The following is a 113,440-nucleotide window of genomic DNA, read 5'->3' as shown; positions in this document are numbered from 1 at the left end:
GTCACGCCGCAGTCCCCGCACGCCAGCGACGTGGTCCAGGGCGGCTCGGGACACGGGCCTTCGGACGGCGCCAGTGCAGTCGGCGGATTGGCCGGCAACCAGGAAAAGGGCGGGGCGGCAAGCGGCGGGACGCCGTCGCCCTCGGGTGGCGACGGGGCCGCCGGCGCACCTGCCAAATAGGCCCTCGTGGACACCGCGAATCGCCCGTGCTATGTTTTGCGGCACCGTACCGGGCGTAGCGCAGCGCCCCGTGGAGAACGGGCGCGCAAGCGCCAACGCCGGAGACATCCAATGGACATGAACCGAAGGCAGTTCTTTCGTGTGAGCGGAGCCGGGCTGGCCGCTTCCAGCCTGGTCGCGCTGGGGTTCTCTCCCACCGCGGCACTTGCGGAGACGCGCCACTTCAAGCTGGCGCGCGCGACCGAGACGCGCAACACCTGTCCGTATTGCTCCGTGGGCTGCGGGATCATCATGTACGGGCTTGGCGATCGCGCCAAGAACGTGGTGACCGACATCATCCACATCGAGGGCGATCCCGACCATCCGGTGAACCGCGGCACGCTGTGCCCGAAGGGCGCCGGGCTCCTCGACTTCGTCCACAGCCCGTTGCGGCTCAAGTACCCCGAGGTGCGCGAGCCCGGCACCGACGCCTGGAAGCGCATCAGCTGGGACGAGGCGATGTCGCGCATCGCCAAGCTGCTCAAGGAAGACCGCGACGCGAACTTCGTCGCCAACAATGCCGACGGCAAGGTGGTCAACCGCTGGACCAGCACCGGCATGCTGTGCGCATCCGCATCCTCCAACGAATCGGGCTACATCACGCACAAGGCGATGCGCTCGATGGGGATGCTGGTCTTCGACAATCAGGCGCGCGTCTGACACGCCCCGACGGTGGCCGGTCTGGCCCCGACGTTTGGGCGCGGTGCGATGACGAACCACTGGGTCGACATCAAGAACGCGAATCTGGTTTTGATCATGGGCGGCAATGCCGCCGAGGCGCATCCGTGCGGCTTCAAATGGGTGATCGAGGCCAAGCACCACAACCGCGCCGATCTCGTGGTGGTTGACCCGCGCTTCACGCGCTCCGCCGCGATGGCCGACTTCTACGCGCCGATTCGCGCGGGCAGCGACATCGCCTTCCTGGGCGGCGTCATCAACTACCTGCTGAGCCAGGACAAGATCCAGCACGAGTACGTACGCAACTACACGAATGCGCCCTTCATCGTGGGCGAGGCCTTCGGCTTCGAGGACGGCATCTTCTCCGGCTATGACGAGAGCAAGCGCCGCTACGACAACAAGAGTTGGGGCTACGAACTCGACGAGCAGGGCTTCGCAAAGGTCGACATGACGATGCAGCATCCGAGGTGCGTGCTGCAGGTCATGAAGAGCCACTACTCGCGCTACACGCCCGAAATGGTGAGCCGCATCACCGGCACGCCGCAGGACAAGTTCCTGAAGGTCTGTGAATACATCGCATCGACCTCGGTGCCCAACCGCACGATGACGATCATGTACGCGCTCGGCTGGACGCAGCACAGCCAGGGCTCGCAGATGATCCGCACGGGTGCGATCGTGCAACTGCTGCTTGGCAACATCGGGGTTGCGGGCGGCGGCATGAACGCGCTGCGCGGGCACAGCAACATTCAGGGGCTCACGGATCTCGGGCTGCTGTCGAACTCGCTCACGGGCTACATGTCGCTCGCGACGGAGTCCGAGCAGGACCTGGAGACCTACTACAAGACCCGCGCGCTCAAGCCGCTGCGCCCCAACCAGATGAGCTACTGGCAGAACTATCCGAAGTTCTTCGTCAGCTTCCAGAAGTCATGGTGGGGTGATGCCGCAACCGCGGAGAACCAGTGGGCGTTCCATTACCTGCCCAAGATCGACAAGCTGTATGACGTGCTGCAGGCCTTCGAGCTCATGAACCAGGGCAAGCTCAACGGCTACATCTGCCAGGGCTTCAATCCGGTAGGCTCGTTCCCGAACAAGAAGAAGATCGTTGCGGGGCTCTCGAAGCTGAAGTTCCTGGTGAGCATCGATCCGCTGCAGACCGAGACCGCCGAGTTCTGGAAGAACCACGGCGAGCACAACGATGTGAAGACTGCGGAGATCCAGACCACCGTCTTCCGTCTGCCGTGCACCTGCTTTGCTGAAGAAGAGGGCTCGCTCACCAACTCCGGCCGCTGGCTGCAGTGGCACTGGAAGGGCGCGGAGCCGCCGGGCGAAGCGCGCGGTGATGCCGAGATCATCGCGGACCTGTTCATCCGCGTGCGGTCGGCCTATCAGAAGGATGGCGGCGCCTTCCCCGATCCGATCGTCAAGCTGACCTGGCCCTACAAGATCCCGCACAGCCCATCGGCCGAGGAACTTGCGAAGGAATACAACGGCCGGGCCATCACCGACCTCACCGATCCGGCGGACAAGAGCAAGGTGCTCGTCAAGGCCGGCGACCAGCTCTCTGGCTTCGGCCAATTGCGGGATGACGGCAGCACCGCGTCCGGCTGCTGGGTCTATTGCGGCGCATGGACGCAGGCCGGCAACCAGATGGCCCGCCGCGACAGCGCCGATCCTTGGGGCATCGGCCAGACGCTTGCGTGGTCGTGGGCGTGGCCGGCCAACCGGCGCATCCTCTACAACGCTGCGTCGAGCGCGCCCGACGGCAAGCCGTGGGACGCGACACGCAAGCTCGTGCAGTGGACCGGATCGAGCTGGGGTGGCGCGGACGTGCCGGACATCCGGCCCGACGCGAATCCATCGGACGCCGATCGTGTGCAGCCTTTCATCATGACCTCCGAGGGTGTCGCGCGGCTGTTTGCGCCCACCGGCATGGCGGAAGGTCCGCTGCCGGAGCATTACGAACCCTTCGAGACGCCGCTGGCCGCCAATCCGATGCATCCCAACAACCCGAAGGCGCGATCGAATCCCGCCGCGCGCGTGTTCAAGGGCGACCTCGAAGCCTTCGGCACCGCGAAGGAGTTCCCGTTCGTCGCGACGAGCTACCGGCTCACCGAGCACTTCCACTACTGGACGAAGAACGTCAAGACCAGCGCGATCATCCAGCCGCAGCAGTTCGTCGAGATCGGCGAGGAGCTTGCGAAGGCCAAGGGCATCGCTAACGGCGACCAGGTCAAGGTCAGCTCGAACCGGGGCTTCATCAAGGCAGTGGCACTGGTCACCAAGCGCATTCCGCAGCTCGATGTCGATGGCCGCAAGATCGATACCGTGGGCCTGCCCAACCACTGGGGCTTCGTGGGTCTTGCGCGCAAGGGCTACCTGGTGAACACGCTGACGCCATTCGTCGGAGACGCCAACACGCAGACGCCCGAGTTCAAGTCCTTCGTGGTCAACATCGAGAAAGCCTGAAGATGTCAACGCTTCAATCCCTCGACATTGCGGCACGCTCCGCCACCACGACGCCGAGCCCGCAGGCGCGCCGCTCGGTGGCCGAAGTCGCGAAGCTCATCGATGTGACGAGCTGCATCGGCTGCAAGGCCTGCCAGGTGGCCTGCATGCAGTGGAATGACCTGCGCGACGAGGTGGGTCACAACGTCGGGGTCTATGACAACCCGGCTGACCTGAGCGCGCAGTCGTGGACCGTCATGCGCTTTTCCGAGGTCGAGATGCCGCGCCCGGGCACGCAGGAGACGCGGCTCGAATGGCTCATCCGCAAGGACGGCTGCATGCATTGCGCCGATCCCGGCTGCCTCAAGGCGTGTCCTTCGCCCGGTGCGATCGTCAAGTACACCAACGGCATCGTCGACTTCATCCAGGAAAACTGCATCGGCTGCGGCAACTGCATCACCGGCTGCCCGTTCGACATCCCGCGCCTTTCCGCAAAGGACAACCGCGTCTACAAGTGCACCCTGTGCTCGGACCGCGTGGCGGTGGGCATGGAGCCCGCCTGCATCAAGTCCTGCCCGACAGGCGCCCTTCGCTTCGGGAGCAAGGAAGACATGAAGGACTTCGCCGAGGAGCGCATCACCGACCTCAAGGCACGGGGCTTTGCCAATGCGGGCCTGTACGACCCGCCGGGCGTCGACGGCACGCATGTGATGTACGTCCTCCAGCATGCCGACCAGCCGCAGCTCTATGCGGGCTTGCCGTCCGAGCCGAAGATCAGTCCATGGGTCTCGCTCTGGAAGGGCGCCGCCAAGCCGCTTGCGCTGCTCGCGATGGCGGGCGCGGCGGTGGTCGGCTTTTTCCACTACATGAAGGTCGGCCCGAGCGGGGACGAGGACGACGAATCGCCCGAGGCGATCGACGAGCGACGTCGCCGCGATGAGGCCGAAGCGCGCGGTGTCCCGCCGCTGCCGCCGAACGCATGAGGAGCGCGAGATGGCCTACCTGATCCAACGCTATCGTGACGGCACCCGCATGAACCACTGGGTAGTGGTGCTCCTGTTCTTCTGCGCGGGGCTCAGCGGACTTGCGCTGTTCCATCCCGCGCTCTTTCCGCTGGTCAACCTTTTCGGTGGCGGACAGTGGACGCGCACCTTGCATCCCTACTTCGGCCTGCTGATGGTGCTCGGCTTCGTCTTCCTGTTCTTCCAGATGTGGCGCGAGAACCTCTGGAGCCGGCGTGACACGGAGTGGATGCGCGCCGCGCCGAAGCTCCTGCGGACCGGCGAAGAGGAGGGCATGCCGCCGGTCGAGAAATACAACGCGGGGCAGAAGCTCGTCTTCTGGTTCTCGGCGGTGAGCCTGCTGCTCCTGTTCATCACCGGCTTCATGTTCTGGCAACCGTGGTTTGCGGACAGCTTCCCGATCCTCGTGCGGCGCATCGCCGTGGTGGTGCATGCCTTCGCTGCGACCGTGCTCATCCTGACGATCATCGCGCACGTGTACGCGGCCATCTGGGTCAAGGGCTCGATGCGCGCGATGACGCGCGGCACGGTCACCGAGCGCTGGGCGCGACGCAACCATCCGCTCTGGGCGGCCCGCATGCGGGAGGGCGTCGCCACCGATGCCGCAGTGCACAAGCGCCAGGTCGTCGATTTGCGCAGCGAAAGCTGACGGTCTGCGGCACACTCGCGCAATGCCTCCGACTTCCACCGCGCGGCTGCTGTCACCCGAAGAGATCGCCATCCAGGCAGGGCATCAGGTCGCCTTCCTGCGGCTGCCGGAGCGTGCGAGCGTGTTCGCCGAGCGCGCGATGCGGTTGCGACAACGGGCTGCCGGGCATCCGATGCGCGACTTCCTGCTGTTCATCGCGGAGGTCGCCGATGCGCAGCATGCACTGCTGAGTGGCTTTCCGGCGGTGCAGCTTTCCGGCGAACAAGCCATTGAAAGCGCTGCGCGGCGCGGCGTGCCGCCATTGGCCGCTTCGACCTGGCCGCGCGATCCGGCATGGCGAACCGGCCTCCGGCAACTGCTCGATGCGCTGATGCCTCGCCTGGCCGACAGTCCCGCGCTTGCGACCGTGCAATTGCTGCGCGAAGCGGGCGACGACTGGATCGAGCAGCAAGCCGGGCGACTGCTCGGCGGCGTCATGATGGATCTCGACCTCGCGGCGGCACCGCTGATCGCCGCCGCCCTGCAGGCCTACTGGACGCATCTCGTGATCTCGACCGATGCCGCGCGCGGCGCGGGCATGCCCAACGCCTTCGGCCGTATTGACGATCCCACCGTGTGCCCCTGCTGCGGCAGCCGGCCGACAGCGAGCATCTCGCGCATCGGTGCGGAGGCGTCCGGCTACCGCTATCTGCACTGCGCGCTGTGCAGCACGCAATGGCACATGGTGCGCATCAAATGTTCGCACTGCCTGAGCACCAAGGGCATCCACTACCAGTCGCTGGCGCAGCGCGATGCCGTGCCGGATGATGATGCGGCGCCGGGCGCGCAACCGGTTGTCGAAGCCGAAACCTGCGATTCCTGCGGCCACTACCTCAAGATCGTGCACATGGAACGCGACCACAACGTCGAACCGGTGGCCGACGATCTCGCGACGCTGACGCTGGATCTGCTCGTCTCGGAAGCGGGTTTCGAGCGCCACGGCGTGCAGATGCTGCTGCTGTTCGGCGATTCCGATCCGCCTCAGGGCGGCGGTGGAGGCTCAGGTTGATGCCGGCGCCCGAAGAGTCCGTGGTCCACGGCTCGAAGGCCCACCCAGCGGAGCTGCCTTCAGTCGACAAAGTCTTGCGCCTGCCCGAGGCGGAGGTGCTGCGTGCAGCGCACGGGCACACCCTCGTGGCAAGCGAGACGCGCGGGCTGCTTGACGATCTTCGCGCGCAAGCGGTGGCGGGAACGCTCGATCGCTCCGCGGTCGCTTCGCAGGCGCTCGCCAAGGCCCTCGCTGCGCGCATCGAAGCGCGCCTCGCGCCCCGGCTGCGCGCGGTGATCAATCTCACCGGCACGGTCATCCACACCAATCTCGGCCGCTCACTGCTCGCCGATGCCGCCCTGCAGCGGCTGCTCGGCCTGATGAGCGCGCCGAACAATCTCGAATACGACCTGGATTCGGGTGGCCGCGGCGATCGCGATTCGCTGATTGAAGAGCTGCTCTGCGAGATCACCGGCGCTGAGGCCGCAACGGTTGTCAACAACAATGCGGCGGCCGTGCTCCTGACGATCGCGGCCCTCGCACGCGGACGCGAAGTGGTGATCTCGCGGGGCGAACTGGTGGAGATCGGTGGCGCTTTCCGGATGCCCGACGTGATGGCGAGCGCCGGTGCGCGCATGGTCGAAGTCGGTACCACCAACCGCACGCATCCGGCCGACTACGAACGGGCCATCGTGCCGGAGACCGCACTCGTGATGAAGGTGCACACCAGCAACTACCTGGTGCAGGGCTTCACCGCCGCGGTCGATGAACGCACGCTTGCGCCGATCGTCCATGCGCGCGGCGTGCCGCTCGCGACCGACCTCGGCAGCGGATCGCTGGTCGATCTGGCGCACTACGGCCTGCCGCGTGAGCCGCTGCCGCAGGAGATGCTCGCGGCCGGTTGCGACGTCGTGACCTTTTCCGGCGACAAGCTGCTCGGTGGTCCGCAGGCGGGGCTGATCGTCGGAACCCGCGATGCCGTCACGCGCATTCGCAAGTTCCCGATGAAGCGCGCATTGCGACTCAGCAAACTTCCGCTCGCGGCGCTGGAGGCCACGCTGTCGCTCTATCTGCGTCCGGAGCGGCTGGCGCAGGATCTGCCGACGCTGCGCCTGCTCACCCGGCCTGTGGCGGCCATCGAGGCGCAGGCGCGAGCGCTTCGGCCGAAGCTCGCTGAAGCACTCGCGCCGCGCTTCGCAGTCGAAGCGGTCCCGCTGCAAGGGCAGATCGGCTCCGGGTCGCTGCCGGTGGAGCGGCTTGCCTCGGCGGGGCTCGCGATCGCACCCACCAGCAGCCAGCGCCGTGGCGTCGGTTCGGCGCTCGATGCGCTTGCTGCGGCGTTGCGCGGCCTGCCGCTGCCGGTGATCGGACGCATCGCCGACGACCGCCTTCTCCTCGACCTTCGCTGCCTGGAAGACACGGCGGCCTTCGAAGCGCAGCTGTCCGCGCTGCGCGATGCACTGAAATGATCGTCGGCACCGCAGGCCACATCGACCACGGCAAGACCGCGTTGGTGCGCGCGCTGACCGGTGTTGATACCGACCGCCTGCCGGAAGAGAAGCGACGAGGCATCTCCATCGAACTCGGCTATGCCTATCTCGACGTGCCGGGTGGTCCGGCCGGCGAACGCATCGCCTTCGTCGATGTGCCCGGCCACGAAAGGCTCGTGCGCACGATGCTCGCGGGTGCCACCGGTATCGACTTCTGCCTGTTGCTCATTGCGGCCGATGACGGCGTGATGCCGCAGACGCGCGAACATCTCGCGATCTTCAGTTTGCTCGGTCTCGCGCGCGGCCTTGTGGTTGTCACGAAGAACGATCGCGTGCCGACCGCGCGCGTCGCCGAAGTTCGTGCGCAGGCGGTCGCGTTGCTGGTGGGCACTCCACTTGCCGGTGCTGAGGTGCTCGAGGTGTCCTCGCTCACTGGCGCCGGCATCGATGCGCTGCGCGAGCGCCTGTTCGATGCGGCGCGCGCGACGGCGCAGCGGGAGGATCCTGGGTTGGAGTTTCGTCTCGCGGTGGATCGGGTGTTCACGCTGGATGGCGTCGGCACCGTGGCGACCGGCACGGTGCATGCGGGCCGCGTCACCGTAGGCGACGAACTCGAAAAGGCACCATCGGGCACGGCGGCGAACGCGCGCGTGCGCAGTCTGCACGCGCAGAACCGTCCTGTTCAATCGGCGCGAGCGGGAGAGCGCTGCGCCGTCGCTGTTGCCGGCATCGCGCACGACGCACTGGTGCGCGGTCAGTGGCTGGTGGCGCGAGGATGCGGCATTTCGACGCGTCGGCTCGATGTCCTGCTGACGCTGTGGCATGACGAAGAGAAGCCGTTGCGCTCCGGCACCCCCGTGCATGTGCACGTCGGGTCGGCGGATGTGCTGGGGACCGTCGCGATATTGCGGCTACTCGATCAGCCCGCTGCTTCGGAGTTGGACGTGCCGCTCGGCCCCGGGGCTTCGGCGTGGGTGCAGTTGGTGTTGCGCACGCCGATCGCTGCCTGGCACGGCGATCGCGTGGTACTGCGCGACAACGCGGCGGCGCGCACGCTGGCGGGCGGCCGGGTGCTGGATCCCTTCGCGCCGGTGCGCCATCGCCGTACTCCGCAGCGTTTCGACGAACTCGCGGCGTGGTCGCGGGAAGATGCGGCGTCGCGGCTGGAAGGCCTGATCGCGGCATCGCCCGACGGTGTCTCGGTCCGGCACTGGGCGCTGGCGGAAGGCTTGCTGCCCGATCGCGTGCCTCCGCTGACGGAGGGCGGCGTGCAGATCCACGACGCTGCAAGCGGCGACTGGGTCGTTGGCGCCGGCCATGCCGCCGCGGTGCGCAGAAACGTGCTCGAAACGCTCGCCGCCTTTCATGCGCGCGAGCCCGATGCGCTCGGTCCGGACGCTGCGCGCTTGCGGCGACTCGCCGCACCCAGGCTGCCGGATGCGCTCTGGCGTGGCATGTTGTCGACGCTGCGGGAAGCCGGTGCGGTGGTGTTGCGCGGCGCGTTCGTGCACCTCCCCGAGCACGCGCTGAAGCTCTCGGCGAGCGACGAGCGGATCGCGCAGAAGATCCTGCCCTTGATGAGCGAGGCCGGCTTCGAAGGGAGCTGGGTGCGCGATCTTGCGAAGGACCTGCACGAGCAGGAAGCTGCGCTGCGCACCACGCTCGCGCGGCTCGCACAGAGTGGCTCGCTGCATCAGGTCGTGAGAGACCTCTACTTCACGCAGGACTGCGTCGCGCGCCTTGCCGGACTGGCGCGCGGACTGGCTGGCGACGCGGAAGGCACGCTGAGCGCCGCGCGTTTTCGCGATGCGACGGGGCTCGGGCGCAAGCGGGCGATCCAGGTGCTCGAATACTTCGACCGGATAGGATTGCTGCGTCGCGTCGGCGACCTGCACCGCGTGCGCAGCGACACCACGCTTTTCGAACAGGGGACGCCATGAAGCACGCCTGGCGCCCCGGTGCGGAGATCCATTCGGAGGGGAGACGTCCCTGGTGGGACGGCCGGGCTTCAAACCCGGTGGTCGGCGCCACGCGCCGATGGGTGGGTTCGACTCCCACGCTCCTCCGCCCTCGATTCGCCAGGAACGCCGCATGAAGACGGACGGCCTGGGCTTTCCACGGGACTTGCACTACCTCGTCGAGCACGACGTCTGGGCTCGTTTGCACGGCGATGGAACGGCCACCGTCGGGATCACCTCGCTGGGCATCAAGCTCTCGGGCGAGATCTACATGTGTCGCGTGAAGCCGGTCGGCTCCGAAATCGCGCAGGGGCGCGCCATCGCCGTGGTGGAACTCGCGAAGGCGATCATGTCGGTCAAGTGCGCGATGTCCGGGGTTGTGCTCGCGGTCAACTCGAGGCTGGAAGACGAGCCCGAACTCATCCATCGCGATCCCTATGGCGAAGGCTGGCTCGCGCGGCTGCGGCTCGTCGATCCCGGCGCCGATCGCGGTCGCCTCATGAATGGCGACGACGTGCACGAGGCCATGGCGCGCCACGCGGCCGCGTTCGATCAAGAATGACGGCATGAACGAGAGCATGGGCAGCGCGGCAGATCGACAGGCGGCGGGCGTGGCGATCCTTCTCTGGGCCAGCGAGCCCGAGGCGCCGCATCGACTGGTCACGCCTTTCTTCCACGCGGCCGCAGCGGCCGCCTTCGACCTGCCGGTGGAGATCTACTTCACCGCGCGCAGCGTGTTGCTGCTGCGGCCCGGCGTTGCGGCATCGCTGCGCGCGGCGAACCATCCGAAGACCGTCTACGACGCGATGCAGGAGGCCGCGCGGCACGGCGCGGTGTTCTATGCCTGCACGGATGCGCTGGAAGCCGCGGGACTGGCCAATGCCGAGCTTGTTCCCGAATGCACGCGCCGTGGCGGCGCGGTCCAGTTCATGGAGCGCGCAGCGGACCTGCACTGGCGCACGCTGGTTTTCTAGGGCCATTGGTCAGAGGCGGCTCAGCGCGCGGTTGTAGTATTCGCGCCAATCACCATGTTCGAGGCCTTTGTCATCGTCGCTCGCGAGGCGGGCGAGCTGCTCCTGATTCTTCTCGCCCTGTCGCATGCCGCGCGCCGCGGAGGGCGCCCCGAACTCATGCGGTCGGCCTACGCCGGCGTTGCCGCCGGCTTCGCAGGGGGCTGGGCGCTGGTCGGCGCGCTGCCGCCTTCGGGGATGAACGAGTGGCTCGACATCGGCCTGACTTTCGGCTTCGGCCTGACGTTGGCGCTGGTGTCGAGCGGAACGATGGCCTCGCTGGCCCGCGTCGACGCACAGGCCGGCGAATGGCTCGACGACTGGATTTCGCATCGCTGGGCGGGCCTCGCCGTGTTCCTCTTTGCCGGCTTCAGCGCCTTGCGGGAGACGCTCGAGGCACTGGTGCTGATCCGGTTCATCTCCGCGCAGGAGCCTTCGTCGGACGTGGCCCTGGGTGTCGCGCTTGGGCTGATCGCGTGTGCGTTGCTGGCTGTGGTCTGGCGCGCGATTGCCGGACGCCGGGGCACACGCTGGTCGTTCAGGCTGTCTGCAGTGATCCTTTTCGTGCTGGGCGCGCAGATGATGATCGAGGCGGTGGCCGAGACGCTGATGCGCGGCGCCGGCGGCTCGATGTTCACCCGCGTGGGCTACGCGCTGCTGCCGTATCTGGAAAACGGCGATCGCTACTGGATGCTTTGCGTGTTGCTCGCGCTCATCCCGCTGACGCTCTGGACGCGGGACTGGCTGCGAAAGGTGGGCCGCTGACCCCTGTCAGCCGTGTAGCGGTACGCCGCAGAACCGGCACACGCCGGCATCGTGATCGTGCCCGGCGTGGCGCGCACGGCCGGCCACGCAATAGACGCTGCGCGGGCGGCCGTCGTGCGGCGCCCAGTGGCGCTCGATGGCGCGGGCCTCTTCGAGCACCTTGAGCGCGCGATAGAGCTTGGACATGACCATCGCATTGCCGTTGGCCAGCAGCGCTCTGTAGATCGCGTTGACGTCCGCGAAATCCTCTTCCATTTCGATGAGCGTGTGCAGCAGCGTGGCATGCACCATGCCGACACGCCGCGCGCTCGTCGGCCCGAGCTGCGCGCGGATTTCCTGGATCAGTTCGCTCGTCGACGCGGCACCTGCGGCGGCGAAGGATCGCGTCGATGCGGCTGCAGTGTGGTTCATGGTTTCAGGCATGCATTCCATTCCGACCCGCGAGGTCCGGCGGGCCCAATCTACTATCGATAGTAGGACGACAGCGTACTACTTTTAATTTGGCCATCCAGGGGGGAAAGCCTGTTGTATTTTTTCGTCAGCTTCATGAACGGTAGGTGTACAGACTGCTACTCGAATCTTTCAAAATGTATACTTTGCGCCGATTCATCCGGCGAGCCAGTTCACTCGTGAATAGCCAGCCTTCCACCTACGCGCGGCGTATGTCGCGTATTCATGGAGGCCAAATTGGCTCGTATCTCTCGCCGTCGGAAGGCGGCTCCACGTCCTTCGTCCGTCAGGGCATCGTCAGCGTCAGCACCCGCATCGCGCTCGCCGCTGTCCGTTGAAACCACCGCTTTCCCGCTCGGCGCGCTGATGCTGGCCGCCTCGGTCAGCAGCTGGGCGCAGTCGAACACGGGCGGCGACGCACCGACGCTCGGCACGGTCACGGTCACCGACCAGGCCGACATCCAGGGTCGCGACCAACTCCAGACCACTCGCACCAACATCGGCCGGGGCACGCAGGACATCCGCGACATCCCGCAGTCCCTGAACGTCATCACCGAAAAGCTGATGAACGACGCCAAGCTCGACACGCTGAAGGAAGCCCTGCACTACTCCGCGGGCATCACCTTCGCCGCGACCGAGAACGGCACCGACCAGGACATCCGCCTGCGCGGCTTCCCGGTGGCGACGGTGGGCGACCTGCTCATCGACGGCATGCGCGATCCGTCGCAGTACGACCGTGACACCTTCAACCTCGACCGCATCGAAGTGCTGCGTGGTTCGGCATCGATGATCTTTGGCCGCGGGTCCACCGGCGGCGTGATCAACCAGGTCAGCAAGAAGCCGCTTCTCGCGGACCAGACCGACATCGTCGGCACCGTCGGCTCGCGCGACTTCTATCGCACCACGATCGACATGAACAAGCGTGTCGGCGAAGACTCGGCATTCCGCATCAACGGCATGTGGAACAACGCCGACAACGGCGGCGCGAAGATCGACAAGTACGGCATTGCGCCGTCGTACAGCTGGGGCATCGGCACGCGCGACGAGTTCAGCGTCGGCCTGTTCTATCTCGACGTGGACAACGTGCCCATGGCCGGCACGCGCTACCTGTCCAACGGCACCTTCGCCAACGGCGTGGCGCAAAGCACGATCCCGAACCTCGCACCGGGCGCGTTCTATGGCGCGGCGACCGACTACCTGCGCGGCAAGGCGCAATACGGCAACGCTTCGTGGAACCACACCTTCGACGACGGTGGCCAGATTCGCACCCAGGTTCGCAGCGGTACCTTCGAGCGCTCGCAGTGGGGCACGACCGCGAGCTTCTGCAACTCGTCGCCGATCGTGAGCGGCAACAGCGTCACATGCCGCACGCCCACCACTGCGGCCAATCTGTCGCCGTTGACCTATGTGTACGGTCAGGGCCTGGCGCCGCGCAGCGATGAGTACAAGGGCACCTACCTGCAGAGCGACTACAGCAACACCTTCAACTGGGGTGGCATGAAGCACGAAGTTCTGACCGGTGCGGACTGGGCGGACGAGTCTGCCGACCGCTACACCGCGTACGGCACTGTCGGTACCAACTACTTCAAGGGCATCACGCGTGTCGGCCTGGCCAACCCCGGCTGGTACGCCGCGCTGTCGCCGACCTATCGCAAGACCACGGACTACTCGGCCAACAACTTCGGCTTGTACTTCCAGGATCTGGTGCAGGTTGCCCCGGACTGGAAGCTGCTCGGCGGCGTCCGCTGGGACAGCTTCGACGGCGACTTCCGCCAGATCAGCTATGCCAACACCAATGCCGTCGTGCCGAACGCTGTCGCGAAGACGAGCATGTCGGACTCGGTGTGGAGCTACCGCGCGGGCGTGCTGTACCAGCCGTCGCCGACGCAGTCGTACCACCTGTCGTACAGCACGTCGTTCAACACCGCGGCCGACACGTACCAGTACGTGACCCCGCAGAACGCGAACACGCCGCCGGAAGAAAGCCGCAACATCGAACTCGGTGCCAAGCTCGACTGGCTCGACGGCAAGCTGTCGACCCGCGCTGCGCTGTTCCGCACTGAAAAGTTCAACGAGCGGACCACCGACTCCGACTTCGCCGGCACCAGTTACCTGCTGTCGGGCAAGCGCCACTCGCAGGGTCTGGAACTCGAAGTCGTCGGTCGCCTGACGCCGCAGTGGGAGATCTACGCTTCGTACGCCTACATCCCCGACGCCAAGATCGACAAGGCCGGCAGCACGCAGGCGAACATCGTCGGCTCGCGCGTCGGCCTCACGCCGGAGCACAGCGGCGCGGTGTGGGTCAGCTACCAGGCCACGCAGAAGTTCCGCACGGCCGTCGGCATCCGCGGTGCATCGGAGAACCGTCCGCTGCAGGGCACGACCGGCGCGGCCTCGACGACTGCTTACGTTCCCGGCTATGTGGTGGGCGATCTCATGTTCGAATACAAGTTCACCCCGGACGTCTACGCACAGCTCAACGTGACCAACTTCACCAACAAGCTCTACGGCGACCAGTTGTATCCGGGCTTCGTCATCTCCGGCGCCCAGCGGACCTACCAGGCGACCGTCGGAGTGCGTTTCTAAGAGAGTCGAACCATGCTGCTGCACGTCCGTGAAGTGCTCACCCGCGACGAGGTCGCGCAAGCTCGCAAGATCCTGGCGGGTGCACCCTGGGAGGACGGACGGCTGACAGCCGGCGAGCAGTCCGCGCGCGCAAAGAACAATGAACAGTTGCGCGAGGACTGCGACGAGACCCGCGCCGTGCAGCAACTGCTGCTGCGCGGACTCGAGCGCCACCAGATCTTCTTCTCGGCGGCGCTGCCCAAGCAGATCTCGCCGCCGTTGTTCAACCGCTATGGCGGCGAGGCCAACAGCTTCGGCAATCATGTCGACAGCGCGGTGCGCTTTCTGCGCAACGGTGCGGGCCGCGTGCGCACCGATGTCTCGTGCACCGTCTTCCTGAGCGATCCCGACGAGTACGACGGCGGCGAGCTCATCGTCGAGGACACCTTTGGCGAGCAGCGCGTCAAGCTGCCCGCGGGCGACATGGTGCTCTATCCGGGCACCAGTGTTCATCGCGTGCTCCCGGTCTCGCGCGGCCATCGCGTCGCGAGCTACTTCTGGATCCAGAGCATGATCCGCAGCGACGAGCAGCGCAGGCTGCTCTTCGACATGGACAACCACCTGCGACACCTCCGCAGCACCGTCGGCGAGACCGATCCCGGTGTGATCGGCCTCACGAGTACCTATCACAACCTGCTGCGCATGTGGCTCGACGTCTGAGCGACGGCGCGCGGCTCCCTTCTTTCAAGGTCATTCCAATGCACACATCCCTCATCACCAAGACCGCCTTCGCGGCGCTGGCGCTTTGCCTTGCAGGCGGTGCCGCCGCGCAGTACGTCAATCACGACAGCGTGAAGTGCGAGGCCATTCCCAAGGAAGAAATGAAGCCCCAGATGGAGCTTCAGCGCAAGCTGACCAGCGAAGGCTGGAAAGTGCGCCAGGTGAAGAATTTCAACGGCTGCTACGAGGTCTATGGCTTCGACGGCACCGGCAAGCGGGTGGAAGCCTTCTTCCACCCCAAGACCTTCGAAAAGGTCGGCGAAGTCAAGCAGCCCGATTGAGCGACCGCCGATGACGCCATCGCGCGACATGGTCCGTGTGTGGGACCCCGCGCAGCGGATCCTCCACTGGGGCCTCGTGATCTCGGTCGCGCTGGCCTGGTGGGCCGGTGAAGACCGGCTCGCGCTGCACGTGCGGGTGGGCTACGTGGCCCTCGCGATCGTCGCGGCGCGCATCGTCTGGGGCCTGTTCGGAAGCCGGCATGCGCGCTTCTCGGATTTCGTTTTCGGGCCGCGCGAGGTGCTCCGCTACACGAAGCGAATCGCGCGCGGGCGGGAAGAGCGCCACATGGGCCACAACCCGCTGGGCGGCTGGATGGTGGTGGCGCTGCTCGCGTGCATCGCCGTCGTCTGCGTTTCGGGCTTTCTCTACACCACGGATGCCTTCTGGGGCGTCGAATGGGTCGAAGAGACGCATCGCGTGTCGGCCTGGACGCTCGTGGGGCTGATCGCGGCGCATGTAGCGGGTGTGATCTTCACCAGCATTCGCCACCGCGAGAACCTCGTGGCCGCCATGTTCAGCGGACGCAAACCGGTCTCGACACAACGGCCGGATCACTAGCACGACGCGCAGCCTGCGGGTCGTTCAATTCCTCGTCTTTTCCGGGCATTAACATTGGGGCCTGTTTGCGAGGAGCATTTCTGTGGCGATGACTGACGACCAGATCATGAAGGTGGTGGACCGGGCGGTCGACTGCTTTCAGGGCGACCTGAATGATCTCGAGAGCGCCATCGGCATGCTGCTCATCGGGCGGCACTACGGCTGGCGCGTGGTCTTCCTGATCCACAGCCCGGCCACCATCCGCAAGTACACCAAGCTGCTCGGCCTCAAGAACCTGCGGGACGTGCTCCCGGAAGTCGGCGTACTCGCGCACCGGTCCAACGCCTGGCGGCTGCTGGACGACGGCAAGAACTTCTGGAAGGTCGTGCGCGGGCAGATCGCCGGCATCCGCAGCTCGAAGGCCGAGCCGCCGCGCTAGGGCTGTGCCGACGCCAGCCCGCGCCGCGTTCCGGCGTTGCCGCGTCGCTGGGCGCGGCGAACCATCCGAAAACCGTCTCTGACGCAATGCGGTGGGCGGCGCAGCACGGCGCGGTCTTCCATGCCTGCTCCGATGCACTTGAAGCCGCGGGACTTTTCGATGTAGAACTCATCCCGGAATGCACGCAGCGCGGAGGTGCGGTGCAGTTCAGTTCATGCACACCTGTACCCGATCCACCCACCTGTGAGGAGACATCGCATATGCAACGCCGCCGCTTCCTCTGCCTGTCTGCCGCCACGCCGCTGCTCGGCATCGGTACCCTTCCCGCCATCGCTTCGGCGGGGAGTCTGCCTGCCAGCGATGGCTTGCGAGGCTACGACGTCGTCACGACCGTCGATCTCGGCGAACGTACCGGTCTGGGCCGCGTGTGGGTGCCGCTGCCGGCTCAACAACTCGTCGACTCCTCGGGCGCGTATCAGCGCCTGGTCGATACCCGGTTCGACGCCCCTGGCGCCCGGCAGGCCAAGGTGGTCGCAGGTCATGCCGGTGCACGCATGCTGATGGTGGAGTGGACCGATCCCGATGCGCCCCAGCAACTCACGCTGACCAACCGCGTGATGCTGCGCGACCGGGCCGTCGATCTTGGCGCGAACCCGAAGGCCGGCACCGCGACCGCAGAGCAGCTTCGGCCGTGGCTGCGCGCCAGCGAGTACAAGCCGCTGGATGGAATCGTGGCCGATACGTCGCGAAAAATCGTGCGCGACGCCGATGCGAAGACCGATGTCGAGAAAGCCCGGGCGATCTATGACTGGATCGTTGCCAACTGCCATCGCGAAGGAAGCGTTCGCGGCTGCGGTACGGGCGATGTGAAGGTCTTGCTCACCAGCGGCAATTTCGGAGGCAAGTGTGCCGATCTCAACGGCCTGTTCGTCGCGTTGGCCCGCGCAAGCGGTGTGCCTGCGCGCGACGTCTACGGCGTGCGTGTGGACGACTCGGCGCACGGCTATGCGAGCCTGGGCAAGAGCGGAGACATCACGCGAGCGCAGCACTGCCGAGCCGAGTTCTACGCCCAGGGCTATGGCTGGGTGCCCGTGGACCCGGCCGACGTGCGCAAGGTCATGCTGGAGGAGGTCAAGGGAGGTCTGCCCGCGACCGATGCCCGCGTACGTGCCGCCAATGCAATGCTGTTCGGTGCGTGGGAGATGAACTGGCTGGGCTACAACAGTGCGGAGGATGTGCGCCTACCCGGCAGCAGCCAGACGATGCCAGTCGCTTTTCTGATGTACCCGAATGGAGAGACGGCCAAGGGCCGCCTGGACAGCCTGGATCCCGCCACGTTCCGATACGGAATCCAGTCGCGTCGCGCTGCCTGAGCGTCTTCGACGCGTGATGCCGTTGCACGTGCCGCGCCGCCGCGTATTGCTGCTTGCCGGCGTTGCGATGGCCACGGGCGCAACGGCGGTCGCCGAGGTGCCGAACTCCCTGATGCCGTGGCGCCCCGCCAAGGCGCCCGGGCTGCGCGTCGTCGATCTGCAAACGGAGCAGCCACGGAGCCTGGCCGACTTCGCAGGCCATGTGCTCATCATCAATTTCTGGGCGACATGGTGCGGACCCTGCCGCGTGGAACTCCCATCGCTGAACGCCGTCGCAGACCGCTATGCGGACCGCGGCCTTCGGCTTCTCGCAGTCAACCATGGCGAGATGCCGGAGCGGGTTCGCCGCTTTCTGGGCGAAGTACCCATTCATGGCACCGTGCTGCTCGACCGCAGTCTGGAGCAACTGCGGGCCTGGGGCGCTCGAGGATTGCCGGCGAGCTTCGTGCTCGATGCAAAAGGCCGGCCGCGGTATTCGGCGACGGGGGAGATCGATTGGCTTTCGCGACAAGTGTCGGACTCCATCGAAGCCATCGTCAGTGCACGATAGGTTCCGCAGCGACATCGGTCGCCATAATGACCGACGCACTCCAGAAAGCCTTTCATGAACGATCGAAGCCTGAACACCTCGTCGTCGCCGCCGGCAGCGCCCGCGCTGCGGCTCACCAGTTTTTCGCACGGCGGCGGCTGCGGCTGCAAGATCGCCCCCGGTGTGCTGTCCGAGATCCTCCAGAAGAGCGGCAGCGGCCTGATCCCACCCGAACTGCTGGTAGGCATCGAGACGGCCGATGACGCCGCCGTCTACAAGCTCAACGACGAGCAGGCACTGATCGCCACCACCGATTTCTTCATGCCGATCGTCGACGACCCCTTCGACTTCGGCCGCATTGCCGCGACGAACGCGATCAGCGATGTCTACGCGATGGGTGGCACGCCGATCATGGCGCTCGCGCTGGTCGCGATGCCGGTCAACCAGTTGCCGCTGGAGGTCATCGGCGAAGTGGTGCGCGGCGGCCAGGCGGTGTGCCGCGAGGCGGGCATCCCGATCGCGGGCGGCCACACCATCGATTCGGTCGAGCCGATCTACGGCCTCGTGGTGATGGGACTGGTGCATCCCAAGCGCCTGAAGCGCAATGCCGATGCGAAAGCGGGCGACGTGCTCATCCTCGGCAAGCCGCTTGGCGTGGGCGTGCTGTCGGCGGCGCTCAAGAAGGAGAAGCTCGATGCCGAAGGCTATTCCCAGCTCATCGCCAACACCACGAGGCTGAACAAGCCCGGCACTGCGCTGGCGGCGCTCGATGGCGTGCATGCGCTGACCGATGTCACCGGCTTCGGCCTCGCCGGCCATACGCTGGAGGTGGCGCGCGGGGCGGGCCTGCGCGCCGTGATCGACTGGGCGAAGGTGCCGCTGCTGTCGAACGTCGCCGCGATGGCTGCCGACGGCTTCGTGACCGGCGCTTCGGGCCGCAACTGGGCCGGCTATGGCGCGGAGGTGCAGCTCGACCCAGCACTTGCGCCGGTCGTGCGCGATCTCGTGACCGATCCGCAGACCTCGGGCGGCCTCCTCGTCAGCTGCGCACCGGACAGCGTGCAGGAAGTGCTGGCCCTGTTCCGCGCGCAGGGCTTCGACGGCGCCGCCGTGATCGGCCGCATGGAAGAAGGACAGGGCCTGCGCGTGGCCGTCTAGTCGCCTAGCGCCGGGCGGCCTCGCGCACGCTCACCAGCGCGATGCCCGCGAGCACCAGCACGCTGCCGGCGACAAAGGTCGCCTCGATCGACTCGCCCAGCAGGCCGACGCCGAGCACCACGCCAAACAGCGGCGTGAGGAACGAGAACACGCCGAGGCGCGAAGCCAGATAGCGGCGCAGCAGCCAGAACCACGTCAGGAAGCTCGCGAACGACACCACGAGGCTCTGGAAGCCGAAATGCGCCCAGACGATCGCGGACGGCTCGAAGTGCCACTGCCCCGTGAGCCACGCTGCTGGCAGCAAGAGCACGAACGCGCCGAGCAACTGATAGGACAACGTCTCGGTTGCAGGGGCCGTACTCAGCGACGAGCAGCGGATCGTGACCGTCGTTGCACCCCATGCGATGCCTGCCAACAACGCAAGGCCGTCTCCGAGCAGCGCCCGGCGATCCACGTGGTCCCATGAGGCGCCATCGCCACCCATGAAGGCCAAGGCGATGCCCGCGAAGGCCAGCGCGATGCCGGCCATCTGCCGCGTGCCGAGCCGCTCGGCCGGCAAGCGCAGATGCAGCCCGAGCGCGGCGAAGATCGGCGCGCTGTAGAGGAACACGACCACGTGCGACGCTGCGGTCATCCGAAGCGCCTCGGCCACCAGCAGGTATTCGATGGCAAACAGCGCACCGACCGCGATGCCAGGCCTCCAGCGTCCGGCACCCGGCATCTCGCCGCGGCGATGCATGAGTACCGCGAGCAGAAGCAGCGCCACTGCGGAGCGCAACGCCACCATCAGCATGGGGCTGGCCTGGTCGGCAATGGCCTTCAGGGAAATCTGCTGCAGGCTCCAGGTCAGGCTGAGCAGCGTCATCACGCCGACCGCACGGGAATCGAGCTGGCCGGGCGTCGTGGTGCGATGGGAGGCTGTCGGAAGCGTGGTCAGGGAGTTCATGGTGACCGTACTGTGCCGCGCGAAGCCCAAGGCGAAAAGCGCATAATTTTTCTGCGACCCATTCGCCAATCGAATACATCAGGAAGAACCCATCCATGCAGGACTTGCAGATCGACTGGTTGAAGAGCTTCGTCGCGGCCGTCGACGCGGGCTCACTCTCGAGCGCTGCGCCCGAGGTCCATCGCTCGCAGTCGGCGGTGAGCATGCAGATCAAGAAGCTCGAATCGGCAACCGGATACCGGCTGCTGGTGCGTGGCGCGCGTCAGCTCCAGCTCACGCACGAAGGGCAGACGCTGCTCGGCTATGCGCGCCGCATGCTCGATCTGCACGCGGAGGCGCAGGCGGCGCTGCAGGGGGATTCGCTCTCCGGTGTCGTGAAGCTCGGCGTTCCGGACGACTATGCGAGCCGCTATCTCACACCCGTGCTCAAGCGATTCGCGCCGCGCCACGGCGGTGTTGAGATCCAGCTCGATTGCGAGCAGTCGACAGAGCTGATTCCGCGCGTGGCCCGTGGCGATCTCGACCTTGCGCTCGTGTCGCGCGACCACCCGCGGCGCGGCACGCTGCTTTTCCACGAGCCGATGGTGTGGGTCGGCTCCGCGCAGTTCGACATCTGGCGCCGCGACCCGTTGCCCATCGCGGTGTACGAGGCAGCGAGCCTCGGTCGACGCAGCGCGATCAACTCACTCGCGCTGCAAGGCCGTCCCTACAAGGTGGTCTACAACAGCTCCAGCCTTGCGGGCCAGATCGCTGCCGTTGAAAGTGGCCTCGCCGTCGCAGCACTCACGCAATGCAGCGCGCCACCGCATCTGCTCACGTTGGGGCTCGATCATGGGCTGGGTCCGATGCAACCGATGGAAGTTGCGCTCTACCGCAGCCAGGCTTCGCGCGGCTCGAAGGCTGTGGACAGCCTGCATCGAATGCTTCTGCAGACGCTGCGGTCGCCGCTGCAGGGTTAGCGGTTCTCCAGCCGGTTGTAGTCGAGGATGCCGGCGGTCGACGGTTGCGCACTCGCATAGGCTGCGTGCAGCGCATCGCTGAAGGCCCAGAAGCCCGGATCGGTGCGCCGCACCGCAAAGCGTTCAGCAAAGGCCGTGTAGTCCGCTTCCGATCCGAGGCCGGCAAGTGCTGCGGTGAAAGCCGGCAGGTCGCGCACCTGCACGCGGTAGAAGGCATTCGGATAGGCACCCAGCACACCGGGCACCACGGTCAGCGTGTTTTCGTCGGGACGCAGTTGCGCCTTCTCGCGCAGGAAGTACGACACCGAGTTGTGGCCGGTGTCGCGCAGCAGGCTGAACCAGCGTGTGGGCCGGCCGGGCGATTCCACGGCGAGGATGCTGGTCTCGTTGGCCCATGAGAGCGACGCGCCGTGCACCGCCGCGAGCTTCAGCAGTTGCGCTCGCAGCGCGGCATCGGGCTCGCTGTCCAGCCCGGGAAACTGATTGCGCGCCAGCGGTGCCATGCGCTGCTCGAGCATGCCGAGCAACTCGGTCTTGGCATCGGCGTTCCGGTAGCGGATGCCGCTGTCGGCATCCAGTCGCGCGGGGCCGCCATACACCTGCTGCCGCGTTCTCAGGCTGTCGCCGCGATACCAGGTATCGCGCACCGCTTCGCGCTGGTCCTTCGGCAGCAGGATGAGGAAGTTGAACTCACCCTCCATTCGCAGGAAGTCCATGTACAGGCGCGAGTTGAGCTGGTGGCCGATGTTGCCGTACACGTCGTACAGCGCCACGAGCAGATAGTGGATTCGCTCCAGCAGCGGGTAGCCGATGACCCATGCCGTCTTGGGCGGCTGCTCGCCCACCAGTCCCTTGACGACGCTCGCGCTGTCGAAGTGGCGCATCACCGTGAGCGCTGCGTTGGGATTGCGTTCCGGTCCACCGTTCCAGACCATGTTGAGGTCCACGTGCGCGCCGGCACCGACGCGCTTGGCGAGCGCTTCCGACTTGGCTTCGAGATAGCCCTTCTCCAGGTTCGCATAACGCAGCCAGGGCGAGAGAAGGCCGGTGTTGCTGTTGCCGGTAGGCAGGCGCAGCAGGTCGGCCTCGCCGGCCAACTGGTGCGCCATCGCCTCGTCGTAGCCTTTCGACGGTGCCAGGAAGAAAACCCAGAAGCGGTCGTCGATCACGTCCAGCGCCATCTGGCCGCGGCACACCGGCCCCTTGATGAAGCCCATGATGGTGAACTCGGCCTCGTCCAGCATGAAGCTGTAGCGCGCCGCCACCGGCAGCGCCTCGAAGGTCTTGAAAGGGTTGGCAGCATCCTGCGCGTCGTAGCCCGGAAGGCGGTCGACGACATGGGCGGGTTCGAGGAAGAGCGAGCGCCATCGCGCCATGCGCGCCGCGTCGAGCCGGTAGGGCATGTGCGTCTTGGCGACGATGGTTTCGCGCTCGGGCACCAGCCGGTAGTAAACACGCGGCACGCCGGGGTCGTCCACCGGGCGGCGGGTGGCGATCTCGCGCACCGGCTGGCCGCTCGGCGTGCTGGAGCGCACGAGCTTGAAGTACTGGCGCGCCTTGTCGTCGTCGAAGAAGAGGTGAGCGAGGAACAGGTGCTCATACGCATAGCGCGCGAATAGCTGTTCCTTCAGGCTGTCGCCGTTGAAGAAGCGCTCCCACTGCGCGATGCGCTGCTGCGCGAGAGCTGGCAAAGCGGCGACCGGCTCGGCCGGCGCGCCCTGTTCAAGCCACTTGGCGAGTGAATCGTGCTCGATGCGGGTGAGCCCGGGCAGGCCGAAGGGCATGCCGCCTTGGGGATTGCGCTTCTCGTAGGCGTCGATCTCCGGGCCAGCCGGGCAGGTCTGCGCGCGGTCGATGGAAAAGTCCAGCTCGGCGGGTGCGGTGCCGCTCGTGGGCATCGGATGCTGCTGCTTGAGAGTGAGCAGTCGGTGCATCAGGCCCGCTGTGCGGTTGGCTTCGGGCGTTTGCGTTGCCTGCTCATTGAGCACTGGGAAGAAGCCCTTCTCGCGCCACTCAGAGGCCTTGTCCGCGTCCACGAAGAGCCGCGACGGTTCGGCAGCCAGGAGGCGCGTGGCGTCGTACACCCGCGTCTTGCTCGCGCCGCGCGCAATGCCTTCCCAGCTCGTGGCCTTGAGCTGGCAGGGTGCGTCGTAGCAGGCGTGGCAGACCACGCAGCGCTTGTCGAGGATGGGCTGGATCGTCTGCGTGTAAGACACATCGTTGGCCGCAGGCGGTGGGCGTTGGTCGAAGCGCGTCGGCTGCGCTGGCCCGAACAGGTCGTCGAACTTGCTCCGGTTGGCAAGGGTTGCACAGGCGCTGAGGATCAGCAGGCAGGCCACGAGGGCGAATCGGCGATGTCGCATGGGGGCGGAGTGTGCCCGCTCAGCCGCGCGAACGCGAGGTCGGCCCGAAGTCCACCGGCAGGCTGCCTTCGGACTTCACTTCCCGCAGCACGATCGCCGATCGCACGTGCGTGACGCCGGCCTGCTCGAACAGCGTGGTGTGCAGGAATTTCTCGTAGTGCTTGATGTCCGGCACATGCACCGTGAGGATGTAGTCGGCCGGGCCGGTGGCCGAGACGCAGCGCACGATCGCGGGGCTGGCCTCGACCGCTCTTTCAAAGTCGCGCACCTTCGATTCGTTGTGCCGGTCCAGATTCACCTCGGTCACCGCCGCGAGGTTGAGGCCGACCTTCTCGCGATCGATCACCACCGTGTAGCCGCGAATCACGCCCGCAGCTTCCATCTCCTTGATGCGGCGCCAGCAGGGGGTGGATGAGAGACCGATCTTGTCGGCGATCTGCTGCACCGTCTGGCGGGCGTCGCGCTGCAGTTCGAGCAGGATCTGCATCGAATAGTGGTCAAGAGGAATGGAATCGTCGTTCATGGCTTGATTGGAGAATGAAGTTCTCGCTATGAGGGTCTGTTCGGGTGCAATTGAGAGAATATTACTCAGCGCCGAGAAGAACAATCCTCGGATGAGCTCGACAACGAATTCCCCCACGATCCGGCGCCCCGACTACCAGCTTTCCGACAGCCTCTGGGCACGCTCGGGCGCCATCTTTTTAACCGGCACGCAGGCGCTCGTCCGCATCCTGTTGATGCAGCGCCAGCGCGACGCAGCCCGCGGCTTCAACACGCAGGGCTTCGTCAGCGGCTACCGCGGATCGCCGCTCGGCATGGTCGACCAGGCGATCTGGAAGGCCGGCCCGGCATTCAAGGAAGCCGGCATCCGCTTCGTGCCCGCGATCAACGAAGAACTGGGCGCCACGCAAGTGCTCGGCACGCAGCGCGTGGAATCCGACCCGGAGCGCACCGTCGATGGCGTCTTCGCCATGTGGTACGGCAAGGGCCCTGGCGTGGACCGCGCGGGCGATGCGCTCAAGCATGGCAACGCCTATGGCTCATCGCCGCACGGCGGCGTGCTCGTGGTGGCGGGCGACGACCACGGCTGCGTGTCGTCGTCGATGCCGCACCAGAGCGACCACGCCTTCGCCGCGTGGAGCATGCCGATCGTGCAGCCGGCCAGCGTTGCCGAGTACCTCGAGTTCGGCCTGTACGGCTACGAGCTCTCGCGCTACTCGGGTGCGTGGGTCGGCATGGCCGCGCTGTCGGAAGTGGTCGAAAGCGCCGGCACCGTGGACCTCGACCTGATCGATTCGCGCATCGCCACCTGGGCAGATGCAGACACCGTGCGCGCCGCCACCGGCCATCGCGCGCCGGCCGATGGCCTGCACTACCGCTGGCCTGACCTGCCGTCGCTGCGCATCGAATCGCGGCTCGCGGACAAGCTCGAAGCCGTCGCTGCCTTCTCGCGCGTGAACAGCATCGACCGCCATGTGATCGAGAGCCCGAAAGCCAAGGTCGGCATCGTTACCTGCGGCAAGGCGCACTACGACCTGATGGAAGTGCTGCGCCGCCTCGAAGTCACGCCCGAGAGCCTCGCGCGCGTCGGCGTGCGGCTCTACAAGGTGGGCCTGAGCTTCCCGATCGAGCAGACCCGCATGAAGGCCTTTGCCGAGGGGCTCCAGGAGATCCTGATCGTCGAAGAGAAGGGCGCGATCGTCGAGACGCAGCTGCGCGATCTGTTCTACAACGCGCCGCCCGATGCGCGGCCGGCGCTGGTCGGCAAGCACGACCGCGACGGCAAGCCGCTGGTGTCGGCGCTCGGCGAGTTGCGACCTTCGCGCCTGATCGAATTGGTGGCGCATTGGCTGTCGGAACACTTCCCGGACAACGGCGAGCTGGGCAACCACTTCCAGCATGTGCGCGACTTCACCGTGCCCGAGCTGCTGAGCAACGACGGCGACAGCGTGAAGCGCCTGCCGTACTTCTGCGCCGGCTGCCCGCACAACACCAGCACCAAGGTGCCCGAAGGCTCGACCGCGCGCGCCGGCATCGGCTGCCACTTCATGGCCAACTGGATGGACCGCAGCACCGCGGGCCTGATCCAGATGGGCGGCGAGGGTGTCGACTGGGTCTCGCACTCGATGTTCACGCGCACGCCGCATGTGTTCCAGAACCTCGGCGACGGCACTTACTACCACTCGGGCTATCTTGCGATCCGGCAGGCGGTCGCGGCCAAGGCCACGATCACCTACAAGATCCTCTTCAACGACGCGGTCGCAATGACCGGCGGCCAGCCGGTGGACGGCATCATCAGCGTCGATGCGATCGCGCGGCAGGTCGAGTCCGAAGGCGTGAAGCAGGTGGTGGTGGTCAGCGATGCGATCGACAAGTACGACGCGATCAAGAACCGCTTTCCGGCCGACACCGAGTTCCACGATCGCGCCGAGCTCGACGCGGTGCAGCGACGCCTGCGCGAAGTGCCCGGCGTGACCGTGCTCATCTACGAACAGACCTGTGCGGCCGAGAAGCGCCGCCGTCGCAAGAAGGGCGAGATGGTCGACCCGGCCAAGCGGCTCTTCATCAACGAGGCAGTGTGCGAAGGCTGCGGCGATTGCAGCGTGCAGAGCAACTGCGTCGCGGTTCTGCCCCATGAGACCGACCTCGGGCGCAAACGCAAGATCGACCAGACGAGCTGCAACAAGGACTATTCGTGCGCCAAGGGCTTCTGCCCGAGCTTCGTCGGCGTGACCGGCGGAGCGCTGCGCAAGAAGAGCGGCGCGCTTGCTTCCGGGCAGGATGCCTTCCTGCAGCATGTCGCTGCGTTGCCGCGCCCGACAGCGCACGTCTGGGATGCACCCTATGACCTGCTGGTCACCGGCGTCGGCGGCACCGGCGTCGTGACGGTCGGCGCGGTGATCGCGATGGCTGCGCACCTCGAAGGCAAGTCGGCCAGCGTGCTCGACTTCATGGGCTTTGCGCAGAAGGGCGGCGCGGTGCTGAGCTTCGTGCGCCTCGCCGACACGCCCGCGCGGCTCAACCAGGTGCGCATCGACACGCAGCAGGCCGACGCGATCCTCGCCTGTGACTTCGTCGTCGGTGCATCGGCCGATGCACTGCAGACGGTGCGCCACGGCCGCACGCGCATCCTAGCGAACACGCACGAGATCCCGGTGGCCGAATCGCTGCGCAATCCTGATGCGGACCTCAAGGTCGAGCTGCTGCTGGAAAAGATGCGCTTCGTCGCAGGCCGCGACCAGGTCGAGACCTTCGATGCGCAGACGATGGCGGAAGAGTTCCTCGGCGACACGCTGGCTTCGAACATCCTCGCGACCGGCTACGCATGGCAGCGCGGCTTGATCCCCCTGAGCCTGGAGGCCCTGACGCGCGCGATTGAACTCAATGGGGTCGCGGTCAAGTCGAACCTCATGGCCTTCTCGCTCGGCCGGCTCGCGGCCGGTGCGCCGCAGGCAGTCGAAGCGCTGCGTGGCGCGACCTCGGGCGACAGCGTCGATGAGTCGCTGGATGCGCTGATCGCGCGTGCGCGTGCGCATCTCACCGGTTTCCAGAACGCGTCGTGGGCACAACGCTTCGAGACCCGTGTGCGCGCCATGCAGCAGCGCGAAGCGGCGATCGCAGGTGGTGACCGTTCATTGCCGGTTTCGCGCAATGCCGCGCGCAGCCTGCTCAAGCTCATGAGCTACAAGGATGAGTACGAAGTCGCGCGCCTCTACAGCGATGGCAGCTTCCGCGAAAAGCTCGCCGAGCAGTTCGAAGGCGATGTGAAGCTCGAGTTCTACATGGCTCCGCCATTGCTCTCACGGCCGAAGAACGGACAGGCGCCAGCCAAGATCCGCCTCGGTGCATGGATGTTGCCGGCCATGAAGTGGCTCGCGCTCGGCAAGCGCCTGCGCGGCACGACCTTCGATGTGTTCGGCCATACCGAAGAGCGCCGCCTGGAGCGCTCGCTGATCAGCCAGTTCGAAGCGCGACTCGACGAGTTGATGGGCGAACTGTCGGCCGATAACCAAAAGCTCGCGGCGCAGATCGTCGCGGTGCCGATGACAATCCGCGGCTACGGCCACGTGAAGCTCGCGAACCTCGCGCTGGCGCGTGGACGTGAGGCGGAACTGATGCACCGCTTCTCGCCGGGTCGCTATCCGCGTCCTGCGACTGAAGCGAAAGCCGGGCAGATCCGCGGCATCGCGGTGGTTGCGAGCTCCTAGTTGCTCTACCCAAGGCGGGGAACGTCCAGAGCCTGCACCTCGATCTCGACCTTCGCCCCCTTGTAGAGCACGGACTGCACGCACGAGCGTGAAGGCAGGCCATCCGGGAAGTGCTTTGCATACTCTTCGTTGAACGCGGCGAAGTCGCCCAGGTCCGCGAGCCAGATGGTGGCGCGCACCACGCTGGCCATGCTGGTGCCGCATTCCTTCAGGGTCTGGGCGATGCGCTCCAGGACGGCGCGGGCTTGCACCTGCACATCGCCTTCGATGATGCCGCCCTGCGCGTCCATGGCCAGCACGCCCGACAGGAACAGGAAGCCGCCGGCACGGACGGCCTTGGAGAACGGGACCGGCAGGGGAGAGGGGATGCGTTCGATGTTCATGCCTGTGCGCCTTGTTGCTGGTTGGGGGTTTGGCGGGTGATGACCTGCCCGTTGCGTGCCCCGGTGTGCGCGCCGTGCCGCCAGGTCACGAGGCCATTGACGATGACGGCATCGATGCCTTCGGCCGGCGTCTTCGGGGATTCATAGCTCGCGGAATCGCGGATCGTCGCCGCGTCGAACACGACGATGTCGGCGTGATGCCCAACCTGGAGCGTGCCGCGTTCATGCAGCCCGAAGTTGCGCGCGGTGAGCCCGGTCATCTTCCAGACGGCAGTCTCCAGCGGGAACAGCCCGACGTCGCGGCTGTAGTGCCCCAGCACGCGCGGGAAGGTGCCCCACAGGCGCGGATGCGGCTTCTCGCCCAGTGGAATGCCGTCGGAGCCGATCATGGTTTCGTCGAAGGCGAGGATGCGCTGCACGTCGTTCTCGTCCATCAGGAAGTAGATCGCGCTTCCCGGCTGGAGACGGCGCGATGCCTCGACCTTGTCGACGCCCCATTCGCGCGCGATGTCGTCGAGGTCGCGGCCCGCGCATTCGGGGTGCGGCTGGCTGTCGGCGATCAGCACGCGGCAGTCGAGCATGCCGCGATCCGGGCGGATCATGGTCGAGCCGGCGGTGTAGGGGTAGCAATCTAAGCAGACGCGCTGGTTCTTCATCGCTTCGCGGATGTGCGGAAGCGTGGTCTGCGACCTGCCGAAGTTCTGCGTGTTCTGCACCTTGTGATGCGAGACCACCACCGGCACGCCCAGCTCGCGACCAATGCGAAAGGTCTCGTCCAGCGCCTCCATCACCTGATCCGCTTCGTCGCGCATGTGCGTGACGTAGAGCGCGTTGCGTGCACTGAGCGGTCGGCTGACTTCGATGATCTCCTCGGTCGTGGCCTTGGCCGCGGGCGGGTAGAAGGTGCCGGTCGAAAGACCGATGGCGCCGGCTTCCATCGCCTCTTCCACCAGCGTCTGCATGACCGCGATCTCTTCGGGCGTGGCCTCGCGATCGGTCGAGTCCATGGTGACCGCACGCAGCGTGGAATGTCCCACCATCGCCGCCACGTTGACCGACGAGGGTTGTGCGCGCAACGCGTCGAGGTAGGCGCGGAAGGTGGTGAAGCGGTCTTTCGCGGGCATGTCCAGCAGGCTCAGCGGCATGGGCAATTCCATCTCGGAGCGCAGCGGCGCGGCGCTGATGCCGCAGTTGCCTGCGATGACGGTCGTCACGCCCTGCGAGACCTTGAAGGGCATCGTCGCCTGCGACAGCACTGCCTGGTCGTCGTGTGTGTGCGAATCGATAAAGCCCGGCGCGACGATGCGGCCGCCGGCTTCGATCACGGTGTCGGCAGTGTGATCGCGGAGGTTGCCGATCGCGCTGATGCGCCCGTCGCGCACGGCCACATCGGCATCGAAGCGAGGGGCGCGCGTTCCGTCGATCACGGTGCCGCCGCGGATCAGCAGGTCATGGTGTTTGGTTTTCATGGTTGACTCCTGAGGCAAGACAGACGGCAGTGCCGTTCAACGGAAGTGGCAGGCGACCCAGTGCTCCTGCCTGCCGTCGGTGCCGGCAGTGGCTGCACGCACCGACAACGGCGGCGCCTGCTCCTTGCAGACGGGTTGGGCCAGCGGGCAGCGCGTGTGGAAGCGACAGCCGGAAGGTGGATTGGCGGGGCTTGGCGGATCGCCCTGCAGCAGCATGCGCTGCGCAGGCGAGCGCGGATTGGGCACGGGCACCGCCGACAGCAGGATCTGCGTGTAGGGATGGCGCGGCGCGTTGAACAACGTATCGCGATCCGCCAGCTCGACGATGCGGCCGAGGTACATCACGGCCACACGATGGCTGATGTGGCGCACCACCGAGAGGTCGTGCGCGACGAAGATATAGGCGATGCCGAACTCGGCCTGCAGGTCCATCAAGAGATTGACCACCTGCGCCTGCACCGAGACATCGAGCGCCGACACCGGTTCGTCGCAGACGATGAGCTTGGGCTGCATGGCCAGCGCGCGGGCGATGCCCAGCCGCTGCCGCTGCCCGCCCGAGAACTCATGCGGGTACTTGTCGATCGCCTCGGGCCGCAGGCCCACCTTGCTGAACAACCACTGCACGCGTTCGCGACGCTCTGCAGCCGACTGGTTGCCGAAGTTCTTCAGCGGCTCGGCCACGATCTCGCCGGCCTTCAGGCGTGGGCTGAGCGACGCGTACGGGTCCTGGAAGATGATCTGCACGTCACGCCGACGCTGGCGCATTTGCGCAGGACTGAGCTTGAGCAGATCCTCTCCGTCAAGCAGCACCGAGCCGGAGGTCGGTTCGATCAGGCGCATCACGGACTTGGCCGTCGTCGTCTTGCCGCAGCCCGATTCGCCGACCAGCGACAGCGTCTCGCCACGTGCCACGGTGAAGGAGACATCGTCGACCGCCTGAACGGCAGGTTGCGGGCGCGAAAGCCAGCGTCGCGGGCTGGTGTAGTGCTTGCGCAGCCCTTCGACGCGAAGCAGTGTGTTCGTGGCGGTCATGCGCTTGCTGCCTCCAGCGTGGATGGGGCGTATCGACCTTCTTCGACGGCGAAGCACGCGACGCCATGGCCGTGGCCTTGTTCCGTCAGGCTTGGGATCTCCGCGGTGCAGCGCGCGTTGGCGAGGCTGCAGCGTGCGGCGAAGGCGCAGCCGCGGCGGGGCTCCAGTGGAGAAGGCACGAGGCCCGGAATCTCGGTCAGCCGCGGACTGCGCGTGTTCATCGAAGGCATCGAAGCCATCAGCGCGCGCGTGTAGGGATGCAGCGGGCGGTCGAAGAGCTCCTGCACGTCGGCTTCCTCCACCTTGCGGCCGGCATACATCACGACCACCTTGTCGCAGCTCTCAGCCACCACGCCCAGGTCGTGCGTGATCATGACCACGCCCATCCCCAGCTCCTTCTGCAGGCGCTTGATCAGGTCGAGGATCTGCGCCTGGATGGTCACGTCCAGCGCCGTCGTGGGTTCGTCGGCGATCAACACTTCGGGGTTGCAGGCCAGCGCGAGCGCGATCATCACGCGCTGGCGCATGCCACCGGAAAGCTGGTGCGGGTATTCCTTCGCGCGGCGCTCCGGTTCGGGGATCTGCACCAGCCGCAGCATCTCCACCGCGCGCGCCATGGCCTCGCCGCGGCTCGCCTTCTGATGCAGACGAACCGTCTCCGCGATCTGCCGTCCCACCGTGAGCACCGGGTTGAGCGAGGTCATCGGCTCCTGGAAGATCATCGAGATGCGATTGCCGCGAATGGTGCGCATCTCCGCTTCGCTGAGCGAAAGCAGATCGGTGCCCTTGAGTCGAACGGCGCCATAGAGGCGCGCAGGCGGCGTGGGCAAGAGACGCATGATCGACATCGCCGTGACGCTCTTGCCGCAGCCCGATTCGCCGACCACGCCAAGCGTCTCTCCGGCGCGGACGGTGTAGGAAACGCCGTCCACTGCGCGGGCTGGGCCGTCGAGCGTGTCGAAGCGGGTGTAGAGGTTGTCCACCTCCAGCAGCACCCCGCCATTGGCTTTGTCCATGCTGTTCATCCGAAGTGCCTCCGCTTCAGAGTTGACGCGCGAGACGCGGGTCCAGCGCATCGCGCAGGCCGTCGCCGAGCAGGTTGATCGCGAGCACCGTCGCAGCCAGCAGCATCCCGGGGTACAGGATGATGTGGAAGGCCACGGCGACGAAGTTGCGGCCCTCGGCCATCATGTTTCCCCAACTGGGCGTGGTGGGCGGAACGCCAACGCCGAGAAAGGACAGAGCAGCTTCGATCAGCACCGCCGATGCAGCGATGAACGTGGCCTGCACCACCAGCGGCGCAACCATGTTCGGCAGAACGTGGCGAAGCAGGATCACCGGCAGCCGTGTGCCCACGGCATGCGCAGCTTCGACGTAGAGCTGTTCGCGCAACGTGAGCGCAAGCGACCGCACCAGCCGCACCACGCGCGGCACCTCCGGCACGATGATCGCGACGATCACCGTCGTAAGACTGGCGCGGGTGACGGCCATCAGCGCAATGGCCAGCAGGATGCCGGGAATCGCCATCAGCCCGTCCATGATGCGCATGACAAACCCGTCGATGCGCCGAACGAAGCCAGCCGCCAGCCCGAGGATCACGCCAAGGATCGTGGAAACCACCGCAACGCTGATGCCGACGATCAACGAGACGCGTCCTCCCCAGACAGTGCGGCTGAACACATCGCGCCCAAGTGCATCGGTGCCGAACCAGTGTTCGGACGACGGCGCCTGCATGCGAGCGAGTGGATCGATGTCCTGCGGATCATGCGTCGCGATCCACGGCGCTGCCAATGCGATCGCTGCAACGATCAACAGCAGAAGGGCGCCGATGATGAGCGTCGGATGCTTGCGCACCCAGCGCCAGCGGGGGGGCACGAACACCGAATCGTCGCTCGGTGGTGCGGTCTTTGGGAGGGGGACGGCGGACATCGTGTTTTGCGTCGTGTCAGAGGATCAACAACCGCCGTGAAGGATCGTGACGATGGTGTGCTCTGCGCAGCGAAATAAAGGAGGAGGCCGAAGGCCGGGGGACATTCGCGGAGCAGAGTACGCCGTCGGCGCGATCCCGCCCCCGCTCTCGATCGTGCATTCCGGGGTGCTTCATCTCAGTACCGGATACGCGGATCAAAGAGCCGATAGCTCAGGTCGATCAGCAGATTGATCACGACATACACACCAGCAGAGAGCAGCAGAACGCTCTGAATCACCGGATAGTCGTGACGCTGCACCGAATCGACCACCAACCGCCCCACACCCGGAATGGCGAACACGGTCTCCGTCACGACCACGCCGCCAATGAGCAGCGCAATGCCAACGCCCACCGTCGTTGCAATGGGCACGGCTGCGTTGCGAAGTGCATGGCCGAGCACGGGAAGCACACCCAAGCCCTTGGCTCGCGCGGTGCGGATGTAGTCCTCGTGAAGCACTTCCATCACCGTCGCACGCGTCATTCGCGTCACCAGTGCGATGTAGACCAGCGCGAGATTGACGCACGGCAGCACGATGCTGCGCAGCCACGGGCCCACGCCATCGCTGATGCGGACATAGCCTTGCACCGGGAACCACGGCAGTTGGATGGCAAAGGCGTAGACCAACAGGTAGCCCACCAGGAATGCCGGCACCGAGAACGCAAGCACCGCGAACAGCATCACCAGCCGATCGACCCAACTCCCCGCGCGATACGCTGCCAGCGTGCCCAGCGGAATGGCGATCAGGATCGTGAAGAGCATCGTCACCAGCGCGATCGCCAGCGTGGGCTCGACGCGCTGCGCGAGCAGCGTGGTCACCGAGACCTGCGTGAAGATCGACGTGCCCAGGTCACCCGTCGCCAGCTTGCCGATCCAGATCAGGAACTGCTGCCAGATCGGCAGGTTCAGCCCCAGAGCCTCGCGCAGGTGACGGATGTCGTCCTCGGTGGCAAGGTCGCCCGCGATGAGCGCAGCCGGATCGCCCGGCGACAGATGGATCAGCAGGAAGACCACCACCGCCACCACCGCCATGACAGGCAGGGTGGCGACGAGGCGACGCAGGATGTAGCCCATGGACGACGCTTGCAGGAGGGCTTACTTGTCCAGCGCCCAGACCAGCGGCATGCCACCCCAGAGCTTGTCGAGGCCCTTGAGGTCGGCGCGCGCGGCATAGACGGCGGAGTACTGGCCCGCGTTGATGTAGGGCACGGCTTCGAAGGCGCGAGTCTGGAAGGCGTCGAGGCGCGGCTTGCGCTGCGATGCATCGCTCGCTTGCAGCCACGCGGCGCGCAAGGCGTCGAGTTCCTTGTCGCACGGCCAGCCGGGCAGGGAGTTGCCGCAGGCAGGGCTCAGGTAGGCGTTGGTGATCGGCGAGTTGGCATCGAACTCGCCGGCAACGGTCACGTACACATTCCAGCCGCCGGCGGATGGCGCGTCACGCTTGGCGCGACGGGCACCGATCGAGGCCCAGTCCATTGACTGCATGTCCACGTTCACGCCGATGCTGCGCAGCGTCTGCGCGGCCATCAGGGCGAGTGCATTGAGGTAGGTCACATCGGTCGGCACCAGCAGCACCACCTTCTCGCCCTTGTAGCCGGACTCGGCCAGCAGCGCCTTGGCCTTCGCGAGGTCCGGCTTGGCGTGGCCCTGCGAGCCCGCCGCGGTGTCGTTGGGGCTGCCGCAGATGAAGTAGGTGTGGCAGTAGGCCATGCGCATGTCAGCCGGATAGCCCATCGCGGCGACGAATCGCTCCTGGTTCACCGCCATCTGGAAGGCCTGGCGGGCCTTGATGTTGTCGAAAGGTGCGTGCAACTGGTTGAGCACCAGGAAGGCCTGGTAGTTGCCGCCGCTGCCGACCTTGATCTTGCTGTCGGCGCGCAGCGGAGCGATGTAGTCGGGCGGCAGCTGTTCGATCAGGTCCACTTCGCCACGCTGCAGGGCGGCTACCGCGCTGTTTGCGTCGGGCAGGTAGAGCCACTCCACGCGATCGAAGTTGCTCTTCTTGCTACCGGAAAGGCCATTGACGGCCTCGGTGCGCGGCGCGTATTGCGTGTTGCGCACGAACACCGCCTTGTTCCCCGGCACCCACTCGTCACGCTTGAAGACGTAGGGGCCGGAGCCCAGCACTTCGGTCATCGGCGCGGTGGCAGGCAGCTTGGCCAGCTTCTCGGGAAGGATGAAAGCCGGGTAGCCGGAAGGCTTGGAGAGCGCTTCCAGCACCATGCCGAAGGGCTGTGCGAGCGTCAGCGTGAAGGTGCGGGCGTCGACCGCCTTCCATTCAGTGCCGTTCGCGGCCATCGCACGGCCGAGGCTGTCGCGGCTGGTCCAGCGCTGCATCGATGCGATGACGTCCGTGGACGTGACCGGCGAGCCGTCCGAGAACTTCAGGCCCGGGCGCAGCGTGAAGCTCCACTGCTTGCCGTCGGGCGACTGGGTGTACTTCTCCACCATCTGCGGCTGGGGCTTGCCGGTGGTGTCCTGCGAGAACAGGGTGTCGTAGACCATGTACCCGAAGTTGCGCGAGATGTAGGCCGTGGTGAAGGTCGGGTCGAGGATCTTCAGGTCGGCATGCGCCACCACACGAAGGGTCTTCGCTGGCGCCTGGGCCATCGCGGTGGGGCTGAGGATGCCCAGCGTGATTGCGCCAAAGGCAGCCAGGGCAGCAAGGGTGCGTCGTTTCATCGTCGGAACTCCGTGAAGGTTCGTCACAAGGGAGAGAAAAGAACTGCGTGTCAGGCGGCGAGTGCGTCCATCGGCCACTTCGGGCGCTGGATCTTCTGGTAGGGCAGGGTGTTGAGGTCGAGCGTCACCGAGCCCGGCGCGGCGACGTAGATCACATGCTTGCCCACCTTGGAGAAGGATGCGTAGAAGTGCTGCGAGGACTTCACCACGATGAGCTGCTTCGACGCCAGGTCGCAGCCGAGTTGCGTGAAGAGGTCGGTGCCCATCGCTTGATTGCGCAGCGTGATCAGCACGATCTCGATGCCTGCGACTTCGATGAGGGCGCAATCGCCCATCGGCGTGGGCGTGCCTGCGAGGCCGGTCATCACCATGCCGGGCTTGAGCGCCTTGACGGTGCAGTCGAGATCCAGCGGCTGGCCCGACAGCGGACTGATCTTGCCGCCGATGCGCATCCGCAGGCGCGCACCTTCGCCGGCGTCGAAGGCGATCCGCACGGCGATCGGATCCCACAGCGGGCCGAGCGCGGCGTTGGTGATGCCGCGTTCGACCATGCGCTGCAGCACGAAGGTCGAATCGCTCGCTGCGCCGCCGCCGGCGTTGTCGGCGCCGTCGGCCATGACCACCGGGCCGCCCTTGAAGGCCATCGCCTCGTCGAGCGCGACATCGATGGCGGGGTAGTTCACCGTGAGCGCGTCGCGCATGCCGATCACCTCGTCGGCGAGCTGGCGTGCCAGGGCTTGCGCCTGATCGACATTGCGGTCGGTGTAGACCAGCATCTTGGTGCCCATGCCGGGCACGTCGCCCCAGCTGAAGCCATGCGCCAGCGAGATGGAGAGCACGCCGTCCTTGCCTTCGAGCGACTGCATGCGCTGCACGAAGCCGCGCGCAGGTTCGCGCGAGGTGTGCACCGTGACGATCAGGCCGGTGTCGACCACGGCTGCTACGGGGCTGATCTTCTTCTGCGCAGTGGCCACGCAGAGGTCCACCAGCTCCAGGCCGCGCTCGAGCACGTCGGTGTGCGGGTACTCCTTGAACGTGATGAGCATGTTGGCGTTCTTCACCATCTCGGGCGTGAGATGGCAGTGCGGATCGAGTTCCGCACCGATGACGGTGTCGGGGCCGACCAGCGCGCGCACGCGCTGCAGCAGGTCGCCTTCGCAATCGTCGTAGCCGTCGGCCACCATGGCGCCGTGCAGGCCGAGCAGCACCACATCAACGGGCAGGGCGGCCTTCAGGTCGCGCAGCAACTCGTCGCGCAGGGACTCGTAGGCGTGACGCGTCGTGATGCCGCTGGGCTGGGCTGCGGCGACCATGCCCTCGATGAGCGTCCAGCCCGCTTCCTTCCCACGCAGGCGCGCGGCCCACAGCGGGCCGGAGAACAGCGTCATCGCATCGGGATGCTTCCCGGCCGGGAAGTAGCCGCGATCACGAAATGACGCAAGCCCAGTCGGCATCGGGCCGAAGGTGTTGGTTTCGGTGGCGAGTGAAGCGCTGAAGACACGCACGGCGAGTACTCCTGTGGCGAATGGCAAATGGGATCAGCTTGCGACGACGTCCTGCGCGCGCAGGCGTCGCGGGCTCAGCATCTCGGCGGTCAGGCCGAACGAGGAAGGGTGTGGTGGCACGGGCAGTCCGCGCGCGAGTGCAGCGCAGGTCTCGCCCATCGCGGCGGAAGTCTGGATGCCATAGCCGCCTTGCGCGGCGATCCAGAAGAAGCCTTCCACCTGGTCGTCGAAGCCGCCGACGAGATTGCCGTCGCCCACGAAGGAACGCAGCCCGGCCCAGGTGCGCGTGGGCCGGCGGATCTGCAGCGTGGTCATTTCCTCGATGCGGTGGATGGCCAGGGCGATGTCCAGTTCTTCCGGCTGGATGTCCTGTGGATCGACTGGGTCCGCGTTGGCGGGCGATCCCAGCAACATGCCGGCATCGGGCTTGATGTACCAGTCTTCGGTGGCGCCATGCACCATGGGCCAATGGGTGTGGTCCTGCCCGGGAGTACCGGCAAAGATGAATGCCGAGCGTCGGCAGGGCTGAAGGCCCAGCGGCTGCGCGCCGGCCAGTTGCCCGATCACGTCGCACCATGCGCCCGCCGCGTTGAGCACCACCGGGGCTTCGTAGGTCGCACCGCCTGCGGTGACTTGCCAGCGGCCGCCCACGCGCCGCATCTGCGACACGTCGGCATCGCACACCAGCGTGCCGCCTGCGCGTCGCATGCCGCGCAGATAGCCCTGATGGATTGCGTGCACGTCCATGTCGGCGGCATCCGGTTCGTAGACCGCGCCGTGCAGCAACTCGGCCTTCAGCGCGGGAACGAGTTCGCAGGCTTCGGCGGGCGATAGGCGACGTGCGCGTGGCGACATCGCACTGAGCACTTCCCAGTGCGCGTCGAGCTCGGCGCTCTGCTCGGGCGTGCCGACCATCATCGCGCCGCGCGGCGTCAGCAGCGGGTGTTCGGTGAAGCCCGCTGGTGGTGATTCGAAGAATGCGCGGCTGGCCAGGGTCAGCGCGCGCACTTGCTCGGTGCCGTAGCTTTCCATGAAGAGGGCCGCCGAACGCCCGGTCGAGTGATAGCCGGGCTGTGATTCGCGCTCGAGCACGATGGTGCGCCCATGCGGTGCAAGCCAGTGCGCAACGGATGCGCCCGCGATGCCCGCGCCGATCACGAGGAAGTCGGCTTGGATGGCGGCGGTCTCGGAAGTCATGGTTCGGAAAGAAGGGTCGGTCAAGTCGAAGCGGAGTGTATGGAAGAATTTGCGGATACGCAAAAAATCAAGCCCGGTTTCAGGGAAAACACCCAGCGCCTCCCATTGGGGAATTTGCAGATTCGCAATTTGCATGAACGCAAAATCCAGGCCAGGAAGGCGCATGATCGGCGGCGCCGGCTGGCAGAATCCCCGTTGGGCAGGCCCGCTGAGACACACAGGAGATCAAGGATGAACCCATGAAGCCGCGCGAGAGCGAGGCAGCGCAGCCCGAGGGCCAGTTGCTGGACAGAGAGACTTTCGGCCGCCGATTGCGAAGTGCCCGCAAGAGCCTGGGCTGGACGCTGCAGCAGTTGTCGGAACTCTCAGGCGTTTCGGTGCCGACGATTTCGCGCGCCGAGCGCGGCCAGCTGGCGCTGGGCTACGAGAACTTCGCAGCGCTCGGCCACGCACTGAAGATGGACATGAACGCCATGTTCGCGGGCGAAGGCGTGAAGACCTCTGCGCTGCAGGCGCCCGTCGTGACGCGATCCGGCAAGGGAGTCGTCTACCGGGGCCTTTCGTTTGCGTATGAGTTTCTCGGCACGACCGCCACCGGCAAGCTCATGAGCCCGGTGATCGGCACGGTGCACGCGCGGCGCATCGATGGACCCGAGGATTTCGCGCGCCACGACGGTGAAGAGTTCGCGTACGTGCTCTCGGGCACGATCGAGGTGCATTTCGACACGGGAGAAGTCGTGCGGCTGGGGCGCGGCGATTCGCTCTACTTCGACAGCCGCATCGGCCATGCATACATCAGCACCAGCAAGCAACTCGCGCGCATCGTCGGCGTGACCTCGACGGAAAGCCTCTTGATGCGCACGGCGCGTGCAGGGGAACAGCGAGGGCCGATCCAGGTGGTTGCCGCCAAGCCGCCGGCCGCGCCTAGGCGGGCACGGCGGACTGCGTAATCGCGTCGAGCTTGGTCCTGAGACGGTGGATGTTCCGCTCGTGCCGCGCGGTGCGCGGACCTCTGCCGTACATGCCGGCCTTGAGCACCAGGCGCAATTGTTCGCGCTGCAGATGCATCTTCAGACGCCGCGCGCGCCGGCCGTAGGCCTGGCCCATTTCGCGTCGCACGCGCCAGCGATCGAGCGGTGACCCGAGGCGCAGCCATTCGTCATCGCGCAGCAATTCGCGCTCGGGCACGAGTGCCGCGGCCAGCGCATGCAGATAGGCGCCGGTCTCGCGGGTGCCTGCGTGCCAGATCAGCGCCACCGCGAGCAGCACGGGCAGGCCCTTGGCCAGCAGAAGCAGCGCCAGGCCCGCGAAGTCGTCGCTGAACCAGTCTTCCATCCACGGCGAATTCCAGACGAAGTGCATGGCCCATGCGAGCGCAAAGCACAGCACTGCCATGCCGATGCGCTCGGCGCGCGTGCGGTCGCGACGAAACAGGAACAGGGCGATGCCGTAGGAAGCCACCGCGGTATAGGCCGCATGCGTCCACAGGCCGCTCAACACACCGCGCGTGACCAGATCGTAGAGAACCGGCTGCACCTGGCTGTCCGACGGAAAGGTGATGGCCGATCGCACGGTGTAGTTCAGGTTCTCCACCACCTGGAAGCCCAGCCCCGTCATGGCCCCGACGATGAGAACGGAGAGTTCCGTGCGGAACTGGTTGCGCGCCGTCAGGATGAGCAGGATCACGCCCATCAGCTTGAGAAATTCCTCGGTGATCGGGCCGGCCAGCGCCGGGCCCCAGACGGCCACGAATTCGGGCGAGACGAGCTTGGCCGCCAGGCTCTGGATGGCCCTGTTGGCAGGCGCGGAGAGATGCGCCGCACCCAGGCCACCCCAGGCAAAGGCGAGCACGTAGCCTGCGGGCGGATGTTGGTCGAGCAGGTCCATCGCCCGGAACACCGCGACGAAGCCGAGCGTGTAGAGCGCCCAGACAAGCAGGCCGAGCAGCGCTGCGATCGGCACCACCCGAAAGCCCGAGGCAAACAACTGTCCGATCGAGAATAGTCCGTTGAGCAGCAGCACCACGAGCAGCCAGAAGGAGGCGCGGGTCGGCTGGAAGAAAGGGTCGATGCCCGTGAGGTCGAGATCGGGTGGCGCCAGCGGCAGGGGGCTCGACGTGGCGGTCTGGCTCACGATGCTTCGAGGTCCATGGAAGCGAGCATGTGCCGGGCGTCGTCCAGCGCCTCTGCGGCACTTGCGGCGTTGTCGTTCGGGCCGTAGAAGTCCACCTGCACCACCGAGGCCCGCGCGGGATCGACCATCAACCAGAAGCGGCCGCTGAGCTTGGGGCCGTAGTAGGCGAAGGTCGTGCCTTCAAGACCCCAGTCGGTGAGGAACTTGGACACGTCGCCTTCTACATGCAGATGCTGTCCGCGCTCGATCAGGCGTTGCTGGCGCTCCAGCGGGCCCTCGGGGCCACCCAGCCAGCGCGAAGTCGTGACCGAGAAGGTGTGCCCGTTCTTGAAGAGCACGAGCCTCTGGCCCGGCCGCGATCGCGACACGTTCATCAGCCATCCTTCGGCGGGAACGAAGCGCGCCTGCCCCACGAGCACCGGTTCCCCTTCGGGCAGCAGCCGCGTACTGAGGGTGAGACGGTCCCAGAGCTGCAGACCGCCCACATAGACCGTGATCGCGACGAGGATGGCCAGCGTCGCAGGCCACGTGCGATAGGCGGTGCGCGGTGCGGCGCCAACGGCGGATGCGGACATTCGGCTATCCGGCCAGCCACCGGGTTCCGGACGAATGCGAACCTGGCTTGAAGCTCGACTCGTCCTGGTCGTCGTCGCTATCGTCCTTGCCGCAGGCGTTTACCAGCGGGCCGGGACACTCCGTGCGGAACTGCAGATAGCCAAGTGCGCCGCCGGCTACGGTGATCCCGATGAACAGAAGCCATGCCGCAGCCGATGCCCATCTGCGCGCGCGCCAGCGGCGGGCGAATTGCCTGGGCGACCGGTCGACATTGCCGTAGAGCTGAGTCTCGATTTCCTTGAGGGACCGCCCGACTGCGGAGATGTGCCTGCCGATGGCCAGCGCCTTCAGGCTTCCGAGCACGGCGATCGCCAGGGGCACGGCCCACACCAATCCGCTGAAACCGACCAGCGACTGCGAGTTGGTCGCGACCCAGGCGAAGACGATCGCCGCGCTGAAGATGCAGCCCCGTTCGAGCAAGGCCAGTTCGGCCATGCAGGCGTTGGCTTCGTTGTGGAGCGCTGCGTACTCGTCCTTCAGCAGCGTGGGCTCGGTCATGGAATTCTCCGGATGTGCGAAATGGTGCAGGAGGACGGATTGTGATCGAGTGGCGTGTTCCCGAGCAGCATTACCATCGCGCCCATGCTGAACCTGCGCACCGCGATCGCCCTCTGCATCTGCCTCGTGCTGGCCGCTTGCGCCAGTTCGCCGAAGTCCACGATGCGCAGCGCGCGGCCACCGATCTTGTCCGCCGAGCAATCGCGCGATGCGGCGATCCACGCGATGGGCCTGGTCGGCACGCCGTACCGCTATGGCGGCAACACGGTCGATGGCGGTTTTGATTGCAGCGGGCTCATCGCCTACGTCTACCGTGAAAGCGCAGGCCTTTCGACGCCGCGAACCGTGGCGCAGCTCGCGGGTTTCGGCGACGCGATCCCGCGCGATGAACTGCGCACCGGCGACCTCGTCGTCTTCGGTGGCGGACGCCCCACGCATGCGGGCATCTATGTGGGCGAGAACCGCTTCGTGCACGCGCCGTCGACCGGCGGCGAGGTGCGTCTCGACCGCCTCGACGGGCCGTACTGGTCGCGGCAGAAGCTGGACGTGCGGCGGCCCTGAAGCCGCTCCGCGACGTCAGTCGACTTTCGCGCCGGACGCCTTCACGACCACGCCCATCGCATCCCAGTCGGCGCGCAGCAACTTCTGGAATTCCTCCGGGCTCTGATTGCGTGGCTCCACGCCCAGGCGCTTGAACCGCTCCTGGATGACCGGGTCGGCCATCACCTTGTTGGTCGCCGCATTCAGCTTCTCCACTTCCGCCTTCGGCGTGGCCGCCGGTGCGAGCAGGCCGATCCACGAATCGAAGGAATAGCCCGGCAATCCGCTCTCGGCGACGGTCGGCAGGTTCGGCAGGAAGGGGCTGCGCTGTTCGCCCGTCGATGCCAGCAGCTTCATGCGCGGGTCGTTCTGGAAGCCGATCACGCCGATGCTCGACGAGATCACCGCCTGCACGCGGCCGGCGAGCAATTCGTTGACGGCTTCGCCCGTGGACTTGGTCGGGATGTGCGTCATCTGCAGGCCGGCCTTCGCGAGGAAGGACGCCATCGCGAGGTGCGTCGCACTGCCATTGCCGGCGGAGGCGTAGTTGTACTTGCCGGGGTTGGCCTTGACTTCCTTGATGAACTCGGCCGTGCTCGCGGGATTGAGACCGCCGCCCACCGCCAGCGCGTAGCCCGCGTTGCCGATGTTGGCGACGCCGACGAAATCCTTCAGCGGGTCATAGGCCAGCTTGCTGTAGAGGAAGCCCGCGATGTGGTGGCTTGCCGCAGCCAGCACCAGCGTGTTGCCGTCGGCAGGGGCCTTGGCAACGATCGCTGCGCCGACCGTGCCGCCCGCACCCGCGCGGTTGTCGACGACGATGGCTGCGTTGAGCGCCGCACCGAGCTCATTGCTGATGGCGCGAGCCACCGTGTCTTGCACCGCGCCCGTGGCGAAGGGCACGACGATGTGGATCACGCGCTGCTGCGCGAATGCGGTGGGCACGGCGCCGCTGGCGAGCAAGGCGCCCGCGGCGGCAAGGACGGAGCGGCGCGAAGTTTGATGCGTCATCGGGGAAGTGGCTTTCCTGTCGAGTGGAGGAACGTTGAGGGATCTCATGCACCGGTGCCGACCGGGAGCCAGCGCTCCACCAGCTTCACGAAGTAGCTGGCGCCGATCGGGATGATCTCGTCGTTGAAGTCGAAAGAGGTGTTGTGAATGATGCAAGGCCCGGGCCCGTGGCCTTCGAGCCGGTGATCGCCGTCGCCGTTGCCCAGGAAGGCATAGCAGCCCGGACGCACCTGCAGCATGTGAGCGAAGTCCTCCGCGCCCATCACGGCCGGGAAGTTGTCGGTGACCATGTTGTCGCCCACCACCTCGCGCATCACACTTGCCGCGAAGCGTGCCTCGGCCGGATGGTTGACGACAGGCGGCGATGCGCGGTTGAAGACGATCTCGGCGGTGCACTCATGTGCGGCAGCCACGCCTTGGGCCACGGTGCGCAGGCGCGCCTCGATCTTGTCGGTTGCCTCGACCGAGAAGGTGCGCACCGTGCCGCCCACCGAGGCCCAATCGGGAATCACGTTCGGCGCATCCGAGCCCTGCAGTTGGGTGACCGCGAGCAGCGCGCGCTCGGTGCTCGCGATGGTGCGCGGCACGATGGTCTGCAGCTGTTGCGCGAGGTTGATGACCGCCGCGACCGGGTCGATCCCGGTGTGCGGCATCGAGGCGTGCGTGCCGCGTCCGCGCAGCGTGATCTTGTAGGTGTTGCTTGACGCCATGAGCGCGCCTTCGTTGACCGCGAAGCGACCCACGTCGCCGACCGGGAAGTTGTGCAGCGCGAACACCGCATCGCACGGGAAGCGGTCGAAGAGGCCGTCCTGGATCATCTTCTTGGCGCCGGCCTTGCCCATCTCCTCCGCGGGCTGGAAGATGAAATGGACCGTGCCATCGAACTGGCTGCCCTTCTGCGCCAGATGCCATGCGGCCGCCAGCAGCATGGTGGTGTGGCCGTCATGCCCGCAGGCGTGCATGCGGCCGGCATGTGTCGACTTGTGGGGGAACTCGTTGGCCTCGTTGAGCGGCAGTGCATCCATGTCGGCGCGCAGGCCGATGGTGCGCTTGCCGCTGCCGCGGCGCAGCACGCCGACAAGGCCGGTCCCGGCGATGCCGCGATGGACTTCGATGCCCCAGTCTTCGAGCAGCTTCGCAACGATCTCCGAAGTGCGATCCTCCTCGAAACCCAACTCGGGATGCGCATGGATGTCGCGGCGGATCGCGACGAAACGGGTGACGTCCGCAAAGGAATCGGAAATGTTCATGGGGCGCGATTCTGGCGCAGGGCAAGGGCTTTGCTACATGGCAAGATCCCCAGTCCCATGACCGCACCCATCTTTCGATCGGCCACGCCGCCGGACACCGCACGCTGCTACGAAATCGAAATCTCGTCCTATGAAGGCGACGAAGCCGCCACGCGCGAGAAGATCGCCACGCGCATCGCGCAGTACCCCGAAGGCTTCCTGGTCATGGAGCTGGGTGGCGAAATCATCGGCTTCATCAACGGCGGATGCGCCCATGAGGTCGTGCTGGCGGACGAAGCGTTCAAGGAACTGGTCGGCCACGATCCGCTGGCGCCTAACGTGGTGATCATGTCGGTCGTGATCGACCGGGCCCATCAGGGCAAGGGCTACGCGAGCGTGATGATGCGGACCTTCGTCGAACGCATGCGGGCGATGGGCAAGAAGACGATCCATCTCATGTGCAAGGACCGGCATGTCGCCCTGTACGAGCGGCTCGGCTACCGCTACGTCAAGCCATCCGCTTCAGACCACGGCGGCATGGCGTGGCACGAGATGGTGATGGATCTCTGACCGGCTGATGCCGCTTCAGCGGCGCACGCCGGCAAAGAGGTCCGCCAGATCGACTTCCTGCTCCGCGCCTGCGCCGGCGATCACGCGCTGCTCCAGCTCGTCGAGGTGCTCCATCGCGATGTCGAGCGCACGGGTGAGTGACGGGCCCATCAGCGCCTCGATGATCTCTTCATGTTCCTTCGGCGCGCAGCTCGCGGCTTCGACGCTGTCGAACAGCGCCTTGTAGAGCTCGGTGTTCGACACCAGCCGCTGGATATAGGACTGCAGTTCTTCGCTGCCCGCCATCTGCGCGAGCAGGAGATGGAATTCGCCCGCAAGTCGGAACGCATCCTCGCGCCGCCCTTCCTTGAACGCCTTCTGCTCGGCCTGGACGTGCTTGCGCAACTGCGCGACCTGCTCGCGCGTGAGCTTGCCGAACAGCGTGGTGACGAGGCCCGCCTCGACGATGCGGCGTGCGCGGTAGGTGTTGCGCATGTCCTCGACTGAAGGGTTCGGTACGAAGGCGCCGCGGTTGTATTCGAGCACCAGCCGCTTTTCCGCACCCAGCCGCGCGAGCACCTTGCGGATCGCACCGCGCGTGCATCCCATCGCCTCGGCCAGCGCGCGTTCGCGCAGCGGCGTGCCGGGGCGCAGCTTGCCGCTCAGCAGCGCCTTGGAGACCGCCTCGTAGACGCGTTCGTCGACATCGACGTCGGTGTCCGGCGTAGAGACGGCGCCTTTGGCTCGGCGGGGTTTCGCGGAGGTGGTTTCAGGGCTGGCGAGCGCGGTTTTCGGCATGGAGATCGGAAAGCAAGAAGCGCCGCACATGTTAGTGGCAGTGCCCCTGGGTGCGGGTTTCCACGGGTTCAGGTGATTTGGTTAACCAAATATAGTTTGTTTAGTTGACCATAAATCGTAACCAAACACAGATCGCGAGGCTTCGAATGAAATCCGTCAAGTGGCTGGCAGCACTGCCAGTGATCGCCTTTTTCAGCGGCGGATGGCTTTCCGCCCACGCGCCGACCTTCGTGCTCGGCATGCCCTTCCTCATGGTGTGGAACGTGAGCTGGCTGGTGCTGACCTCTGCGGTCATGCTGGTCATCGACCGTGCCGAGGGCGACCTCGACGCTCCCCGCGATGGCTCGGGAGGTGCACGATGAGCGCCGCACTGGTGGTGATTGCGCTCTTCATGGTGGGCGCGCTGGTGCTTGCGGTGCTCGCACGGCGCGGCCGGAAGATGAGCCTGGAGCAATGGGCGATCGGCGGCCGCGGGCTCGGCGCGCTGATGGTCTTCCTGCTGATGGCGGGCGAGGCTTTCTCGACCTTCACATTCCTCGGCGCAAGCGGCTGGTCGTACGGTAAGGGCGTGCCGGCCTTCTACATCCTGGCCTACGGCGGCCTGGCTCACCTGATGGCCTTCTGGATGCTGCCGGCCATCTGGCGCTACGCGACGGCGCACAAGCTGGTGTCGTTCTCTGATTTCTTCGCGAGCAAGTACCAGAGCCGTGCACTCGGCGTGCTGGTGTCGATCGTCGCGCTGATGGGCATGGTGGCGCTGCTCACCATCCAGCTGCGCGGGCTCGGGATCATCGTCTCGGAAGCGTCGTACGGCGCCATCGCGCCACAGGTGTCGATCTGGATCGGCGTGATCGTGATGGTCAGCTACATCCTCGTATCGGGCATTCACGGCTCGGCCAGCATCGCGATCGTCAAGGACATCCTGATCCTGGGGATCGCGATCTTCCTCGGCGTGTACCTGCCGTGGCACTACTACGGCGGCGTGACGCCGATGTTCGAGGCAATCCACGCCGCAAAGCCGAACTTCTTCGAGTTCCCCAAGGAAGGCCTGAACCTGAGCTGGTACAACTCGACCATCCTGCTGACCGCGCTGGGCTACTACCTGTACCCGTTCAACATGACCTCGGTCTACGCGGCCAAGAGCGCAGGCGCCGTTCGCCGCAACACGATGATGATGCCGCTCTACCAGATCGTGATCGCCTTCCTGTTCCTCGTGGGCTTCGCGGCCATCCTCAAGGTGCCGGGGCTGCAGGGTTCGGAAGTGGACCTCGCGCTCTTCGGCCTTGCCAAGGCGACCTTCGATCCGTGGTTCGTCGGCGTGATCGGAGGCACCGGTGTGCTCACCGCACTCGTGCCGGGCGCGATGATCCTGCTCACCGCATCGACCGTGATTGGGAAGAACATCTACAAGGAAGGCTTCGCGCCGCAGGCCAACGACCGGCAGGTGGCGCTGGTCGCGCGCTGTGCGCTGCCGCTCTTCGCGCTGATCGCGGTGTTCTTCGTGCTGCGCGGCGGCACCACCATCGTGGCGATCGCGATCTTCGCGTCCAGCCTGCTCACGCAGCTGCTGCCCTCGCTGATCTTCAGCCTGCTGCCGCGCCCCTTCGGCACACGGCAGGCCGCGTTCGCGGGCATCCTTGCCGGTGGTGCGGTGCTGGCGTTCACGACGCTGTCGGGCATGGGCCTGCCGCAGCTTCTGCCGAATGCGCCGGTGGTGATCAAGTCGATCAACATCGGGCTGGTGGCGCTGGCGACCAACGCGCTGGTGTTCACCGCGGTCACGCTGCTCGGCCGACGTGCTGCGGCGCGTGGCGTGGCGGGTGTGCCGGCCTGAGTTCGTTCCTGTTTTCCGAGAGTTCTTCATGACCAAGCCTTCCTCCCTCCTCATCCGCAACGTGCGCCCACTCGGCACGGCATTTGTCGACGTCCTGGTGCAGGGCGACCGCATCGCCGCGATCGGCGCGGGCCTCGATGCACCCGCAGGGTGTGCGGTGGAGGAGGGCAGCGGTGCGCTGCTGCTGCCGGGGCTGGTCGAAGGCCACACCCATCTCGACAAGACGATGTGGGGCATGGACTGGTATCGCAACGAAGTCGGCACGCGGCTCATCGACAAGATCGACAACGAGCGCGCCTTCCGGCAGGCGAGTGGCCACGATGCCGCCGCGCAATCGCTGGTGCTCGCCAAGGCTTTCCTCGCCGCGGGCACCACGCGCCTGCGCACGCATGTGGACGTCGACACGCAGGCCGGCCTTCGCCACCTGCAAGGTGTGATGCGCACGCGAGAGACGCTGCAGGCGCTGCAACAGATCCAGATCGTCGCCTTTCCCCAGTCTGGGTTGCTCAAGCGACCCGGCACGGCCGAGCTGCTCGACGAGGCGATGGCCGCGGGCGCAGACGTTCTCGGTGGACTCGATCCGTGCGCCATCGACGGCGACCCTGTCCGTTCGCTCGACGTGCTCTTCGGCATCGCCGAACGGCACGATCGTCCGCTCGACATCCACCTGCACGAGCCCGGCGCGATGGGCGCGTTCTCGCTTGAACTGATCCTCGACCGCACCGCGGCGCACGGACTCCAGGGTCGCGTCGCGATCAGCCACGGCTTCTGCCTCGGCGATGTCACCGACGGCGAACGCGGCGTGTTGCTCGACCGCATGGCAAAGCTCGGCGTGTGCCTGGTCACCAGCGCGCCGCCGTCGCGCACGGTGCCGCCGCTCATGGCGTGCAGGCAGGCGGGCGTGACCATGCTCGGCGGCAACGACGGCATCCGCGACACCTGGTCGCCATACGGCAATCCGGACATGCTGGAGCGCGCGATGCTCATCGGCATGCGCTACAACCTGCGCCGCGACGACGAGATCGAGATCGCGCTCGATACGGTCACGCATTCCGGTGCGCGCGGTTGCGGCTTCACCGACTACGGGCTCGTGCCGGGCAACCGCGCTGATCTGGTTCTTGTCGATGCGCAGACGGTGGCGCAGGCTGTGGTCTCGCGACCCGTGCGCCGGCTGGTCGTCGCGGGCGGGCGCATCGTCGCGCGCGCCGGGGCGTTGCTGCCCGACGCGGTGTCGGCGTGACGGTGGCGACTGCGGGCAGGCCGCCCGCCAAGATGCAAGGACTCGGCTTCGCGCTGCTGGTGGTGCTGATCGCGATCAACCTCCGCGCCTTCCTGACGTCCACGAGCCCGTTGCTGGACGAGATTCGCGCGGAGACCGGGCTCGGCTTCCGCGGCGCGTCGATGCTGACCATGCTGCCGATGTTCGCGATGGGGCTGATGTCGCTGGTCGGCGTGTCGATCGGCGGTCGCATTGGCGCACGCGCCGGTGTGCTGTGCGGACTCGCGGCCATCGCCGTGGCTTGCGGCGGGCGACTGTTCGCCGAAGACGCCGCATGGCTGCTCGCCAGCGCAGCGCTGGCCGGCGTCGGCGTGGGGTTGGTTCAGGCGCTGATGCCCGCGGTGGTCAAGCGCGGCTATCCGGCGCACACCGGCATGGCGATGGGGCTCTATTCGGCCGCATTGATGGGTGGCGGCGGACTGGGCGCGATCGGCGCACCGTGGCTCGCGCATGCCAGCGGGGATTGGCATGCGGCGCTCGCAATCTGGGCGCTGCCGGCGCTGTTCGCCGCGGTGATCTGGGCGTGCTCGCGATCCGATGCCGCTGCGACTGTCGCCACGCCGGATTCGCAAGCGCGGCATGACTGGCGGCGGTGCCTGCGCAACCCCCGTGCATGGATGCTCGCGTGCTACTTCGGTCTCATCAACGGCGGCTATACGAGCCTCGTCGCGTGGCTGCCGCAGTTCTATGCCGCGAAAGGCTGGGATGCGGCGCACACCGGTTCGATGCTCACCTGGATGACGGTCGCGCAGCTCCTCTCCGCACTTGTCGTGCCGGTTCTCGCGCGACGCCACCGCGACCTGCGGCCATGGCTGATCGCGATGCTGGTGATGCAGATCGCGGGCTTTGCTGCGCTGGCGTTACACGCGCCGATGGCCGCGACCTCCGTCGGCGTGCTGGGGCTCGGCCTGGGCGGCGCGTTTGCACTGTGCATGGCGCTTGCGCTCGATCATCTTCCGCATCCCGAGCAGGCTGGTGCGCTTGCGGCCTTCATGCAGGGCGTCGGCTTCATGGTCGCGGCGCTCGCACCCCTGGTGACCGGATGGATGCGCGAGCACGCGGGTGGTTTCGAAGCGGCCTGGATCTACCTCGGGGTGGTGGCGGCGCTTCTGCTGCCGCTGACGTGGCGATTCGACCCGCGTTCATACGCGCGTGCGGTGGCCGGTCTTTTCACACACAAAAATAGAATGTCGCTCGATCCATGAAACACATGAAGGGCATGGCCCTTTCGCATGCCCTGACGTGAATCCCCGCGACGAGCGCTCTCCTGCAAGCGGCAGCCGCGGCCTGTCGGCGCTGCTCCTGCTCGTCACGGCCCTCTGGGGCCTGAACATGACCGCGATGAAGACCATCGCGACCTACTTCGATCCGGCCGTGATGGCGACCTGGCGGGCCGCGATTGCCGCGACGCTGATGGGCGTGCTGCTCTGGCGGCAGCGGGCCACGAAGCAGCGAACCCGCATGAACCGACGCCAGTTCGCGACCGCGGTGTTCTGCGCGGTGCTGATGGTCTATCTCAACCAGATCCTTGTCGCTGCCGGTCTTTCGAGGACCACGGCGACGAACGGATCGGTGGCCATCGCCCTGAGTCCACTGGTTTCTTCGCTCATGGCCGCGTTCATCCTGCGCGAGCGCATCGGGCTGATGCGGATCGTCGGCGTGCTGCTCGGTCTGGGCGGCGTGCTGATCGTGGTGCTGAAGTCGCCCGGCGCCCATGTCGCCGGCGCCGGCTGGGGCGATGTCATGGTGGTCGCTTCGGTCGTGACGTTCTCGATCGGCGGCGTCTTCATCCAGCGCCTTGCGCGTGAAACCGATGCGCTGCATGCCAGCGCGATGATCTACGCGTGCGGCACGCTCATGCTCGCCCTGCACGCGATCGCCGTCGGCGCGGCCGCCAGCCTCACCGCGTGGGTGCCGGGCTTCTGGCCGGTGGTGCTGGTGCTGTTCTCGGCGCTGATCGCCACCGCCTTCGGCAACCTCGCATGGAACCACGCGATCGTGAAGATCGGCGTTGCGCGCGTGTCCCTGTGGTTCTACTGGGTGCCGGTTTTCGGCGTGGGTTTTGCGGCGTTGCTGCTCGGCGAGACGCTGTCGCTCTGGCATGTGGTGGGCCTGGTCGCGGTTGCGGCCGGGACGGCGCTGGGGACCTACAGCCGGGCTTGATGCTCGCGCGCCGCCTGCTGGCAGCGCCACTGGCTGGGCGGTTCGCCGAAATGGCGCTTGAAACTGCGCGTCAGGTGGCTCTGGTCGGCAAAGCCGGTCTCCCACGCAATCTCCGCCACGGACCGTGACGGCTGTTCGAGCAGTTCACGGGCACGTTGCAGCCGCAGCTTGAGCACGTGCTGGTGCGGAGAACAGTCGAAGGTGTCGCGAAACAGCCGGGTGAAGCGGTCGACGCTCAGGTTCTCCTGGCTCGCCAGCATCGCGACCGGTAGCGGATGTGCAAGGTTCGACGCGATGAAGCTGGTGATCTTGCGGCGGCGCGCCATGTCGAAGCCAGTGCGGGCCGGCGTCTGCGGCGCAGGCTCGGCGTGGCGGCGAACGAGTCGCACCGCGAGCTGCAGTGCGAGCGATTTCATCATCAGGCTCGCGCCGGCATCGCGCGCCGTGGCTTCGCGCGCAATCGAATGAACGAGGCCGAGCACCTCGTCGTCACGCGCCTGCACGCAATCGCGCAAGCGCCATGGGCCCGCGTTCGGGCCATGAATGTCGGCCACCACCCGGTCCATGAGATGGGGTGAGAGATAAACCTGGATCGCACTGGAAGGCCGGTCCCAGCTCCACTCGCTGCCGGTGCCACAGTCCTTGAAGGCGAGTTCGCCCGGTGCCACGCGCGCCGCGATCTCGCGCCCGCCGAAGCGCCGGGTCACACGCGGTGTGCCGTCGACATAGGCAATGACCGTGTGGTTGCGCAGGTGCATGTAGACGCTGGTCGGATCGCAACTGACGCCGCGCAGGGCCACATCGTCCCAGCCCGGTTCGACGCCATCGAGCCAGACGTCGCAGGGCAGGTACTTCAGGAGCTCAGAAGGATGGGCAGGAGATTTCTTGCGCATGGCCTCGAGTATGTTGATGGTAGAACCATTGCCATTTCGGGAAAACCCGTGAAGCGGGAATGTTCATGGTGAAACACGTTGTTTGTTCAAGACGGGCGCGAGGGCCAAACCTACATTGGCCGTCGACATGGAACTCTCGCAACTCTTCACCGTCTCCCTGCTTGCCAACGCATTGGCGCTGGCATCGCTGCTGACGATTCTTTCGAGTGGCCTGGCGCTCATCTTCGGGCTGCGTGACGTGATGAACTTCGCGCACGGCGCGCTCTACATGGCGGGCGCCTACCTGGGCTACACACTGAGCTCGGTCCTCGGCTTCTGGGCGGCGCTGGTCGTGGTGCCATTGGTTCTGGCGGTGGCGGGGGTCGCGCTAGAACTGGCCGTGCTGCGGCCGCTGGCGCGTCGTTCGCACATGGATCTCGCACTGATCACCTTCGGCCTCGCGCTGATCATCGGCAAGGCCGTGACGCTCGTCTGGGGAACCGAGCCGCGGCCCGTCACGGCACCTGCGGCCCTTGCGGGCTCGATCGACCTTTTCGGGGAGATGTATCCGACGTATCGGCTGTTCCTGATCGCGGTGGGCTTCGGGACTTGCGCGGCCTTGGCCATCTGGCTGAAGTTCTCGCGATCGGGCATGCATGTTCGGGCCGTGAGCCTGAGGCCCGATGTGGCCCGGATGATGGGCGTGAACACCGACCGCCTCGGCTTCGTCGTCGTGTGCCTGGGTACCGGGTTCGCTGGCCTCGCTGGTGTGCTGGCCGGCCCGTACCTTTCGGTGGACCCGGGCATGGGGTCTTCGATCCTCATCAGCTGCCTGATCGTGGTGGTGGTTGGCGGGTTGGGCAGCATCGGCGGCGCGATCGCTGCCGCGGTGGTGTACGGATTCATCCAGGTCATCGGCAGCATCGCCCTGCCGAGTGTGGCGGTGCTCGCTCCCTATCTGTTGCTCTTCGTCGTGCTTCTGGTGCGGCCACAAGGGTTTGGAAAGGGGAGGGTCGCATGAGCGCGGTACCAGCGGCGATGCCGCAAGGTGGAGCAGCGCAAGTGGCCCCCAAGGCGCGGGGCAAGGCGCTGCGCGTGGTGATGCTGTGCGTGGTCGTGCTTCTCGGACTGCTGCTTCCGATGGCCATGGGAAGCAGCTTCTATCTTGGGTTGCTCACGCAGGCGGCGATCCTGGCGGTGGCCGCTGTCGGGGTGGGATTCCTCATGCACCACTGCGGGCTTGTGATGTTCGGCGTGGCTGGCGTTTCCGGGGGAGCGACCTACCTGGTGGCACTCTCGTCGATGGCGTGGGGTTGGAACGCACCGGCCTCGGCAGTGTTCGGCTTGCTGGGCACAACGATGGCCTTTGCACTGGTCGGTGCATTGATCGTGCGGGCCCGGCCGCTTCCGTTTGCCATGCTGACGCTGGCACTTGCCCAGATGCTGCGGCAACTGGTGTCGATCACCGGCCTGCGGCACATCACTGGCGGCGACGACGGCATCAGCATCAGCTTCAACGGCAGTGTGTTCGGAATGACGCAGGCGGAACTCGCGCAGCCCTCCGTGTTCTGGCCGGTGGTCTGGCTCGCGCTGTGCGGTTCGATGCTGCTGGCGTGGCGCGTGAGCCGCTCGCGACTGGGACTGGTGTTGCGCGCGATTCGTGCCAACGAGGAACGCATGCGCTTCTCGGGCTTCAACACCTACCTGCCGCGCCTGGGGGCCTTCGTGCTCGCCGGCTTCATCATTGCGCTGGCGGGCGTGCTGACAGCGCTGCACTCGGCCTTCGCATCGCCGGAGTTGCTGGATTTCGGCACGGGCGGAAACACGCTGGTCGCAACCATCATTGGTGGTGCCGGCAACGTGTTCGGCCCGGTGCTCGGCAGCCTGCTGTTCGCGTTGGGGCAGGACCGCTTCGGGGCCAGCGGCCATCTCGAACTCTTCACGGGCATCGCGGTGGTGGTTGTCATCGCTGCCTTCCCGGATGGGCTCATCGGCTTTGTCCGGAACCTGTGGTCAAGGAAGCGCGATGCTCGAGATTGAGAACCTCTGCGTCAGCTACGGCAGCGTGCGCGCGCTCGACGACGTGAACCTCCGCATGGCCTCCAGTGGGTCGCTGCACGGCATCATCGGGCCCAACGGGGCGGGCAAGTCGACGTTGATGGATGCGATCACCGGCCGCGCGACACCCACGCGCGGCAGGGTGCGCATGAACGGCGTGGACCTGACCGGCCGGCCGGTCGCGTGGCGGCGCCGGCACGGCATGGCGCGGTCGTTCCAGCGCACCAGCATCTTCGCGGGCCTGAGCGTGAGGGAGCAACTGGAGCTGGTGGCGTCGCAACTCGGCGAGCGCGACCTGCAAGGCATCGTCGACGCGCTGGACCTCGGCGCGGTCTACGACCTGCCCGCCGACAGCATTGCCTACGGCGATCAACGGCGCATCGACATCGCACTGTCGCTGATCGGGCATCCGAAGTTGATCCTGCTCGATGAGCCGGCGGCGGGGCTGTCCACCGTGGAGACCGTGTCGCTGTTCGAGCATCTGTCGGCACTCGCCAGACAGCGTGGCGTCTCGGCGATCGTGGTCGAACACGATGTCGATGCGGTGTTCCGCTTCTGCGAGCAGATCACGGTGCTCGACTTGGGCCGGGTGGTGACCACCGGCGAGCCAGCACAGGTCCGCAGCGACTCGCGCGTGATCGCGGCCTACCTGGGGAGCGCCGCATGAGCTTCGTTCGGATGCAAGGGGTTCACGCGGGCTATGGCAACTCGGTCGTGCTTCGCAATATCGATCTGGAAGTCGGCGAGGGCGAGGCGGTCGCGGTAGTGGGCAAGAACGGCGCCGGGAAGTCGACGATGCTGCTCTCGTTCTTCGGCGGCGTCACGGTCCGGTCGGGCAGTCTCAGCGTCGGCGGTGCCGAGTTGCGCGGGCGGCCTCACTACCTCGCCTGCAAGCACGGTATTTCGCTGTCGCCGCAGGGCCGCATGATTCTTCCCAATCTCACCGTGCGCGAGAACCTGCTGCTGGGCGAGGCGTCGGGCCGCCGCGGTCAATGGACTCTCGATGCGGTCTACAAGCTCTTTCCGATCCTGAAGGAGCGCCAGGCCAGCCCGGGCACCGCACTCAGCGGCGGTCAGCAGCAGATGCTGGCCGTGGGCCGTGCATTGCTCGCGAATCCCCGGGTGCTGATGCTCGATGAGCCTTCCGAAGGGCTGTCGCCGCTGCTCGTGGACGAACTGGCCGCCGTGCTGGGGCAGATCACGCGGGCCGGCACCGGCATCCTGGTCGTCGAGCAGCACCTGAGCCTCGTGCGCCGCGTGACGCAGCGCTTCGTCGTCATGGCCAAGGGCGAAATCATCGATCGCGGCGGCACCGCGGACATCGATGCCGAGCAGCACCGAGAGGCGCTCGCCTTCTAGCAACCCGTTCCCGAGAAAACACAGGAGACAAGCAGATGATTCGAAAGCTGTTCAGGTGCGCCGCGCTCGCGCTGGCACTGGGAGGCGCAACGCTCGCCGCGAACGCCGCGGACCCCATCAAGATCGGGCTGGTGCTCATCGACAGCGGGCCGTTCGCTTCCAACTACGGCATGGGCGATTCAGCCAAGCTGGCGGTGGACCTGCTCAATGCGCAAGGCGGCGCATTGGGCCGCAAGTTCGAACTCGCGGTGCAGACGCATCCGGGAACGCCGGCCGGCGCCATTTCGGCGGTGACGCGCGCCGTGCAGCAGGATGGCGCGTCCTTCTTCACCGGCATGTTCTTCTCGTCGATGGCGCTGGCACTCGGGCCCCGGCTGCAGGGGCTCAACGCGCTGATGCTCGATTCCAATTCGCAGTCGGACGACCTGATCGGCAAGAACTGCCAGGCAAACTACTTCCGCACCGCGGCCAATGACGGCACCGTGATCAACGCGTTCCGCTCCTATCTCGCGCAGAGCGACGCCAAGACGTGGAACATCATCGCCACCGACTTCGCGGGCGGCCACGACTTCGCACGCAAGTTCACGGCGCTGGTGCAGGAGCGCGGTGGCAGTGTTGGGCTGACCCTGTTCAACCCGCTGGGGACTGCCGACTTCGGCAGCTTCATCTCGCAGCTCAACACCAAGCCGGCGGACGGCCTGGCCGTGATGGTGGTCGGCACGGACGCGGTGACCTTTGCCAAGCAACAGCAGCAGTTCGGCCTGCTGCCCAAGTACAAGACGGTGCTCTCCAACACCTTCACGAATGACATCGTGCTCGGTGCACAGGGCGACAGCACCATGGGCGTGATTGCCGGCATCAGCTATCTGAGCAGCCTTCCGGGCGCGAAGAACGCGGCCTTCGTGAAGGCCTTCGAATCACGCTACAAGCGCCGGCCGAACTTCATCGAGGCCGATGTCTACGTCTCGCTCGAAATGCTTCAGGCCGCGATCGTCAAGGCCGGGTCGACCGATGTCGCTGCGGTGCGCAAGGCGCTGGCCGGCCTCAAGACGGAAACGATCTATGGCGATGTGGAGATGCGAGCCGCCGATCACCAGCTCGTCCGGCAGATGCTCATGGCGGAAGTGGTGAAGGGTGAGGACGGAAAGCCGGGCTTTGCGATCAGGTCGGTCTACCCCGGCACATCGAACACACCGCCAGCCAACCCCGAATGCAAGCTGTAAGCCATGACTGAAAGACGTCTTGAGGGGCAGGTGGCGCTGGTGACCGGCGGCGGCTCGGGCATCGGCGAAGCCGTGGCACGCCGGCTGGCTGCCGATGGCGCAGCGGTGGTCGTCGCGGACATCGCCACGGAAAGCGCGAACGCCGTCGCGAGATCGCTGGGCGACCGGGCGCTGGCGGTCTGCGCCGATTCAGGTTCCGAGCCTGACATGCAACGCGCTGTGGCGTTGGCCGTGGAGCGGTTCGGTGCGCTTCACATCGGCGTGAACGCAGCAGGCTTCGGCATTTCGGCCGAGGTGCTGGACATGGACGTCGAACGCTGGAACGACGTGATGCGCGTCACGCTCGGCGGTGTCTTCGTCTCATGCAAGGCAGAGGCGCGGCAGATGGTGCGGCAGGGCGGCGGCGGGGTTGTCATCAACATCGCGTCGACCAATGCCCTGCAACCGGCCGAGGGTCTCAGCGCCTATTGCACCGCGAAGGCGGGCGTTGCGATGTTCACCCGCGTGGCGGCACTCGAACTGGCACAGCACCGGGTGCGCGTGGTCGGCGTCGGGCCGGGGCTCACGGCCACGCCGGCGACCCAGCGCTTTCTCGAATCGCCGGTCGCGAGTGCTGCGTACCTTGCCAACATACCGGCCGGCAGGCCTGCCAAGGCGGAAGAGATCGCCAGCATGGTCGCCTACCTTGCATCGTCCGAGGCCGGGTACATCACCGGCGACACTTTCTACGTCGATGGGGGCCTGCTCACGCGTAACTACCCCACGCTCGCCGAGCGTCGACCCTCGGGTTACGAGGGCGCGGACTTCCTGAAAACCGTCGAGGGGGAGATCCCGTCGCGATGAAGGCACTGGTGTACGAAGGCGCGCAGCGCATGCGCGTGCTGGAAATCGATGAACCGCAGCTTGGGCCCGGCGATCTGCTCATACGGGTCGCGGCGGTGGGTGTGTGCGGCTCCGACCTGGGTCTGGTGCGCCATGGCGTTCCTGCGATCGCGCCGCCGTTGGTGCTTGGCCATGAGTTCGGAGGATGGCGTGAGGACAACGGCGAATTCGTCGTGGTGAACCCGATGCTTTCGTGCGGCCAATGCGCGGTGTGCCGCGATGGCCGCACCCACCTCTGCGCGGAACGGAAGGTCCTCGGCTTTCGCCGCCAGGGGGGCTACGCCGAGCGCGTGGCAGTGCCGGCGGACAACGTCGTGCCGGGTCCGGGGCTCACGGCGACCCAGGCGGCGCTGGCCGAGCCCATCGCCAACGGGGTGCATGCATGGCGACGCGCGGGTCGCCCCACGCAACGCGTGGCCATCATCGGGGCAGGGTCGGTCGGCCTTTGCCTGCTGTATGTGCTGCGCACGCAAGGTGTGCGCGACATCACTGTCGTTGACGTCGTACCGGGTCGGCTGGCGCATGCCATGGCGCTGGGCGCGAGCCGGGTTGCTGGCGCGCTGGAAGCCGACGGCATGTACGAGGCCGTGTTCGATGCGGCCGGCACGCGCGACACCCGCGCCGCCGCCGTGGCCGCCACCATGCCCGGCGGAAGCGTGGCGTTGATCGGCTTGCATGACGATGAGCTGCATCTCTCGGCGGGCGCGCTGGTGGTGGGCGACAAGACCCTCTGCGGCTGCTTCGCCTACACGCGCGACGAATTCGCGGAGGCAGTTCGACTCGCCGGCGGCATTCCGACCTCGTGGGTCCGCAGCGTGCCGATCGAGCAGGCGGAGCAGGCCTATGACGAGCTCGTGCGCGGCGTGGGCTCGCCGCTGCACGGCAAGACGCAGTTTCATTTCGGAGCCCTCCACGCATGATCAGGATCACGTACGTCGAGGATGGCGGAACGCGCCACACCGTCACGGCGCAAGCGGGCAGGTCGTTGATGCAGATTGCGGTAGAGAACGGCGTGCCCGGCATCGATGCAGACTGCGGTGGCTCCTGCGTGTGCGCGACCTGCCACATCCACGTGGATACGCCGTGGAGCGAGCGCCTGGCACCGCCGGACGAAGTGGAGCTGACGACGCTGGAGTTCGCCGTGGGTGCCGAGCCTCGGACGTCGCGGCTCTCGTGCCAGATCGCCGTGAGCGAAGCGCTGGACGGCATCGAAGTGCGCATGCCGTCAACCCAGCGCTAGCCGGGCGCCACGATTTCAACCCCACAGGAGTAAGCATGAGCGACGACTCAAACCACGAAACGAAGGCATCCCGCAAGAGCACGGGCCGCATCGAGATCTTTCGCGCGGCAGACTCGCGAACGCTCCAGGAGGCCGGCATGATGCACGCCGAGCCGCCGCCCGAAGAGCGCGCGCCGCTGAACGCCGTGTTTGCGCAGGCTGTTGGCGCCGGTACGTCGTCGCGCGTACTTTTCAAGGCGCCGGGGCCGTCCGGCTTCAGTCTGGTCTATGCGTGGTTCAAGAGCCACTACCCGCTGCCGACCCATTCGCACAACACGCCCTGCCTGTACTACGTGATCTCGGGTGAACTGCAGATGGGCAAGCAGACACTCGGGCCGGGCGATGGGTTCTTCGTGCCGCCCTGCGCCAACTACGCCTACCAGGCTGGTCCCGAGGGCGTGGAGATTCTGGAATTTCGCGACACCAACGACTTCGACTTCGTGATGCGCAGCGGCACGTTGCCGATGTGGGAGCGCATGGCAGCCATCTGCAGCGCCAATCTCGAACATTGGAAAAGCGAGGAACCGCCGGTGCGGCGATCAGCCGGTCTGGGCTGATCGGAGAAGCTCGCCTCAGTCCCGCCGCGAATTATTTTTGATCAGGAAGTACGTCAGCGCCGCTATCACCAGGGCCAAGGCTGTGCCGAACCATGCGATGTTGGGTGAGCCGTCCCACGCGACAACTTCGCGCAGAAACAGAACCGACAAGACTGCGATCACGACGCTGACGAGGTTGCCTTTGAGGTCTTCGAGACTTCGGACCGCCATCCATTTCGGGACGGGCAGGTCGTCGTCGATGAACAGCGAATACAGCCCTGTGCTGATGATGTAGACGGCGATCGCGATCAGGAAAACATCGACGGCTTCCACAATGCCGACGGCAAAGATCTTGACCGCCTTGGCCGAAACGGCGCCACTTTGAATGGTCTCGACAAAGGTCGCTACCAGCACGAGCGACTCGTACACGATCAGCGCCATCGATCCAAGGAAGGTCCCCACGATGGGGATGATCATGATGTAGCGGCTCGATGCCAGGATTCGTCGCAGCATGGTCGGAAGGTACCGTAAGGTGGCGCGCCAGCATAGCCCCGTCCCTTCGGATCGCAGGCCGACGCCCTCTAATCTTGCAGGCCGCGGACGTTCTGATACTTGCAGCCAACCGAGTTGACGTAGCGGTCCCGAAACTCTATTGGCGTGTCGTTGTAGGTGAACGCCGTGCGCTGGATGTGAAGAAGCGGATCGCCGACCGCAATCCCGAGAGGCTCGGCGAGGGCTTCGTCTGCCACGCACGCACCGAGGTTCTCGACGACACGTACGACAGAAATTCCGTAGTGCTCCTGGTAGAAGCGATAGATCGAGCTGCGGCGCGCTGCGAACGTGCTGGCGCTCAGGTCGGCGAATCGGTCGAGCGGTATCCAGATCCGGTCCACCATCAGGGGCGTCTGGTCGAGAAGACGGAGATTGTCGATGCGTGCAACGCGCGCGCCTTGCGGGAGCCGCAACGCACGGCTCACATCCGGGCTTGCCCGCTCCTTCTTGAAGCCGAGCATCTGGGCGGACAGCTTGAGCGGCTCGCCGGCCTCATCGACGAAGCTGAAGTACAGGTCGAAGCTGTGGTCGTCCGTGTGCTTCGCGACGGTGGTGCCGCGCCTGGCGCGCCGGATCAGAACGCCCTGTGCCACCAGGTCCTCGACGGCGCGCCGGATGGTGCCGATGCCAACGTCGAACTCCGACGCCAGTTGCGCTTCCGTCGGGATGCGGTCCCCGGGCGACCACTCACCCGAGCGCAGGCGATCGAGCACGCGTGCGCGTACCGATTCGAACAGACGTTGGTTGGGCTTGGCGGATTCCGTTTGCATTCTTCTCGGTTTGTCGATGAGGCGGGCGAGGGGCTTTTACAGAGCCCGCGGCGACCGGAGCATAGCGTAAACCCTCAAAGTTGAAATAAATCGAATCATTCGAATGATTCGATTGACGGAGGAAGTTGCCGCTCCTAGACTTCCCTGCAATCGCGCCGCGGTGGCGCGTACTTTCAGGAGAACCTCATGCCCAACTTCATCAAGCACATCGCCCTCAAGGTCGACGACGTCGAGAAGACGCGCGTCTTCTACGAGACTGTCTTTGGCTACAAGCACGTGAACACGGTGCGCCGCAAAGGCAAGAACGGCGACCACATCTCGCATCACCTCACGGATGGCTACATGGATCTGACGCTCATCCACTACGAGAGCCCGGATTCGGATGAAGCCGACTTCGCGGGTCCGGCCCCTTGCATCCACCACATCGGCATGGAGGTCGAGAACCTCGACGAATTCATCGCCTCGATCAAGGCCAATGGCGGTGAGATCCTCACGGCGCCCGGTCACCTGCCCGTCAAGTTCCGCTCGCCGAACGGCCCTGTCGGCGAAGTCGTCCCCATGGAGCGCTGGGAGAAGAAGACGCTGTCCGCAGGCGTGCACGGCGAGGTGCTTGCCTGAGGGAGCCAGGCCCGGATCGAGCGATCTCACTTCCCCACGCCAAAAAAAGGAGATGAAATGCTGATATGTGCGCCACGCAAGCGGATTGCAGCGTCCACGGTCGTGCTGGCGATTCTTTGCGCGATGTCATTCGTCATGTACATCGACCGAACGAACATCGCTACCGCCGCGCTGGCCATCCGAGCGGAGATGGGCTTGAGCAACTCGCAGATGGGCCTTGTCTTCTCCGCCTTCGCAGTCGTCTACGCCGTTGCGATGATCCCCGGCAGCTGGATTGGCGACAGGATCGGCGCTCACAGGATGCTGGCAATCTGCGGCGTTCTGTGGGCGACCGGAACCTTGCTGACGGGCATCGCCGGCGGACTGTTCGGCCTGATCATGGCCCGCTTCATCGTGGGTCTCGGCGAGAGCGCGATCGTCCCGACGTCCGCGAAGGCACTCGCCGTGTGGATGCCGCCGGACCGACGCGGTTTTGCCCAAGGCATCACCCACTCCTTCGCGCGACTCGGCAACGCGTCCGCGCCGATGGTGGTGGCCGCCCTGGTCGTCGCGACATCGTGGCGGATGATGTTCGTCGTCCTTGGTCTGGTGAGCCTGGCCTGGGTGGTTCTATGGGTCTGGTACTACCGTGATGACCCACGAAAGCACTCCAGAGTCACCTCGGATGAACTCGCGCGTCTGCCGACGGCTGCACAGGGCGCGCGACCCCGCATGCGATGGGCGCCGCTTCTGCGCACGCTCTGGCCCGCGACCCTCGTGAGCTTCTGCCATGGGTGGGCACTCTGGTTCTTCCTCAACTGGATGCCGTCCTACTTCGCGCAAAACTATCACCTGGACATCAAGCGCTCGGCGATCTTCAGCTCCGCGATCTTCCTGGGGGGAGTGATCGGCACCACATTGGGCGGCGTGCTGAGCGATATGGTTCTCCGGCGCACCAAGGATGTCCGTCGGGCGCGCCGGTCGGTCATCGTGTTCGGCTTCCTGAGCCCTGTGCTGTTTCTTGTCCCGATGCTGTCGAACCCCACGCTGAACATGGCGGCGATCTGTCTGGGGTGCGCCTTCTTCCTGTCGGAACTGGTGACTGCACCCCTGTGGGCGGTGGCCATGGATCTCGCCCCGCGACATGCAGCGACCTCCAGCGGCATCATGAACACCGGGCTTGCCATCGCCGCGACGGTATCCGCGCCCATCGTGGGTTGGGTGATCGACCACACGGGGTCCTGGCACCTCGTATTCGCGATGTCGATGTCAGTCCTTGTTCTGGGTCCGATCGCTGCATGCCTCATCCGTCCTGATCGGCCCTACATGGGTGAGGGCCCGGGGCCGGATGCAAAGCCGAAAACGGACGAGCTTGCTTCCGATGCGCCCCCGGTGGCCTCTGCCGCGGCGTCCTGAATCTTCGACAGGCATGCGCTCGATGACGATCTTGCGCATGCCCAGCCACGGCTATTATTTCGACCGATCACGTGGCGGCCGACCTCTCACAATCGTGCGGTGCTTTGCCCGGACCATCGCACCCCTGGAGAGAACCCTCGATGCCGCTTCCCCGTACGCTTCTCGCGCGAATCACGCTGATGGTGGTCGTGGGCATGGTCATCGCGCAGGCGCTGACCTTCATGGCGATCCGCTACGAGCGCGGACAGGCGATGCAGACGCTGATGATCAGCGGCGTCGAGCGTGACATCGCCAGCTCGATCGCCGTGCTGGACCGGGTGCCTGCCTCCGAGCGGGCGGAATGGCTGGACCGGCTCGAGCGCCCCAACTTTCGCTTCGCATTGACCGGCGATGTCGACACGCCTCCGCCGGCTTCCGGGCCGCTGCAGCAGTTTGTCGACGTGATCACGGCCGCGCTCAAGCCATTCCCTGTGCTCGCAGTGGGGCAGGTGCCGTCGATGCGCGAAGCCGTGTGGATGCAGGTCCGGCTGAACGATGGCAGCAGCGTCTATCTCCTCGCACGACGTGTTCCGATGCCGGTGTCGGAGTGGGTGATCTGGCTGCTCCTGGCGCAATTGGTGGTGCTGGGGATTTGCGCATGGCAGGCATCGCGACTGGTGACGCGGCCCTTGAAGCGGCTGGGCGACGCTGCCGATGCGTTGGGCCCTGACCTGCGCCCGACGGTGGTCGATGAGAACGGACCGGTCGAAGTGGCGCACACCGCGCGTGCCTTCAACGCCATGCAGCGGCGCATCGCTGGCTACGTGCAGGAGCGGATCCAGATCCTCGCGGCCGTATCGCACGATCTGCAAACGCCGATCACGCGCATGCGGCTTCGCGTCGACCTGATGGACGACGAGCTGCCCGAGCGCGACAAGTTCCGGCAGGACCTGGACTCCATGCGCAGCCTCGTGCAGGAAGGCGTGAGCTACGCGCGGACGCTGCAGGGCAGCACCGAGGCCGAGCGTCGCGTCGATGTCGGCGCGCTGATCGAAAGCATCGTCAACGACTACACCGACACCGGCCAGCCGGTGACATTGACGGGCGATGCCGGCGAGCCGATCTCGTCGCGCCCCAATGCCTTGCGGCGCGTCGTCGGCAACCTCGTGGACAACGCGCTCAAGTTCGGCACGAAGGTGGAGGTGCGCCTCGCGAGAATCGAAACGGTCGGCGGCACGCAGCTGCATATCGCGGTGCTGGACGACGGCCCGGGCATCCCGCCCGACCAGCTCGAAGCCGTGCTGCAACCGTTCTATCGTGTCGAAGGCTCGCGCAGCCGCGAAACCGGTGGCACCGGCCTGGGCCTTGCCATCGCGCACCAGCTCACGCTGTCCATGGGTGGCCAGCTCGTGTTGAGCAACCGCGCCGAAGGCGGGCTGGAAGCGCTGCTGCGCCTGCCCGTCTGAAACCTGAATTCTGGAGATTCCCGATGTCCGTCACCGCTCCCGTCGCCGACCACATCCTGGTGGTGGACGACGACCGCGAGATCCGCGAGCTGATCACTGCCTACCTCGTCAAGAACGGTATGCGCGTGGACGCCGTGCCCACCGGCCGCCATATGCGGCAATCCCTTGAGCAATCCGGCCCGTTCGATCTCATCATCCTCGACCTGATGCTGCCGGGCGAGGACGGCCTCGCGTTGTGCCGCGACCTGCGCGCCGGCAAGTACAAGACGATCCCGATCCTGATGCTGACCGCGCGCGGCGACGAGGCGGATCGCATCCTGGGGCTGGAAATGGGCGCGGACGATTACCTTGCCAAGCCCTTCGCCGCGCGTGAGTTGCTGGCTCGCATCCGATCGGTGCTGCGCCGCACGCGCATGCTGCCGCCCAACATGCGCAGCAGCGCCGAGGCTCGCTGGCTGGTCTTCGGCGACTGGCGGCTCGACACGGTCGATCGTCATCTGGTCGACGCCGACGGTGTCGTGGTGTCGCTGAGCGGTGCGGAATACCGGCTGCTGCGCATGTTCCTCGACCATCCGCAGAAGGTGCTCAACCGCGACCAGATCCTCAACATCACGCAGGGGCGCGACGCCGAACTGTTCGAGCGCTCCATCGACCTGATGGTGAGCCGCCTGCGCAAGGCGCTGCGCGAGGATGCACGGGAGCCGCGGTACATCAAGACGGTGCGCAGCGAGGGGTATGTGTTCTCGGCCGAAGTGCAGGCAACGGACGAGGGGGCTTAGCCCGGTTTGAGGTCCGCTACCTGCTGTAGCGCCGGACCAGCTTGCTGAGAGTCGTCGCCTGGATCAGCAGACTGAAAACAACCACCACATAGGCCACTCCGATGACCATCTCGCGTCCCTGGAAGTCCGGCAGCGACAGAGCCAGGGCGATCGAGATGGCCCCTCGCAAGCCACCCCAGGTCATGATCTTGACGGCGTGCGGGCTGGCCGCGCGGTAGCGACGCAACATCGTCAAAGGGGCGGCCACGCTCACCGCACGCGCGATCAGCACCACGGGGATGGCTGCCAATCCGATCCAGATGTCTTGCAGCTTGAAGGACAACGCGATCACTTCCAGGCCGATGAGACCGAACAGGACCAGGTTCATCAATTCGTCGAGCAAGCCCCAGAAGCCGAACAGGTGCTCGCGTGTCTTTTCGGTCAGGCTCGTCGATACGCCGTGATTGCCAATGACCAGGCCCATGATCACGACGGCCAGAGGTGCAGACACATGCAGGGTCTCGGCAAGGCTGTAGCCCGCCGTCGCGACTGCCAGGGTGGTCAGGATTTCCACGGGATAGCTATCCATGCCGCGCAACATCAGGCAAACGAGGCATCCAACGATTCCGCCGACCACCAGTGCGCCGAGCACCTCGCGCAGCAACGTCGTCGACACCTGCGATGCCGAGAACTCGGCGGTGCCGCTGGCCAGGCCGACCAGCGTCACGAATGCCACCACCGCCGTCCCGTCGTTGAAAAGCGCTTCCCCGGAGATCTTGCTTTCGAGGGTGGCGGACGCTCCGGCTTTCTTGAGCACGCTGAGAACCGCAATCGGGTCCGTGGGGGAAATGAGCGCGCCAAAGACAAGGCACCACAAGAAGGAAATCGGATGCCCGAACGCCTGGGCGATCATCCAGAACCCCGCGCCGACGGCCGTCGTCGAGATCAGCACGCCGACCGTCGCCAGGAGCAGAACTTCCACCTTGAGTTCGCGCAGGCGAGAGAAGTCCACGTGCAGGGCGCCTGCAAACAACAGAAGGCTCAGCAGGCCGTGAAAGACAACTTCCGGAAAGTTGATCTGCTTCACGAGTTCCTGCGCGTAGATGACCATCTCGGGGTGAGACGGCCCCATGAGCGACACGCCAAGACAGGCCACCAGACCCACGAGCGTGATTCCCAGTGTGTCTGGCAGTTTGATGAAGCGATAGTTGATGTAGCCGAATACGGCGACGACGGAGAAAAGAATTCCCGCGCCTTCGAAGACTTGCATGTTTTTCCTGGGTGGGTTGGAGACGGAAGGGCGGACTCTAGGAATGAGCCCTCGCTGAGTCGATGGGACTGGTCTCAAACCCCGCCTTGAGTTTTGTACCGCTGTGTATCTGGCTGCCCGCCCTGTACACAGTCATTCACTCCGGCCCCCATTCGACACATGCCGCGTACATGCGGGCGGTCTACTGGCGTCACCCCAATCAACGAGGAAAGACGCCATGAACACAACCAACGCTCCTACCGCCCGTCGCAGCTTTCTCGCCGGTGCCGCTGCCACGCTGGCTGCCGTGCCATTCAGCGGACTGCTCGCATCCGCCGCCCGGGCCGCGGAGCCGCCGCGCACCAGCGGCCTGTCGCGCTTCCAGACGCTTCGCCAGATCGATGCCGGCGACCTGAACGTCGGCTACGCCGAAGTCGGCCCGGCCAATGGCGCGCCGGTGATCCTGCTCCACGGCTGGCCGTACGACATCCACACCTACGTCGACGTCGCACCGATCCTTGCGGCCGCCGGACATCGCGTCATCGTTCCGTATCTGCGCGGCTATGGCTCGACCCGCTTCCTCGCCGCGAGCACGCCGCGCAACGGGCAGCAGGCTGCGGTGGCGCAAGACATCATCGCGCTGATGGACGCGCTGAAGATCCAGCGCGCGACCATTGCCGGCTGCGACTGGGGCGCACGCACCGCCTGCATCCTCGCCGCGCTGTGGCCCGAGCGCTTCAATGCGCTGGTGTCGGTCAGCGGCTACCTGATCGGCAACCCCAAGGTCAATGCGATGCCGCAGTCACCGGCGGCCGAGTTCGCGTGGTGGTATCAGTCGTACTTCGCGACCGATCGCGGCCGCGAAGGCTACGAAAAGGACCGCGCCGCCTTCGCGCGCTTCATCTGGCGGCAGGCTTCGCCGCAATGGCAGTTCGACGATGCGACCTTCGCGCGGTCGGCAGTGGCGTTCGACAACCCTGACCATGTCGCGGTCGTCATCCACAACTATCGCTGGCGCATCGGGCTGGTGCAGGGCGAGTCGCGCTTCGATGCGCTCGAAGCCCGGCTGGCCGAAGCGCCCAAGATCGTACTGCCGACGATCACGCTCGAAGGCGATGCCAACGGTGCACCGCACCCTGATCCGGCCGCCTACGCGTCGAAGTTCTCGGGGCCCTACCAGCATCGGCAACTGAGTGGCGGCATCGGCCACAACCTGCCGCAGGAAGCGCCGGCCGATTTCGCACGTGCGGTGCTCGACGTGACGCGGCTTTGATTCACCGCACGCTGAACTGTCCGAGGAGAAAGTCATGAATGCCTCCCTGTACCTCGCGGCCTTTTCCGGCGGCGCACTGACTCTTCTGAGCCCTTGCATCCTGCCGGTGCTGCCTTTCGTCCTCGCCCGCACGGGCCGGCCGTTTCGGCAGGGCGCGCTGCCGTTGCTGGTCGGCATGGCGCTGACCTTCGCGGTGGTCGCATCGCTGGGCGCGGTGGCGGGCGGCTGGGCGGTGAGGCTCAATCAGTTCGGCCGCGCGACGGCGCTCGTGGCGTTGGCGATCAGTGCGCTCGCGCTGCTCTCGCCGCGACTGGCGGACTGGATGACGCGGCCCGTGGTGCAACTTGGCGATCGGCTGTCGAATCGTGTGGGCAGTGACACGGGCTGGCTCGGCTCGGTGCTGCTGGGCGTTGCGACCGGCGTTGTGTGGTCACCATGCGCGGGGCCGATCCTCGGCCTGATCCTCACTGGCGCCGCGCTGGCCGGCCCCGGCGTGCAGACCTCCCTGCTGCTGCTCGCCTATGCGGCCGGTGCGGCACTTGCGCTCGCAGTGGCCCTGCGAGTGGGCGAAGAACGGTTCGCCGGTCTCAACGCAAGACTGCGTACCAGCGTCTGGCCGCGCCGTGTGCTGGGTGCGGCCATGCTGGCGGGTGTGGCGGCGGTCGCTTCCGGCGCGGACACCGGTGCGCTGGCGCGCCTGTCGCTGAACTGGAGCAATGGCCTGGAACAGCGCCTGTTGCAGGCGCTCCCGATGGGCGCCGCGGCGGCGGAAACCTTGCCCGATGCCCCGCGCGGAACGCCGTCGGGCCTGCCGGTCGAACCGATCCGGCCCGACCTGTCGGGCGCGATGAACTGGCTCAACGGCGAGCCGCTGAATCTGCAGCAGTTGCGCGGAAAGGTGGTGCTGGTCAACTTCTGGACCTACTCGTGCATCAACTGCCTGCGCACCTTGCCGCATGTGCGCGCGTGGGCACAGAAGTACGCCGACCAGGGGCTCGTGGTGATCGGTGTGCACACGCCCGAGTTCGCGTTCGAGAAGGACGCTGGCAATGTGCAGAAGGCGCTCAAGCGGCTGGGCATCACCTATCCGGTCGCACAGGACAACGACTTCACGGTCTGGCGTGCGTTCCAGAACCAGTACTGGCCGGCGCTCTACTTCATCGATGCGCAGGGCCGCGTGCGACACCACCAGTTCGGCGAGGGCGACGAGGCGCGCTCGGAGCAGGTGATCCAGGCCCTTCTGCGCGAATCGGGCGCCGAAGGCACGGCCAAGCCCTCCGTCGCGCTCGACACGCACGGCCCCGGCTTGCCGGCTGATCTGAGCAACGTGCGTTCGCCCGAGACCTACCTCGGCTACCGCGAGGCCAGCGGCTTCGCATCGCCCTCAGGCGTTGCCAGGGACCGCAGCAAGGCCTACACCGTGGGTCGCCTCGGGCTCAACGACTGGGGCCTGAAGGGCGCGTGGACCATCGGCCCCGAGTTCGCGCAGCTCGACGAATCCGGAGGCGCGGTCGCGATCCGCTTCCATGCACGCGATGCGCATCTGGTGCTGGGGCTTGTGGCGGGACACGGTCCGATCCCGTTCCAGCTCACGCTCGATGGGCGTACGCCGGGTGCGGATCACGGTGAAGACGTCGATGCAGAAGGCCGCGGCGTCGTCGATGCGACGCGTCTCTACCAACTGGTTCGTCAGCATGGGTCGATCGGCGATCGCGTGGTGGAGATCCGTTTTCTCGATCGCGGCGCGCGAGCCTTTGCGTTCACATTCGGTTGAACTGTTTCGCTGAGTCGCGTGGGAAAGAAAGGAGGCAAGGTCAGGTGTGGGTCAGTTAAATGACACGTGCGTGTCACTGGATGTTTCTACATTTTTCTTCGGTCTGGCGCCCCTCTGCACCTGCACCTGGAAGAACCGGATTCGTCCGATCTCGCGCTGGCCATTTCGCCAACCATCGCCTCATACCCAATGATCAATACCCACAAACGAGCACTGCTTACGTCCCTGACGGCCGTCGCGGCATGCGCGCTCGCCGCCTGCGGTGGCGGCAGCAGCAATAGCAGCTTCCCCATCACCTCGACCCCCACCAGTGGTTCGAGCACCACGACCCTCAGCGGCGTGGTGGCCGCCAGCGGTTATGTGCCGGGTAGCACCACCGGCAACCCGACGCTGAAGGCCGGCTACTACCAGAACGCCAAGGTCTTCCTCGACACCAACGGCAACGGCGTGCTCGACAGCGGCGAAGTCTCGACCGTCACCGACGCTAGCGGCAAGTTCACGCTGAAGGTCACCAGCACCGGCGGCCAGCTCGTTGCGGACATCACCCCTTCGGCCACCAACACCGCCACCGGTGTGGCCGTGGCCCAGCATCTCGTGCTGCGTGCATCGGCTGCGCAGATCACGGACCAAGGCGCCTCGAACATCGTCATCAGCCCGTTGTCGAGCGAAGCGCAGCGCCTGGTCGAAGCCCGCGGCACCAACTACGCGACCGAGAAGGCCAATCTCGCCACGCGCCTGAGCGGCCCGGCGTTCAACCTCGGCAGCGCCTCGGTCACCGACCCGCTGGCAGACGTCAACACCCTGAGTGGCGCGGCCCAGTACGCGGTGCTCTATGAAGACAACCAGCTGACCAACCGCTACACCTACGCGACCGCCAAGCTCGACCGCGGCGACATGTACCCGGACAACCTGGCCGTTACCGGTGGTGACCCGGGCCTGGTCGGTAAAGCCGTGAGTGCCGCCACCCAGGTGCAGCCGACCCAGACGCAGGCGAAGATCACCTTCGCCCAGGCCCAGCAGGCCGCGTTCAACGTCGAAGGGGTGCCGGCCTTCGACCACATCTTCGTCATCGTCGAAGAGAACAAGTCCTCGGGCGCCATCCTGGGCAACCCGCGCGTGCCCTACATGAACGCGATGCTGAGCAAGTTCAACCAGCTCACGACCTACTACTCGACCGGCAATCCGTCCGAGCCCAACTACACCGCCCTCGGTGGTGGCGATGACTACGGCATCACCGACGACAACTGGTTCGGTTGCGGTGCCCAGCCGGGAACCCCGTACGCTGTGACTGACGCGGCGCGCGCCGCCAGCGTCGCATCGGATGGGCAGCCCCTGCCGGCGACCTTCCCGCTGCCGACCGCCGGCAATGTCTCGGGCGGTGGCCAGAACAGCAACCTTCTGGCGGGCTACAGCACCACGCTCACAGCGGCTTGCGGCCTGACCCCGACGAGCGGCACGGTCCACAACATTCCGGGCGCCAACCTCTTCACCCTGCTGTCGCAGGCCGGCCTCACCGCGCGGACCTACAGCGAGTCGATGAACCCCGGCCAGGACGCCCGCGCCGACAGCGTGGCCGACGCGGCCGTCGCCGCCACCTACAGCGGTTCCTATGTCACCGACGACCTGCTCCAGCAGGCAGCGATCGACAGCAACCCCTCCCTCACCAGCGGCGTCCTTACGGGCACGCCCAACTTTGCAGTGGTCAACGGCCTGTACAAGGTCAAGCACGGTCCGTCGATCGCCTGGCAGGATGCACGCAACCTGCCCGAGTTCTTCGCGGACAACCGCACGATCTTCGGCACGCAGTACCAGGAAGCCAACTGGAAGGCGAATTCGAGCACCTATGCGGGTTATGACAAGTCGGCCTGGATCTACGACCAGTTCAGCAAGGACCTGGACACGGGCGACGTGGGCACCATCAACTTCATCGTGCCCGACCAATGCGACGACATGCACGGCGTCGGCAGTGACGTGAGTTGCGCCAACAACAACAACGGCGCAGCCGTGGGCCTGACGCGTGCCGACATCTACCTGCAAAAGGTGGTCAGCAAGATTCGCAACTCGGCGCTGTGGAAGAACCCGCAGCAACGCAATGCGATCGTCGTGATCTTCGACGAAGGCGAAGGCACCAGCACCGCGTGCTGCGGCTGGAACCCCAGCACGAGCTCGGGCGCGCAACCGCTGACGATTGCTTCGGACGGCACGATCACGAAGACGTCGCCCACCAACTACCAGAAAGGCAACTTCGGCCACGGCCAGACCATCTTCGGCGTCATGACCAACCAGCACGACCTCGGCAAGCAGAACAAGGGTGTGGTGGACAGCGACTCCTACAGCCACTTCTCGCTGGTGCGTACCTTCCAGGACATGTTCCAGCTGGCTGATCCGGCCAAGGATGCGACCTACCTGAACCGCGCGAAGTACACGGAGGAATTCATCCTCGCGAACATCGGCAACCTGCCCGAGTTCGTGAGCAGCGCCGACACCCACTTCGACGCCGTGCGTCCGATCAATCACGCCTACGTGATTCCGGCCAGCTACCAGCAGCGTCTGAATCCGGCGGACTACGCGTACGCCGCCGGCACCGCTGCGCCTCCGTACCAGACCGGTCCGGACGCGACGCAGGAAAGCATCTGGGGTTCGGCGCGCTAAGCAGCGTCTGACAAGCAGAAGCAGTAGCAAAAGCAGGGAGGCGGCTTCGGCCGCTTCCCGGCTTTTTTGTATTTGTCCCAAGGGAAATCAATGCGCAAGGTTCTCCAGCTGTTCGTGTCATGCGCCGCCTTGACGCTGGCGGCCTGTGGGGGTGGCGGAGGTTCCGGCGGTGCGTCGGTCACGTCGGCAGCAGGAACGCAGACTGCGGCCACCAGCAACGCCACTGGCACCACGACGAACACCAGCAACCTGAGTCTTGCCGCACAGGTCGGCCAGAAGTTGTTCTTTGACCAGAATTTGTCGGGCGGCAAGAACCAGTCATGCGCGAGCTGCCATGACCCGAACTACGCCTACGGCCCGCCCAACAGCCTGGCTGTGCAACTCGGCTCGGACGGCCTGTCCAAGGGCCAGCGCGCGGTGCCTTCGCTTCGCTACAAGGACATGACGCCGCCCTACAGCGACGTCGCTGAAAACCCCGACGGCGTGACCACCAGCGCGCCCGGAGGCGGCTTCATGCTCGATGGCCGCGCGCCGACGCTGGCCGATCAGGTGACGCTCCCGCTGCTGAATCCGATCGAGATGAACAATGCCTCGAAGGAAGCAGTGGTCCAGACTGCACGCAGCGCCTCTTATGCGGCGCTCTTCAAGCAGGCCTTCGGCGCGAATGCGCTCGACGACACCGACGCCGCCTTTGCCAGCATCGGCCAGGCGATCGCGGCCTTCGAAACCGAAGACGTCAGCTTCCATCCGTACAAGAGCAAGTACGACCTCTACATCGGCAACAAGATCGGCGGCACGCTGACGCCCGCGGAGATGCGTGGTCTGGCGGTTTTCAATCGCGAAGACCGCGGCAACTGCCTGGCCTGCCACTTCCAGGGTGCCAACTTCAATGGCAGCACGGGGTTGATGACCGACTTCACCTACCAGGCCATCGGCGCGCCGCGCAACGACAGGTCGATTCCGAACAACCCCGATCCCATTCCGGCCAACGACGATCCGTCCTACTTCGACATGGGTCTGTGCGGCCCCGCCAACGACGACAGCTACAACAGCCACAAACCCGGAACGCCCAAGGCCGGCGCGGCGCCGGACCCGTTCACGGGCGCCAACAACCCGAATCCGTACTGCGGCCGCTTCAAGGTGCCGACCTTGCGCAACGCCGCGTCGCGCTCGGTGTTCTTCCACAACGGCATCTTCCACGCGCTGGAGCAGGTGGTCCGCTTCTACAACACGCGCGACACCAACCCCGAGTACTGGTATCCCTCGAGCGGAGGCACCGGCACGGCGACGGCCAATCCTCCGTATGCCTTGCAGCCGACTTCCGTGCCTGGCGCGACGGTCGACAAGTTCAACGATTTGCCTGCGATGTACCGGGGCAACATCGACGAGGAAGCACCGCTGGGGCAAGGCCAGACCGATGCGGGCGGCAGCACGGCGCTCAACGGTGCGCAGCCGCGCCCGGCGGGTTCGACTCCGCAGCTCTCGGAACAGGACATCAAGGACCTGGTCTGCTTCCTCGGCGTTCTCAGCGATGGCTATCAGCCGCCGGCGGAAGCACCAACTGGCGGAACGTGCGTCAATTGAACTCGAATACGAACACGACGAAGCGCGCCGGTTTCGCTGCCTTCCTCCTGATGTCGCTGGCCGTTCTCTCCGCATGCGGCGACAACGAACAGGCCCGCTTTCCGAGCCGGGACAACTTCACGGCGACGGTGAACGATTTCCTCGCGCAGCGCGGGCATGTGTGCCTTGCGAAGTACGACTGGCCCATTGCGGTGGCGGCCGCTTCGCGCGACGCCGATGCGCAGCAGATGCCGGTGCTCGAGAAGATCGGCCTCGTGAGCGGCCGCGACATCGTCCGCAACGACGGCGCGGCGCGCGAATACACGCTGACCGCCGAGGGACAGAAGTTCTACCGGCACGAGCCGGTGGTGATTCGCACCGCGACACGCAGGGTCGTCCATCCGGCGGACCTGTGCGCCGCCACCCTGACGCTGGACCGCCTGCTCGGATGGGACGCGCCGCAAACCCGCGACGGCCCCACAGGGACCTCGCTCTTGTTCACCTACCGCATCGCGCCTGAGACATGGGCCGCAGCGCCTGAGGTGCTGCATGCCTTTCCGGTGCTGTCGCGCGCCATCCAGAACGAAAAGACCATGCAGGTGCGCCTCGGTGTGCACCTGACGCCGCATGGCTGGGTGGCGGACGAACTCGACGAGCACTGATCTTTTTTCTTCTATCCACTTTCGATTCATGAACACCCGTTCTTCACTCCAGCTCATGCTGAGCATCGCGGCAGCCTTCTCGCTGACCGCTTGCAACGCCGTCCACGACGCCAAGGCACCGACGCCCGAGAACATGGCCGTCGCGCTCGACGACTACCTGGCCCAGCGCGGCGATCTCTGCCTCTCGATGTTCGACTGGCCGGCCGACCTGACGGAAGCCGAGGCCGGTTCCGGTGCGCGCCGCGCGGTGCAGTTCCCGGTCATGGAAAAGCTCGGCCTCGTGCGCAGCACTATCGTCGAGGCGCCGAAGAGCAAGGAGAACCCTGACGGTGCCGTCAAGCGCTTCGAACTGACCGAAGACGGCCGCAAGTTCTACAAGCCGCACCCGTATGCGGCGCGTGGCGGCGAAGAGCACGCCAACGACTTCTGCGTCGCGCACCTCAAGCGCGAGAAGGTCGTGGATGTGCAGGTGGACGCGCATGACGCGCAGCACCCGCTAGCGGTGGTGAGCTACACCTACCAGATCGACCCCGCGCCGTGGATGCAGGACGCCGATGCACAGCGCGTGTTCCCGATGATCGCGCGTGTCATCCAGGGCGCCGGCAGCCTGCAATTGCGCCAGGGCTTCACGCTCGAAGACAAGGGCTGGGTCCCCAAGATCGGACCGGTCTGAGATGGGCACTGTCGTCCGCTTCTCGCCGGATCTTGGCCGCTGGGTGACGCGCCACCTCGACAGCGGCCACGCGCCCCAGGCGCTGGTGGCCACGATGTTGAAGCAGGGCATGAACGAGCGGTCCGCGCACGCGATCGTGGCGGCCTATGTCGACGCCCGCCAGCATGGCGGGCCGACGCCGACCGACAGCATCGAACTGCCCGACGAAGCCACTTCCAGGCCGCCCATGCGTCTCGCCCCGGGCACGCGCATCTCGGCGGGCGATCGCGAGATCGCCGTTTATTCGCGCACCGAGGACCCGGTCTTCGCCTCGCTCGGCAACGTCCTGGACGCCGCGGAATGCCAGGCCGTGATCGACATGGCACGCCCGCGGCTGAAGCCCTCGACGCTGGTCGATCCGATGAGTGGCCGCGACATCGTGAGCGACAAGCGAACGAGCTGGGGCATGTTCTTCCGACTGGAAGAAAACGAACTGATCGCCCGGCTCGACCGGCGCTTGTCGGCGCTGATGAATCTGCCGCTCGAAAACGGCGAGGGATTGCAGGTACTGCACTACCCGACAGGCGCGGGCAGTGAGCCCCACTACGACTACCTTGCGCCCACCAACGCCGCCAACCGCGAGTCCGTCGCGCGAAGCGGCCAGCGCGTGAGCACGCTGGTCACCTATCTCAACGATCCGCCCGAAGGCGGCCAGACCGTGTTCCCGCAGCTTGGGCTGGCGGTTTCGCCGTTCCGTGGCAATGCTTGCTATTTCGAGTACGGCGACGACAGTGGCCGCGTCGATCCTCGCTCGCTGCATGCGAGCGCGCCGGTGACACGCGGCGAGAAGTGGGTCGTGACCAAGTGGATGCGCAACCGGCGCTTTGTCTCTGCCTAGGACTCGGGCAGCAGGTTGAGGCTCAGCATCGTGATGATCGCCTCGCCCGGCTCCCGCGACTGCCTGAAGCCAAAGCGGCGGCCGAGCGAGCGCATTGCGTTGTTCTCGGAAAGCGTGTTGCCGTACAACCGCCGCACACCGGACTGCTTCGCAAGTTCGATCAAGGCCGAAAGCAGTTGCGCGCCGAGGCCCTGGCCCTGCCATTCGTCGCCGATCACCATCGCGAACTCGGCTTCGCCGTCCGCGCCCTCCATCACGTAGCGGGCGACGCCCACTTGCCGTTCGCGTCCGTCGATGGTGACGGTGGCGACCACCGCACCCTCGCGCGATCGGTCGATGTGCGTCCAGCGGAAGAGTTCATCGGCGGTCGGCTTGCGCACCGACATCAGCCGCTGGTAGGAGGTGCGCGGCGAAAGGCCTTCGACGAATTCGCGCTCGCGCTCGAAGTCATCGGGCTCGATCAGGCGCAGATGGATCGAGGTGCCATCGTCGTACGGCAACGCGTGGCCGGGATGCTGCAAATGCGCGCCGGATGCGATAGGACGTGTGGGGGACATGATGGCAACCTCCGTGGGGATGGCGCGCCTTCAATCTATTCCTTGCTTCTCTGGTGAAAAAGACGGCCCCGGTCAATACGGCATTGCATTTGCCGAAACAATCCGCTGCGTCACACTATCCGAAGCAGAATCGGACGCGTCACCCGGTCCGCGACAGGAGAAAAGAATGGAACTGGAAGATATCAACGCAAGGCTGCGTGCGCTCGAGTTGAGGGCGGTCGCGCACACGGCGGCCATCGCGGTGCTGCTGCAGGAGGCGCCCAATGCATCCGCCAAGCTGCACCTGGTGGCCGAACATCTCGTCGATGCGCCGCCGCTGCCGCTGTCCGACGAGGACCTCGTGAAGGTCGCGGCCTACATCCAGGCGATGCTCGGCGGGCCGTGGATCGACTGACTGTCACACTACGGGCCGAATTCACTTTTCCAGAGCTTCATCGATGTCCGAATCCGCACAAATGCCCCCGCTGCCTGACCATCTTTCGGTCGATCCGCGCAGCCCACACCATGTCCCCGCCATCTTCGAGCACGACATCGGCGTCCGCTTCAACGGCAAGGACCGGAACGACGTCGAGGAATACTGCATCAGCGAAGGCTGGATCAAGGTGCCTGCAGGCCGGGCGCTCGATCGCAAGGGCCAGCCCTTGCTGATCAAGCTCAAGGGCAAGGTCGAGGTCTTCTACAAGTAGGGGACGCCATGCAGCAGGACAACGCCGCCCATCGCCTTTCCGCCGCGGGTCTCGCCGAGTTCGCGCGCACGCTGCTCGAACGCGCCGGAATGCCGGGCGACAAGGCCCAGGTCGTTGCGACCGTGCTGGTCGAGGGTGACCTGATGGGGCACACCACGCACGGGCTGCAATTGCTCGCGCCTTACCTTGCCGACATCGAGAAGGGCGGCATGGTGCTCGAAGGCGGGCCGGAGATCGTGTCGTCGCGACCAGCCGCCCAGCTGTGGGATGGCCGCCGTCTGCCGGGCCCGTGGCTGGTGCTTCGCGCGCTCGAAGAGGCCGCGCGGCTTGCCTGCGACGAGGGCACCGGCACGGTCGTGATCCGGCGCAGCCATCACATCGCAAGTCTCGCGAGCTACCACCAGCGTGCGGCCGAGCAGGGGCTGGTGTTGCTGCTGACGTGCTCTGATCCCAATGCCGCGAGCGTCGCGCCCTTCGGCGGACTGGACCCTGTCTTCACGCCCAATCCGGTGTCGGCGGGCTTCCCTTCGGGTGACTCGCCGGTGTCGATCGATATCTCCACCTCCACCACGACCAACGGCCTGACCGGTCGCCTGCACAAGGAAGGCGGCAAGCTACCGGCTCCGTGGCTGATCGATGGGCACGGAAAGGCATCCGATGATCCTGCCGTGCTCTTCAACGAGCCGAAGGGCACCATTCTTCCGCTGGGCGGGCTCGATTCGGGACACAAGGGCTTCGGCCTGTCGCTGCTGGTCGAGGCACTGACCGGCGGCCTTGCCGGCCACGGCCGCGCCGATCCGCGCGAGGGATGGGGCGCCACGGTCTTCCTGCAGGTGATCGACCCGGCGGCGTTCGCGGGCCTCGAAGCCTTCGAGCGGCAGATGGGCGAGGTCGCACGCCAGTGCCGCGCCTCGAAGCCCGTCGATGCAACGCGCCCGGTTCGGCTACCAGGCGAACGAGGCTATCGATTGGCCGCCGACCAGCAGGATCGCGGCGTGCTGCTGCACGACAGCATCCTCCCCGCGCTGCGTCCGTGGGCCGAGAAGTACGGCGTCGCGCTGCCTCAGCCCGAATCGAACTGATCGGCGTTGCGCCCGCGAAACGGCGCGTAGAAGGCGCGGATGCGGGCGATGTCGCCGTCGACATCGTCGGTCGGGTCCACCAGCGGCCCGAGGCCGCAGGAGCGGGTTCCCCAGTCGAGATAGGAGAGCTGGATCGGCAACCCCGCGCCGCGGGCGATGTGGTGGAAGCCGGCTTTCCATTGGCGCGCGCGGCTGCGGGTGCCTTCGGGCGCTACCACCAATTGCAGCGGACCGGGCGCCAGCTTCAGCGCCTCGACCGAAGCCGCGATCAGGTTGTTCGACCGTTCGCGATGCACCGGGATGCCGCCAAGCCAGCGCATCAGTCCGCCGAAAGGAGGGCGAAACAAAGAAGCCTTGCCCATCCAGCGGATGCGCATGCGCAGCGCGAATGCCGCGAGCAGCGTGAAGGGGAAGTCCCAGTTGCTGGTGTGGGGCGCCGCGATGACGACGCAACGCACCGCGCGCTCCGGCAACTCGCCGTGCACCTTCCAGCCGAGCACGCGCAGCACGCCGCGCGATGCGTTTCGCAGCATCGGCTCCAGCAGCGGGGTGTCGAAGATGGTCCGGGCCATGGGCCGCAAGCATAGGGCACGAAGCCGGCCCTACACTGCGCCCCATGCCCGAGCCCGTGGAACCGAAGATCGACGCCCGAATGCCGCCGGCAGTGAGCCCGGTGCACGCCCCATCGATGGACCACGCATCGCGCCGCATGGTGGCGCTGCTCGGCGCGGCGATCACCGCGGGCTTCGAGGCCGGCGCGATCAGCTACGTGCTGCCGGCCATGCGCGCTTCCACCGGGGCGTCCGCGCAACTGGCCTCGTGGTTGCTGTCGGTGTTCGTCGCCGCAACGCTCGTGGCGGTGCCGCTGGCTGCATTGGCGGTCCGGCGCGTGGGTGCGACCCGGCTGCTGCGCGGCTCCCTGATGCTGGCGGTCGTCTCGGGTGGGCTGGCCACCGTGCTGCCCAGCCCGGACGGCGTATTGGCTGCGCGCGCACTGCAGGGGCTGGCGCATGGTCCCTTGTTGCCCTTGGTGGCGGCCGTCATCGTGACCCATTGGCCGCCCGAACAGCACGGCCGGCTGCTGGGGCAGGTGTCGATGGCCTATGGATTGACCTACGTCGTGGCGACCATCGGCACGCCCTGGTTGCTGCAACTCGGCTGGCGCACTGCGTTCTCGTTCGGCGCCTGCCTCGCGTTGCTGTCGCTTGCGTGGCCGCTGCCGGCCTCGGCCGCATCGCACGAGTCGGAGCGGCCGGCGCCCTGGTGGCTGGCGTTCAGCCGGCCGATGCTTCCGACCATCCTGCTCGCGCTGGGCACCGGTGCGGGTCAATCCGCGCTGGTCTGGATGCCCACGGTCGCGGCCACGCGACTCGGACTGGGCATGACCGCCACGGCTCCGCTGATGGTGCCGCTGCTGCTCGGCGGCCTGTTCGCCACCGCATGCGTGATCCGCTGGCTCGATCGCACGGGATCACGTCCGTTGGTCATCACCGGCCTCACGAGTGCGATTGCGGGTGTGTTGCTGGTCGTGGCCGCGCCCGCGGGCGCGGTCTTCTTCATGGTGGGTGGCGCGGCGCTGGGCTTCGGCATCGGCATGCTCTCGGGCGGACCGCTGCGCTATGCCGCAGCGCGTGCGTTGCCGCGCGATGCGCAAGGCCTTGCACAGGGCGCGGTGGCGTGGCTCACAGACGTGGGCTTGCTGGCCGGCAGCGTGGTGGTCGGCCACATCGCGGGGCGGGGTGCCGATGCACGCACCGCGATCGAAACGGCTTTGGCGGTGGTCTGTGCGCTGATGCTGCTGTGCGCCCCGGCCGTGTTCAGGCTGGCGCGGCAGGACAAGGTGGCCGCGTGACCATGAGCACCCCCATCGTCGAACTGGAGGACGACGCCAGGGCGCTCCTCGGCCGCTGCGCAATCTTCCGCCGATGCAGCACCGCCGACCTCGGAGCACTGGCCCACAGCACCCGATGGGTCGACTACGCGGACGGCGTCGACCTGGTGCGCGAAGGCGACACGCCGGAAGAGCTGCTCATCATCGAGCACGGCCAGGCGCAAGTGCTCAAGCGCGGCGTGAACGGCGACGAGCACCTCATCAACCGCGTCGGCCCCGGCGACTCGATCGGCGAGATGGCGCTGTTCGACCTCGTGCCGCGCTCGGCGACGGTGCGCGCCGAAGGCCCGGTGCGCGGCCTCTCTCTGCCGCTGTCCGACATCGTGCATCTCGCCGAATCGCGGCCTTCTCTGGTGCCGGTGCTGATGGACATCGGCGCGCTGGTGGCCGAACGGCTGCGCGTGACCAGCGCCAATGCCGCGGCCTCGGCGGACCGCATCCTGGCGCAGGAACGCACGCGCGCGGTGATGGGCCGCTTCACGCTGCTGCTGATGCTGGCCTACACGCTGTACACGTGGGTGCTCGGTACTGCGATGCGCGTCAAGGAGACCTTCGGCCACAGCGAGTTCGTTACCGTGCCCGCGATCTTCGTCTGCTGCGCGATCATGTTCGTCTTCGTGCGGGTGTCGCGGTATCCGGCCCGCTTCTTCGGCCTGACGACCGAGAACGCGGGCCCGCATGTGCGCGAGGCGGTGCTCTTCACCTTGCCCCTGATGGCCGCCACAGTGCTGCTGAAGCTCGCGCTCGTGACCTGGGTGCCTGCCATGCACGGGCAGCCTCTGTTCCAGATGTTCTCGTCGTCGTCATCCGGGAGCACCTTCAACCCGTGGCTGGCCGCGGCCTACGTGGTGTTCGCGCCCTTCCAGGAGCTGATCTATCGCGGTGGCGTGCAGGGGCCGCTGTCGCACTTCCTCACCGGGCGCTGGAGTACCTGGCTCGCGATCGTCGGCGCGAACATCATCTTTTCGGCCGCGCACCTGTACGTGTCGCCGGGGCTGGCGGTGGTCGCCTTCGTGGCGGGGCTGTTCTGGGGCTGGCTCTATGCGCGACAGGGTGGGCTCATTGGCGTGTCGGTGTCCCACGTGCTGCTTGGGTTCTGGGCCTTCGAGGTGGTCGATCTCGGCGTGCTGGAGTAGCGCAAACCACCATCTCGGGCCGCCCGTTATTGCCCTAGACTCATTTGCTTACATTCAAATGAGGTGGTGGATGAGGAGTTGGGGCACGGTTGCGGTGTTGCTCACCGCATTGGCAATGGGGGGGTGTGCATCGGTCACCCAAGGCACCGACCAGTCGATCAAGGTCGAGACCATCGTCGATGGCGGTGCCGCGATTCCGGGGGCGGAATGCGAACTTCAGAACGACAAGGGCTCGTCCTTCGTTCGCTCCGGCGAGAGCGCGGTGGTTCGCCGATCAGGCGGCAATCTGTCGATCAAGTGCGCGCTCGCGGGCCAGCCACCTGCGGTGGGCCAGGCCGTTTCGCGTGCCAATGCGGGGCTTGCGGGCAACGTCGTGATCGGGGGCGTCATCGGTGCGGCGATCGACGTCGGGACCGGGGCAGCATTCACCTATCCGACCTGGATCCAGCTCGTCTTCGGTCAGGAGCGCGCGTATGACCGAAGCGGAAACCGGGACGATGGCCTGGTGACTGGCACGTTTGTCCGGGCGACGGTTCCGGGGGCGGCGCCTGTCCTCGCCGCTGAACCGTCTGAGAAGAAGCTGGTCGCGAACCCAGTGCAGGAGCCAGCCGTCGTGGAGCAACCCGTCGCGAAGGCGCCGACACCGTCGCCCGCGCCGGTCGTGCCCGTTGCGTTTACCCCGGCAGCGCCCGCCGCGCACACCGTCACGGGCGCGGCCCTGCGCAGGGGCGATGCGCTCGAATACGTGCTGGTGGACAAACTCACCGGCACCCGTTCGACCGTGCTCTATCAGCTCGACAGAATCGAGAGCGACCGCCTCATCTTCAACCAGGGAAGCCGGATCGAGTCGCTCGACGGAAAGGTCCTGTCCGTGAGCTCGCCGCTTGGCGGCCTTTTCGATTCATCGTCTCCGCCCGGCGGCTGGGGGCGCAAGGACCTTCGGTCCGGCATGCGGTGGCATGAGGAGTACGTCGCTTCGAACGGCGAGAAGGCCCGCTACGAGCTGGACGCAACGGTCCTCGGCGATTCGACGTTCGATGTCGACGGCGCGTCGCTGAAGGCAACGAAGATCACCTACAAGGGCTGGATGTACGCCGCGGTGGGCGTTGGGCCCGCACAGGCGCTGCCCTTCGAAGCAACGGCTTTCTATGCGCAGGACATCGGCCGCGTGGTGAAGTTCGAGGCGCAATATCGCCGCGCCTATATCGGCCTGACCAGCGAGTCGCTGGAGTTGACCCGAATCCTGCGCTGAGGTTCGGGCGTGGCTGCGGCGTCCTCAGGCGCCGCGGCAGTTCGCGACCTTGTGCAACAGCTCGATCAGGATCATCCGCTCGCCCTGCGTGAGCGATGCGAGCGCTTCATCCTCACCCTTGAGCACCGACTGCGTGGCCTTCGTCACGAGGGTCGCGCCTGCCGGCGTGGTGCGCAGATGCTGCGCGCGCCGATCGGTCGCATGCGGAATGCGGTGGATCAGTCCGCGCTTCTCGAGGCGGTCGATCCACGCGGCGATGTTGGGTGCAGTCACTGCGAGCGCCTTGGCAAGCCGTGCAGCCGACACATCGGGGTTCTCGTGAATCAGCGCGAGCACCGTGTATTCGACCGGCCGCAACTCGTGAGGGCCGCCCACCTGCTCGGTGAAGACCGCGTCCGTGACGATGGACGCCTGCGCGAGCTGGTAGCCGAGCACCCGGTGCAGTGAGGCTTCGACCAGCCGGCCCGCGGGCGTGGCATCGAGGGGAGCGTTTTTGTTCCTGGGCATCGGCCGATTGTCGCGTTACACCTATTTGTTCTATCGCTGAACTTTAGTTGTTGGTCAAGTTCATCTCATGCCAATCAGAGTTGGTGTAAACGATAGATTGGTTACTCCACATAGTTAATTAGATTAACTAGTTGACGCCTCATGCATGCGTCAGAGGAGACATACTTGAAGACAACATCAGCAGCATCCCTGGCCCTCGTCGCCACGTTGCTCGCCGCCTGCGGTGGTGGTGGCAGCAGCGGTTTCTTCCCAACCCCGTCGACCGGCACATCGACGTCGAGCGGTGGCAACACCACGCCGCCTGCCTCGGGCGGCACGACGACCACGCCACCGGTCGAGACCTTGCCGGTGCTCGGCGTCGCGGTCGGCGCGGCGCTCAAGGACTGCGCCTCGCTCACTGGCTTCAACTTCGCGAACACCACGATCACTGCGGCCAACTCGATCGCGGCCGGCACGCTGACCGTGGCGGGCAAGTCCGTCGGCGCGCATTGCCAGGTGACGGGCTCGATGTATTCGCGTACCAGCACGGTCGACGGACAGAACTACGCGGTGGGCTTCGAGATGCGCCTGCCAGCAAACTGGAACGGCCGCTTCTTCTACCAGGCCAATGGCGGCATCGACGGCAGCGTCGTCACCGCGACCGGCGCCGTCAACGGAGGTGGCGCGCTGGACAACGCACTCAACATGGGCTTCGCCGTGATCAGCTCGGACGCGGGCCATCAGCAAGGCACGCCGTTCTTCGGCATCGACCCGCAGGCGCGCCTCGACTACGGCTACCAGGCCGTCGCCAAGCTCACGCCGATGGCGAAGGCGCTGATCGCCTCGGCCTACGGCAAGGGGCCGGACCGCTCGTACTTCGGCGGCTGCTCCAACGGCGGGCGCCACACCATGGTTGCGATGTCGCGCTACCCCGACGACTACGACGGCTTCCTCGTCGGTGACCCAGGCTTCCGGCTGCCGCTCGCTGCGTCGGCGAACATCGTCGGCGCGCAGAACTACAACGCGCTGGCGACCACGCCCGGGGACCTGGGTACTGGCTTCACCGCAACCGAACGCGCATTGGTCTCGAACGCGGTGCTCGCAAAGTGCGATGCGCTTGACGGTGCGACCGACGGCCTCGTGCAAGACACCGGCGCCTGCCAGGCGGCCTTCAACCTCGACCGCGATGTGCCGACCTGCAGCGGTTCGCGCGACGGCACTTGCCTGAGCGCCGACCAGAAGCAGCGCATCGGCCAGCTCTTCGCTGGTGCGCTCGACGGCAACGGGCAGAAGTTCTACTCGAGCTTCCCGTTCGATGCGGGGCTGGGCACCAGCGGATGGTCGACCTGGAAGTTCCAGTTCTCGCTCCTACTCGATCCGGGTGCGGTTGCCTTTATCTGGCAGGTGCCGCCGGAGAGCCCGACAGGCTTCAGCGGCTCGACCTTCACGCTCAACTCGAACATCGACACGATCCTCGCGAAGATCACCGCGACGAGCGCGCTCTACACCGAGAACTCGCTGTCCTTCATGACGCCGCCGAATCCGAGCGACCTCAGCAAGCTGAAGAAGCGCGGTGCGAAGGCAATGGTCTATCACGGCACGAGCGACCCGATCTTCTCGAGCGACGACACGCAGCGTTGGTACAACGAACTCATGGCGGCCAATGGCGGCGATGCCTCGAACTTCGCGCGCTTCTATCGCGTGCCGGGCATGAACCATTGCGCCGGCGGGCCGACGACCGACCAGTTCGACATGCTCACGCCGCTCGTCAACTGGGTCGAGAAGGGCGAGATCGCGGACTCGGTCGTGGCTTCCGCTCGCGGCACCGGCAATGCGGGCGGCGTGAACGCCGACGTGCCCGCAAGTTGGGCCCCCGACCGCACCCGTCCGCTGTGCGCGTACCCGAAGGTGGCGCGCTACAAGGGCAGCGGCGACATCGAGAAGGCCGAGAACTTCGTCTGCCAATAGCAGGCAGATAGAAGGTCAGCCGGTGGGGGGCTTGCTGGTCGCCGCATGGCGCTCCAGCAGCATGTAGAGCAGCAGCCCTCCACCTAGCGGCACCAGGTAGTAGAGCGCGCGATAGGCGAGGACTGCGCCCATCAGCGCGCTCTGTCGCACGGAGCCTGACAGCAGCGCGAGATAGACGGCCTCAAGCACGCCGAGGCCTGCCGGGATGGGCGTGATCACACCGGCGATCGATGCCGCCATCAGCACAGCCAACGTGGTCGAGTAGGGCACATGGCGCCCCAGCAGAAGGTACATGGCGGTACCCGTCAGGAGCCAGTGGCAGGACGACAGCGCAAGCTGCAGCAGCGCGAGCCGGCCCGACGGCGGCTTGAGCGTGCGGCCCCGCCAACGCCATTCGCGTCCATGCGAGAGGGCGCAGGCCACCACGTAGCCCAGCGCGACCAGCACCATCAGAACCCCCAGCGCGCGGAAGGTGCTCATGCCGAGATGCGCCTCGCCCGGCGGACGGATCGTGCCCGATGCAAACAGGCCTCCGGCGATCAGGGCGTAGCCGAGCCAGTTCGTCGCAAGACTCAGCGCCACGACCTGCGCGATGGTGGCTTCGTCGAGCCCCGCACGCGTGTAGAGGCGGGTGCGAAGCCCCACGCTGCCCACCAGCGCTCCCAGGTTGAGGTTGAAGGCGAAGCTCGTCACCGCGATCGCCCAGGTGCGCCAACGCGCCAGACCGTGGTGCGTGTGCTGCCGCCCGATCAGGTCGAAGCAGCCGTAGACGGCGTGGCTCGCAGTCGCCAACCCCAACACCCCGAGCAGCAGCAGCGGTGAATAGCGGTGAAGCGCTGCCCACGCGCCGGCCCAGTCCACCTTGCCCGCGTGAAAGAGCAGCAGCCCAAGCACCACCGCCGCGAACAGCGGCACGAGCCAGCGCCGCCACCGTCGCCAGCCAGAAGGGGCTGCGACGGACATCGGGTCGGCGGTGATGGCGGCGGCCTCCGGGCGCATGGTCTGGCGTGACCATAGGCGCTCGGGCCCGGCGGGCGTGTGGGACGGCGCCCGCTTGCGCTGGCAGCGGCTTGCTCAGCCGCAGGGGTCCGTCAGGCGCGGTTCGACATCAGCGCGATGACTTCGCCCACGGGCTTGCCGTTGGCGATGCGCTGGTTCGGCGAAAGAAAGCCGCTGTTGTCGAGTTGGTAGCGCGTGGCGAAGACGGTGTTGCGGACGTTCCCGCCGATCGCCAGGCACATGTTCGGGCCGACCGCCACCACGATGTCCGTGTGACTGGGCCACTGGGGGTTTGCCTGCGCGGCAAGGAACTGGTCGTAGCTGTGCGGATCGTTGCGCCAGTTCGCGATGATGTCGCCGACCAGTGGCTTCTGGTTGTTGCGGCGCACGCCCCAGAACGTGGCTGTCGTGTCGCCGCTTGCCATCGCACGGATCGAGGACCAGATGTACCGCGCATGCCCGGTCGATTCGGGAAACCGCCCGTAGGCTTCGAAGCCCTTGGCCGCGGCATTGCGCACCATCAGCGAGATCGCGACCGCCGACCAGGGCATCTGCTGGTCCTTGCCGGTGAACTTCTCTCCGAAGTGCTTCCACATCGCGCCGATGAAGCTGCTGAAGGGTTCCTTGGTCTCCTCGCCTTCGCCGCGGTCGAACCGGATCCACTGCGCGATGGCCGCATCGGCCAGCGCCTCGCGGGCAGCGCTTTCAAGCGGGCGGAAGGTGGGTTGCGGCGGTGGGTTCCAGGCGGCGGTCTTGTGGAGCTCGCTGACGGCGAAGCCTTCGATCTCCTTGCCGTCGACTTCGGTGCGAACGTGCATCCAGCCCGAAGGCCCGTCTTCCAGGTCTTCGACCGGATGCCCGAGGTCGAGTGTTCCGAGGATGTTGTTGGCCTGCGTCGTGGTTCCCGAACGCACGTTGATGGCCTCGACACCGACCTTCTTCTGCATCGCCGTCTCCTCGCGCAGGGTGGGGGTAGGGCATCGTTCAGCCTTTCGGGCGGGGTGTCAATCCGGATCGGGCCACCCTAGGCCGTTCGGGGTATTGGGCCGGCTTGCGCCGGGTTCGATGATGCGGGGACTTCCGGTCGACCGGAGCGAGGAAGGAGCGATCCATGGCCGCTGATCCTTCGAGCCTGCCGCAGCAGGTCGAACCCGCGCTCGAGGCTTCGCCGCAACGCGCGGCGCCGATCGCACCCGCGTCCCAGGCCGCTCAGCTGCAGTACGTCTACCAGGCGATCGACGCGCAACTGCGCGACCGCGAGCCGCGTGCCAACTGGTACCGGGTGTCGAGCTTCGTGACGCAGCTTGCGATTGCGCTGCTCGCCGCGAGCATCACCGTGATCACCGGCTTCCAGGTGGCAGGCGGCACCGGGCTGGGCGCGGTCGCGACGAACGTCGTGCTGGTGCTGAGCGCCCTGGCGACGCTGGTCACGCTGGTGAAGACCTTCTACGCGCCGCGCGAGCTGTGGATCGCGCTGCGCACCTATTGCAGCGACCTGAGGGACCTCAAGGAAAAGCTGGAGTTCGCCGAACGCAGCCCGGATTTCGAGACCCGCCGCGAGCAGGTCGCCGGCGATGGCTTCGCCGAGTACCAGCGGCTCACCGAAGCGTACGAGCAGACGTGGAAGGCCATCCGCGAGCGAGACAAATAGGCGACCGTCGCGAGACGGGCCGGTGGGTTCCAATCGGGCGGTCCAATACCGAAGATCGAACACCGATAAGGAGACACCGATGTCCACGTCCGACCCCCTGTTTTCGCTGGCCGGCAAGGTTGCCATCATCACCGGCTCGTCGCGCGGCATCGGCCGTGCGATTGCCGAGCGCATGGCAGAGCATGGCGCCAAGGTCGTGATCTCGTCGCGCAAGCCCGAACCCTGCGCCGAAGTGCGCGATGCGATCAACCGCGCGCACGGCGACGGCGCGGCGATCTCGATCCCGGCCAACATCTCGTCGAAGGCCGACCTGCGCCATCTGGTCGACGAGACCACGCGCCAGCTCGGCCGGGTGGACGTGGTGGTGTGCAACGCCGCGAGCAATCCGTACTACGGCCCGCTTGGGGGTATCGAGGACGACCAGTTCCGCAAGATCCTCGAGAACAACGTCATCGCCAACCACTGGCTCATCAACTTCGCGGTGCCGCAGATGATCGAGCGCAAGGAAGGCTCGATCATCATCGTGTCGTCGATCGGCGGCCTGCGCGGCTCGCCGGTGATCGGTGCCTACAACGTCTCGAAGGCGGCCGACTTTCAGCTCGCGCGCAATCTCGCGGTGGAATATGGCCCGGACAACATCCGCGTGAACTGCATCGCGCCGGGGCTCATCAAGACCGACTTTGCGCGTGCGCTCTGGGACGACCCTGAGACCCTCCAGCGCCGCACGTCCACTACGCCGCTGCGCCGCATTGGCGAGCCCGACGAGATCGCAGGCGCCGCGGTGTTCCTGGCATCGAAGGCCGGTGCGTTCATGACCGGTCAGAGCCTCGTCATCGACGGCGGCGTGACCTGCTGAGCTGCCTCACTTGCGCCAGAACGACGGCGTGAGAAGCGCGATGAAGCTCAGCATCTCCAGCCGTCCGAGCACCATCGCGAAGGTGCAGACCCAGACCTGAAAGTTCGTCAGCCCGCTGAAGTTGCCCGCCGGCCCGACGCTGCCGAGCCCCGGCCCGGTGCAGTTGACGCTGGCGATGACCGCGCTGAAGGCGGTGACCGGATCGAGGTCGGTCAGCACCAGCAGCATGCTCAGCGCGATCGTGGTCACGCCGTAGACCAGCATGAAGGCGAGCACCGAGAAGATCACGCGGTTGTCCACGACCACGCTGCCGAGCGTCACTGGCTGGACCGCGCGTGGATGCACGAGGCGCGTCATCTCGCGCCGGGCCTGCTTCACGAGGATGAGCACGCGCACCATCTTGATCCCGCATCCGGCCGAACCGGCGCTTGTCGCGACACCCGAGAGCAGCAGCATGAACATCGGCGCGAACACGGGCCAGTGCAGGTAGTCGACAGTGGCGTACCCGGTGGTGCTGCCGACCGAGATCGCGTGGAACATGCCGTGGCGCAGCGCGTCGAGCGGCCCGTAGACGCCCTTGGCCCATAGCACCACAGCCACGAGAAAGCCGCCCCCGATGAGGGCGATGAGCGTGGCGCGCATTTCCGGGTCGCGCCAGAAGCCGCGCAAGCTCCCCTTGCGCATCGCGACGAAGTAGAGCGCGAAGTTGCAGCTCGCCGCGAGCATGAAGAACACGGCCACGGCTTCGAGGGCCGCCGAGTGGAAGTACGCGAAGCTCGCATCGTGTGACGAGAGACCACCGAGGCTCACGGTGGTGAACATGTGCATCACCGCGTCGATCGCGGACATGCCGCCGGCCCAGTAGGCGAGGAAGCACACCACCGAGAAGGTCGCGTAGATGCCCCAGAGGCCCTTGGCGGTTTCCTTCACGCGCGGCGTGAGCTTGCTGTCCTTGATCGGCCCGGCCACTTCGGCCTTGAAGAGCTGGCTGCCGCCCACGCCCAGCAACGGCAGGATCGCGACCGCCAGCACCAGGATGCCCATGCCGCCGATCCATTGCAGGAAGGTGCGCCATATGTTGATCGACACCGGCAGATCGTCCAGCTGCGTGAGGACGGTCGCGCCGGTGGTCGTGAGACCCGACACCGCCTCGAAGTACGCATGCGTGAAGTTGATCGGCCGACCGACATCGTGCAGCGACCACATCAGCGGCAGCGTTGCGATCAACGGCAGCAGCACCCAGGTGAACGACACCAGGAAGATGCCATGGCGAGGCTGCAACTCGCGCTTGTAGCGTCGCAGGCCCACCCACATGGCGGCGCCGATGACGAAGGCGATGGCCGCGGAGATGGCCCAGACGTGACGCAGCCCGTCGGCATGTGTCCATGAGATCACCCACGGCACGAACATGCTCAGCGAAAAGAAGGTGATCAGCGCGCCGAGGACGCGCAGCACCGGGAGGAAGTCGCTCATGGAATCGGCGCCGCTGCGTCAGAAGAAGGTGGCGCTCACGCGGAATAGCTTCTCGACATCGCGCACCTGTCTCTTCCTGGGCACGAAGACGATGACGTGATCGTTGCTCTCGATCACGGTGTCGCCGCGCGCGATGATGACCTGCGCGGGTGCAAGTGGTGCGCCGCCGTTCGGCACCGAGCCCATGCCGAGGTCCGGCAGCCCGCGCATGATGAGCCCGACCTGCGCGCCCTTGGGCAGCCGGATGTCCGAGACGCTGCGGCCGACCACGCGCGAGGTCTTGCGGTCGCCGCGCGCCACGATCTCCAGGGCCTCGGCGACGCCGCGGCGAAGGCTGTGGACCGCCTGCACGTCGCCTTGCCTCACATAGGCGAGCAGCTCGCCGAGCATCGTCTGCGCCGGCGAAAGCGCGATGTCGATCTGCGTGCCGTGCATCAGGTCGGCATAGCTGCGGCGGTTGATCAGCGCCAGCACGCGCGTCGCGCCCATGCGCTTGGCCAGCAGGCTGGCCATGATGTTGTCCTCGTCGTCGCTGGTGAGTGCGAGGAAGAGGTCGATGCTCTCGATCCCTTCGTCGTCGAGCAGGTCCTCGTCGGTGCCGTCGCCGTGCAGCACCAGCACGCTCGAAGGCAGCTCGGAGGCGAGCTGCACGCAACGCGCGGCGTCACGCTCCAGCAGCTTGATCTGGTAGCTGCGGCCGGTCTCGACAAGCTGCTTCGCCAGTCGCAGGCCCACGCGGCCACCGCCCGCGATCATGATGCGCTCGACCTCCCGGCGGCCCCCCTGGTCGTCACGGTGAAGCGCGGACAGCACCGACTGCAGGTGCTCGCGCGCCGAGAGCACGAACACCTCGTCGCCGGGCTCGATGAGCGTGCGGCCTTCGCAGAGGATGAAGCGATCGGGTTCGTTCTCGAAGCGGCGGTAGATCGCGACGATGCGCATGTCCGCGTTGGGCACGCGTTCGCGCAGCTCGGCGATGCTGTGCCGCACCAGCGGCGCGCCGGCCACCGCGCGCACCGCCACGAGGCAGGCGAGGCCATCGGCGAACTCGCGCACCTGCAGCGCCTCCGGATACTCGACCAGCTTGCCGATGTAGCGCGTGAGCGATTCCTCGGGGCAGATCACGCAATCGACCGCGAAGCCTTCCTTGCCGAGCAGCGGGCTGTCCGCCTTGAAGGCGTCGGAGCGCACGCGCGCGATGCGCGTCGGTATGTTGAAGAGCTGGTAGGCGACCTTGCAGCAGACGAGATTGGTTTCGTCCTGTGCCGCGCACGCGATCAGCATGTCGGCATCGCGCGCGCCGGCTTCGGCCAGCACGTCGGGCTCGATCCCGCTGCCGACCACGCCGCGAAGTTCGAAGCGCTCCTCGAGCTCGCGCAGGCGCGCCGCATCGGTGTCGATGACCGTGATGTCGTTGGCCTCCGACACAAGCGTGCCGGCCACGCTCTCGCCGATCCGGCCCGCGCCGAGGATGATGATTTTCAAGGTGATGTCTCCAGCCGGCGCTGAACGCCCCGGCGCAGTCGCTGGGGCGACGCACCGAACCAGCGCTGGCAGGCACGCGTCAACACGGACTGGTCCGCGTACCCCAGCAATTGCGCGATGTGGCCCAGGCTCAGGCCCGGCTGCGCCAACAACTGGCCCACCCAGGCCTTGCGGGCGGCATCGCGCAGGTCCTCGAACACCGCGCCCTCGGCGCGCAAACGACGCTGCAGGGTGCGCGGGTGCTGGCCCAGAACGCGCGCCACCGCGGGCAGGTCCGCCGGGCCCACGCGCATCAGGTTGCCCAGGATGCTGCGCACCTGGTTAGCTACACCGGTCTCCGACCCCGGCGACGTATCGATGAGGAAACGCTCGACAAACTGTTGCAGCAGCCGGTTGTGGCGCGGTATGGGCTGGCGCCAGGCGAGCGGGTCGATGGCAATGCCGTCGAACGCGGCGCGAAAGTGCGGCAGCTGTCCCAGGTGCTGCCGGTACTGCGCGCTGCTGCCGACGGGCGCGTGGCGGAAATGGATCGCGCTGGGGCGCAGCGCGCCTTCGGACAGCACGTGGGCCAGGCGGCACATGTAGGCCACGCAGAGTTCCATCACCTGCGGTATGTCGAGCAGGGACGACAGGTTCGAGAACACCTCCACGTATTCCAGCCCCTCATCGGGCGCCATGAAGGTCCGGTAGCCCAGCGTGGAATTGTGGAAATGGACGTACCGCGCTCCCTGCATCATCCCTTCGCGCACGGTGGGCGCGGACTGGATGACCAGCCCCAGCAGCCCCAGCGTTTCCACGCCCTGCAGGGCGCAAAGGCGCAGGCCGAAGTCGCGCACGTTCAGCGCGCGGGCGGCCTCCTCGATGGCCAGGGCCACCGCGCGGTTGGGTAGATAGTGCTCGGGGTCGGCCAGGTCGTGCGGCGTCAGGCCGCAGGTTTGCAGGATGACGGCGGGGTTGCCCCCGTGCGTGCGCACCAGGTCCTCGAAGCCCGTGAGCGAGGCGGCGCGGACAAAGCTCGCGGCAAGGGAATCGGCGGGCATCAGGGTCTTTACGGAGTGTCGTGCAACATCAAAATCGTGTCGCGCAAACACAAGTGCCGCCAGAGGGTTAGACCTAGCATGACCCATCGCACACACACCAGGAGACACCTCGCATGGCGCAGCATTTCGATTTCCTCATCATCGGCGCCGGCATCTCCGGCATCGGCGCGGCCTGCCACCTGCGCCAGCGTTTCGCGGACAGCAGCCTCGCCATCCTCGAAGCCATGGACGGCTTCGGCGGCACGTGGTGGACACACCGCTACCCTGGCGCGCGCTCGGACAGCGACCTGTTCACCTATGGCTACGGCTTCAAGCCCTGGAAGGGCAGTGCCATCGCCTCGGCGGATGAGATCCGCGGCTACCTGAGCGAGGTGATCGACGAAAACGGCCTGGCGCCGCTGATCCGCTACGGCCACCAGGTGCGGGCGGCGCGCTGGTCGTCCGAAGACCAGCGCTGGACGCTGGAGGTCACCCGCACCGGATCGGACGAGGTGCTGACCTTCACCACCAGCTTCCTCTGGATCTGCGCGGGCTACTACGACCACGGGCAGGGCTACACGCCCGAGTGGCCAACGCTGAAGGATTTCAAGGGCCAGGTGGTGCATCCGCAGCATTGGCCGGAGAACCTGGACTACAAGGGCAAGCGCGTGGTGGTGATCGGCTCCGGCGCCACGGCGGCCACGCTGATCCCGAACCTGGCGGACGACGCGGGCCACGTGACCATGCTGCAGCGCTCGCCCACCTTCTTCCTGCCCGCGCATGAGCATCCGCTGGTGCCGCTGCTCAAGCCGCTGAACCTGCCCGATGCGTGGTACCACGAGATCATGCGCCGCGCCTTTGTCGCGCGCACCGACGAGATCGTGCAGACCGCCAAGCAGCACCCCGAAGCGATGCGCGCCTTCCTGCTCGGCGAGATCCGGCCGCACCTGCCCGAAGGCTTCGACGTCGACAAGCACTTCAACCCCCGCTACCGCCCCTGGCAGCAGCGCATTGCCGTGGTGCCGGAGGGCGACTTCTTCAAGGCCATCCGCGAGGGCCAGGCCTCGGTGGTGACGGACACGATCGAGCGCTTCGATGCCAAAGGCATCCAGTTGACCAGCGGCGAACACCTGGACGCCGACATCATCGTCACCGCCACGGGCTTCAACCTCAAGCTGTTCGGCGGCATTCCTTTCAGCGTGGACGGCGCGCCGGTGGATTTGCGCGAGCGCATCACCTACCGGGGCGTGATGATCGAGGGCTTGCCCAACATGGCGTTCACCCAAGGCTACTTCCGCGCCAGCTGGACGCTGCGCTCCGACCTGGTGTGCGACTGGGTGTGCCGCCTGATCGCCCACATGCGCGAACAGGGCCACAACGTGGTGCAGCCCACCGTGCCCAGCGCCGATGCAGACATGCAGCGCCTGTCCTGGATGGAGGCCGACAACTTCAACGCGGGCTACGTCGTGCGTGCGCAGGCGGCCATGTACGGTCAGGGCGACCGCCATCCGTGGAAGCACGGCATGGAGCACGCCGAAGAGCGCAATATCCTGCCCGCGGCGTCCCTGCAGGACGAAGCCCTGGCCTACCGCTGAGCCCCTTCATTCACAACCCAGGAGACTTTCGCATGCCTCTCGATCCGCATCTCGCCGGCGTTCTTCAAATGATGGCCGGCTCGGGCGCCAAGCCCGTTGCCGACGGCACGCCAGTAGAAGGCCGCGCCGGCTATCTGGCGCTGACCAAAGGCTCGCTCACGCCCGAGCAGACCGTGCCGGTGGCCAGCGTGCAGGACACCACCGTGCCTGGCGGCGCGGGCCCCATCGCCGCGCGCATCTACCGGCCCGAAGGCACTGGCCCCTTTCCCACCGTCGCCTACTTCCACGGCGGTGGCTTCGTCATCGGCAACCTGGACACGCACGACAACATGTGCCGCGAGATCTGCCGCGGCGCGCAGGCGGTGGTGGTGTCGGTGGACTACCGGCTCGCGCCCGAGCATCCGTTTCCTGCGGGCATCGAGGACGCCGTGGCCGCTGCCAAGTGGGTCGTGGCTCATGCACGCGAACTGGGCGGCAACGGCATCGTTGCCGTGGCCGGCGACAGCGCGGGCGGCAATTTCTCCGCAGTGGTGTCGCAGCAGTTGCGCGATGCGGGCATTGCGCTGGCCGCGCAGTTCCTGATCTACCCGGCGGTGGACCATGTGGCGGCCGTGTACCCCAGTGCCGGGCAGAACGGCAAGGGCTACTTCCTCGAAGCGGAAACCATGGCCTGGTTCTACGACCACTACGCGAGTGGCTACGCCAACACCCTCGACCCGCGCCTGGCCCCGCTGCAGGCAAAGAGCCTGGCAAACCTGCCGCCTGCCGTGATCGTGAATGCCGAGTTCGACCCGCTGCGCGACCAGGCGCCGGCCTACGCCAACGCGCTGCGCGCCGCTGGCGGCCACGCCGAACTGATCGAAGGGCCGGGCATGGTCCACGGCTTCTTCGACATGGGCCGCTGGTCTCCGGGCGCGCAAGCTGTCATCACGCACAGCATCGCGCGCTTTGGCGCTCTCCTGAAGCAACAAGCCAACTGAGGAAGCAACCATGTCCCAAGTGAACCACCTGACTGTTCTGGGTTCGGGCGTGCTGGGCGGCCAGATCGCCTGGCACAGCGCCTTCAAAGGCAAGAACGTCGTTGTGTACGACATCTCGGAAGAGGCGCTGGCGCGCTGCCGCGCCGCGCAGGAGCACTATGCGGCCATCTACCTGAAGCCCGAGATCGGCGCCAGTGAGGCCGACGTGGAGAGCACGCGCCAGCGTCTCACCTTCACCACCGATCTGGCCCGAGCCGTGGCCCAGGCCGATCTGGTCATCGAGGCGGTGCCCGAGATTCCGGACGTCAAGACCAGCGTCTACCGGCAAATGGCGCCGCTGCTGCCGGCCCATGCCGTGGTCGCCACGAATTCGTCCACCTTCCTACCGAGCGATTTCGCAGCGGCCACCGGGCGACCCGACAAGTTCTGTGCGCTGCACTACGCCAACTACATCTGGTCAGCCAACGTCGTCGAAATCATGCCGCATGCGGCGACGGCCCGGGCCACGCTCGAAACCGTCACCCAATTTGCCATCGAGACCGGCATGGTGCCGATCCCCGTAGGCACGGAGCACAACGGCTACGTGATCAACACCTGGTTCCCCGCCTTGCTCAGCGCAGCCCAGTCACTGGTGACCAACGGCATCGCCACCCCGGAGGATGTGGATCGCACCTTCCTGATCGCCAACCGGGGCGCGCGCATGGGTCCGTTCGGCATGATGGACATCGTCGGCATGAAGACCACCTATGACGTGTCCACCTACTGGGGCCATGTGCGGGGCGACGCGCAGATGTTGGCCAATGCCCAATACATCAAAACCCATCTGATGGACAAAGGGCGCACCGGCATGCTGGCAGGCAAGGGCTACTACGACTACCCCAATCCCGCCTTCGAGGCGGCGGACTTCCTGGCGGTGCCGCCGCTGTCGCAACTGTCCGACATCGTGGATCGCTGCATCCCCAAAGCCTGAGCCTTCGTTGAGCGCATGGTGGCGACCGTGCATGCGGATGATCGCCGGCCTCGACTACGCCAGCACCACCCTCGGAAAATAGAACGACACCACCCAATTTGGCACGTCGACGATCGAGCTGATGCGAAGGTCCGCGCATACGCTGCACAGCATGTAGGCGTCGAGCGGGTCGTAGCCGTAGCGGCGGCTCAGGAGTTCGATCATTTCCGACACGGCCATGCGGGCACCCGCCATGAGATCGGGCCCGATGCCGGTCGTAACCTCGTACCCGTGTGTGTCGAAATGTCGACTGACGGGCCCTGGCGTGACGTAGCGCAGCGAGCGCAGCCGGGCGTCCTTCACGAGTTCGAATTTCAGCGCCACGTCGATCGGGCTTTCGATCGCCGTGCCACAGACCTCGCCGTCGCCCTGCGCAGCATGCGTGTCGCCCACGGAGAAGAGCGCACCTTCGACTTCGATCGGAAGGTAGAGCTCGGTCCCTTCGGCGATGTCGCGCGCATCCATGTTCCCGCCGACGTTGCGTGGCGGAATGATGCTGTGCAAGCCCGGCTCGGCGGGCGCGACTCCGATCGTCCCGGTGAAAGGCTTCAAGGGCACGCGACCGCCGGGCCCGTACATCGCGGGCGTCAGGCCGGGGTCGTAGTTCCAGTGATGAATCCTGGCCTTCGGGAATTGGTCGGTGAGCAATCCGAAGCCGGGAATGTTCGCGGTCCAGCCCCAGCCCGAGGGTAGTAGCGACAACACGGTGACCTTGAGCGCATCGCCCGGCATCGCGCCGTCGATGTACACCGGCCCCGTGACGGGATTCACGTGCGCAAGATCGAGCTTCTCGACATCGGCGGCCGTCGATGTGCGTGTGAACTGGCCGGAGGACGCGTCGAGCGTCTCGAACTGCACCGTCTCGCCCGGGGCAATCTTCAGGCAGGGCGGGAAGGCATTGTTCCAGCCATGGTGGATGTGCTTCCTGTGGATCGTGTGCTGCGTCGCGAGCGCGTTCATGGTCGGCACTCCCGGACCTAGACGGCCACAGTCAGCGCGCCGTCGATCACCAGGTTGGTCCCGGAGATCCGGCTGGCGGCCGGGCTCGAGATAAACACCACGCCGCGCGCCACCTCATCGGGCGTGCCGAACTTGCCGGTGGGGTTGACCTTTAGCGTCGAGGCGAATAGGTCGGGCATGTTCTTCTCGATGTTCTGCCAGATCCCGCCGTCGAAGTAGGTGTTGCCCGGCGAGACGCAGTTCACGCGGATTCCCTTGCTGACGAGCTGCCGGCTCAGGCCCTTGGCGTAGTGGATGAGCGCCGCCTTGATCGCGCCGTAGGAGCCGGCTGCGAAGTCGACCTCGAAGCCCGAAACGCTGGAGATCAGCACGATGGAGCCGAAGCCGGACTTCTCCAGGAACGGAACCGCAGCCGCCACGGCATTGACCGTATGCATCATGTCGGTGTGGAACGCTTTTTCCCAGGACTCCGCGTTGTCGCCGACCGCCAGCGCGCTCACATTGCAGACCAGGGCGTCGATGCCGCCCAGGAAGCGCCCGCTCGCGGTGATCCATTCGATCAGCGCCGGACCGTCGGCCACATCCAGCGCGCGGCCAAAGGATTTGACGCCCTTGGCCTGCAATGCTGCCGCGGCCTCGCCCACCTCGTTTTCCTTGCGTGCGCAGATGGCCACATCGGCGCCCTCGTCGGCGAAACACTCGGCGATGGCTCTCCCGATTCCCCTGCTGCCGCCGGTCACGACAGCTCGCTTGCCCTTGAGCCCGAGATCCATGGCCACTCTCCTTTGAGGGATGGGGGCATGCATTCTGAGCGTCCGCCGCCGCCATGTAAATGATCCGGACGCACCGCGAACTGTCGCTCGACTTGCGGGTTCAGATCCTGCCTTGAGACTGGTCTCGGTCAGCTCGCCTCGGATGCGGCATAGAGACGCCACTGTCCGGGCACACCCTTCAATTCATGGCTGCCGCGATCCTGGAAAGCCAGTCCCGAGCCTGCCACGAGATCTTTGACCGTACTGGATACGAGAATCTCTCCGGGGCTCGCTGCACTGGCGATCCGAGCGCCGATATGTACCGCGATGCCGCCGATCTTCGCGCCCATCACCTCGCACTCGCCCGTGTGTACGCCGGCACGAATCTCCAGGCCGAGAGAGCGAACACTGCTTCCAATGGCGGCCGCGCAACGCACAGCCCGCGCAGGACCGTCGAAGGCCGCAAAAAAGCCGTCCCCAGCCGTGTCGACTTCACGCCCCCGGAAGTGGTCACCGCCGGGAAATTCCGCATACTCGGCGCCTGGAATCCTCTGTGCCAAGTAGCGCGCGTGCTCGACCGGTACGGTGCGCTCGCCGACGCGGTGCAAGATCATTGCCGGAACCCGTATTGCGGGAAGGATCGGGCGTGCGTCGATCTCGTAGGCCATGCGTAGCAAGGCCACTGCCGCGCCTGGGCTGCACGACTGCCGCTGGAAGCGCCCCCACCATTCGCGTGCTGCCGCGTCATCGGCGAGCGAAGGTGCAAGGGCGCTCAACAGCACGCCCTTGCCCCATTCCTGTTCCATCCGCTGCAGTAGCGCGTCATACACCTCGGGCGGTGTTCCGAACGTGTAGTCGGGTGCCCAGGCGATCCGCGCGAAAGTTCCCATCAGAACCGACGCACTAGCCCTCCAAGCGACACGATCACACCTGATGCGGCGCCACGATCCGCCGCTCGCCGATCAGGAATGCGTCCGCCACGAGCTGAAAGGGTCGCCAGTCCACCTCGGATGCGCCGGCACCGCACAGCGCGGCGAAGCGCGAATACAGGCGCGGATATTCGCCCGCCAATCCTTGGTCTGCCGCCATGACGCGATCATCGATGGCAAGCCCGGATCCACCTCGCGTGAGCTTCAATCGGCCGTCGGCGGCAAACAGTTCGATGTCCCAACTCTGTTCGCCCTTCTGTCGGAAGTCGAGCTCGGCCGCAATGGTCACGCCGTCGCCGGTGCGCAATTGCAGGTTGGCGGCGATCGGCGCTTGCTGATTCTCAGGAAACTCCAGCACGGCGGTCTCCACGCACACTTCGGTCGAGAGCACTTCGGTCAAGACCGACAGCGCATTGATGCCCGGATCGAACACACCGAAGCCACCCGGTTCCCAGATCCACTGCTGCCCGGGATGCCAGTGATGGACGTCTTCCTTCCAGATGATCCGGCCGCTGGTGAGCGCACGGCCGCGCGTCCACTCGCGGGCGGCGTCAACGCCGCCGGCAAAACGCGAATGCCAGCTTTGGAACAGCGTGCGCCCATGCTTTGCCGCCTCCTGCGCCAGCAGCGCAATCTGACGCGTGGTGGCTGTGGGCGGCTTTTCGAGCATGACGTGCTTGCCCGCGCGCAGTGCCATCAATGCCGCGTCGAAATGCGCCTGCGGCGGCGTACAGATCGACACGCAATCCAGTTCTGGCGCTCCCCCCAGCATCGATGCCAGGTCCGGAAAGTTGGCGACGCCATCGACGCTGGCATTGCGGCTTGCACATGCCACGAGTTCGAAGTCGGCGCTGGCGTTGAGGGCCGGAATGTGTTGGTCGCGCGCGATCTTGCCGATTCCCAACAAGCCCAATTTCAGAGGCATGCGATTCTCCGCTTTCAGGACAACTCGATGGTCTGTCGCAGCAATCCTGTTTGCTCGGCACTCGGTCCGACGAGGATCTCGACCTGGCCCGCCTCGAACACGGGTTGCAGGTCCGGTCCGAGATAGCGCAGGTCGGTCGCCGGCAGCGACAGTTCCACCGAGCCGGCTTCGCCGGGCTTCAATCGCAGCTTTGCATAGCCCTTGAGCTCCAGCAGCGGCCGGGTGACGGGGCTCACCTTCGCGCGGGTGAACAGGAAGACAGTCTCTTCAGCCTCGCGCGCGCCGTCGTTTCGCAGGTTGACGCTGATCTTCAGCGTGTCTTGCTCGCGCACGCGCTGCGGCTCGACCCGAAGCTCGTCGTAGCAGAACCGGCCGTAGGTCAAGCCATGGCCGAAGTCATACAGCGGCGTGTTGTCGACGTCGTGGTACTTGCTCGTGTAGTAGTCGGCGGGATTCATCGGACGGCCGCTCGGGCGCTGGCCGAAGAAGATCGGTATCTGTCCGATGACGCGCGGCCAGCTCATCGGCGTGCGACCACTGGGCGATGCGTGGCCCGTGAGCACGTCGGCAATCGCGTTTCCGGCCTCGACACCGAGGAACCACGCGGCCAGCAATGCATCGGCGTGTTCGGACAGCCAGGGAACGACCAACGGGCGGCCTGAAAACAGGATCGCAATGACGGGGATGCCGAGCGCGCGTGCACGCGCAATCACCGCTTCGGCCAGCGCCTGTTGTCGACCGGGAAGCGCGGGCGTGGCGCGGCTCGCGGCCTCGCCGCTCATCGAGGCGCGCTCGCCCAGGCACAGCAGGACGGCATCGACGCCATCGCACAGTGCGACAGCAGCCTCGATGCCGCTTTCATCGTCGCTGTTGATGGCAACGCCGGGCGCATGGCGTATGTCGGTCTGCGGCAGTGCGGCGCGCAGGCCGGCCAGCACGCTGACGGCCGGTTCGTGTTCACCGGCGCCCCACCATGGACCTTTCATCTCCGTGTGTGCGTCGGCCAGCGGGCCGATGACACACAGCGACTTCGCCGCTGTGGGCAAGGGGAGCGTGTCGCGCTCGTTCTTCAGCATCACGATGGACTTGCGAGCAACTTCGCGCGCCAGCGTGTGTCGTTCGGCGATGAGTGCCGCGGGCTCCTGTGTCGTGCCGCGGCGGTAGGGGTCGTCGAACAGGCCGAGTTCTTCCTTGAGCCGCAACACGCGTCGCACGGATGTGTCGATTTCCTCCATCGTCACGCGGCCCTGCTCGAGCGCGACCGGCAGGCCCTTGCGATACGCGTCGGCCATCATGTCGATGTCGACGCCGGCCTTCAGCGCCAGCACCGCGGCATCGACGAGATCTGCGGCGACCCCGTGCTTGATGAGTTCCGCGATCGCGTTGTAGTCGGTCACGATGACGCCGTCGAAACCCATCTCGACGCGCAGCCAGTCGCGCAGCAAGGGGATGTGCGCTGTCATTGGCACGCCGTTGAGATCGGTGAAGGCGGGCATCAATGTCGCGACGCCCGCGCGTACCGCCGCAGCGAAGCCCGGCAGGTACACCTCGTGCAGGGTGCGGTCCGAGATGTCGACGGCGGCGTACTCCCGTCCCGCGGTGACTGCGCCATAGGCGACGAAGTGCTTCGCACAGGCGGCCATTGCTTCGGGCGACGACAGGTCGTTGCCCTGAAAGCCACGTACCTTGGCCTGCGCGATGCGCGCGTTGAGCCACGAGTCTTCGCCCGGGCCCTCCGCGGTGCGACCCCAGCGCGGATCGCGCGATACGTCGAGCATCGGCGCGAATGTCATCGCCAGGCCATCGGCCGCGCCTTCGCGCGCAGCCTCGCGCGCCGTTCGCTCCCAGAGGTCTTCGTCGAAGATGCCTGCCTCCGCGAGCGGAATCGGGAAGAGGGTGCGATGGCCATGGATGATGTCCAGGCCGATCAGCAGCGGAATGCCGAGCCGTGACTTCTCGACGGCCAGCCGTTGCATTTCGTGCACAGGCCCGGGGCCGACCATGTTCAGCAGATTGCCGATGGTGCCGTCGATGATGGACTGGGTGGAATCCCCCGCGATCACCGGCCCGGTGACCGTGTAACTGGAGGCAGTCATCGTGAGCTGCCCCAGCTTTTCGGGTAGCGTCATGCGGGCGATGAGGGTGTCGATGCGACTCATTGTTGACTTCGAAGCAGAACCCAAGGGGACCTGATGATGGCATGCTGTGGGGTGACACACCAGTCAACGAACACAGGAGGCGTTCAGTGTTGAAGGATGACAGGAACCCGAAGGCCTTGGCGGCCCTGCCCGACGAAGCCTTGATCGAGGCCGTGCAGCGCCAGACCTTTCGCTATTTCTGGGATGGTGCGGATGCAGCCAGCGGCCTGGCGCTCGACCGCCGCACGCTCATCAGTGCCACAGGTGAAGACAAGGCCGACGAGAGAGTCGCGATCGGTGGCACGGGCTTCGGCGTGATGGCCATGATCGTTGCGGTAGAGCGCGGCTGGATCACGCGAGATGCAGCGCTGGAGCGGCTGCGGCGCATGCTCGATGCCCTGCTGCGCGCGAAGCGCTACCACGGTACCTTTCCGCACTTCATGGACGGCGCGACCGGAACGACGTTCCCCATGAGCCCCAAGGACGATGCAGGCGATCTGGTCGAGACCTCGTTTCTCATGATGGGCCTGCTGTGCGTGCGCCAGTATTTCAGCAAGGACACGCCTGCAGAGAGCCGACTGCGAAGCGACATCGACATGCTGTGGCACGAGGTCGAATGGAACTGGTTCACGCAGGGGCGGGACGTGCTGTATTGGCACTGGAGCCCGAACCACGGCTGGGCGATGAACCATGAAGTGCACGGTTGGAACGAGTGCCTCATCACCTACCTGATGGCTGCCGCCTCGCCAAGCCATGCGATCGATCCGCGGGTCTACCACCACGGCTATGCGTCGGGGCCGGACTTCCTCAACGGCCGCTCGTACTGCGGCATCGAACTGCCGCTGGGTGCGCCGTATGGCGGCCCGCTGTTCTTCACCCACTACTCGTTCTGCGGCCTCGATCCGCGCGGGCTGAAGGATCGGTACGCCGACTACTGGGATCTCAATTGCCGCCACGTGCGGGTCAATCGTGCGCACTGCATCGCCAATCCGAAGGGCTTCAAGGGCTACGGCGAATCGTGTTGGGGCCTCACCGCCAGCGACGATCCGGACGGCTACCTCGCGCATGACCCGGTCAACGACAACGGCACCATCTCGCCGACTGGCGCGCTGGCCAGTCTGGCGTATGCGCCCGCCGAGGTGATGCAGGTGGTGCGGCATTTCCTCAATGTTCATGGCACGCGCGTGTGGCGGGACTACGGTTTCGTCGACGCGTTCTGCGAGCAGCGCGGCTGGTACGCCGATACCTTCCTCGCCATCGACCAGGGCCCGATCGTCGTGATGATGGAGAACCATCGGACGGGCCTTCTGTGGAAGCTGTTCATGAGCGTGCCCGAAGTGCAGGCCGGGCTGCGCGCACTGGACTTCACCAGCCCGCTTCTCGGGTCGACTGCGTCGTGACCTTCGAGTCCTGGCTCGAAACGCAGCTTGGCCGTTCGGCGAGTGCGATGCTGTCCAGCATCTCACCGGTATCGATCGTCAAGCAGCGCCCAGGCTTCGACCAGACCGTGCAGCCGGTCGCCGGCGCCATCATCGCTTCGCCCGTGCTGGGCAGCTACGACCCGGACCCGGACTACTTCTTCCACTGGTTCCGCGATTCCGCCGTCGTGATCGATGCGCTGCGCCTGCTCTACGTTGACCGACGCATCGGCGACGAAGCCCTGCAGCACGTGCGCGACTTCACCCGCTTCAGCCTTGCCTTGAACCGGCTCGACGGCCGCGAGGTGGCCGCAGTGCCCGATCGCGGCGCGCGTGTTGCCCCCGACCTCCTGCAGTACCTGCGCGAGGACCATGAGCTTGCAAACGTCCACGGCGATGCGGTCGTCGCCGAGACGCGTGTGAACCCCGACGGCACGCTGGACATCCTGCGATGGGCGCGCCCCCAGCACGACGGGCCGCCGCTGCGCGCGCTGGCACTGATGCGTTGGGGGGCCAGCGGGCACCTCGACGCGCCCGTGCTGGCGGAAGTCGCCGACCTGATCCGATTCGACATCGACTTCACGTTGCGCCACTGGCGGGTGCCGTCGTTCGACATCTGGGAAGAGGAAAGCGGCCATCACTACTACACGCTGCGCGTCTCTGCAGCCGCGCTGGCTGAAGGCGCGGCATGGCTGCAGGGCCTGGGCGAGACGGCGCAGGCACAGCGCTGCCGGGATGAGTCGAAAGCCGTGCTGAGTCTGCTGGACGGCTTCTGGGCTGATGAGCCCGATGCGGCGCACGGCTACTACCGCTCGCGCAGGCTGGCGGACGACCGTCCCAGCCCGAAGGCGCTCGATATCGCAGTGATCCTCTCGGCGATCCACACCGTAGATTCAGACGTTGCGCATGGCCCGGCCGATCCGCGCATGCAGGCCACGCTGGCGCGACTGGACGCGCTGTTCGATGCGGCCTATCCGATCAACCGCGATCGCGCCCCAGGCCTTGGCGCGGCGATGGGCCGATACGACGGCGATGTGTACTACTCCGGCGGCGCGTACTACTTCTCGACGCTTGGCGCTGCCGAGTTCTGTTTCCGCGCTGCCGCGCAGGGTGGTGGACACGATTGGCTCGCACGCGGTGACGCCTATCTCGCGACCGTGCGCGCCTACACGCCGGCCAATGGCGACCTGTCGGAGCAGTTCGACCAGCGCAGCGGCGCGCAGACGTCGGCGAAACAGCTGGCCTGGAGCCACGCCGCGTTCATCTCGTGTGTCTCGGCGCGCCGCATCGCGTCCGCCGTTTGTCAGGCGCCGCCGCAACGATGAGCGCGACGTCGCCGAACCCTGACGAGCCGGTCGTGAAGACCGGCGTCTTCCGTCAGGTCCGCGAGTTGCTTGGTGCGGTGGGGGCGTCGCAGGTCGCCGGCAAGCTGGCCGTGCTGGTGGGCGGGATCGTGGTCGTCGTGGCAATGACGGCTTACGCGCAGATCGAACTCAACAGCTGGAACAAGCCTTTCTACGATGCGATCTCGCGTCGCGACCTGAACGATTTCATCAAGCAGGTCGGCGTCTTCGCAATGATCGCGGGCGTGCTGCTGGTCCTGAACGTCGTGCAGAGGTGGCTGGGCGAAACCCTGCAGATGCGATTGCGCGAAGCCGTGGTCAATGACCTCGTGGGACTGTGGCTGCACCCGCGCCGGGCCTTCTGGCTGCAGGCCAGCGGCCCCATGGGTGCCCACCCGGATCAGCGCATGCACGAAGACACGCTGAAGCTTTGCGATCTGTCGGTCGCGCTCGGCGTGGGGCTGCTGCAGGCAGCGATGCTGTTCGGCAGCTTCGCGAGCGTGCTGTGGGTGCTCTCCAAGGACTTCAGCATCTTCTATGACGGCCAGGACCATGTCCTGCCGGGCTTCATGCTATGGGCTGCGATCGTTTATGCGATCGTCGGCTCGCTGATGACCTACTGGGTCGGCAACGGCCTGATCCTTCGCAACGCCGAGCGCTATGCACGCGAGGGCGAACTACGCTTTTCGCTGACACGCATCAACGAGCATCTCGACGGCATCTCCCTGGCAGCCGGCGAGGCCGACGAGAAGCGCCGCGTCGCCATGCATTTCGGCGATGTCCTGCGTGCGCAATCGCGCGTGGTGCTCGGGTTGACCAATCTGACCTGGGTTACCGCGGGCTTCGGATGGGTCACCATCATCGCGCCGACGCTGGTGGCCGCACCGCTCTACTTTTCGGGCAAGGTGTCGTTCGGCGGCCTGATGATGGCCGCCGCTGCCTTCACGCAGGCGCAATCGTCGCTGCGCTGGTTCGTCGACAACTTCAGCATCATTGCCGACTGGCGCGCCACGCTGCTGCGCGTCTCCGACCTGCGCCAGATGCTCGCGTCCGACCTCGAGGCTCAAGCGAGCGGCAGCCGCATTGCCTACGAGGAGAGCGAAGACGACACCCTCTCGATCGAAGCGCTCGAGGTTCGCGCCTGGACGGGGCACGACCGGCTGGACGCGCCGGAACTCATCGTGCACCCCGGCGAGCGGCTGTTGATTCTGGGCACGCCGGGCACCGAGAAGACCTTGCTGTTCCGTGCGCTCGCGGGCCTCTGGCCCTGGGGCTCCGGCATCGTGCGCCGCCCCCGCGGCGAGGCGATCCACTACATGCCGCGCGGCACGCCCTACCTTCCGCGCGGCACGCTGGCCGAAGTGCTGTCGTACGGGATGGAGCCTTCGATCTATCCGAGAGAGGCCATGGTGGCCTCGCTCGCCAGTGTGGGCCTCCAGCGGCTGGAGCCATTGCTGGACAAGACGGGGCGCTGGGAGCGCGAACTCAGCATGGACGAACAACTGCGGCTGGGCTTCGCCCGCGTGGTGCTGCAGGCACCGCCCTGGCTGGTCATGGACGACGCTTTCGGCGCGTTCGACGACGACACGCTTGAATTGATCATCGACGTGCTGGACACGCTCGCGGACACGGGCATCGTCCATATCGGATCAGCCGGAGAGGCGCACGACCGGCTGTTCACGCAGGTGGTGCATCTCGTCAAGGCGCCGAACGCAATGCCCGAGGAGCAGCGACCATGAGACAGCCTGGGTCCACCCCCCGTCGCGCGCGTCGCGCCTTGATCCGGCTGCTTCTTGCGTTGCCCATCTGGGCCCGGGCGGCGGATTTCGGCTTCCGGCCACCGGCCGATCCCGACGATGCCACTGCAGCAGAGCTGATGAAGGATCTGGCGCAGCGCATCCTGCCGGTCTACCAGGAGGCGGATACGGACGGCTTCCTCGCCAACGTGACCGCGCTTCAGATCGTCAGCGGCGCCTACCGTGCGGGCTTCGACAGCAGCAAGGCGCTCCGCGGCCGGCGCCAGGGCAAGCCGTTCGACGACCTGACCCAGCGAGCGATCCTCGATGGCATCTATGCGCGTGCGCGCGTGCTCGAAGCGGACGAGCGCCTCAGCTTCGCCGACGCCTACGGGCGCGCCTTCCAGGAGCTGGTGTCGCCTCTCGACAATGCGCAGGCCCAGGCCATCATGGCGCGGCTCGAGATCCCGCTGGCCGTGTACAGGAAGCCGCTCGCTCAAGCGTTCGATCTCTGGCGTGCGAAGGGCAGCCTTCCGGAGGCCGACGCGCTGGCGCTCGTGCGCATGTGGCTTTCATACGATTCGCGTCGCAACTTCGGCGCGCTGCTGCCCGAACTGTTCGCCGCGGAAAACCGCAGCCGCTATCTGGCGGAGGGCGACATCCGGATTCCCGTGCGTGGAGGTGTCATCCATGCCAACCTGGTCCGGCCCGGTCGCGCAGATGGCGCTTTGCCGACGCTGTTGCGCTTCACGCTCGATCCCGCCGAAGACGACGCGCGGGCCAGCGCCGTCAAAGGCTATGTCGGCATCACCGCGTATGTGCGCGGACGCACGCCCGACGGAAAGGGCGCGGTGTGGCCGTTCGTTCGCGACGGCGAGGACGCCGTGGCGGTCATCGACTGGATCGTCCAGCAGCCGTGGAGTGATGGCCGCGTGGCCATGGTCGGCGACGGCTACTCCGGCTACGCCGCCTGGGCAGCCGCCCGCAGGAGACCGCCGGCGCTCAAGGCGATCGCCACGATCGCGCCGATGGCGCCGGGCATCGACTTCCCGATGGCCGGGCAGATCTTTCGCAACAGCATGGTGCGCTGGGCGCAGGAACACGCGACCCTCGATCCGCTGCGGCCCGACATCGATGTCGAAGGCGACGCCGACGCAGATGCGATATGGCAGGCACTCGACGCACGCTGGTACCGTGGCGATCGCCCTTACTGGGACATCGACCGCATCCTCCTGGGCAAGCGCAGCAGGCTGATCCGGACCTGGCTGACGCACCCGAGTCACGATCGCTTCTGGCAGAAGTTCCTGCCATCGCCAGAGCAGTTCGCGCGGATCGACATCCCGGTGCTCACCTTCGCTGGCTACTTCGGCGCTGATGCCGGCGCGCTGTACTTCCACAACGAGCATCGCCGCAACCGGCCGCAGGCCGACACGACGCTGCTGGTCGGCCCCTACGACGCGACATCGATCCGCCCCGGTACGGCGGCAACGCTGCGTGGCTACACGCTGGACCCCGTCGCGCGTGTTGACCTGCCCGATCTGCGCTACCAGTGGCTCGACCACGTCCTGAAGGGCGCGAACAAGCCTTCCCTGCTGTCGGATCGCGTCAACTACCAGGTGATGGGCGCGGACCAATGGCGCCATGTGCCGACGCTGGACGCGCCCGAGCGCACCCGGCTGCGCCTGTACCTGGACGCCGGCGAGCGCGACGACACGCATCGGCTGTCGTCAACGATGTCCGAAGGCCTTCGTACGCCGCGGCTCTCGGTCGATCTTGCCGACCGGCGCGATGTGCGTATCCCGTGGTCGAATGCGCTGCGCGTGAAGCAACTTGCGATGCGCAACAGCATCAGCTTCGTCAGCGATCCGCTGCCTGCGGACACCGAGATCGACGGAAGCCTGCGCGGCGTGTTCGACATGACGCCATCGCGGCAGGACGTGGACTTCAACATCGCGATGTACGAGCAAACGGAGAGCGGTGAATACCAGTTGCTCTTCGAGCCCTACGACTTCCGCGCCAGCTACGCCGGCCATCGCGTGCGTCGCCGGCTTCTTCGGGCCGGCATGCGTCAGTCGATGGCCTTCACTGCCGAGCGCGTGACTGCTTGCAAGCTTGCGGCGGGCAGCCGCATCGTGCTGGTGATCGGCCTCAATAGGCGCCCGGACCGTCAGATCAACTACGGCAGCGGCAAGGACGTGAACTCGGAAACCATTGCAGACGCAAGATGGCCCGTGCGCGTGCGCTGGCATGCGCACAGCTACATCGAGATGACGACGCCTTCGTAAGGTGCGAGCACCATCGGGCCATCGACGACGTCGGCGCGCGCAGGGTCGGTCGATGCGAGCACGGTCGGCTTGCGCGGGATCAACGCCGGTGAGATCGGCGCCGAGGTGGTGCCGAAGTTCAACAGCACCACCAGTCGTTGTCCGCCGCTGTTGCGTGCATAGGCGAGGACATCGTCCCCAGCTTGCAGCGCTTCATGGTCGCCCTGGTGCAATGCGGGCTGCGCGCGGCGCAATGCGATGAGGCGCTGGTAGAGCGCAAGCATCGACCCCGCATCGCGTGACTGGGCTTCCACGTTGCGTGTGCGCCAGTCGTCCGCCAGGCGCAGCCACGGCGTGCCGGTCGTGAAGCCGGCGTGGGGTGCGGCGCTCCACGGCATCGGGGTTCGCTCCGGGTCGCGGCCCAGGCCCATGCCGGGCTTGTTCTTCTCGAACGGGTCCTGGACTTCGTCCGCAGGGATGAGGACATCCGTCATGCCGATCTCGTCGCCGTAGTAGAGCGTCGGCGTCCCGCGCAGCGTGAGCAGCAGCATGGCCGCGAGCCGCGCCATCTCCGGGCCGACACGGCTGGCGATGCGGGACCTGTCGTGATTGCCCAGCACCCAGTTCGGTTGCGCGCCGGCGGGCAGGGCGGCTTCGTAGTCGCGCACCAACTGGCCGATGTGCGCGGCCTGCCATTCGGCGCCGATCAACTGGAAGTTGAAGGGCAGCTGCACGCCTTCGAGAATGCCATTGGCGCTCTGGCCGTAGTAGGCGACCAGACGCGGGAGCGGCAGGTAGAGCTCGCCGATCAGCACGCGCGACGCGCTTGCATCGCTGAATGCATCGACCACGCGCCGCATCTCGAGCACGATCTCCTGCACCTCCGGCAGGTCCGTGTTGTAGAGCATCAACCAGCGGTGAAACGGGTCCTGGCCTTCGACGAAGTCCGGGTTCGCCGGGTTGTCGCGGAACTGGGCGTCCTTGATGATCTGTGAGAGCACGTCGACACGGAACCCGTCGACGCCGCGTCGAAGCCAGAAGCGCAGCACCTCGTACATCGCTGCGCGCACTTCAGGGTTGCGCCAGTTGAGGTCCGGCTGTTCCTTCAGGAACGAATGGGCGTAGTACTGCCCGGTCGTCGGATCGAAGCGCCAGGCCGGGCCGCCGAAGTTGCTGATCCAGTTGTTGGGCGGGCCGCCGTCGGGCGCCGGGTCGCGCCACAGGTACCAGTCGCGCCGTGGGTCATTGCGTGCGCTGCGGCTCTGCACGAACCACGGATGCTGGTCGGAGGTGTGGTTCGGCACGAAGTCCAGGATGACCTTGAGCCCACGCGAATGGGCATCGCTCACCAGCGCATCGAAGCCATCCAGCGTGCCGAAGCGTGGATCGATGCCGCAGAAGTCGGCAATGTCGTAGCCGAAGTCCGCCATCGGCGAGGGATAGATCGGCGAGATCCAAACGGCGTCGATGCCGAGCGCGACGAGGTAGTCGAGCCGTGCGCGGATTCCATCGAGGTCGCCGATGCCATCGCCGTTGCTGTCCTGGAACGAGCGCGGGTAGATCTGATAGACGATTCCGTTCTTCCACCATGTGTCGGCTGGCATCTGGCGAGGGTGCCACGATCAAGCCTGGATGGGAAGAAGCGGCCGTGTGCGCCTACCTACTTCCGGTCGTGGTCGTGACCGTGGTCGTCGTCCTCGTCATCGTCGTCTTCGCGGTGGCCTTGGTCGTCCCGAAACCGCTGGTTGACGAACTTCGATCCGCCCAGGTCGGCATCGGTGAACGCGAAGACGAACCACTGGTTCGGATTGGCGAGCCCGCCGGGCGTCGTGGCGAGGAAGTCGTTGTCATTGCCGACGTACAGCGTGTGCTTGGTCACGCCGTCAACCACCACGTCCTCGCCGAAAGTCATGCCCTCGAGCTTGGCGGGGATCTGCGCCGCGGCGAGGCCATGCGCCTTGAGGGCGGCGGCGATATCGAGGAACAGCGACTTCGAGGCCGCCTTCTGCAGCAGCGCGGCCTGGCCGGTCAACCCCGAGACATCGGCAGCGCCCTTGATGTCGATCTTGTAGATGCGCTTGACGTCGGCATTGCTGTCGTCGCCGAGGCCCTTGCCGTCGCGTTCGAGCACCAGCAGCTCATGGTTGTTGAGCGCGAGCAGTTCGCTGCTGTTGTAGGCCTTGGCCTTGTCGTCGAGGTAGTTGTCGTAGGCGTACTGCGTCGTCGCGCCGGTCTTGATGTTCACCGCGACGATGCGGTTGGCGCGGCCGCCGTCGCCGCCGTCCTGGATCAGCGGGCTCTGCATGAAGCCGAACAGGGTCTTGCCGTTCGGCGAGATGGCGAGGCCTTCCATGCCCTTGTTCGCAACCCGGCCCGAGGTGTTGCCGGAGATCTCGGTGGCGCCCATTGCCGACTTGTGGCTCACCGCGAGGATCGCCGGCAGCGTGAAGGTGCGCAGGCGTTCGCCGGTGCGACGGTCGAACTGGTAGAGGTAGGGCCCGTACTCGTCGGAGATGAACACGCTCTTGCCGTCGCGCGAGAGGCGGATGCCCTCGGTGTCCAGCCGTGCGTCACGCGCGTCCGACGAGGGCGTCGCGGGGTTGAAGTTGTCCGAGCGGCCGGAGAAGTAGTAGTGCCCGCGCGTGTTGCTCGCCGGGGTGGCGCCGAAGCCGGCCACCACGCCGCCGTAGTTCAGGCGCTCGCGGCTGTACAGGAGGGTGGTCTGTGCGAGCACCGGCTGCAGTGTGAAGGGCAGTCCGGTGGCCGCGCTCGCCTCGCGCTTCAGGTGCAAGTGCAAGGTGTGGAAGCGCGGGATGTAGCTGGTCGTGTTGTCGACGGTGGCGTTCCAGTTGACCGCGTTGGGGCCGCGGTCCGGCAACGCCAGGAAGGTGCTGCCGCCGGCCCAGGCCAGGCCTGAGCCGATGCCGCCGAGCAGGTCGCCGCGCACACCGTTCTCGAGCAGCGCGCTCTGGCCTGAGAGGTCCGCACCGGTGCCCGGCAACGCGCCGATGGCGATCAGATCGATGGCCTGCGCGGTGGTGCAAGCCAGGGCGCTGGCAACGCACGTTGCAGCGAAGAGTCCCTTCCTCCAGTTCATGGCAGCTCCTTTTTTGACAAAAGCCGCATCGTCAAGAGACTGCGTGACAGAAATATGACGGCAGCCAAAGGGCTCAAGTTGTGCCGCAGCCGAAGTTCGATTAGCGCTCAAACGCGCGCTCACGGTGCTGCTGGGTGGGACGCAAGCCGTATCGCCACCCGAATCACTCCGTTACGACTTTTGGGAAGGGGTCGCGGGCAGCTTTATTCGTGCCGTCATACGGCATCACTAATCTCGCCGCGCTGCAAGAAGATGCCAGTCGGCATCCTCCGGCGTTTCAACTCGAGAGGGGCGAGGGCATGACTTTGGAACACGATGAAACCAACCTCCAACTCAGCCGCCGCAGGCTCCTGGCCGCTGCGGGCATCGTCGTCACGGCGGCGCCGATACTGACGACCGGGGCGGCCCACGCGGCTGCCGATCGCGATGGAGATCGCGGTCGCGGCAACGAGCCCGACCCTGTCGCGACGCCGCCGGTCGCCGGCTTGCACCTGCAGTTCGGTGCGGATGCATCGTCGAGCGTGGTGGTGTCCTGGCACACGCTGCAGCCCGTGCGGAATCCGCGGGCGCTGATCGGCGGCCTCGACGGCAGGCTCGACTACCAAGTCGCGGCCAAGGAGGTGAGCTACGCCGACGCCAAGTCGAAGCAGGTTGTTTATGCCTACCATGCATCGGTCAACCGACTGAAGCCAGACTCGGCCTATCTTTATGCCGCCCTGCACGAGGGTGCCGAGCCACAGTTCGGGACTTTCCATACTGCGCCGCGTGGCCGTTCGGCTTTCACCTTCACGAGCTTTGGCGACCAGGGCACGCCCACGCTGGGCAAGCAGATCACGCCAGCGGGCGCGACCAGCCCGATCTACGTCAACGACAACCTCGGTTCGCCGTCGGCGGGCGACACCACGCTCGGCGTGGAACGGGTCAGGCCCTTGTTCCACCTGTTCAATGGCGACCTGTGCTACGCGAACCTTGCCAACGACCGTGTACGCACCTGGTGGGACTTCTGGAACAACAACACCCGGAGCGCCCGAAACCGGCCCTGGATGCCGTCCGCAGGAAACCACGAGAACGAACTGGGCAACGGGCCCATCGGTTATCAGGCCTACCAAACCTACTTCTCGGTGCCGGAAGCGCAAGGGCAGACTCCCGTGACCAAGGGGCTGTGGTACGCCTTCACCGCAGGGGCGGTACGCGTGCTGAGCATCAACAACGACGACGTGTGCTACCAGGACGGCGGCAATTCCTATGTGCACGGCTACTCGGGCGGCGCTCAGAAGGCCTGGCTGGAGCAGGAACTGGCCGCGGCGCGCGCCGACCGCGGCATTGATTGGGTCGTGATCTGCATGCACCAGGTGGCCGTCTCGAGCGCCAACAACTTCAACGGCGCGGACCTGGGGGTTCGCCAGGAGTGGATGCCGTTGTTCGACAAGTACCAGGTCGATCTGGTGGTGTGCGGCCATGAGCACCACTACGAGCGCTCTCATCCGATCCGGGGGGCGCTCAGCAAGCTCCTGACGCCGCAGCCGGCCGATTTCAATACGTCCGTGGTCGACACCACCAAAGGCACGGTGCACATGGTCATCGGCGGAGGAGGCACCTCGGCACCGTCGAACCAGCTGTTCTTCAACCCGCCGCAGTGCCGGGTCATCACCAGCGTTGCCGCGCCGGACCCCACCACGGGAAAGCGCGCGCCGATCTACAACTTCGGCGGCGACCCGGAGTACGCGGCGTGGTCGGCCGTGCGCAACGCCGCGCATTCCTACGGCTTTGCCGCATTCGACGTCGATCCGGGTTCGCACACGGGCGGCTACACCACGATGAAAGTCACCTACTACGACGTCGTGGGCCCGGACGGGCAACTGGCTCCCTTCGAAACCTTCACGCTACGCCGGCCCCGTCGCGACGGCGGCTCTTGAGGCGAACACCTGTATCTGAGCGACGCCCGAGAACCGGGTGGCCTTCGTTTGCCATCAGGTTCTCGAGGTATAGGTCAGCAACTCTGCGAATCGCAGTGCCGAGCGTCTACGCGGCTCGAGCGCACGCATGAACTGAAGGCTGCCTGACGGGGTCAGTCCGAGGCCTGCGCCGCATTGACCAGGTTGTCGCGCAGGGCCACGATCTCTTTTTGCAGCGACGTGAACTGATCGCCAGTGAGGCCGCACGCGTCTCCAAGATCGATGCTCGAGGTCTTTTCGCGCAGGCGGCGTCCCTCCTTGGTGAGGCGCACGCGAACCTGACGCTCGTCCAATGCGTCGCGCGCACGCTCCACGTAGCCCATGGCCTCAAGCTTCTTCAGGATCGGCGTGAGGGTGTTCGATTCAAGGAAGAGCTTTTCCCCCAGGCCACTCACGGTTTGATCGTCTTCTTCCAGAAGCGCGATGACCGTGACGTACTGGGTGTACGTGAGCCCGAGCTTTTCAAGGATCGGCCTGTAGACCTTGCCGAACGCAAGGTTTGCCGAGTAGACGGCAAAGCAGAGGAAGTCGCCCAGCCTGCGGGTAGGGGGAACGGATGGCTTGCTTGATTTCATGCGTGCGCCTCGGGTGA

104 protein-coding genes and 1 tRNA gene (1 of these 105 running past the window's edge) are annotated in these 113,440 nt (G+C 66.2%); 66 read left to right on the top strand and 39 right to left on the bottom strand.

All coding sequences use genetic code 11. The annotated features are described in order from the left end of the window. The 11 genes from FHW64_RS28845 to FHW64_RS28795 all read left to right on the top strand — a co-directional run. Positions 1-180, top strand: the 3' portion of a protein-coding gene (locus FHW64_RS28845; protein ID WP_184531744.1) for a hypothetical protein. The gene continues 144 nt to the left of window position 1, outside the view; only the last 180 of its 324 coding nucleotides appear in the window; its start codon lies off the left edge, out of view; its stop codon occupies positions 178-180. Positions 181-291: 111 nt separating this feature from the next. Next, positions 292-3,363, top strand: a complete 3,072-nt coding sequence (fdnG, locus tag FHW64_RS28840; RefSeq protein ID WP_184531742.1) for a formate dehydrogenase-N subunit alpha — start codon at positions 292-294, stop codon at positions 3,361-3,363. Positions 3,364-3,365: 2 nt separating this feature from the next. After that, positions 3,366-4,325 (top strand): formate dehydrogenase subunit beta, encoded by a 960-nt coding sequence (gene fdxH / locus FHW64_RS28835; protein WP_184531740.1) that lies wholly within the window; start codon positions 3,366-3,368, stop codon positions 4,323-4,325. A 10-nt stretch (positions 4,326-4,335) separates the two neighbouring features. Continuing rightward, positions 4,336-5,013: a formate dehydrogenase subunit gamma gene (locus FHW64_RS28830; RefSeq protein WP_184531738.1), complete on the top strand. Its 678-nt coding sequence runs from the start codon at positions 4,336-4,338 to the stop codon at positions 5,011-5,013. Positions 5,014-5,035: 22 nt separating this feature from the next. Continuing rightward, complete coding sequence (fdhE, locus tag FHW64_RS28825; RefSeq protein WP_184531736.1) at positions 5,036-6,061, top strand: formate dehydrogenase accessory protein FdhE; 1,026 nt, start codon at positions 5,036-5,038, stop codon at positions 6,059-6,061. After that, positions 6,061-7,509 (top strand): L-seryl-tRNA(Sec) selenium transferase, encoded by a 1,449-nt coding sequence (selA, locus tag FHW64_RS28820; protein ID WP_184531734.1) that lies wholly within the window; start codon positions 6,061-6,063, stop codon positions 7,507-7,509. Before fdhE ends, selA begins: the two co-directional genes overlap by 1 nt. Next, a complete protein-coding gene (selB, locus tag FHW64_RS28815; RefSeq protein ID WP_184531732.1) occupies positions 7,506-9,470 on the top strand; it encodes a selenocysteine-specific translation elongation factor in 1,965 nt (654 codons plus the stop codon). The genes selA and selB overlap by 4 nt, the downstream gene beginning before the upstream one ends. A gap of 34 nt (positions 9,471-9,504) precedes the next feature. Beyond that, positions 9,505-9,597: transfer RNA gene (locus FHW64_RS28810), tRNA-Sec, on the top strand. Between the two features lie 24 nt (positions 9,598-9,621). Continuing rightward, complete coding sequence (locus FHW64_RS28805) at positions 9,622-10,050, top strand: glycine cleavage system protein H (protein WP_184531730.1); 429 nt, start codon at positions 9,622-9,624, stop codon at positions 10,048-10,050. 4 nt (positions 10,051-10,054) lie between these two features. Beyond that, positions 10,055-10,462, top strand: a complete 408-nt coding sequence (locus FHW64_RS28800) for a DsrE family protein (protein WP_260306449.1) — start codon at positions 10,055-10,057, stop codon at positions 10,460-10,462. Between the two features lie 54 nt (positions 10,463-10,516). Beyond that, positions 10,517-11,263, top strand: a complete 747-nt coding sequence (locus FHW64_RS28795; protein ID WP_184531728.1) for a hypothetical protein — start codon at positions 10,517-10,519, stop codon at positions 11,261-11,263. A gap of 6 nt (positions 11,264-11,269) precedes the next feature. On the opposite strand, the gene FHW64_RS28790 is transcribed toward FHW64_RS28795, so the two are convergent. Beyond that, positions 11,270-11,674 (bottom strand): transcriptional repressor, encoded by a 405-nt coding sequence (locus tag FHW64_RS28790; protein ID WP_184531726.1) that lies wholly within the window; start codon positions 11,672-11,674, stop codon positions 11,270-11,272. Positions 11,675-11,950: 276 nt separating this feature from the next. On the opposite strand from FHW64_RS28790, the gene FHW64_RS28785 reads away from it, so the two are divergent. The 8 genes from FHW64_RS28785 to selD all read left to right on the top strand — a co-directional run bounded on the left by FHW64_RS28785 (position 11,951) and on the right by selD (position 19,376). Then, positions 11,951-14,299 carry a TonB-dependent siderophore receptor gene (locus FHW64_RS28785; protein ID WP_260306448.1) on the top strand — a complete coding sequence of 783 codons (2,349 nt, stop codon included), beginning with the start codon at positions 11,951-11,953 and terminating at the stop codon, positions 14,297-14,299. Between the two features lie 12 nt (positions 14,300-14,311). Further along, a complete protein-coding gene (locus FHW64_RS28780; protein ID WP_184531722.1) occupies positions 14,312-14,998 on the top strand; it encodes a Fe2+-dependent dioxygenase in 687 nt (228 codons plus the stop codon). A 38-nt stretch (positions 14,999-15,036) separates the two neighbouring features. Next, the gene (locus FHW64_RS28775) at positions 15,037-15,339 is read left to right on the top strand and encodes a PepSY domain-containing protein (RefSeq protein WP_184531720.1); all 303 of its coding nucleotides are present in this window, start codon (positions 15,037-15,039) and stop codon (positions 15,337-15,339) included. Positions 15,340-15,349: 10 nt separating this feature from the next. Further along, positions 15,350-15,898, top strand: a complete 549-nt coding sequence (locus FHW64_RS28770) for a cytochrome b/b6 domain-containing protein (protein ID WP_184531718.1) — start codon at positions 15,350-15,352, stop codon at positions 15,896-15,898. Positions 15,899-15,986: 88 nt separating this feature from the next. Beyond that, entirely contained in the window at positions 15,987-16,316 is a 330-nt protein-coding gene (locus FHW64_RS28765) for a hypothetical protein (RefSeq protein WP_184531716.1), read from the top strand. A gap of 260 nt (positions 16,317-16,576) precedes the next feature. Further along, entirely contained in the window at positions 16,577-17,689 is a 1,113-nt protein-coding gene (locus FHW64_RS28760) for a transglutaminase-like domain-containing protein (RefSeq protein ID WP_184531714.1), read from the top strand. A gap of 16 nt (positions 17,690-17,705) precedes the next feature. Then, positions 17,706-18,239: a TlpA disulfide reductase family protein gene (locus FHW64_RS28755; protein ID WP_184531712.1), complete on the top strand. Its 534-nt coding sequence runs from the start codon at positions 17,706-17,708 to the stop codon at positions 18,237-18,239. A 54-nt stretch (positions 18,240-18,293) separates the two neighbouring features. Beyond that, positions 18,294-19,376 (top strand): selenide, water dikinase SelD, encoded by a 1,083-nt coding sequence (gene selD, locus FHW64_RS28750; protein ID WP_184531710.1) that lies wholly within the window; start codon positions 18,294-18,296, stop codon positions 19,374-19,376. Positions 19,377-19,380: 4 nt separating this feature from the next. Here the strand turns inward: selD and FHW64_RS28745 are convergent, their stop codons facing one another. Then, the gene (locus tag FHW64_RS28745) at positions 19,381-20,322 is read right to left on the bottom strand and encodes a DMT family transporter (RefSeq protein ID WP_184531709.1); all 942 of its coding nucleotides are present in this window, start codon (positions 20,320-20,322) and stop codon (positions 19,381-19,383) included. Between the two features lie 95 nt (positions 20,323-20,417). Between FHW64_RS28745 and FHW64_RS28740 the strand changes: the two genes are divergently transcribed. Then, complete coding sequence (locus tag FHW64_RS28740) at positions 20,418-21,281, top strand: LysR family transcriptional regulator (protein ID WP_184531707.1); 864 nt, start codon at positions 20,418-20,420, stop codon at positions 21,279-21,281. Here FHW64_RS28740 and FHW64_RS28735 read toward each other — a convergent pair. Then, positions 21,278-23,644 carry a fatty acid cis/trans isomerase gene (locus tag FHW64_RS28735; RefSeq protein WP_184531705.1) on the bottom strand — a complete coding sequence of 789 codons (2,367 nt, stop codon included), beginning with the start codon at positions 23,642-23,644 and terminating at the stop codon, positions 21,278-21,280. The two genes, FHW64_RS28740 and FHW64_RS28735, sit on opposite strands and share 4 nt — an antisense overlap. A 19-nt stretch (positions 23,645-23,663) precedes the next feature. Further along, positions 23,664-24,167 carry an Lrp/AsnC family transcriptional regulator gene (locus FHW64_RS28730; protein WP_184531703.1) on the bottom strand — a complete coding sequence of 168 codons (504 nt, stop codon included), beginning with the start codon at positions 24,165-24,167 and terminating at the stop codon, positions 23,664-23,666. Between the two features lie 91 nt (positions 24,168-24,258). Between FHW64_RS28730 and FHW64_RS28725 the strand changes: the two genes are divergently transcribed. Continuing rightward, positions 24,259-27,852 carry an indolepyruvate ferredoxin oxidoreductase family protein gene (locus tag FHW64_RS28725; protein WP_184531700.1) on the top strand — a complete coding sequence of 1,198 codons (3,594 nt, stop codon included), beginning with the start codon at positions 24,259-24,261 and terminating at the stop codon, positions 27,850-27,852. Positions 27,853-27,857: 5 nt separating this feature from the next. Here the strand turns inward: FHW64_RS28725 and FHW64_RS28720 are convergent, their stop codons facing one another. The 9 genes from FHW64_RS28720 to FHW64_RS28680 form a co-directional block, all read right to left on the bottom strand. Beyond that, complete coding sequence (locus tag FHW64_RS28720; RefSeq protein ID WP_184531698.1) at positions 27,858-28,235, bottom strand: RidA family protein; 378 nt, start codon at positions 28,233-28,235, stop codon at positions 27,858-27,860. Beyond that, the gene (locus FHW64_RS28715) at positions 28,232-29,704 is read right to left on the bottom strand and encodes an amidohydrolase family protein (RefSeq protein WP_184531696.1); all 1,473 of its coding nucleotides are present in this window, start codon (positions 29,702-29,704) and stop codon (positions 28,232-28,234) included. The genes FHW64_RS28720 and FHW64_RS28715 overlap by 4 nt, the downstream gene beginning before the upstream one ends. 36 nt (positions 29,705-29,740) lie before the next feature. Next, entirely contained in the window at positions 29,741-30,736 is a 996-nt protein-coding gene (locus tag FHW64_RS28710; RefSeq protein ID WP_184531694.1) for an ABC transporter ATP-binding protein, read from the bottom strand. Next, on the bottom strand, positions 30,733-31,761 hold the full coding sequence (locus FHW64_RS28705; protein ID WP_409350654.1) for an ABC transporter ATP-binding protein: 1,029 nt from the start codon (positions 31,759-31,761) through the stop codon (positions 30,733-30,735). Before FHW64_RS28705 ends, FHW64_RS28710 begins: the two co-directional genes overlap by 4 nt. Positions 31,762-31,777: 16 nt before the next feature. Beyond that, positions 31,778-32,665 (bottom strand): ABC transporter permease, encoded by an 888-nt coding sequence (locus FHW64_RS28700; RefSeq protein ID WP_184531690.1) that lies wholly within the window; start codon positions 32,663-32,665, stop codon positions 31,778-31,780. A gap of 176 nt (positions 32,666-32,841) precedes the next feature. After that, the gene (locus FHW64_RS28695) at positions 32,842-33,777 is read right to left on the bottom strand and encodes an ABC transporter permease (protein WP_184531688.1); all 936 of its coding nucleotides are present in this window, start codon (positions 33,775-33,777) and stop codon (positions 32,842-32,844) included. Positions 33,778-33,798: 21 nt separating this feature from the next. Continuing rightward, positions 33,799-35,385 (bottom strand): ABC transporter substrate-binding protein, encoded by a 1,587-nt coding sequence (locus FHW64_RS28690; protein WP_184531686.1) that lies wholly within the window; start codon positions 35,383-35,385, stop codon positions 33,799-33,801. A 50-nt stretch (positions 35,386-35,435) separates the two neighbouring features. Beyond that, positions 35,436-36,890: a M81 family metallopeptidase gene (locus FHW64_RS28685; RefSeq protein WP_184531684.1), complete on the bottom strand. Its 1,455-nt coding sequence runs from the start codon at positions 36,888-36,890 to the stop codon at positions 35,436-35,438. A gap of 33 nt (positions 36,891-36,923) precedes the next feature. After that, positions 36,924-38,087, bottom strand: a complete 1,164-nt coding sequence (locus FHW64_RS28680; protein ID WP_184531682.1) for an FAD-binding oxidoreductase — start codon at positions 38,085-38,087, stop codon at positions 36,924-36,926. Positions 38,088-38,326: 239 nt separating this feature from the next. Here FHW64_RS28680 and FHW64_RS28675 point away from each other — a divergent pair, with 239 nt between their 5' ends. Beyond that, positions 38,327-39,037: a helix-turn-helix domain-containing protein gene (locus FHW64_RS28675; RefSeq protein ID WP_184531680.1), complete on the top strand. Its 711-nt coding sequence runs from the start codon at positions 38,327-38,329 to the stop codon at positions 39,035-39,037. Here FHW64_RS28675 and FHW64_RS28670 read toward each other — a convergent pair. The 3 genes from FHW64_RS28670 to FHW64_RS28660 are packed head-to-tail and all read right to left on the bottom strand — an operon-like array spanning position 39,012 to position 41,333. Next, positions 39,012-40,220, bottom strand: coding sequence for a PrsW family intramembrane metalloprotease (locus tag FHW64_RS28670; protein WP_311733387.1), 1,209 nt, complete (start codon positions 40,218-40,220; stop codon positions 39,012-39,014). The two genes, FHW64_RS28675 and FHW64_RS28670, sit on opposite strands and share 26 nt — an antisense overlap. Beyond that, a complete protein-coding gene (locus FHW64_RS28665; protein ID WP_184531678.1) occupies positions 40,217-40,795 on the bottom strand; it encodes a hypothetical protein in 579 nt (192 codons plus the stop codon). The genes FHW64_RS28670 and FHW64_RS28665 overlap by 4 nt, the downstream gene beginning before the upstream one ends. 4 nt (positions 40,796-40,799) lie before the next feature. Continuing rightward, the gene (locus FHW64_RS28660) at positions 40,800-41,333 is read right to left on the bottom strand and encodes a hypothetical protein (protein ID WP_184531676.1); all 534 of its coding nucleotides are present in this window, start codon (positions 41,331-41,333) and stop codon (positions 40,800-40,802) included. 84 nt (positions 41,334-41,417) lie between these two features. Between FHW64_RS28660 and FHW64_RS28655 the strand changes: the two genes are divergently transcribed. After that, positions 41,418-41,894, top strand: coding sequence for a C40 family peptidase (locus FHW64_RS28655; protein ID WP_184531674.1), 477 nt, complete (start codon positions 41,418-41,420; stop codon positions 41,892-41,894). Between the two features lie 15 nt (positions 41,895-41,909). On the opposite strand, the gene FHW64_RS28650 is transcribed toward FHW64_RS28655, so the two are convergent. Together FHW64_RS28650 and FHW64_RS28645 are read right to left on the bottom strand one after the other, a co-directional pair. Further along, positions 41,910-42,884 (bottom strand): tripartite tricarboxylate transporter substrate-binding protein, encoded by a 975-nt coding sequence (locus FHW64_RS28650; protein WP_184531672.1) that lies wholly within the window; start codon positions 42,882-42,884, stop codon positions 41,910-41,912. 44 nt (positions 42,885-42,928) lie between these two features. Further along, positions 42,929-44,134, bottom strand: a complete 1,206-nt coding sequence (locus FHW64_RS28645) for a M20 aminoacylase family protein (RefSeq protein WP_184531670.1) — start codon at positions 44,132-44,134, stop codon at positions 42,929-42,931. Between the two features lie 57 nt (positions 44,135-44,191). Between FHW64_RS28645 and FHW64_RS28640 the strand changes: the two genes are divergently transcribed. Next, positions 44,192-44,683 (top strand): GNAT family N-acetyltransferase, encoded by a 492-nt coding sequence (locus tag FHW64_RS28640; protein WP_184531668.1) that lies wholly within the window; start codon positions 44,192-44,194, stop codon positions 44,681-44,683. A gap of 15 nt (positions 44,684-44,698) precedes the next feature. On the opposite strand, the gene FHW64_RS28635 is transcribed toward FHW64_RS28640, so the two are convergent. After that, positions 44,699-45,460: a GntR family transcriptional regulator gene (locus FHW64_RS28635; RefSeq protein WP_184531666.1), complete on the bottom strand. Its 762-nt coding sequence runs from the start codon at positions 45,458-45,460 to the stop codon at positions 44,699-44,701. 146 nt (positions 45,461-45,606) lie between these two features. On the opposite strand from FHW64_RS28635, the gene FHW64_RS28630 reads away from it, so the two are divergent. Genes FHW64_RS28630 through FHW64_RS28610 form a run of 5 tightly spaced genes read left to right on the top strand, consistent with a single transcriptional unit; the run spans position 45,607 to position 50,736 of the window. Beyond that, positions 45,607-45,822 (top strand): DUF3311 domain-containing protein, encoded by a 216-nt coding sequence (locus FHW64_RS28630; RefSeq protein ID WP_184531664.1) that lies wholly within the window; start codon positions 45,607-45,609, stop codon positions 45,820-45,822. Next, positions 45,819-47,294: a sodium:solute symporter gene (locus tag FHW64_RS28625; protein WP_184531662.1), complete on the top strand. Its 1,476-nt coding sequence runs from the start codon at positions 45,819-45,821 to the stop codon at positions 47,292-47,294. The genes FHW64_RS28630 and FHW64_RS28625 overlap by 4 nt, the downstream gene beginning before the upstream one ends. Before the next feature lie 28 nt (positions 47,295-47,322). Next, complete coding sequence (locus tag FHW64_RS28620) at positions 47,323-48,534, top strand: amidohydrolase family protein (protein ID WP_184531661.1); 1,212 nt, start codon at positions 47,323-47,325, stop codon at positions 48,532-48,534. Beyond that, positions 48,531-49,778 (top strand): cyanate transporter, encoded by a 1,248-nt coding sequence (locus FHW64_RS28615; RefSeq protein WP_311733386.1) that lies wholly within the window; start codon positions 48,531-48,533, stop codon positions 49,776-49,778. Before FHW64_RS28620 ends, FHW64_RS28615 begins: the two co-directional genes overlap by 4 nt. 37 nt (positions 49,779-49,815) lie before the next feature. Continuing rightward, on the top strand, positions 49,816-50,736 hold the full coding sequence (locus tag FHW64_RS28610) for a DMT family transporter (RefSeq protein ID WP_311733385.1): 921 nt from the start codon (positions 49,816-49,818) through the stop codon (positions 50,734-50,736). On the opposite strand, the gene FHW64_RS28605 is transcribed toward FHW64_RS28610, so the two are convergent. Then, a complete protein-coding gene (locus tag FHW64_RS28605) occupies positions 50,721-51,629 on the bottom strand; it encodes a helix-turn-helix domain-containing protein (protein WP_184531659.1) in 909 nt (302 codons plus the stop codon). The genes FHW64_RS28610 and FHW64_RS28605 overlap by 16 nt on opposite strands. 127 nt (positions 51,630-51,756) lie before the next feature. Between FHW64_RS28605 and FHW64_RS28600 the strand changes: the two genes are divergently transcribed. From FHW64_RS28600 to FHW64_RS28560, 9 genes are read left to right on the top strand one after another with little or no spacing between them, the layout of a single operon-like run. Continuing rightward, a complete protein-coding gene (locus FHW64_RS28600) occupies positions 51,757-52,629 on the top strand; it encodes a branched-chain amino acid ABC transporter permease (RefSeq protein WP_184531657.1) in 873 nt (290 codons plus the stop codon). After that, positions 52,626-53,648, top strand: coding sequence for a branched-chain amino acid ABC transporter permease (locus FHW64_RS28595; RefSeq protein WP_184531655.1), 1,023 nt, complete (start codon positions 52,626-52,628; stop codon positions 53,646-53,648). Before FHW64_RS28600 ends, FHW64_RS28595 begins: the two co-directional genes overlap by 4 nt. Beyond that, on the top strand, positions 53,635-54,333 hold the full coding sequence (locus FHW64_RS28590) for an ABC transporter ATP-binding protein (RefSeq protein WP_184531653.1): 699 nt from the start codon (positions 53,635-53,637) through the stop codon (positions 54,331-54,333). The genes FHW64_RS28595 and FHW64_RS28590 overlap by 14 nt, the downstream gene beginning before the upstream one ends. Beyond that, positions 54,330-55,025, top strand: a complete 696-nt coding sequence (locus FHW64_RS28585; protein ID WP_184531646.1) for an ABC transporter ATP-binding protein — start codon at positions 54,330-54,332, stop codon at positions 55,023-55,025. Before FHW64_RS28590 ends, FHW64_RS28585 begins: the two co-directional genes overlap by 4 nt. A gap of 35 nt (positions 55,026-55,060) precedes the next feature. Next, the gene (locus FHW64_RS28580; RefSeq protein ID WP_184531644.1) at positions 55,061-56,248 is read left to right on the top strand and encodes an ABC transporter substrate-binding protein; all 1,188 of its coding nucleotides are present in this window, start codon (positions 55,061-55,063) and stop codon (positions 56,246-56,248) included. Between the two features lie 3 nt (positions 56,249-56,251). Further along, the gene (locus tag FHW64_RS28575; RefSeq protein WP_184531642.1) at positions 56,252-57,091 is read left to right on the top strand and encodes an SDR family NAD(P)-dependent oxidoreductase; all 840 of its coding nucleotides are present in this window, start codon (positions 56,252-56,254) and stop codon (positions 57,089-57,091) included. Further along, positions 57,088-58,050, top strand: a complete 963-nt coding sequence (locus tag FHW64_RS28570; protein ID WP_184531640.1) for a zinc-binding dehydrogenase — start codon at positions 57,088-57,090, stop codon at positions 58,048-58,050. Before FHW64_RS28575 ends, FHW64_RS28570 begins: the two co-directional genes overlap by 4 nt. After that, on the top strand, positions 58,047-58,370 hold the full coding sequence (locus tag FHW64_RS28565) for a 2Fe-2S iron-sulfur cluster-binding protein (RefSeq protein WP_184531638.1): 324 nt from the start codon (positions 58,047-58,049) through the stop codon (positions 58,368-58,370). The genes FHW64_RS28570 and FHW64_RS28565 overlap by 4 nt, the downstream gene beginning before the upstream one ends. A 35-nt stretch (positions 58,371-58,405) precedes the next feature. After that, positions 58,406-58,966 carry a cupin domain-containing protein gene (locus tag FHW64_RS28560; protein ID WP_184531636.1) on the top strand — a complete coding sequence of 187 codons (561 nt, stop codon included), beginning with the start codon at positions 58,406-58,408 and terminating at the stop codon, positions 58,964-58,966. A gap of 15 nt (positions 58,967-58,981) precedes the next feature. Here FHW64_RS28560 and FHW64_RS28555 read toward each other — a convergent pair whose 3' ends face one another. After that, complete coding sequence (locus FHW64_RS28555; protein WP_184531634.1) at positions 58,982-59,458, bottom strand: YqhA family protein; 477 nt, start codon at positions 59,456-59,458, stop codon at positions 58,982-58,984. Positions 59,459-59,526: 68 nt separating this feature from the next. Then, positions 59,527-60,267 carry a GntR family transcriptional regulator gene (locus FHW64_RS28550; RefSeq protein WP_184531633.1) on the bottom strand — a complete coding sequence of 247 codons (741 nt, stop codon included), beginning with the start codon at positions 60,265-60,267 and terminating at the stop codon, positions 59,527-59,529. A 186-nt stretch (positions 60,268-60,453) separates the two neighbouring features. Between FHW64_RS28550 and FHW64_RS28545 the strand changes: the two genes are divergently transcribed. From FHW64_RS28545 to FHW64_RS28530, 4 genes are all read left to right on the top strand, one after another. After that, entirely contained in the window at positions 60,454-60,885 is a 432-nt protein-coding gene (locus FHW64_RS28545; RefSeq protein WP_184531631.1) for a VOC family protein, read from the top strand. A gap of 57 nt (positions 60,886-60,942) precedes the next feature. After that, positions 60,943-62,280 (top strand): MFS transporter, encoded by a 1,338-nt coding sequence (locus FHW64_RS28540; RefSeq protein ID WP_184531630.1) that lies wholly within the window; start codon positions 60,943-60,945, stop codon positions 62,278-62,280. Between the two features lie 140 nt (positions 62,281-62,420). Continuing rightward, positions 62,421-63,725, top strand: a complete 1,305-nt coding sequence (locus tag FHW64_RS28535; RefSeq protein WP_184531629.1) for an ATP-binding protein — start codon at positions 62,421-62,423, stop codon at positions 63,723-63,725. Positions 63,726-63,748: 23 nt separating this feature from the next. Beyond that, complete coding sequence (locus FHW64_RS28530) at positions 63,749-64,504, top strand: response regulator (protein ID WP_184531628.1); 756 nt, start codon at positions 63,749-63,751, stop codon at positions 64,502-64,504. A gap of 16 nt (positions 64,505-64,520) precedes the next feature. Here FHW64_RS28530 and FHW64_RS28525 read toward each other — a convergent pair whose 3' ends face one another. Next, a complete protein-coding gene (locus tag FHW64_RS28525; RefSeq protein WP_184531627.1) occupies positions 64,521-65,753 on the bottom strand; it encodes a sodium:proton antiporter in 1,233 nt (410 codons plus the stop codon). 217 nt (positions 65,754-65,970) lie between these two features. Here FHW64_RS28525 and FHW64_RS28520 point away from each other — a divergent pair, with 217 nt between their 5' ends. From FHW64_RS28520 to FHW64_RS28490, 7 genes are all read left to right on the top strand, one after another. Then, positions 65,971-67,005, top strand: coding sequence for an alpha/beta fold hydrolase (locus FHW64_RS28520; protein ID WP_184531626.1), 1,035 nt, complete (start codon positions 65,971-65,973; stop codon positions 67,003-67,005). Between the two features lie 34 nt (positions 67,006-67,039). After that, positions 67,040-68,779 (top strand): cytochrome c biogenesis protein DipZ, encoded by a 1,740-nt coding sequence (locus FHW64_RS28515; RefSeq protein ID WP_184531625.1) that lies wholly within the window; start codon positions 67,040-67,042, stop codon positions 68,777-68,779. A gap of 189 nt (positions 68,780-68,968) precedes the next feature. After that, positions 68,969-71,431, top strand: coding sequence for an alkaline phosphatase family protein (locus FHW64_RS28510; protein ID WP_184531624.1), 2,463 nt, complete (start codon positions 68,969-68,971; stop codon positions 71,429-71,431). 90 nt (positions 71,432-71,521) lie between these two features. Further along, a complete protein-coding gene (locus FHW64_RS28505; RefSeq protein WP_184531623.1) occupies positions 71,522-73,015 on the top strand; it encodes a cytochrome-c peroxidase in 1,494 nt (497 codons plus the stop codon). Next, positions 73,012-73,656 carry a hypothetical protein gene (locus FHW64_RS28500; RefSeq protein WP_260306443.1) on the top strand — a complete coding sequence of 215 codons (645 nt, stop codon included), beginning with the start codon at positions 73,012-73,014 and terminating at the stop codon, positions 73,654-73,656. The genes FHW64_RS28505 and FHW64_RS28500 overlap by 4 nt, the downstream gene beginning before the upstream one ends. Positions 73,657-73,684: 28 nt before the next feature. Next, positions 73,685-74,329: a hypothetical protein gene (locus FHW64_RS28495; protein WP_184531622.1), complete on the top strand. Its 645-nt coding sequence runs from the start codon at positions 73,685-73,687 to the stop codon at positions 74,327-74,329. A gap of 1 nt (position 74,330) precedes the next feature. Then, positions 74,331-75,206: a 2OG-Fe(II) oxygenase gene (locus tag FHW64_RS28490; RefSeq protein ID WP_184531621.1), complete on the top strand. Its 876-nt coding sequence runs from the start codon at positions 74,331-74,333 to the stop codon at positions 75,204-75,206. Here the strand turns inward: FHW64_RS28490 and FHW64_RS28485 are convergent. Further along, on the bottom strand, positions 75,203-75,763 hold the full coding sequence (locus tag FHW64_RS28485; RefSeq protein ID WP_184531620.1) for a GNAT family N-acetyltransferase: 561 nt from the start codon (positions 75,761-75,763) through the stop codon (positions 75,203-75,205). The two genes, FHW64_RS28490 and FHW64_RS28485, sit on opposite strands and share 4 nt — an antisense overlap. Positions 75,764-75,929: 166 nt before the next feature. Here FHW64_RS28485 and FHW64_RS28480 point away from each other — a divergent pair, with 166 nt between their 5' ends. The 3 genes from FHW64_RS28480 to FHW64_RS28470 are packed head-to-tail and all read left to right on the top strand — an operon-like array spanning position 75,930 to position 77,531. Next, on the top strand, positions 75,930-76,157 hold the full coding sequence (locus FHW64_RS28480) for a hypothetical protein (RefSeq protein ID WP_093164615.1): 228 nt from the start codon (positions 75,930-75,932) through the stop codon (positions 76,155-76,157). Positions 76,158-76,200: 43 nt separating this feature from the next. Further along, entirely contained in the window at positions 76,201-76,449 is a 249-nt protein-coding gene (locus FHW64_RS28475) for a DUF3297 family protein (protein WP_184531619.1), read from the top strand. 8 nt (positions 76,450-76,457) lie between these two features. Then, on the top strand, positions 76,458-77,531 hold the full coding sequence (locus FHW64_RS28470) for an Ldh family oxidoreductase (RefSeq protein WP_184531618.1): 1,074 nt from the start codon (positions 76,458-76,460) through the stop codon (positions 77,529-77,531). Here the strand turns inward: FHW64_RS28470 and FHW64_RS28465 are convergent. Further along, complete coding sequence (locus tag FHW64_RS28465) at positions 77,513-78,103, bottom strand: lysophospholipid acyltransferase family protein (RefSeq protein WP_184531617.1); 591 nt, start codon at positions 78,101-78,103, stop codon at positions 77,513-77,515. The genes FHW64_RS28470 and FHW64_RS28465 overlap by 19 nt on opposite strands. Before the next feature lie 44 nt (positions 78,104-78,147). Here FHW64_RS28465 and FHW64_RS28460 point away from each other — a divergent pair, with 44 nt between their 5' ends. From FHW64_RS28460 to FHW64_RS28450, 3 genes are all read left to right on the top strand, one after another. Beyond that, on the top strand, positions 78,148-79,383 hold the full coding sequence (locus FHW64_RS28460; protein ID WP_184531616.1) for an MFS transporter: 1,236 nt from the start codon (positions 78,148-78,150) through the stop codon (positions 79,381-79,383). A gap of 2 nt (positions 79,384-79,385) precedes the next feature. Next, on the top strand, positions 79,386-80,558 hold the full coding sequence (locus tag FHW64_RS28455; RefSeq protein WP_184531615.1) for a cyclic nucleotide-binding domain-containing protein: 1,173 nt from the start codon (positions 79,386-79,388) through the stop codon (positions 80,556-80,558). Between the two features lie 70 nt (positions 80,559-80,628). Then, positions 80,629-81,810, top strand: a complete 1,182-nt coding sequence (locus tag FHW64_RS28450; RefSeq protein WP_184531614.1) for a hypothetical protein — start codon at positions 80,629-80,631, stop codon at positions 81,808-81,810. A 24-nt stretch (positions 81,811-81,834) separates the two neighbouring features. Here the strand turns inward: FHW64_RS28450 and FHW64_RS28445 are convergent, their stop codons facing one another. Further along, entirely contained in the window at positions 81,835-82,317 is a 483-nt protein-coding gene (locus tag FHW64_RS28445) for a MarR family winged helix-turn-helix transcriptional regulator (protein ID WP_184531613.1), read from the bottom strand. A gap of 141 nt (positions 82,318-82,458) precedes the next feature. On the opposite strand from FHW64_RS28445, the gene FHW64_RS28440 reads away from it, so the two are divergent. Beyond that, a complete protein-coding gene (locus tag FHW64_RS28440) occupies positions 82,459-84,264 on the top strand; it encodes a tannase/feruloyl esterase family alpha/beta hydrolase (protein WP_184531612.1) in 1,806 nt (601 codons plus the stop codon). Positions 84,265-84,279: 15 nt separating this feature from the next. On the opposite strand, the gene FHW64_RS28435 is transcribed toward FHW64_RS28440, so the two are convergent. Together FHW64_RS28435 and FHW64_RS28430 are read right to left on the bottom strand one after the other, a co-directional pair. Beyond that, positions 84,280-85,263: a lysylphosphatidylglycerol synthase domain-containing protein gene (locus tag FHW64_RS28435; RefSeq protein ID WP_184531611.1), complete on the bottom strand. Its 984-nt coding sequence runs from the start codon at positions 85,261-85,263 to the stop codon at positions 84,280-84,282. Between the two features lie 92 nt (positions 85,264-85,355). Further along, the gene (locus FHW64_RS28430; RefSeq protein ID WP_184531610.1) at positions 85,356-86,210 is read right to left on the bottom strand and encodes a DUF2272 domain-containing protein; all 855 of its coding nucleotides are present in this window, start codon (positions 86,208-86,210) and stop codon (positions 85,356-85,358) included. 164 nt (positions 86,211-86,374) lie between these two features. Here FHW64_RS28430 and FHW64_RS28425 point away from each other — a divergent pair, with 164 nt between their 5' ends. Then, on the top strand, positions 86,375-86,914 hold the full coding sequence (locus FHW64_RS28425) for a DUF4231 domain-containing protein (RefSeq protein ID WP_184531609.1): 540 nt from the start codon (positions 86,375-86,377) through the stop codon (positions 86,912-86,914). Between the two features lie 79 nt (positions 86,915-86,993). Further along, entirely contained in the window at positions 86,994-87,770 is a 777-nt protein-coding gene (locus tag FHW64_RS28420) for an SDR family oxidoreductase (protein WP_184531608.1), read from the top strand. A 6-nt stretch (positions 87,771-87,776) separates the two neighbouring features. Here FHW64_RS28420 and FHW64_RS28415 read toward each other — a convergent pair whose 3' ends face one another. Genes FHW64_RS28415 through FHW64_RS28405 form a run of 3 tightly spaced genes read right to left on the bottom strand, consistent with a single transcriptional unit; the run spans position 87,777 to position 91,768 of the window. Beyond that, on the bottom strand, positions 87,777-89,243 hold the full coding sequence (locus FHW64_RS28415; protein WP_184531607.1) for a TrkH family potassium uptake protein: 1,467 nt from the start codon (positions 89,241-89,243) through the stop codon (positions 87,777-87,779). A gap of 18 nt (positions 89,244-89,261) precedes the next feature. Next, complete coding sequence (gene trkA, locus FHW64_RS28410) at positions 89,262-90,728, bottom strand: Trk system potassium transporter TrkA (protein ID WP_184531606.1); 1,467 nt, start codon at positions 90,726-90,728, stop codon at positions 89,262-89,264. After that, positions 90,725-91,768, bottom strand: coding sequence for an AraC family transcriptional regulator (locus FHW64_RS28405; RefSeq protein ID WP_184531605.1), 1,044 nt, complete (start codon positions 91,766-91,768; stop codon positions 90,725-90,727). The genes trkA and FHW64_RS28405 overlap by 4 nt, the downstream gene beginning before the upstream one ends. A gap of 113 nt (positions 91,769-91,881) precedes the next feature. Here FHW64_RS28405 and FHW64_RS28400 point away from each other — a divergent pair, with 113 nt between their 5' ends. Genes FHW64_RS28400 through FHW64_RS28390 form a run of 3 tightly spaced genes read left to right on the top strand, consistent with a single transcriptional unit; the run spans position 91,882 to position 95,292 of the window. Next, positions 91,882-93,342, top strand: coding sequence for an NAD(P)/FAD-dependent oxidoreductase (locus tag FHW64_RS28400; RefSeq protein WP_184531604.1), 1,461 nt, complete (start codon positions 91,882-91,884; stop codon positions 93,340-93,342). A gap of 32 nt (positions 93,343-93,374) precedes the next feature. After that, on the top strand, positions 93,375-94,322 hold the full coding sequence (locus FHW64_RS28395; RefSeq protein WP_184531603.1) for an alpha/beta hydrolase: 948 nt from the start codon (positions 93,375-93,377) through the stop codon (positions 94,320-94,322). A 10-nt stretch (positions 94,323-94,332) separates the two neighbouring features. Then, positions 94,333-95,292 carry a 3-hydroxyacyl-CoA dehydrogenase gene (locus FHW64_RS28390; RefSeq protein ID WP_184531602.1) on the top strand — a complete coding sequence of 320 codons (960 nt, stop codon included), beginning with the start codon at positions 94,333-94,335 and terminating at the stop codon, positions 95,290-95,292. Positions 95,293-95,346: 54 nt separating this feature from the next. Here FHW64_RS28390 and FHW64_RS28385 read toward each other — a convergent pair whose 3' ends face one another. The 5 genes from FHW64_RS28385 to FHW64_RS28365 form a co-directional block, all read right to left on the bottom strand. Beyond that, positions 95,347-96,291, bottom strand: a complete 945-nt coding sequence (locus FHW64_RS28385) for an acetamidase/formamidase family protein (RefSeq protein WP_184531601.1) — start codon at positions 96,289-96,291, stop codon at positions 95,347-95,349. 17 nt (positions 96,292-96,308) lie between these two features. Next, entirely contained in the window at positions 96,309-97,064 is a 756-nt protein-coding gene (locus FHW64_RS28380) for an SDR family NAD(P)-dependent oxidoreductase (protein WP_184531600.1), read from the bottom strand. 128 nt (positions 97,065-97,192) lie between these two features. Further along, positions 97,193-97,933: an adenylate/guanylate cyclase domain-containing protein gene (locus tag FHW64_RS28375; RefSeq protein ID WP_184531599.1), complete on the bottom strand. Its 741-nt coding sequence runs from the start codon at positions 97,931-97,933 to the stop codon at positions 97,193-97,195. A 34-nt stretch (positions 97,934-97,967) separates the two neighbouring features. After that, the gene (locus FHW64_RS28370) at positions 97,968-98,897 is read right to left on the bottom strand and encodes a Gfo/Idh/MocA family protein (RefSeq protein ID WP_184531598.1); all 930 of its coding nucleotides are present in this window, start codon (positions 98,895-98,897) and stop codon (positions 97,968-97,970) included. A gap of 14 nt (positions 98,898-98,911) precedes the next feature. Then, positions 98,912-101,056 (bottom strand): glycoside hydrolase family 3 N-terminal domain-containing protein, encoded by a 2,145-nt coding sequence (locus FHW64_RS28365; protein ID WP_184531597.1) that lies wholly within the window; start codon positions 101,054-101,056, stop codon positions 98,912-98,914. Between the two features lie 86 nt (positions 101,057-101,142). Here FHW64_RS28365 and FHW64_RS28360 point away from each other — a divergent pair, with 86 nt between their 5' ends. From FHW64_RS28360 to FHW64_RS28345, 4 genes are read left to right on the top strand one after another with little or no spacing between them, the layout of a single operon-like run. Continuing rightward, positions 101,143-102,435, top strand: coding sequence for a glucoamylase family protein (locus FHW64_RS28360; RefSeq protein ID WP_311733384.1), 1,293 nt, complete (start codon positions 101,143-101,145; stop codon positions 102,433-102,435). Next, on the top strand, positions 102,432-103,778 hold the full coding sequence (locus tag FHW64_RS28355) for a glycoside hydrolase family 15 protein (protein ID WP_311733383.1): 1,347 nt from the start codon (positions 102,432-102,434) through the stop codon (positions 103,776-103,778). Before FHW64_RS28360 ends, FHW64_RS28355 begins: the two co-directional genes overlap by 4 nt. Continuing rightward, on the top strand, positions 103,775-105,535 hold the full coding sequence (locus FHW64_RS28350; protein ID WP_184531595.1) for an ABC transporter ATP-binding protein/permease: 1,761 nt from the start codon (positions 103,775-103,777) through the stop codon (positions 105,533-105,535). The genes FHW64_RS28355 and FHW64_RS28350 overlap by 4 nt, the downstream gene beginning before the upstream one ends. After that, positions 105,532-107,817, top strand: a complete 2,286-nt coding sequence (locus FHW64_RS28345; RefSeq protein WP_184531594.1) for a CocE/NonD family hydrolase — start codon at positions 105,532-105,534, stop codon at positions 107,815-107,817. The genes FHW64_RS28350 and FHW64_RS28345 overlap by 4 nt, the downstream gene beginning before the upstream one ends. Here the strand turns inward: FHW64_RS28345 and FHW64_RS28340 are convergent. Beyond that, positions 107,790-109,400, bottom strand: a complete 1,611-nt coding sequence (locus FHW64_RS28340; protein ID WP_184531593.1) for an alpha-amylase family glycosyl hydrolase — start codon at positions 109,398-109,400, stop codon at positions 107,790-107,792. The two genes, FHW64_RS28345 and FHW64_RS28340, sit on opposite strands and share 28 nt — an antisense overlap. Before the next feature lie 56 nt (positions 109,401-109,456). After that, positions 109,457-110,893, bottom strand: a complete 1,437-nt coding sequence (locus tag FHW64_RS28335; protein WP_184531592.1) for an esterase-like activity of phytase family protein — start codon at positions 110,891-110,893, stop codon at positions 109,457-109,459. 299 nt (positions 110,894-111,192) lie between these two features. Here FHW64_RS28335 and FHW64_RS28330 point away from each other — a divergent pair, with 299 nt between their 5' ends. Continuing rightward, positions 111,193-112,809 (top strand): metallophosphoesterase family protein, encoded by a 1,617-nt coding sequence (locus FHW64_RS28330; protein WP_184531591.1) that lies wholly within the window; start codon positions 111,193-111,195, stop codon positions 112,807-112,809. A 152-nt stretch (positions 112,810-112,961) separates the two neighbouring features. Here the strand turns inward: FHW64_RS28330 and FHW64_RS28325 are convergent, their stop codons facing one another. Beyond that, complete coding sequence (locus FHW64_RS28325) at positions 112,962-113,423, bottom strand: MarR family winged helix-turn-helix transcriptional regulator (protein WP_184531590.1); 462 nt, start codon at positions 113,421-113,423, stop codon at positions 112,962-112,964. Positions 113,424-113,440: the final 17 nt, after the last annotated feature.

The organism is Variovorax sp. Sphag1AA, assembly GCF_014192575.1.
In the GTDB taxonomy this organism is placed as follows: domain Bacteria; phylum Pseudomonadota; class Gammaproteobacteria; order Burkholderiales; family Burkholderiaceae_C; genus Variovorax.
The sequence above is the reverse complement of the archived record's forward strand: the minus strand, read 5'-3'. Positions and strand labels throughout refer to the sequence as shown.

Bases quoted from the DNA above. Each gene is read 5' to 3' on its own strand.
- FHW64_RS28515 (WP_184531625.1), top strand. From the start codon at position 67,040: ATGAATGCCTCCCTGTACCTCGCGGCCTTTTCCGGCGGCGCACTGACT.
- FHW64_RS28720 (WP_184531698.1), bottom strand. From the start codon at position 28,235: ATGAACATCGAACGCATCCCCTCTCCCCTGCCGGTCCCGTTCTCCAAG.
- FHW64_RS28365 (WP_184531597.1), bottom strand. From the start codon at position 101,056: ATGAGTCGCATCGACACCCTCATCGCCCGCATGACGCTACCCGAAAAG.
- FHW64_RS28590 (WP_184531653.1), top strand. From the start codon at position 53,635: ATGCTCGAGATTGAGAACCTCTGCGTCAGCTACGGCAGCGTGCGCGCG.
- FHW64_RS28545 (WP_184531631.1), top strand. From the start codon at position 60,454: ATGCCCAACTTCATCAAGCACATCGCCCTCAAGGTCGACGACGTCGAG.
- FHW64_RS28335 (WP_184531592.1), bottom strand. From the start codon at position 110,893: ATGAACTGGAGGAAGGGACTCTTCGCTGCAACGTGCGTTGCCAGCGCC.
- FHW64_RS28465 (WP_184531617.1), bottom strand. From the start codon at position 78,103: ATGGCCCGGACCATCTTCGACACCCCGCTGCTGGAGCCGATGCTGCGA.
- FHW64_RS28565 (WP_184531638.1), top strand. From the start codon at position 58,047: ATGATCAGGATCACGTACGTCGAGGATGGCGGAACGCGCCACACCGTC.
- FHW64_RS28390 (WP_184531602.1), top strand. From the start codon at position 94,333: ATGTCCCAAGTGAACCACCTGACTGTTCTGGGTTCGGGCGTGCTGGGC.
- FHW64_RS28620 (WP_184531661.1), top strand. From the start codon at position 47,323: ATGACCAAGCCTTCCTCCCTCCTCATCCGCAACGTGCGCCCACTCGGC.
- FHW64_RS28595 (WP_184531655.1), top strand. From the start codon at position 52,626: ATGAGCGCGGTACCAGCGGCGATGCCGCAAGGTGGAGCAGCGCAAGTG.
- FHW64_RS28350 (WP_184531595.1), top strand. From the start codon at position 103,775: ATGAGCGCGACGTCGCCGAACCCTGACGAGCCGGTCGTGAAGACCGGC.
- FHW64_RS28575 (WP_184531642.1), top strand. From the start codon at position 56,252: ATGACTGAAAGACGTCTTGAGGGGCAGGTGGCGCTGGTGACCGGCGGC.
- FHW64_RS28405 (WP_184531605.1), bottom strand. From the start codon at position 91,768: ATGCCCGCCGATTCCCTTGCCGCGAGCTTTGTCCGCGCCGCCTCGCTC.
- FHW64_RS28730 (WP_184531703.1), bottom strand. From the start codon at position 24,167: ATGAACGACGATTCCATTCCTCTTGACCACTATTCGATGCAGATCCTG.
- FHW64_RS28715 (WP_184531696.1), bottom strand. From the start codon at position 29,704: ATGAAAACCAAACACCATGACCTGCTGATCCGCGGCGGCACCGTGATC.
- FHW64_RS28645 (WP_184531670.1), bottom strand. From the start codon at position 44,134: ATGAACATTTCCGATTCCTTTGCGGACGTCACCCGTTTCGTCGCGATC.
- FHW64_RS28520 (WP_184531626.1), top strand. From the start codon at position 65,971: ATGAACACAACCAACGCTCCTACCGCCCGTCGCAGCTTTCTCGCCGGT.
- selB (WP_184531732.1), top strand. From the start codon at position 7,506: ATGATCGTCGGCACCGCAGGCCACATCGACCACGGCAAGACCGCGTTG.
- FHW64_RS28425 (WP_184531609.1), top strand. From the start codon at position 86,375: ATGGCCGCTGATCCTTCGAGCCTGCCGCAGCAGGTCGAACCCGCGCTC.
- FHW64_RS28430 (WP_184531610.1), bottom strand. From the start codon at position 86,210: ATGCAGAAGAAGGTCGGTGTCGAGGCCATCAACGTGCGTTCGGGAACC.
- FHW64_RS28525 (WP_184531627.1), bottom strand. From the start codon at position 65,753: ATGCAAGTCTTCGAAGGCGCGGGAATTCTTTTCTCCGTCGTCGCCGTA.
- FHW64_RS28445 (WP_184531613.1), bottom strand. From the start codon at position 82,317: ATGCCCAGGAACAAAAACGCTCCCCTCGATGCCACGCCCGCGGGCCGG.
- FHW64_RS28830 (WP_184531738.1), top strand. From the start codon at position 4,336: ATGGCCTACCTGATCCAACGCTATCGTGACGGCACCCGCATGAACCAC.
- FHW64_RS28460 (WP_184531616.1), top strand. From the start codon at position 78,148: ATGCCCGAGCCCGTGGAACCGAAGATCGACGCCCGAATGCCGCCGGCA.
- FHW64_RS28330 (WP_184531591.1), top strand. From the start codon at position 111,193: ATGACTTTGGAACACGATGAAACCAACCTCCAACTCAGCCGCCGCAGG.
- FHW64_RS28725 (WP_184531700.1), top strand. From the start codon at position 24,259: ATGAGCTCGACAACGAATTCCCCCACGATCCGGCGCCCCGACTACCAG.
- FHW64_RS28665 (WP_184531678.1), bottom strand. From the start codon at position 40,795: ATGTCCGCATCCGCCGTTGGCGCCGCACCGCGCACCGCCTATCGCACG.
- selD (WP_184531710.1), top strand. From the start codon at position 18,294: ATGAACGATCGAAGCCTGAACACCTCGTCGTCGCCGCCGGCAGCGCCC.
- fdhE (WP_184531736.1), top strand. From the start codon at position 5,036: ATGCCTCCGACTTCCACCGCGCGGCTGCTGTCACCCGAAGAGATCGCC.
- FHW64_RS28625 (WP_184531662.1), top strand. From the start codon at position 45,819: ATGAGCGCCGCACTGGTGGTGATTGCGCTCTTCATGGTGGGCGCGCTG.
- FHW64_RS28415 (WP_184531607.1), bottom strand. From the start codon at position 89,243: ATGAGCGACTTCCTCCCGGTGCTGCGCGTCCTCGGCGCGCTGATCACC.
- FHW64_RS28380 (WP_184531600.1), bottom strand. From the start codon at position 97,064: ATGGATCTCGGGCTCAAGGGCAAGCGAGCTGTCGTGACCGGCGGCAGC.
- FHW64_RS28540 (WP_184531630.1), top strand. From the start codon at position 60,943: ATGCTGATATGTGCGCCACGCAAGCGGATTGCAGCGTCCACGGTCGTG.
- FHW64_RS28675 (WP_184531680.1), top strand. From the start codon at position 38,327: ATGAAGCCGCGCGAGAGCGAGGCAGCGCAGCCCGAGGGCCAGTTGCTG.
- FHW64_RS28735 (WP_184531705.1), bottom strand. From the start codon at position 23,644: ATGCGACATCGCCGATTCGCCCTCGTGGCCTGCCTGCTGATCCTCAGC.
- FHW64_RS28765 (WP_184531716.1), top strand. From the start codon at position 15,987: ATGACTGACGACCAGATCATGAAGGTGGTGGACCGGGCGGTCGACTGC.
- FHW64_RS28710 (WP_184531694.1), bottom strand. From the start codon at position 30,736: ATGACCGCCACGAACACACTGCTTCGCGTCGAAGGGCTGCGCAAGCAC.
- FHW64_RS28775 (WP_184531720.1), top strand. From the start codon at position 15,037: ATGCACACATCCCTCATCACCAAGACCGCCTTCGCGGCGCTGGCGCTT.
- FHW64_RS28680 (WP_184531682.1), bottom strand. From the start codon at position 38,087: ATGACTTCCGAGACCGCCGCCATCCAAGCCGACTTCCTCGTGATCGGC.
- FHW64_RS28420 (WP_184531608.1), top strand. From the start codon at position 86,994: ATGTCCACGTCCGACCCCCTGTTTTCGCTGGCCGGCAAGGTTGCCATC.
- FHW64_RS28470 (WP_184531618.1), top strand. From the start codon at position 76,458: ATGCAGCAGGACAACGCCGCCCATCGCCTTTCCGCCGCGGGTCTCGCC.
- FHW64_RS28605 (WP_184531659.1), bottom strand. From the start codon at position 51,629: ATGCGCAAGAAATCTCCTGCCCATCCTTCTGAGCTCCTGAAGTACCTG.
- FHW64_RS28695 (WP_184531688.1), bottom strand. From the start codon at position 33,777: ATGGGCTACATCCTGCGTCGCCTCGTCGCCACCCTGCCTGTCATGGCG.
- FHW64_RS28510 (WP_184531624.1), top strand. From the start codon at position 68,969: ATGATCAATACCCACAAACGAGCACTGCTTACGTCCCTGACGGCCGTC.
- FHW64_RS28340 (WP_184531593.1), bottom strand. From the start codon at position 109,400: ATGCCAGCCGACACATGGTGGAAGAACGGAATCGTCTATCAGATCTAC.
- FHW64_RS28780 (WP_184531722.1), top strand. From the start codon at position 14,312: ATGCTGCTGCACGTCCGTGAAGTGCTCACCCGCGACGAGGTCGCGCAA.
- FHW64_RS28655 (WP_184531674.1), top strand. From the start codon at position 41,418: ATGCTGAACCTGCGCACCGCGATCGCCCTCTGCATCTGCCTCGTGCTG.
- FHW64_RS28505 (WP_184531623.1), top strand. From the start codon at position 71,522: ATGCGCAAGGTTCTCCAGCTGTTCGTGTCATGCGCCGCCTTGACGCTG.
- FHW64_RS28690 (WP_184531686.1), bottom strand. From the start codon at position 35,385: ATGAAACGACGCACCCTTGCTGCCCTGGCTGCCTTTGGCGCAATCACG.
- FHW64_RS28560 (WP_184531636.1), top strand. From the start codon at position 58,406: ATGAGCGACGACTCAAACCACGAAACGAAGGCATCCCGCAAGAGCACG.
- FHW64_RS28745 (WP_184531709.1), bottom strand. From the start codon at position 20,322: ATGAACTCCCTGACCACGCTTCCGACAGCCTCCCATCGCACCACGACG.
- FHW64_RS28755 (WP_184531712.1), top strand. From the start codon at position 17,706: ATGCCGTTGCACGTGCCGCGCCGCCGCGTATTGCTGCTTGCCGGCGTT.
- FHW64_RS28650 (WP_184531672.1), bottom strand. From the start codon at position 42,884: ATGACGCATCAAACTTCGCGCCGCTCCGTCCTTGCCGCCGCGGGCGCC.
- FHW64_RS28555 (WP_184531634.1), bottom strand. From the start codon at position 59,458: ATGCTGCGACGAATCCTGGCATCGAGCCGCTACATCATGATCATCCCC.
- FHW64_RS28395 (WP_184531603.1), top strand. From the start codon at position 93,375: ATGCCTCTCGATCCGCATCTCGCCGGCGTTCTTCAAATGATGGCCGGC.
- fdxH (WP_184531740.1), top strand. From the start codon at position 3,366: ATGTCAACGCTTCAATCCCTCGACATTGCGGCACGCTCCGCCACCACG.
- FHW64_RS28530 (WP_184531628.1), top strand. From the start codon at position 63,749: ATGTCCGTCACCGCTCCCGTCGCCGACCACATCCTGGTGGTGGACGAC.
- FHW64_RS28450 (WP_184531614.1), top strand. From the start codon at position 80,629: ATGAGGAGTTGGGGCACGGTTGCGGTGTTGCTCACCGCATTGGCAATG.
- FHW64_RS28370 (WP_184531598.1), bottom strand. From the start codon at position 98,897: ATGCCTCTGAAATTGGGCTTGTTGGGAATCGGCAAGATCGCGCGCGAC.
- FHW64_RS28660 (WP_184531676.1), bottom strand. From the start codon at position 41,333: ATGACCGAGCCCACGCTGCTGAAGGACGAGTACGCAGCGCTCCACAAC.
- FHW64_RS28475 (WP_184531619.1), top strand. From the start codon at position 76,201: ATGTCCGAATCCGCACAAATGCCCCCGCTGCCTGACCATCTTTCGGTC.
- FHW64_RS28375 (WP_184531599.1), bottom strand. From the start codon at position 97,933: ATGGGAACTTTCGCGCGGATCGCCTGGGCACCCGACTACACGTTCGGA.
- FHW64_RS28440 (WP_184531612.1), top strand. From the start codon at position 82,459: ATGCATGCGTCAGAGGAGACATACTTGAAGACAACATCAGCAGCATCC.
- FHW64_RS28485 (WP_184531620.1), bottom strand. From the start codon at position 75,763: ATGTCCCCCACACGTCCTATCGCATCCGGCGCGCATTTGCAGCATCCC.
- FHW64_RS28550 (WP_184531633.1), bottom strand. From the start codon at position 60,267: ATGCAAACGGAATCCGCCAAGCCCAACCAACGTCTGTTCGAATCGGTA.
- FHW64_RS28630 (WP_184531664.1), top strand. From the start codon at position 45,607: ATGAAATCCGTCAAGTGGCTGGCAGCACTGCCAGTGATCGCCTTTTTC.
- FHW64_RS28585 (WP_184531646.1), top strand. From the start codon at position 54,330: ATGAGCTTCGTTCGGATGCAAGGGGTTCACGCGGGCTATGGCAACTCG.
- FHW64_RS28800 (WP_260306449.1), top strand. From the start codon at position 10,055: ATGAACGAGAGCATGGGCAGCGCGGCAGATCGACAGGCGGCGGGCGTG.
- FHW64_RS28435 (WP_184531611.1), bottom strand. From the start codon at position 85,263: ATGCGCCCGGAGGCCGCCGCCATCACCGCCGACCCGATGTCCGTCGCA.
- FHW64_RS28770 (WP_184531718.1), top strand. From the start codon at position 15,350: ATGACGCCATCGCGCGACATGGTCCGTGTGTGGGACCCCGCGCAGCGG.
- FHW64_RS28345 (WP_184531594.1), top strand. From the start codon at position 105,532: ATGAGACAGCCTGGGTCCACCCCCCGTCGCGCGCGTCGCGCCTTGATC.
- FHW64_RS28705 (WP_409350654.1), bottom strand. From the start codon at position 31,761: ATGAACAGCATGGACAAAGCCAATGGCGGGGTGCTGCTGGAGGTGGAC.
- FHW64_RS28495 (WP_184531622.1), top strand. From the start codon at position 73,685: ATGAACACCCGTTCTTCACTCCAGCTCATGCTGAGCATCGCGGCAGCC.
- FHW64_RS28640 (WP_184531668.1), top strand. From the start codon at position 44,192: ATGACCGCACCCATCTTTCGATCGGCCACGCCGCCGGACACCGCACGC.
- FHW64_RS28480 (WP_093164615.1), top strand. From the start codon at position 75,930: ATGGAACTGGAAGATATCAACGCAAGGCTGCGTGCGCTCGAGTTGAGG.
- FHW64_RS28600 (WP_184531657.1), top strand. From the start codon at position 51,757: ATGGAACTCTCGCAACTCTTCACCGTCTCCCTGCTTGCCAACGCATTG.
- FHW64_RS28490 (WP_184531621.1), top strand. From the start codon at position 74,331: ATGGGCACTGTCGTCCGCTTCTCGCCGGATCTTGGCCGCTGGGTGACG.
- FHW64_RS28385 (WP_184531601.1), bottom strand. From the start codon at position 96,291: ATGAACGCGCTCGCGACGCAGCACACGATCCACAGGAAGCACATCCAC.
- FHW64_RS28740 (WP_184531707.1), top strand. From the start codon at position 20,418: ATGCAGGACTTGCAGATCGACTGGTTGAAGAGCTTCGTCGCGGCCGTC.
- FHW64_RS28455 (WP_184531615.1), top strand. From the start codon at position 79,386: ATGAGCACCCCCATCGTCGAACTGGAGGACGACGCCAGGGCGCTCCTC.
- FHW64_RS28580 (WP_184531644.1), top strand. From the start codon at position 55,061: ATGATTCGAAAGCTGTTCAGGTGCGCCGCGCTCGCGCTGGCACTGGGA.
- FHW64_RS28790 (WP_184531726.1), bottom strand. From the start codon at position 11,674: ATGAACCACACTGCAGCCGCATCGACGCGATCCTTCGCCGCCGCAGGT.
- FHW64_RS28700 (WP_184531690.1), bottom strand. From the start codon at position 32,665: ATGTCCGCCGTCCCCCTCCCAAAGACCGCACCACCGAGCGACGATTCG.
- FHW64_RS28570 (WP_184531640.1), top strand. From the start codon at position 57,088: ATGAAGGCACTGGTGTACGAAGGCGCGCAGCGCATGCGCGTGCTGGAA.
- FHW64_RS28795 (WP_184531728.1), top strand. From the start codon at position 10,517: ATGTTCGAGGCCTTTGTCATCGTCGCTCGCGAGGCGGGCGAGCTGCTC.
- FHW64_RS28805 (WP_184531730.1), top strand. From the start codon at position 9,622: ATGAAGACGGACGGCCTGGGCTTTCCACGGGACTTGCACTACCTCGTC.
- FHW64_RS28760 (WP_184531714.1), top strand. From the start codon at position 16,577: ATGCAACGCCGCCGCTTCCTCTGCCTGTCTGCCGCCACGCCGCTGCTC.
- FHW64_RS28325 (WP_184531590.1), bottom strand. From the start codon at position 113,423: ATGAAATCAAGCAAGCCATCCGTTCCCCCTACCCGCAGGCTGGGCGAC.
- FHW64_RS28400 (WP_184531604.1), top strand. From the start codon at position 91,882: ATGGCGCAGCATTTCGATTTCCTCATCATCGGCGCCGGCATCTCCGGC.
- selA (WP_184531734.1), top strand. From the start codon at position 6,061: ATGCCGGCGCCCGAAGAGTCCGTGGTCCACGGCTCGAAGGCCCACCCA.
- FHW64_RS28535 (WP_184531629.1), top strand. From the start codon at position 62,421: ATGCCGCTTCCCCGTACGCTTCTCGCGCGAATCACGCTGATGGTGGTC.
- FHW64_RS28635 (WP_184531666.1), bottom strand. From the start codon at position 45,460: ATGCCGAAAACCGCGCTCGCCAGCCCTGAAACCACCTCCGCGAAACCC.